This window comes from Achromobacter sp. T5-5, from assembly GCF_055397965.1.
In genome coordinates this window covers 6,086,440-6,196,598 of record NZ_AP027919.1, presented here as the reverse complement: position 1 = coordinate 6,196,598, position 110,159 = coordinate 6,086,440, and the positions used below count along the sequence as shown (strand labels likewise).

Here is a 110,159-nt window from a genome sequence, read left to right as displayed (position 1 = left end):
GACCTGACCCGCCTGGAAGAAGCGCTGTCCGACCACCTGGGCACGCGCGTGGCGCTGAAAGTGGGCGCCAAGGAAAAAGGGCAGATCGTGATCGATTTCCACGGATGGGAACACCTGAATTCGCTGCTCGAGCGCCAAGGCCTGTCCGGAGCCGTGGATGCCTGATCGCGCCTTGCCCGTCATCGCGGTGCTGGCTACGGGCGGCACGATCGCGGGCGCACAGGCGGATGCCACGTCGGCGGGCTACAAGTCCGGCTCGTTTTCCGTGAACGACCTGCTTGCGGCGGTGCCGCAGCTTGCCGGCATCGCCGAGATCCGCGCCGAACAGGTGGCCAACGTCGGCAGCCAGAACATGACGCACGAGGTCTGGCGCACGCTCGCGCAGCGCGTGGATGCGCTCTGCCAGGACGCCTCGGTGGCCGGCATCGTCATCACGCATGGCACGGACACGCTCGAGGAAACCGCCTATTTCCTCAGCCTGGTGAACCGCCATGACAAGGCCGTCGTGCTGGTAGGCGCCATGCGTCCCGCCACGGCGCTGGGCGCCGAGGGCCCCGCCAACCTGTACAACGCGGTGGCGCTGGCCCGCCATCCCGACGCGCGCGGCCGCGGGCCGCTCGTCGTCATGAACGAAGACGTGCACTACGCCCGCGAAATCCAGAAGATCGCCAGCGCCGGACTGTGCGCCTTCGCGTCGCCCAATCGCGGCCGCGCGGGCGTCATGCATGGCGGCGTGCCGTGCTTCTATTCGCGCAACACCACCGTGTATGGCGCGCAAAGCGAGTTTTCACTCGCATTGCTGGAAAAGGCCGGCTGGCCGCGGGTGGACATCGTCTACGCCCATGCCAATCTGCAATCCGACCTGATCGATTTTCTGGCCAGCGCGGTGGACGGCATCGTGCTGGCGGGGGTGGGCGACGGCAACGCCACCGACCTGGCCATCGACAGCCTGCGCCGCGCGGCCGATGATGGCGTGGCGGTCGTGCGGTCCAGTCGGACGGGCAGCGGCTTTGTCGCGCGCGATGTCGAACTCGATGACGCCACGCTGGGCTTCGTCGCGGCAGGGGACCTGAATCCGCAGAAGGCGCGCATCCTGCTCATGCTTGCGCTCTCGGTCACCCGCGATCCGGCCGGTCTGCAGCAGATCTTCGACCGCTATTGAACGCCCCGCCGCGACGGCTACGCCGTCGCGTCGCCTTGCTGCGCGAGGCCCAGGTTGGTGCGCAGCATGTCGTACACCTGACGCGTCAGCGGATTGATGAGATCACGCCTTATCCACAGGAAGTAGGTCACGTCCGGCAGGGGCGGCAATCCCTCTTTTTCTCCGAGCACGCGCATTTCCGGCCCCAGCAGCTCCACGCTGCGCGCGGTCACGCCCAGGCCGGCGCGTAGCGCGGCCTTAATCCCCACCAGGTTCGGCGCCACGTAGTTCGTGTGCCAGCGCACCTGCGCCTGCTCCAGCGCATTGAGCGCCAGGCGCCGAAAAATGCTCGGTTCGTCGGCCAGCACCAGCGGCACCGGCGTATGCGGATCGTGCACGTAATCGGCCGAGGCCAGCCAGACCGTCGGCGAGGTTCGCAACGCCACACCCTCGAAATCCTGGTCGAAGCGCGTCGAGATGGTCAGGTCTATTTCGCCGGCGCGCAGCGCATCCATCAGGAACGGACTGCGATCGACACGGATCTCCAGTTTCACGCGCGGCGCCACGCGCGCGATGTGCGTCAGCAGCGTGGGGAGGATCGTGTCGGCCACGTCCAGGGGCGCGCCCAACCGCAGATCGCCCTCCAGGGGCCCGTCCTGCAACGCGCGCAATGCTTCGTCGTTGATGGCCAGCATGTGCCGCGCGTACTCGACCAGCCGCCGCCCATGCGAGGACAGCAGCTTGTTGCGGCCGTGCTTTTCGAAGAGAGGCAGCCCGATCATGGCCTCGAGCCGCTGCATCTGTTGGGTGATGGCCGACTGGGTCTTGTGCAACCGGTTGGCGGCTTCGGAAAAAGTCTCATGCTGGGCGATCGCCGTCAGCGTGCGTAGCAGGTCGAGATCCAGGTTGCGCATTGGGGTAGCCCAGCCATCCAAGGGTTTAGAAGGGTTCAGGGATAACCCGATACATTACCACTGCTAATGGATGTTTAAAGCAATTTAAATTGTTGAGGGCCAAGCCGGGCGATACAGTAAGTGCAATAACTCATGAAACAAGAGGGAAAGTCAACGTGAGCACCGCACACCCGCATCAGGCTGGCATCGACAGCACCGTCGAAAATATTAAAAAAACTGTAGGAAATAAGGGCCTGAACCGCGACAGCCTCCAGTCCGTGCTGGACGATCTTGTCGCCTTGGCCGGCAATACCGCGTGGTGGGGCGCCGACCGCTATCCGGCCCCCGAGGGGGATGAGCGCCAGGCCCGCTACCTTATCGCCGAGGACTCAGACAAAAGCTATGCGCTCTATCTGAACGTCATGCGTCCGGGCAAGAAGATCGTGCCGCACAACCACACCACCTGGGCGTGCATCGCGGCCGTCGAAGGCGTGGAAACCAACTACGTCTACGACCGCATCGACGACGGTTCCGTGCCCGGCGTGGGCAAGCTGGAAAAGATAGATACCGTCGTGGTGGGGCCGGGCACCGGCATCGCGCTGATGCCCGACGACATCCACGCCGTCGAAATCCAGGGCGACAGCGTCATCCGCCACCTGCACATGTACGGACGCGCGCTGGAAACCCTGGATCAGCGCCTGGGCTTCGACCTGGAGACCGGCACCTGCAAGATCATGCCCATCGGCGTGCAGACGCGGCGCTGATCATGAGCAAGCCCTACCGGTCCGCGACGCGCCTGCTGCGAGCAGGGCGTCCCCATCAAGGCTGGGTCAACACCCCGGTCTCCCGCGCCAGCACTTACGTATTCGACAGCGTGCAAGCCTGGCGCGATACGCGGGCGCGCCGCGAACAGGAGCGCCTGCCGTCATACGGCGCGCGCGGCACCGACAGCACCCATGCGCTGGAAGACGCGCTGATCGAGCTGGAAGCGGGCTTTCGCGCCAAGCTGTACCCCACGGGCCAGGCCGCGATCGCCACCGTCCTGCTTGCCTATCTGCGCGCGGGCGACCACGTTCTGATCACCGACGCCGTCTATGAGCCGGTGCGCAGGTTCTGCGCCGAGCACCTGACGCGATTCGGGATCGAAATCACGTATTACCGGCCCGATGGCGCGGGCATCGAGGCGCTGATCCGTCCGAACACCCGCATGATCTATGCGGAGTCGCCGGGGTCACTGACGTATGAAATGCCCGACCTCATCGAGTTATCCACAACCGCGAAAAAACACGACTGCTGGCTGGCTGTGGATAACACGTGGGCGTCGGGTCTGGTACAGAAACCGCTCACCCTGGGCGCCGATATTTCCATTCTGGCGGCCACCAAATATCTGGGCGGGCATGCCGACGTCATGATGGGCGCCGTGGTCACGAACGAACGCGCCTGGCGCGCGCTGGAACGCGCCACGATCGACTTTGGCCAGACCGTCGGGGCCGACGATGCGTTCCTGGTATTGCGCGGCATGCGCACGCTGCCGCTGCGCATGGCGCAGCACGCCCGCAGCGCCATGCAGGTCGCCCAGTGGCTGCAGGCGCGGCCCGAAGTGTCCCGCGTGCTGTGTCCCGCATTGCCCGGCGATCCCGCTCACACCCTCTGGCTGCGCGATTGCTGCGGCGCCAACGGCCTGCTGACCCTCGAACTGTCCGACGCGCACACCGACGCCGATGCGGAGCGGCTCATCGACAGTCTGCAGCTCTTTGGCATCGGCGCGTCGTGGGGCGGCTTCGAAAGCCTGGTGATCCCGGTTTTCCTGCAGGGCGCACGGTCGCTGCCCGCCAGCGACGTGCGCGGCCCCATGCTGCGCCTGCATATCGGCCTGGAAGATCCCGACGATCTCATCGCCGACCTGGAACGCGGTTTTGCCGCGTTGTCCCAACCCCTCCGTTCTCTCCGAATCTCATGATGCAGTCCCTTCACGACCATACCCACGCCGACGTCGACGCGCATACGCTCAAGCAGTGGCTGCACGATGGTGGCGAAATCGCGCTCCTGGACGTGCGCGAGCATGGCCAATACGGCGAGTCCCATCTGTTCTACGCCGCGCCGGTGCCCTACAGCCGGCTGGAGGTCGACATCGTGCGCCTCGCACCGCGGCGCGGCGTGCGCGTCGTGGTCTACGACAATGGCGCCGAAGACCCCACCGCGGCGCGCGCCGCGCGGGCGCTTGCCGCGCTGGGCTACACGGACGTGCACCGCCTGGCGGGGGGCATCGCACAGTGGCAGCACGATGGCTACGCGACCTTCGCCGGCGTGAACGTGCCCAGCAAGACTTTCGGCGAATTGGCCGAAGAGGTTTTCCACACCCCGCGCATCGGCGCGCGCGAATTGGCCGAGCGCCAGCGGCGCGGCGACGATCTCATCGTGCTGGATGGCCGGCCATTTGCCGAATACCAGAAGATGAGCATTCCCGGCGGCATCTGCTGCCCCAACGGCGAGCTGGCGCTGCGTGCCCATACGCTGGCCGCGCGGCCGGACACCACCATCGTCATCAATTGCGCGGGCCGCACGCGCAGCATCATCGGCGCGCAGACGCTGATCAACCTGGGCGTCCCCAATCCTGTCTACGCGCTCGAGAACGGCACGCAGGGCTGGTATCTGGAAGACCTGCAGCTCGAACACGGCGCACGCCGTCGCTATAGCGACGACATCCCGCCCGCGGACGTGCCCGCGCTGGCCCAGCGTTCCGCGCAGCTCGCGCAGCGCCATGGCGTGCCCACGGCAGACGCCGCCCAGGTGCAGGCCTGGCTGGGCGACGCAACGCGCACCACGTTCCTGTGCGATGTGCGCAGCGCAGAAGAATTCGCACAGGGTTCCCTGCCTGGCGCGCAGCATGCGCCCGGCGGCCAGCTCATCCAGGCAACGGACCAGTACCTGGCCGTGCGCGGCGCGCGCATCGTGGTGTTCGATGCCGAAGGCGTGCGCGCCCCGGTCGTCGCAAGCTGGCTGCGGCAAATGGGTTGGGAGGCCTGCACCCTTGAAGAAGGCGTTGGCGCCGCGCTGGTCAACGAAACGGTCCAGACGCCAGTCCCGCCTATCGCGGTCCTGTCCGATGCCGAGCTCTCGCAAGCGCTGGCGCAGGGCGCCCAGGCTATCGATATCCGCCCCAGCATGCGGTATCGGGCCAACCACATCGTTGGCGCGCGCTGGTCGATCCGTCCGCGCCTGGACCGCCTGCCGCTCGATCCGGCGCGTCCCGTGATCCTCCTGGCCGAAGACGCCGCGCTCGCAGCCTGGGCCGCGAACGATCTGCGCGCGTCGGGCTTGCGGGACGTCAGCGCAAACACCGGCACGCCCGAGAGCTGGTCCGCGCAGGGGATCCCGCTGGCATCCACGCCCGCGGATCCGGCCGACGGCGACTGCATCGACTATCTGTTCTTCGTGCATGACCGTCATGACGGCAACAAGGCCGCGGCGCGCCAGTATCTCGCCTGGGAAACCAACCTGGTCAGGCAGATCGACGAACGGGAGCGCGCCGCGTACCGGTTCCCGGCCGGCTGACACCTGCGCCGCGCCGCAACTCACGGCGCGGCCCACGCTTCAACCTGATCAATACGCCCCGGCGGCCATGGCGGCCGGGGTGCGGACGGTTCATGGCGAACCGGAATGCAAAGGACGGCCGATCAACCGGCCGCCAACTCAAGGGGAAATCCAGATGAAGCAACACGCATCGCACGCTTGCAGGACCGCCGTCACGGCGGTGGCCGGTCTGCTGTGGGGAATCGCGGCCCATGCCCAGGCGCCCGCACCGCTGGCCGACTTTCCGAAACAGGCCATCACCGTGGTCTCGCCGTTTCCACCCGGCGGCGGTAACGACGGCGTCGCGCGCCTGATCGCGCAGGAGCTGGGCGCCATCACGGGCCAGAGCGTGGTGGTCGAGAACCGCTCGGGGGCGGGCGGCAGCGTCGGCACGGCGCAAGTGTCGCGCGCCAAGCCCGATGGCTACACGCTCGTCATGTCCCAGACCAGCGTCATGGCCGTCAATCCACGCCTGTACAAGAACGTCGGCTTCGATCCGCTGAAGGATTTCGTGCCGATCTCGCAAATCACCTCGGCGCCGCTGGTGCTGGTGTCGCGCACCGAGGGCCCGTACAAGAGCTTGAACGACTATCTTGCGGCGGCGCGCAAGCAGCCCGGCGTCATTACCTATGCGACGCCCGGCAACGGCACGATGAGCCACCTGATGGGCGCCCTGGTGTCGCAGAAGGCGGACGTCAAGCTCGTGCACGTGCCGTACCGCGGGGCGGCGCCCGCTATCACGGACCTGATGGGCGGCACGGTGGACATGCTCATCACGTCGCCCGCATCGGCCGAGCCCATGGTGGCCGCAGGAAAGCTGCGCATCCTCGCCATGAGCCACGGCGACGGGGTCGGCATCTTCAAGAGCGCGCCCACCCTGAAACAGGCCGGCCTGGAAGGCATCACCGCGGATGACTGGTACGGCCTGTTCGCCCCGGCAGGCACGCCTCCCGAACGCATCGCCTACCTGGCGCAGGCCGTGAACCAGGCCATGAAGTCGCCCGCCGTGATCGCCAAGATCAACAGCGGGGGAAGCCAGCCGGTAGGCAGCGCCCCGGCCGCCTTCAAGACCCGCCTGCAGCAGGACACCGCCTACTGGGCCGAAATGGTGAAGACGGCCGGCGTGTCCCTGGATTGAACGCGCAATGGCCGGGGGCGGCACGGCCAGCGTGTCTCCCCCAGCCGCCCGTTGCGACAAGTCGGGGTTTCACCGTCCGGTCCGCGATTGCAAAGCTGAGGCAACCTGCCTAGACTGGGACAGCGCGCATGCGCGCGCCTTTTTTCCCGGTCATCCCCCGCTCGCCATTTGGGAGGGCAACGATGCAGAGTTTCCCGGCCCTGTCCGCGGATCAGCTTGCTGCGTACGCCGCGTTCGCACAGACCCTCGCGGACCGCGTGCGCCCCTTGTCGCGCAAGGGGTTCCGGCATCCGCTCTCGGTGGACACCAAGGCCGACGAAAGTCCCGTCACGCAAGCGGACCGGGATGTCGAGGCAGCCCTGCGCGAGGCCATCGCCGCACAGTATCCCGATCACGGCATATTCGGCGAAGAATTCGGCGCCTCGCGCGCCGAGGCCGAGCTCGTGTGGTCGCTGGACCCCATCGACGGGACGCGCGCCTTCATTTCCGGCAACCCGTTATGGGGCACGTTGCTGGCGCTGCTGCACCGGGGCAGGCCCGTGCTGGGCCTCATCGACATCCCCATGCTGGACGAACGCTGGATCGGCGCGGCGGGCGCCGCGGCCCGCCTGAACGGCGGCGCGTGCAGGACGAGCACGTGCGCCGCGCTGGCAGAGGCCATTCTTTACGCCACCGCGCCCGACATCTTCAGCGGCGCCGAACTTGCCGCCTTTGACGCACTGGCCGCCGCCTGCCGCATGCGCCGCTATGGCGGTGATTGCTACAGCTACGGGCTGCTGGCCAGCGGCCACATCGATCTCGTCGTGGAGGCCGGCCTGCAACCGTACGATTACCTTGCCCTGATGCCCGTGGTCGAGGGCGCGGGCGGCGTCATGACCGATTGGACGGGACAGCCGCTGGGCCTGCAGTCGCAAGGCCGCGTGATCGCGGCCGCCACGCCGCAGCTGCATCGCGAAGCGATGCGGCTGCTGGGGGCGGCCATGGCCTGACCGGCGCGCCGCCCACCCGCAGTTCAACGCAACGCTTCAGCCACAAGGTGAACAGGCATGCATGCACTAGGGGTAGCAACGGTGGAAGATGCGCAGCGGCTGGTGCAATCCAGCCCGCTCTCGCACATCAAGGTGGGGCTGTCCGACGTGGACGGCGTCATGCTGGGCAAATACCTGCGGCGCGACAAGTTCCTGGGCGCCTTGCACGGCGGACTGGCGTTTTGCGACGTGGTGTTCGGGTGGGACCTGGACGACCAGCTCTACGACAACACCCGGTACACCGGCTGGCACACCGCCTACCCCGACGCAAAACTGAGGATCGTGCCGCAGACCGCGCGCCGGCTCACGCTGGAGCAGGGGCCGGGCGGCGAAGACATGCTGCTGTTCCTGGCGGAATTCGAAGGCGACGCCGGCGCCATCTGTCCGCGTCGCCTGCTGCACCGCGTGATAGACCGCGCCGCCGGCATGGGCTACGACGCCTATGCGGCGCTGGAGTACGAGTTCTTCATGTTTCGCGAGACGCCGCATTCCGTGCGCGCCAAGCACTACCGCAACCTGGAGAACTGGACACCCGGCAATTTCGGATATTCCATGCTGCGAAGCACGGTCGAGGGCGACTTCTACCGCAAGTTGCTCGACATGTGCGAACGCATGGACATGCCCATCGAAGGCCTGCACACCGAGACCGGACCGGGCGTGCTGGAGGCTGCGATCGCCGTGGACCATGCGGCGGCGGCGGGAGACAAGGCCTTCCTGTTCAAGACCTTCACCAAGGCGCTCGCGCAGCAGAACGGCCTGATGGCCACGTTCATGGCAAAGTGGTCGCCCGAACACCCTGGCCAAAGCGGCCATATCCACCTGTCTTTGCGCGACCGCAAGACGGGGCTGTCCGCCTTCTTCGACGAGTCGCAGCCGCACGGCATCAGCGCCACGCAGGCGGCGTTCATGGGCGGGGTGCAGCGGTACCTGCCCGAGTTCATGGCGCTCTATGCGCAGACCATCAACAGCTATTCGCGCCTGGTGCCCGGTTATTGGGCGCCGCTGGACGCCACGTGGGGCATGGAGAACCGCACCACGGCGCTGCGTCTCATCCCCGGCAGCGACAAGTCGCAGCGCGTCGAAGTGCGCATCGGATCGGCGGACGCCAATCCCTACCTTGCCCTGGCTGCGGCGCTGGCCTCCGGTCTGTACGGAATAGAGCAGGGCCTCTCGCCCGAGCCCATGGTGCAGGGCAACGCCTACACGCAGCAATTTCCCGCGCATCTGCACCTGCCTCTGACGCTGTGGGACGCCGCGCAGCGTCTGCGGGGCTCGGAAGCCGCGCGGCTGCTGTTCGGAGACGCATTCGTCGAGCACTACGCCGCGACGCGCGAATGGGAGGAACGCCAGTTCCGGCGCCACGTCACCGACTGGGAGCTGGCGCGTTATTTTGAAATCATCTGATTCCGTCCACCGCTTGCCACAGGCCTTGCCATGACCGATGAACTGATCACCATCAGCCCGATCGACGGGCGCGAAGTCGTCCGCCGGGCCTACGCGAGCGAAGCGCAGATCGCGCAGGCGTTGGCCGACGCCCAGGCCGCGCAGCCCGGCTGGCACGCGCTGGGTGTGCAGGCGCGGGGGCGCATCGTGTCGGACGCGGTAGACCGATTCGTGGCGGCCAAGGACGAGATCGCGCGGGCCATCACCATCCAGATGGGCCGCCCATTGCGTTACGCTCCCCTGGAGGTCGACGGCTTCGAGGCCCGGGCCCGCCATATGATCGCAATCGCGGGGCAGGCCCTGGCGCCCATTGCCGCGCCCGCGCAGTCCGGTCTTACCCGCTTCATCAGCCGCGACCCCATCGGCGTGGCGTTGACCATCGCGCCGTGGAACTACCCGCTGCTCACGGCGGTAAACAGCATCGTGCCGGCCTTGATGGCAGGCAATACCGTCATCCTCAAGCATTCGGATCAGACGCCCCTGTGCGCCGAGCTCATCGACCGCGCCTTCCGCGACGCGGGGGCGCCCAAGGGCATTTTCCAGCATTTGCACGCCAACCATGACATCACGCAGCGCCTCATCCGCGCACCCGAGATCGGTTATGTGTCCTTTACCGGATCCGTGCGCGGGGGGCGCCAGGTCGAGGCATGCGCGGCGGGACGCTTCATCGGCGTGGGACTTGAACTGGGCGGCAACGATCCCGCGTACGTGAGGGCGGACGCCAACCTGGAGGCGGCCGTGGATGCATTGGTGGACGGCGCGTTCTTCAATTCCGGCCAGTCGTGTTGCGGCATCCAGCGCATCTATGTGGCCCGCGGCGTGTACGACCAATTCGTCGAACGCGCCGCCGCACTGACCGAACGCTACGCGCTGGGTGACCCGCTGCGGCAGGAAACGACGCTGGGCCCGGTCGTACGCACGCGCGCTGCGGCCGAGGTTCGCGACGTCATTGCCCAAGCAATCGGCGCTGGCGCAGTGAACGTGATTGATCCCTCGCATTTCAGCAATGCGAGTGAAAGCTCGTGTTATGTCGCGCCGGCCCTGCTGACGCAGGTCGATCACCGCATGTGCATCATGAACGATGAATGCTTCGGCCCGGTCGCCGGCATCATGCCCGTCGACAGCGACGAACAGGCCATTGCGCTCATGAACGACAGCCCGTATGGACTGACGGCTGCGGCGTTCACTCAGGACGACGAAGCGGCGCTGAGCATTGGCCGCCAATTGCGCTGCGGCACGTTCTTCATGAATCGTTGTGACTATCTCGACCCCGCGCTTGCGTGGACCGGCGTCAAGAACTCGGGCCGCGGCGCGTCGCTGTCGCCCGTGGGATATGAACAGCTCACGCAGCCCAAGTCCTTCCACTTGCGCAGCGTGTGATACCGACTCAATCCGACATCAATGCCAAGTCTCTGGAAATCGAACCATGACCGTGCCGTCCGTCAACTGGAACTATCCCACCGCGATCAAGGTGGGCCCTGGCCGCATCGATGAATTGCCCGACCATTGCCGGGCGCTGGGCATGGAGCGGCCCTTGTTGGTGACCGATCCGGCACTCGCCGCGTTGCCGATGCTTGATCACGCCGAGCGTGCATGCCGTGAGGCGGGCCTTGGGTGCGCGGTGTTCCACGATATCAAGGGCAACCCGACCGGGCGCAACGTCGACGACGGCGTGGCGGCATTCAAGCGCGGCCGCCATGACGGCGTAATCGCTTTCGGCGGAGGATCCGCACTGGATGCGGCCAAGGCCATCGCGCTGATGGTGGGCCAGGACCGTCCGTTGTGGGACTTCGAAGACGTGGGGGACAACTACCTGCGCGTCAATGTCTCCGGAATGGCGCCCGTGGTGGCCGTGCCGACGACGGCGGGCACCGGCTCGGAGGTCGGGCGCGCATCCGTCATCACTGACGAGTCGGCGCAGGTCAAGCGCATCATCTTCCATGCGCGCATGCTCCCGTCCATCGTCATCCTGGACGCTCAGCTCACGGTCGGCCTGCCGCCGCGCATCACGGCGGCCACCGGCATGGACGCGCTTTCGCACAACCTGGAGGCCTATTGCTCGCCGGTCTACCATCCCATGGCGGCCGGCATCGCCGTCGAAGCCATGCGCCTCATCAAGGAATACCTGCCTCAGGCGGTGGCAAACGGCGCCGACCTGCAGGCGCGCCAGCAGATGCTGGTGGCCTCATGCATGGGCGCCACCGCCTTCCAGCGCGGGCTGGGCGCCATGCATGCGCTGGCGCACCCGCTGGGCGCGCTGTATGACGCGCACCACGGCCTGCTCAACGCCATCCTGATGCCCTATGTACTCAAGGCCAATCAACAGGCGGTGGCGCCGCGCCTCGAAACGCTGGCCCGCTACCTCGGCCTGCCGCAGGCGGGCCCGGGCGCGGTGCTCGACTGGGTATTGGCGCTGCGTGAGGCGGTTGGCATCCCCCACACCCTCGCGGAAATCGGCCTGGACGACGCCCAGGCCGAACGGGTGGGGCGCATGGCAAGTGAGGATCCGTCCGCCGGCACCAACCCCATCAACCTCTCGGCCGAACAATATTCTCAGCTTTTTCGTGCAGCAATTCGCGGAAACCTGTAAGCTTCGCCCCCTCTGCGCGGAAACGCGGCGGAGGAAGAACAGAAATTTTGAATTTTTCGTCCGAATGGTTTGACAGCGGATTTGAAAGTGTTCATAATCTCAAGTTCTCCGCTGGAGGGGTGCCCGAGTGGTTAAAGGGGGCAGACTGTAAATCTGTTGGCCTTGCGCCTACGTTGGTTCGAATCCAACCTCCTCCACCAGAGACCCATTCCCGAATCCAGGCGCGGTTTGCCTGGATTTGCAATGTAAGGCCTAGCAAGCTTAGGTTGCCTTCGCAAAGAAGGCGTCAGGTTTGCGATGGCCTTGATTTCGAAGGGTGTGGGGAAAGAGAAGGTGAAAGGGTTTGCCGCGGGTGTAGCTCAATGGTAGAGCAGAAGCCTTCCAAGCTTACGACGAGGGTTCGATTCCCTTCACCCGCTCCAAGATTTTTAAATGCCCATGTGGCTCAGTGGTAGAGCACTCCCTTGGTAAGGGAGAGGTCGCGCGTTCGATCCGCGCCATGGGCACCACGAATTCCAAATTCTTTTCTTCAGTCAGAAGCGCAATCCAGGTCAGGAGTCAGCCATGGCAAAAGGCAAGTTTGAACGTACCAAGCCGCACGTGAACGTGGGTACGATTGGTCACGTTGACCACGGCAAAACGACGTTGACGGCGGCGATCACGACCGTTCTGTCGACCAAGTTCGGCGGCGAAGCCAAGGGCTACGACCAGATCGATGCAGCTCCTGAGGAAAAGGCCCGCGGCATCACGATCAACACGGCCCACGTCGAGTACGAAACGGAATCGCGCCACTATGCGCACGTTGACTGCCCGGGCCACGCTGACTATGTGAAGAACATGATCACGGGCGCGGCCCAGATGGACGGCGCGATCCTGGTCGTGTCGGCCGCTGACGGCCCGATGCCGCAAACGCGTGAACACATCCTGCTGAGCCGCCAGGTTGGCGTGCCGTACATCATCGTCTTCCTGAACAAGGCTGACATGGTTGATGACGCCGAGCTGCTCGAGCTGGTGGAAATGGAAGTTCGCGAACTGCTGTCCAAGTACGACTTCCCGGGTGATGACACCCCGATCGTCAAGGGTTCGGCCAAGCTGGCGCTGGAAGGCGACAAGGGCGAACTGGGCGAGCAGGCCATTCTGGCCCTGGCTGCCGCGCTGGACTCGTACATCCCGACGCCTGAGCGTGCCATCGACGGCGCGTTCCTGATGCCGGTTGAAGACGTGTTCTCGATCTCGGGTCGCGGCACCGTGGTGACCGGCCGTATCGAACGCGGCATCATCAAGGTCGGCGAAGAAATCGAAATCGTCGGTATCGTGCCGACGGTCAAGACGACCTGCACGGGCGTGGAAATGTTCCGCAAGCTGCTGGACCAAGGTCAAGCCGGCGACAACGTGGGCATCCTGCTGCGCGGCACCAAGCGTGAAGACGTCCAGCGCGGCCAGGTTCTGGCCAAGCCGGGCTCGATCACCCCGCACACGGACTTCACGTCCGAGGTGTACATCCTGTCCAAGGAAGAAGGCGGCCGCCACACCCCGTTCTTCAACGGCTATCGTCCCCAGTTCTACTTCCGCACGACGGACGTGACCGGCACGATCGACCTGCCGGCCGACAAGGAAATGGTTCTGCCGGGCGACAACGTGACGATGACCGTCAAGCTGCTGGCCCCGATCGCCATGGAAGAAGGTCTGCGTTTCGCCATCCGTGAAGGCGGTCGTACCGTCGGCGCCGGCGTCGTCGCCAAGATCCTGAAGTAAGCAATACCCGGATGGGTAGGGTGGGCATTCATGCCCCTCTATCCATCTTTGCTGTAAAAGTAGTACTATGTATGGTTCCGCAAGCCAACGCAGGCGGAACAAAGTGCAAAGCAATGCCAAAGCGCAAGTCGATGTAAGAGCCTAGCAGTTGTGCTAGCGACTGTGCAGCAAGGTGTAGTGTTGAAGTGTTTAGGGGCATAGCTCAATTGGCAGAGCGTCGGTCTCCAAAACCGAAGGTTGTAGGTTCGATTCCTACTGCCCCTGCCACCGCCAGGATAAACCCGCGGGAGATCATCGCGAGTTACGCATTCACGGCGGCTCGCGTCGCAATATGTCTAATACCAGCGTAGAAACCGTAACCAGTACCGCCGACCGGGTCAAGCTCGGACTGGCGGTTCTCGTCGTTATTGCTGGCATCGTCGGGTTTTCCGTGCTCAGCGCACAGCCGATGGCCGCCCGTATCGGTGTGTTCGTCGGTGGCCTCGTGATCGCAGCCGCGATCGCCTGGTTCAGCGAACCCGGCCGCCGCACCCTCAGCTTTGCCAGCGAGTCCTACAACGAAGTCAAGCGTGTCGCGTGGCCCACCCGCAAGGAAACGACCCAGATGACGGGTATCGTTTTTGCATTCGTGGCGGTCATGGGCATTTTCATGTGGGTGCTCGACAAGGGCATCGAATGGATTCTCTACGGCCTGTTGTTGGGCTGGAAATAAGGACGGCGAATGAGTAAGCGTTGGTATGTCGTCCATGTGTACTCCGGCATGGAAAAAAGCGTCCACAAGGCCCTGAACGAGCGCATCGAGCGCGCGGGCCTGCAGACGTCTTTTGGTCGCATCCTTGTGCCCTCCGAGGAAGTCGTCGAGGTCAAGGGTGGTCAGAAATCGATCACCGAGCGCCGCATTTTCCCCGGTTATGTCCTGGTTGAAATGGACCTGACCGACGAAACGTGGCACCTGGTCAAGAACACCAACCGCGTCACCGGCTTTTTGGGTGGCTCGGGCAACCGTCCGACCCCGATTTCCGAAAAGGAAGTCGAGAAGATCCTCTCCCAGATGGAAGAGGGTGTCGAGAAACCCCGCCCCAAGATCCTGTTCGAAGTGGGCGAGATGGTTCGGGTCAAGGAAGGTCCGTTTGCGGACTTCAACGGCAACGTCGAAGAAGTCAACTACGAAAAGAGCAAGGTGCGTGTGTCCGTCACCATTTTTGGTCGCGCCACGCCCGTTGAGCTCGATTTCAGCCAGGTCGAAAAGACCTGAATTTAACCCCCGGGGAGCCCTGTCCGCATTGGCCAGGGCGATATCACCCGCAAGGAGCAAAGCATGGCGAAGAAGATCGTCGGCTTTATCAAGCTGCAAGTACCGGCTGGTAAGGCTAACCCCTCCCCCCCGATTGGCCCGGCCCTGGGTCAGCGCGGCCTGAACATCATGGAATTCTGCAAGGCGTTCAACGCCAAGACCCAAGGCATGGAGCCTGGTCTGCCGATTCCGGTGGTGATCACTGCCTTCGCGGACAAGAGCTTCACCTTCATCATGAAGACCCCGCCCGCGACGGTCCTCATCAAGAAGGCCGCTGGCGTGCAAAAGGGTTCGGCCAAGCCGCATACCGACAAGGTCGGCACGCTGACCCGCGCTCAAGCTGAAGAAATCGCCAAGGCCAAGGGTCCCGACCTGACCGCCGCCGATCTGGAAGCTGCAGTGCGCACGATCGCTGGTAGCGCCCGCAGCATGGGCATCACGGTTGAGGGGATCTAATCATGGCTAAGTTGTCCAAGCGCGCCGCCGCTATTGCGCAAAAGATCGACCGCACCAAGCTGTACCCGGTCGCTGAAGCCCTGACCCTGGTCAAGGAAACCGCCGTCGCCAAGTTCAATGAATCCATTGACGTGGCCGTGCAACTCGGCATCGACCCGAAGAAGTCGGACCAACTGGTTCGCGGTTCGGTCGTGCTGCCCGCCGGCACCGGCAAGTCGGTCCGCGTGGCCGTGTTCGCCCAAGGCGACAAGGCTGAAGCCGCCAAGGCCGCCGGCGCCGACATCGTCGGTCTGGACGATCTGGCTGACAGCATCAAGGCCGGTCAGATGGACTTTGACGTCGTCATCGCCTCGCCCGACACGATGCGTGTCGTCGGCGCCCTGGGTCAGATCCTGGGCCCGCGCGGCCTGATGCCGAACCCCAAGGTCGGCACCGTGACGCCCGACGTCGCCACCGCCGTCAAGAACGCCAAGGCCGGTCAGGTTCAGTACCGTACCGACAAGGCCGGCATCATCCACGCAACGATCGGCCGTGCGTCGTTCGGCGTGGAACAGCTGCAAACCAACCTGGCCGCGCTGGTCGACGCCCTGCAAAAGGCTCGTCCCGCCGCCGCCAAGGGCATCTACCTGCGCAAGCTCGCCGTTTCGTCCACGATGGGCGGCGGTGCGCGCGTGGAAATTGCCTCGCTGTCGGCTTCCAACTAAGCCAACAGCAGTAAACGTACTTTGGGCTGCATCCGGAAACCTCCGGATGTTGCTGTCAAAGACCGCTGGAGCAGGGCAGTGGAAGGGATCTACCTTCCGCAAGGAAAGCAGCATCGCCGCTGCCCCGCTTAATCCCGGAGCTCACCTAGTCCGGATCCAGCGTAGACGGCGTCCCCAGGAAGAATTCTTTACCCGAAGAACTCGTCCAGGCGCCGCATTCGGTTGACGCGCAAGGCTCCGGCCCCAGGCGTCTTTTGATGGAGTGTTCAAACCGTGAGTCTCAATCGTCAAGAGAAAGCGGTGGTAATCGAGGAAGTCTCGGCGGAAGTCGCCAAGGCCCAATCGATTGTTATCGCTGAGTACCGTGGTCTGGACGTCGCCTCTGTCACCGTACTGCGCAAAACTGCGCGTGAATCGGGCGTGTATCTGCGTGTTCTGAAGAACTCGCTGGCCCGTCGTGCTGTTGCCGGCACGGCTTTCGAGCCGTTGGCTGAGCAACTGACCGGTCCGCTGATCTATGGCATCAGCACTGATCCGGTTTCGGCGGCCAAGGTCATCGCTGGCTTCGCGAAAAGCAACGACAAGCTGGTCATCAAGGCGGGCGCTCTGCCCAACAACTTGCTGAACCAAGAAGGTGTGAAGGCTCTGGCCACCATGCCCTCGCGCGAAGAGTTGCTGTCGAAGCTGCTTGGCACCATGCAAGCCCCCATCGCGCAATTCGTGCGTACGCTCAACGAAGTTCCGACCAAGTTCGCCCGTGGCCTCGCTGCCGTGCGCGACCAGAAGGCAGCGGCCTGATCGCCCTGCTGTCCGGAATTCGCTGAACGACGAAGCGACACCCAAACCCTGGCATTACCAAAATATTTGGAGTTCTGAAAAATGGCACTTAACAAAGCTGAAATCCTTGACGCCATCGCTGGCATGACCGTGCTCGAGCTGTCCGAGCTGATCAAGGAAATGGAAGAGAAGTTCGGCGTGTCGGCTGCTGCCGCTGCCGTCGCTGTCGCTGCTCCCGCCGCTGGTGGCGCTGCCGCCGCTGCTGAAGAGCAAACCGAGTTCACCGTCGTCCTGCAAGAAGCCGGCGCGAACAAGGTCAGCGTCATCAAGGCCGTGCGCGAGCTGACCGGTCTGGGTCTGAAGGAAGCCAAGGACCTGGTCGACGGCGCTCCGAAGCCCGTCAAGGAAGCTGTGGCCAAGGCTGACGCCGAAGCCGCCAAGAAGAAGCTGGAAGAAGCTGGCGCCAAGGTCGAAGTCAAGTAAGACCTGCGTCAACTGCCCGGGGACAGCACAGTTTGCAGTCCCCGGGCTTTTGCGTTTCCAGGAAACCCCTACTGGGGGCATGCCCATTCAGAGGGGTTTCCTGGAGTCGTATCACCTGGGGCCGTGGTTGACGGCCCATGCAACCTCGAGTCGGAGTGCTCATGCCTTACTCGTACACCGAAAAAAAGCGCATCCGCAAAAGCTTCGCCAAGCGTGAAGACGTTCAAAACGTTCCCTTCCTTTTGGCGACTCAGCTTCAATCCTACCTAACTTTCCTGCAGGCGGATACCGCCCCGTCCGAACGCGTAGCCGACGGTTTGCAGGCGGCGTTCTCGTCGATTTTCCCGATCGTTAGTCACAACGGTATGGCGCGCTTGGAGTTCGTGAGCTACGTGCTCGGCGAACCGGTGTTCGATGTCAAGGAATGTCAGCAACGTGGCCTGACCTATGCCTCGCCCCTGCGAGCCAAGGTCCGCCTGGTGCTGCTTGACCGCGAAGTCAGCAAGCCCACCGTGAAGGAAGTGAAGGAACAGGAAGTCTACATGGGCGAAATTCCGCTCATGACGGGCACGGGTTCCTTCGTCATCAACGGCACCGAACGTGTCATCGTGTCGCAGCTGCACCGTTCGCCCGGCGTGTTCTTTGAACATGACCGCGGCAAAACGCACAGCTCTGGCAAGCTCCTGTTCTCGGCCCGCGTGATTCCTTACCGCGGCTCGTGGCTGGACTTCGAATTCGACCCGAAGGACGTCCTGTTCTTCCGCGTCGACCGCCGTCGCAAGATGCCTGTCACGATCCTGTGCAAGGCCATCGGCATGACGCCGGAATCCATCCTGGCCAACTTCTTCGACTTCGACAACTTCGAACTGAAGAGCGAAGGCGCGATGATGGAATTCGTGCCTGAGCGCTGGAAGGGCGAAATGGCCCGCTTCGATATCGCCGACCGTTCGGGCAAGGTGATCGTCGAAAAAGACAAGCGCATCAACGCCAAGCATCTGCGCGACCTGGCTGCCGGCGGCATCCAGCGCATCTCCGTGCCGGAAGACTTCCTGTACGGCCGCGTGCTGGCCAAGAACATCGTTGACGAAGACACCGGCGAAGTCATCGCCAACGCCAACGACGAGATCACGGAAAGCGTGCTCGGCGCCCTGCGCGCCGCGAACGTGCACGAATTCCAGGCGCTGTACACCAACGACCTGGATCGCGGCCCGTACATTTCGCAAACGCTGCGCACCGACGAAACCGCCGACCAGATGGCCGCGCGCGTCGCCATCTATCGCATGATGCGTCCTGGCGAACCGCCCACCGAAGAAGCGGTGGAAGCGCTGTTCCAGCGCCTGTTCTACAGCGAAGAAACGTACGACCTGTCGCGCGTTGGCCGCATGAAGGTCAACAGCCGCCTGGGCCGTGGTGAGGACATCACCGGCCCGATGACGCTCACCAACGAAGACATCCTTGAAACCATCAAGGTGCTGGTCGAGCTGCGTAACGGCCGTGGCCAGATCGATGACATCGATCACTTGGGCAACCGCCGCGTGCGTTGCGTGGGCGAACTGGCCGAAAACCAGTTCCGCGCCGGTCTCGTGCGTGTCGAGCGCGCCGTCAAGGAACGTCTGGGCCAGGCCGAGACGGAAAACCTGATGCCGCACGACCTGATCAACTCCAAGCCGATCTCGGCCGCCATCAAGGAGTTCTTCGGTTCGAGCCAGCTGTCGCAGTTCATGGACCAGACCAACCCGCTGTCGGAAATCACGCACAAGCGTCGTGTTTCCGCACTGGGCCCGGGCGGTCTGACCCGCGAGCGCGCCGGCTTCGAAGTCCGCGACGTGCACCCGACCCACTATGGCCGCGTCTGCCCGATCGAAACGCCGGAAGGCCCGAACATCGGTCTGATCAACTCCATGGCGCTGTACGCTCGTCTGAACGAGTACGGCTTCCTGGAAACGCCGTATCGCAAGATTATCGACGGCCGCGTCAGCGAGCAGATCGATTACCTGTCGGCCATCGAAGAAAGCCACTACGTCATCGCGCAGGCTAACGCCGCGCTGGACGAAGAAGGCCGTTTCGTCGACGACCTGGTGGCCTGCCGTGAAGCGGGCGAAACGATGCTGACCGCGCCGGCCAACGTGCACTACATGGACGTTGCCCCGTCGCAGATCGTGTCGGTGGCTGCCTCGCTGATTCCGTTCCTGGAGCACGACGACGCGAACCGCGCACTGATGGGCGCCAACATGCAACGTCAGGCCGTGCCTTGCCTGCGTCCGGAAAAGCCGGTCGTGGGTACGGGTATCGAACGCACCGTGGCCGTTGACTCGGGCACCACCGTGCAGGCGCTGCGTGGCGGCCTGGTCGACCACGTCGACGCCGAGCGCGTCGTGATTCGCGTAAACGACGAAGAAAACGTCGCCGGCGAAGTGGGCGTCGACATCTACAACCTGATCAAGTACACGCGTTCCAACCAGAACACGAACATCAACCAGCGTCCGATCGTCAAGCGTGGCGACCGCGTTGCCAAGGGCGACGTGCTGGCTGACGGCGCATCGACCGACCTGGGCGAACTCGCCCTGGGTCAGAACATGCTGATCGCGTTCATGCCCTGGAACGGCTACAACTTCGAAGACTCGATCCTGATCTCCGAAAAGGTCGTGGCCGATGACCGCTACACCTCGGTCCACATCGAAGAACTGACGGTTGTCGCCCGTGACACGAAGCTCGGTCCGGAAGAAATCACCCGCGACATCAGCAACCTGGCTGAAACGCAGTTGAACCGCCTGGACGATTCCGGCATCACCTACATTGGCGCCGAAGTCAGCGCCGACGACGTGCTGGTCGGCAAGGTCACGCCCAAGGGCGAGACCCAGCTGACGCCGGAAGAAAAGCTGCTGCGCGCCATCTTCGGTGAAAAGGCGTCCGACGTTAAGGACACCTCGCTGCGCGTGCCCTCGGGCATGACCGGCACCGTGATCGACGTGCAGGTGTTCACGCGTGAAGGCATCGTGCGCGACAAGCGCGCCCAGTCCATCATCGACGATGAACTGCGCCGCTATCGCCAGGACCTGAACGACCAGCTGCGCATCGTTGAAAACGACCAGTTCGATCGTATCGAGAAGATGCTGATCAACAAGACCGTCAACGGCGGCCCGCGCAAGCTGGCCAAGGGCGCGACGATCACCAAGGCCTACCTGGCCGACCTGGATCGCTGGCAGTGGTTCGACATCCGCCTGGCCGATGAGCCGCACGCCGTCGTGCTGGAGCAGGCCAAGGAATCGCTCGAGCAGAAGCGTCACCAGTTCGACCTGGCCTTCGAAGAGAAGCGCAAGAAGCTGACGCAGGGCGACGAGCTGCCCCCGGGCGTGCTGAAGATGATCAAGGTCTACCTGGCCGTGAAGCGTCGTCTGCAGCCTGGCGACAAGATGGCGGGCCGTCACGGCAACAAGGGCGTGGTCTCGCGCATCACGCCGGTGGAAGACATGCCGCACATGGCTGATGGCACGCCGGCCGACATCGTTCTGAACCCGCTGGGCGTGCCCTCGCGGATGAACGTCGGCCAGGTGCTGGAAGTTCACTTGGGCTGGGCTGCCAAGGGCGTCGGCCATCGCATCGCCGACATGCTGCGCGACGAGCGCACGGCGCAGGTCAAGAACGTCCGCGCGTATCTGGACAAGGTCTACAACACGACCGGCTCCGGCGCGCGCATCGACGAGCTGACCGACGACGAAGTCATGGAAATGGCCCAGAACCTCAAGAACGGCGTGCCGTTCGCGACGCCCGTCTTCGACGGTGCGACCGAAGAGGAAATCACCAAGATGCTGGAACTGGCCTATCCGGACGACGTCGCCGAGCGCATGGCGCTCACGCCTTCGCGTACGCAGGCATGGCTGTTCGACGGCCGCACGGGCGAGCAATTCGAGCGCCCCGTGACCGTCGGCTACATGCACTACCTGAAGCTGCACCACTTGGTCGACGACAAGATGCACGCTCGTTCCACTGGCCCGTACTCGCTCGTGACCCAGCAGCCGCTGGGCGGCAAGGCGCAGTTCGGCGGCCAGCGTTTCGGGGAAATGGAAGTGTGGGCGCTGGAAGCATACGGCGCCGCCTACACCCTGCAGGAAATGCTGACGGTGAAGTCGGACGACATCAACGGTCGTACCAAGGTTTACGAGAACATCGTCAAGGGCGACCACGTGATCGATGCCGGCATGCCGGAATCGTTCAACGTTCTGGTCAAGGAAATCCGCTCGTTGGCCCTGGACATGGATTTGGAGCGTAACTAATGAAAGCGCTACTCGACCTCTTTAAGCAAGTCTCGCAAGACGAGCAGTTCGATGCCATCAAGATCGGCATCGCCTCGCCCGAGAAGATCCGTTCGTGGTCCTACGGCGAAGTCCGCAAGCCCGAGACCATCAACTACCGCACGTTCAAGCCCGAGCGCGACGGCCTGTTCTGCTCCAAGATCTTTGGCCCGATCAAAGACTACGAGTGCCTGTGCGGCAAGTACAAGCGCCTGAAGCACCGTGGCGTGATCTGCGAAAAGTGCGGCGTGGAAGTCACCGTCGCCAAGGTTCGCCGTGAACGCATGGGCCACATCGAGCTGGCCAGCCCCGTCGCGCACATCTGGTTCCTGAAGAGCCTGCCGTCGCGTCTGGGCATGGTGCTCGACATGACCTTGCGCGACATCGAACGCGTTCTGTACTTCGAAGCCTGGTGCGTGATCGAGCCCGGCATGACGCCGCTCAAGCGCGGCCAGATCATGTCGGATGACGATTTCCTCGCCAAGACCGAAGAGTACGGCGACGACTTCCGTGCCCTGATGGGCGCGGAGGCCGTGCGCGAACTGCTGCGCACCATCGACATCGATCGCGAAGTGGAAACGCTGCGCGGTGAGCTGAAGGCCACCAGCTCGGAAGCCAAGATCAAGAAGATCTCCAAGCGCCTGAAGGTGCTGGAAGGCTTCCAGAAGTCCGGCATCAAGGCCGAGTGGATGGTCATGGAAGTGCTGCCCGTGCTGCCGCCGGACCTGCGTCCGCTGGTGCCGCTGGACGGCGGCCGCTTCGCGACCTCCGACCTGAACGACCTGTACCGCCGCGTCATCAACCGCAACAACCGCCTGAAGCGCCTGCTGGAGCTCAAGGCGCCTGAAATCATCCTGCGCAACGAAAAGCGCATGCTGCAGGAAGCTGTCGACTCGCTGCTGGACAACGGCCGCCGTGGCAAGGCCATGACGGGCGCCAACAAGCGCCAGCTCAAGTCGCTGGCCGACATGATCAAGGGCAAGAGCGGTCGTTTCCGTCAGAACCTGCTGGGCAAGCGCGTCGACTACTCGGGCCGTTCGGTCATCGTGGTGGGTCCGCAGCTCAAGCTGCATCAGTGCGGCCTGCCCAAGCTGATGGCCCTGGAACTGTTCAAGCCGTTCATCTTCAATCGTCTGGAGATGATGGGCCTGGCCACGACCATCAAGGCTGCCAAGAAGCTGGTCGAAAGCCAGGAACCGGTGGTCTGGGACATCCTGGAAGAAGTCATCCGCGAACACCCGGTCATGCTGAACCGTGCGCCCACGCTGCACCGTCTGGGCATCCAGGCGTTCGAGCCGGTGCTGATCGAAGGCAAGGCCATCCAGCTGCACCCGCTGGTTTGCGCGGCGTTCAACGCCGACTTCGACGGTGACCAGATGGCTGTTCACGTGCCGCTGTCGCTGGAAGCCCAGCTCGAAGCGCGCACGCTGATGCTGGCGTCGAACAACGTGCTGTTCCCGGCCAACGGCGAACCGTCGATCGTGCCGTCGCAGGACATCGTGCTGGGTCTGTACTACACGACCCGCGAGCGCATCAACGGCCGTGGCGAAGGCATCTTCTTCACGGACGTCGCTGAAGTCCAGCGCGCCTATGACAACGGCGAAGTCGAGCTGCAAAGCCGCGTCACCGTGCGCCTGAAGGAACACGAGCGCGACGAGAACGGCGAATGGCAGCCGGTCATCCGCCGTCACGAGACGACGGTCGGCCGTGCGCTGCTGTCCGAGATCCTGCCCAAGGGCCTGCCCTTCACCGTCCTGAACAAGGCGCTGAAGAAGAAGGAAATCTCGCGCCTGATCAACCAGTCGTTCCGCCGCTGCGGCCTGCGCGACACCGTGATCTTCGCTGACAAGCTGATGCAGTCGGGCTTCCGCCTGGCCACGCGCGGCGGTATCTCGATCGCCATGGGCGACATGCTGATCCCGACCGCCAAGGAAGGCATCCTGGCCGAAGCCAGCCGCGAAGTGAAGGAAATCGACAAGCAGTACTCGTCGGGTCTGGTCACGTCCCAAGAGCGCTACAACAACGTTGTGGACATCTGGGGCAAGGCTGGCGACAAGGTCGGCAAGGCGATGATGGAACAGCTCGCGACCGAACCCGTGATCAACCGTCACGGCGAGGAAGTGCGCCAGGAATCGTTCAACTCCATCTACATGATGGCTGACTCGGGCGCTCGCGGTTCGGCTGCCCAGATCCGCCAGCTCGCCGGCATGCGCGGCCTGATGGCCAAGCCGGACGGCTCGATCATCGAAACGCCCATTACCGCGAACTTCCGTGAAGGCCTGAACGTACTCCAGTACTTCATCTCCACCCACGGTGCGCGTAAGGGTCTGGCCGATACGGCACTGAAGACCGCGAACTCGGGTTACCTGACCCGCCGTCTGGTCGACGTGACGCAGGATCTGGTCATCACCGAAGACGACTGCGGCACCTCGCAGGGCTACAACATGAAAGCCCTGGTCGAAGGCGGTGAAGTCATCGAACCGCTGCGCGACCGTATCCTCGGCCGCGTGGCTGCCGTGGACATCGTCAATCCGGACACGCAGGAAACGGCCATCGTCGCCGGCACCTTGCTGGACGAAGACCTGGTCGACACCATCGACCGCATCGGCGTGGACGAAGTCAAGGTCCGCACGCCGCTGACCTGCGAAACGCGTCACGGCCTGTGCGCGCATTGCTATGGCCGTGACTTGGGTCGCGGTTCGTCGGTCAACCAGGGCGAGGCAGTCGGCGTCATCGCTGCCCAGTCCATCGGTGAACCGGGCACGCAGCTCACGATGCGTACGTTCCACATCGGTGGCGCGGCGTCGCGTTCGGCCCTGGCCAGCGCGGTGGAAACGAAGTCCACCGGTACCGTGGGCTTTGCCAGCACGATGCGTTACGTCACGAACGCCAAGGGCGAACGTGTCGCGATCTCGCGCTCGGGCGAACTGGCGATCTTCGACGACAACGGCCGCGAACGCGAACGCCACAAGATCCCGTACGGCGCGACCGTGCTGGTGGGCGATGGCGAAGCCGTGAAGGCTGGCGCGCGCCTGGCGACGTGGGATCCGCTGACCCGTCCGATCGTGTCGGAATACGGTGGCGCCGTCCGCTTCGAGAACATCGAAGAAGGCGTGACCGTTGCCAAGCAGGTGGACGAAGTCACCGGCCTGTCGACGCTCGTCGTCATCACGCCCAAGACCCGTGGCGGCAAGATCGTCATGCGTCCGCAGATCAAGCTGGTCAACGAGAACGGCGAAGACGTCAAGATCGCCGGCACCGATCACTCGGTGAACATCTCGTTCCCGGTGGGCGCGCTGATCACCGTGCGTGACGGCCAGCAGGTTGCCGTGGGTGAAGTCCTGGCGCGTATTCCGCAGGAATCGCAAAAGACCCGCGACATTACCGGCGGTCTGCCGCGTGTGGCCGAACTGTTCGAAGCCCGTTCGCCGAAGGACGCCGGCATGCTCGCCGACGTCACCGGCACGGTCTCGTTCGGCAAGGACACCAAGGGCAAGCAGCGTCTGGTCATCACCGACCTGGAAGGCGTGAGCCACGAGTTCCTGATTCCGAAGGAAAAGCAGGTTCTGGTGCACGACGGCCAGGTGGTGAACAAGGGCGAAATGATCGTGGACGGCCCGGCCGATCCCCACGACATCCTGCGCCTGCAAGGCATCGAGAAGCTGGCGACGTACATCGTCGACGAAGTGCAGGACGTCTACCGTCTGCAGGGCGTGAAGATCAACGACAAGCACATCGAAGTGATTGTTCGTCAGATGCTGCGCCGTGTGAACATCGTCGACGCGGGCGACACCGAGTTCATCCCGGGCGAGCAGGTCGAGCGCTCCGAGCTGTTGAACGAAAACGACCGCGTCACGGCTGCCGACCTGCGTCCGGCAACGTACGACAACGTGCTGCTGGGTATCACGAAGGCCTCGCTGTCGACCGACTCGTTCATCTCGGCCGCTTCGTTCCAGGAAACCACCCGGGTCCTGACCGAAGCCGCCATCATGGGCAAGCGCGACGACCTGCGCGGCTTGAAGGAAAACGTCATCGTCGGCCGCCTCATCCCGGCGGGTACCGGCCTGGCGTACCACCACGCTCGCCGCGACAAGGAACTGCTGGAGGCGGCGGAACGCGAAGCCGCTCGCCAGCAGGCCAACCCGTTCGAGGACGCGCCGGTCACGGTGGGCTCGGATGTGGAAACGCCCGCGCCCGACACCGGCGCCGAGAACTCCGCCGAATAAGCGGGATTCCCGGACAGGTTCCCCCGCAGCGATGCGGGGGACAGCCTGAAAATCAAAGGCCGCTGATGAAAATCAGCGGCCTTTCTTTTTGTGTGTTGCGTGTTGGGTGCTGTGTGCTGTGTGCGGCGTGCAGCGTGCGACTGACAGGGGGCGGCAGGACTACTTCACAAGCTGTGCGCGTGCGCGCTGAAAGGCGGGGCCCCAAGCCGGATGACCGGCCTCGTTGGGGGCGAGTTCAAAAGTCGGATCCAGGGCAAGAATGCGGGAGAAGCTGTCCTCGCAAAGCTGGGTGTAGCGGGTGACGCAATAGCTGAAAGCCTGAAGCTTGTAGGCTTCGATGCGAACCGCTTTGGACGAGGCCGCCAGCGTATCGGAGGTGGCGACGCCACGGATCACCTCGCCGTAACGGCCGGCACCGTACTGGTCGCGCACCTGTTGCAACTCGGCCAGCGCTTCGGCCGTGGGGGGGCTCTCGGGTTGTGATGCGGAGATGCCCGCGCAGCCGGCCAGGAGGGCCGATACGCCAAGCAGACTGCTCAGGATGCGAATTTTCATGGCTTCCAAAGATGTAGGGTGGTGACGCGGTACGCTATCGTGCCACAGCCTGATGCGCTCGGACATCTTCGGCAATGTCCTGATGCTGCGGATTGGATAATATTCCGCCTAAATAGCCCCTGAACCGTTTTTGGCGCGCCCGCGCAGCTTCGATGATGTCTACTCCCGCCGGCCTGTTGACGCCGCGTGGCCCGTTTTCCGGCGCCGCGCCGTTGGCGTTGCGCCCATTGAGCGCCATTGCCGCCAGCGCGGCGGGCGGCGTCCCGGAATCGCGCATCAAGCGGCTCCTTTCCGACCTGCTGCCGTCCCTCGTCGCCCTGCACGCGCAGGGCGAAGTCTGCGGCGATATTTCGCTGGAAACCGTGGGCATGGACGAGGGGGCGCGTGCGCACCTGCTGCCCGAACTGGTGGTGGCGCGCTCGCGGCGCGCGAGCAGGACGCCGGCTGCCGGCTTTGCGCCGTTCGAACTCTATACCGATTCCATGGAATGGCCGCGAGGCCCCTGGACCGACATCTATTCGCTTTGCGCGGTGGCGCACGCTCTCGTGACCGGGACCCGGCCGCCGCCCGCGCCGGAGCGCCGCGCCCACGACGCGTATGAGCCCCTGGCCTCGATGGAGCTGCCCAAGTACGGGAAAGCGTTCCTCCAGGTCATCGATGCGGGGCTGGCGATGGATCCGCAGGCGCGGCCCCAAACCCTGGCCGAGCTGGCCAGCCTGTTGGGCGTGGCCGCCTATGATGAACCCGTCGCGGACACGGACGATCTGGACGAGTCGGCCAAGGTCGCGCCCGCGCCCGGCATCCCGGAGCCACGCCCGCCTGCCCGTCGGCGCGGACCGCTGCTGTTGCTGCTGCTGATCCTCGCGCTCATCGGCGCGGGCGTGTACGCGTGGTTTCAATGGGGCCTGGGAACGCCCAACGCCCTCATCACCCGATCGGAAGTCGTGCAGCCGAATCCGCCAGTCGTGCATCCCTTGCCGCAAGCCGCGGCGCCGGCCCCGCCGCCCGCTGTGGTGCAGAAGCCCGCGGATCCCGCGCCCCAGCCTGGCAGCGGCGCGATGCCTGGTCCGGAGTCGGCAGCCAATTCCGCCGCCACACCGTCGACGGCGAATCCCGCGGCGCCGGCCGATGTCACGACCACGCCCGCGCCCGCGCCGCCGCCCGCGGCACAGGAATCCACCCCGGCGCCCGCGGCCGTCGACGAAGCGCCCAAGCCCAAGCCGGTCCCGGTCACGGTGCGCCTGGACATCCGTCCTTGGGGCGAAGTCTGGATCAACGGCGTGGCGCGCGGCATCAGTCCGCCGGTCAAGGAACTCAAGCTGGTGCCTGGCAAGTACCAGGTCGTCGTGCGCAACGCCGACCTTCCGCCCAAACGCATGACGCTGGAAGTCAGGCCGGGCAAGCCGGCCGTCATTTCGCATACGTTCGAATAGGGACGCAGGCGGCAAGCAGCGGGACTACACCTGCGGCAAGTGCAGCATGAACAGCGAGCCCACGCCGGGCTCGCTCTGCACTTCGATGCGTCCGCCGTGGCGCTCGGCGACGGTGCGCACGAACGCCAGCCCCAGACCCGCCCCGCCGATATCGCCGCGGTTTTCCACCCCCACGCGCGCGAAGGGTTCGAACAGCCGCGCCAGATCCTGCGGCGCGATTCCTTGTCCCTGATCCTGGATGCGCACCCGCCAGAAGCCGGGCAGCTCGTCGATGCCGCATTCGATGCGCGTGCCGGAGGCGCTGTACTTGATGGCATTGTCGACCAGGTTGCAGAGCGCGCGCATCAGCAATGTCTGTTCGCCGCGCGTGTAGGCGACCGGCAGCGGAGTCGTGACCTCCAGCGCAATGCCGCGCCTGTTGGCGGACGGCCAGAAATCGTCGACGGCGTCCTGCAGCAGGCTGCCCAGGTCCAGTTCGATGGCGCTGATCGTCATGGATTCGGCGCGCGTCAGGTGCACGAAGTCATCGACCAGCCGCAGCGTGCGGTTGGCCAGCATTGCGATGCGGTCCAGCGTGTCGTTGCCAAGCGCTTGCGCTCCTGCTTCCTGGGATATCTCCACCAGCGCCAGGATCGAGCTTTGCGGCGCGCGCATGTCGTGCGAGATGAAGCGCAAGGTCTCTTCGCGCTGGCGCTCGGCCTGCCGGATGCGCGAGATGTCGGTCAGCGTGGCCACCGTTCCCGCGAACTGGCCTTCGGCCGTATGGATGGGGGCGCACTTCAACATCAGGTCGCGTCCCGCGCGGTCGCGCACTTCCAGGTCCGCGCTCCAGGGCGTTCCCGCATCGGCCGCGTGGCGTCCGCTCAGGGCCTCGGCCACGCGCGCCCGCGCGCCTTCGTCGGCCAGGGTGCGCTCCAGCAAGTGCGCCGCCGGCTGGCCGATGCGGGGAGCGCGAATGCCCAGGTGCTGGAAGAACTGGACGGCGGCCTGGTTGCGGAATCGCATGCGGCCATCCTGGTCGAAGACCAGCGTCGCATCCGGCATGCCGTCCAGCCCGTCGGCCAGGAACCGCCGCAGGTTGCGCACGCGCGCGAGCGCGCGGCGCAGTTCGCCGACACGGCTTTCCAGTGACGCATTCGGATTGGCGAGCGGGACACGGGCTTCGTTCAGGATCGGCGGGTACTCGCGCTGCAGCCGCCGCAGCTCGTTGTCCATATAGCGCAGCGCGGCTTCCTGGTTGCGCCAGCTCCAGAGCGGATAGCACAGCGCCACGCCGGCCAACGCGGCCGTCGGCGCGAACCACAGGAACGCGTGGGCCAGCAGCAGCCAGGAGGCCAGCGGGATGACGGCCAGCAGTGCCAGGCTGACGAGCAGCGCCTTCTTGGGCGCCAGGCGCCACAGGGACAGGCACGCGAGCAGCACCGGCAGCAGCGCGAATAACGCATTCCACCCGGCCGCCGGACGTTGATAGACGACGTCGGTGCGGGCCGCCTGCAGGATGTTGGCGATGATCTCCACGCCGGAGATCCCGCTGACGTCATGCGACACCGGGGTCGGGTAGTCATCGCCCAGGCCGGTTGCCCAGGCGCCCACCAGCACATATTTGCCGCGCAGGGCTTGCGGGGGAATGTCGCCGCGCAGCACGGACAGGTAGGACACCGTCCGAATGTGGGTCGGTGGGCCGGCATACGGAATCAGGATACGGCCCTCGGCATTGGCGCGTGTGAGCAGGCGCCGGGCGTGTTCGGCTTCGCCGCCGACCTCCAGCATCGAGATGGCGAGATGGTTCCAGCGGTGTCCCGCGAACTGCGTCGTGAGCACGGCTTCCCGCACCACGCCGTCCGGGTCGATCACCGCATTGATGAAGCCGATGGATGCCGCGGCCTGCGCCAGTTCGGGAAGGGGCAGGCCGATGGCGCTCGGATTTCTCAAGCGATCCAGGATCGCGGGCAGCACGGTATGGCTGTTGCGCCGGATGCTGTCGGCAAGTATCGCGTCGTCGCCGGTATTCACCGTGTCCGCCTCGGCAAAGATCAGGTCCAGGCCCACGGCGCGCGCACCCTTCAGCCGGTCGAGCAGCGCCGCGTGGACCGCGCGCCGCCAGGGCCAGCGCCCCAGCGCCTCGATGCTCGCGTCGTCGATCGCCACCACCAGGATGTCCGGATCGGCGGCGCGCTCGGTCATCATGACCGCGCGGTCATAGAAGACCTGGTCGAGCCGGCCAAGTCCGTTGAATGAACCGAGAAACGCCGCCAGCGCAGCCAGCGCCATCGTCAGCCACAGCCCCGATCGCGAGGGCCGATCGTGCGAGTCGGCGGCGTCGGCCATGGCGCGCCTTAGTACGCGGTGAGCGTCACGAGTCCGCCTGTGCCGCTGCTGACGCCAAGTCCGTACGATGTCATCAGCATGTTCGCCCCTTCGAAAGCGCGGACCGAATCCTGGCCGTGCAGGCCCAGGTTGTCGACGGCGCGCACTGAGACGTAGAACGTGCCGGGACCCGGGGCGGAAAAGCGGATGTCGTTGGTGGGAAAGCTGGCGGACGACACCGGCAAGGTGCCTTCTGCGTCGCGCGAGACGCGCACCAGATAGCTGAGCGCGCCTTCCACCGGGGCAAATGGGACCGACCAGGTGCCGCCCGAGCGGACCGGCTCGCCCAGTTGCGGCGCCGCCAGCAGCGGGCGCACGCCGGACACGGTGCCGTCGGCTCCCACCGCGGCGCCGTAGCCCTGCGACACCGCAACGGGTTTGGCGGGTGCGTCGCCCGGCGCGTGGGCCTGCAGCCTCACGCTGCCCTGCAGCACTTCGCTATGAACGCCCTGCGCGCCGCTCTGAACGCGAAAGCGCGTGCCGCGCACGCCCGTCACCGCCACGGGCGTGCGGATCTCGAATCGGCCCACGCCCTGGCCGGCTGGCGCGACGCTCGATTCCACGCTTCCCCGTCGCACATTGATGACCGAATCAGTCAGCGCGGTCCCTTCGAACTGGCGCAGGCGCGTGAGCTCGACCGCCCCATTGGAGGGCAGCGTGAGCCGGGAGCCGTCGGCAAGCTGCAGCGTGACGAAGCCATTGGGCGCGGTTTCCAGCGTGCTGCCTTCGGGCACCGGCGTTCCGGGCTGCAGGGACTTGCCATTCAGGTTTGCCTGCCCGCTGACGTGGACCACCTGCGCCTGCGCGTCGCGCACCGGAATCATCGACAGGGGGATATGCAGCTCCAGTCCGATGGGCAAGCGTTCCGGAGTAAGGACGTTGTTGATCGTCTGCAGTCGGCCCCAGTTGGCCTGGTTGCGCGTGTATTGCGTGGCCAGTTCGATCAGCGTATCGCCTTGGCGGACGCGATGGATGAAGTCTTCCCCCAATGCGCCGGCGGGTTGGCTGCGCGCGGGGGCGCCCAGCGTGATCGAGGAAATCAGGACAAGCAAAGAAAGCGCGCGGAAGCGGCTCATGGCAATCGATTCTCCAGGGATTCAGGCAAGGCGGCTAAGACGAACTGCCGTGGCTGTCTTCAGACGGACCGACCAATTCGAGCCGGTAGCCAAGCGCATAGGACGACGTCAGTCGCACACCGTGCTGGGGACGGAGCTGAAGCTTCTGCCGGATGTTCGACAGGTGGGTGTCCAGCGTGCGCGAGGTGGCGGGAATCTCGCGGTTCCATACGCATTCGGCAAGCACGTCGCGCGACATCAGCCGGCCCACGTTGCGAAAGAACAGCAGCGCCAGTTCGAATTCTTTGGGGGCCAGCGGGATCGCCACGTCGTCCAGCGAAATGGATCGCGCCGCCGGATCAACGCGATATCGCGCAACCTCGATGGTTTCGTCGACGGGCTCCGAGATCTGGCTGCGGCGCAGCAGCGCCGCCACGCGGGCCAGCAGTTCCAGGGGGCGCAGCGGCTTGACGATGTAGTCGTCCGCACCCGCGCGCAGGCCCTCGACCAGGTCGTCCTCGCTTGACCGGTTGGTCAGGAAGATGACGGGGATGCGTGCGCCAATGTGGGCGCGCAGCCAGCGGACCACGTCGTCGCCATCGATGTCGGGCAGGTGCCAGTCCAGCAGCACCAGGTCAAACACTTCAGTACGCAGGGCCGCAAGCAGATCCCGGCTTTGGTGGTAGCTGGTGCAAGCATAGCCAGCGGCGGACAGGACCTGCTGAATGCGCCGAGCCTGGTCAAGGTCGTCTTCCAGCGACGCGATTTTCATTAGAAGAGTTCTCGCGAGAGTTGGCTGCGCAGGCGCGCGTGAGGCGACCTAGCAAAACGGGGGAATTTATGTAAACGAATGATAACTCGGGAAAACCCTTCGGCGGCAACGTTATGGCAAGAACTGTCAAACATTGCAAAGTTGACGAATCTTGACTGGAGTTGTTGCGTTACCGCGCGCCACACTGTCTCAAAGGTATCCACCAGCCGCGATCACAGCCGGCGGTGCAAGGGGAGGGAATGCAGACGGGAAAGAAGATGAATCAATTGCGCATACTTGTGATGTCCATGGACGACGCTGTACGCGGATCCGCCGTGTCCACATTGTTACAGGCCGGCATATCGGCCCGCGGCTGCTCGACTTCGCTGGAATTGTTCAGCCTGCTCAACAGCGCGCATTACGACGCAGTGGTGCTCGATCTGGGGACGTCGGGCGAAATCGGCTACGCCCTCGTGGCGCGCCTGCATGGTTCCGCGCCGCTGGGAATCGTCGTCATCGGCCGGGGCATGTCGGTGGACAACCGGCTGCGCTGCCTGCAAAGTGGCGCGGATGCCTGCCTGCCCGATCCCCAGGACCCCCGCGAACTGGTTTGTATCCTGTTGTCCCTGTCCCGGCGCCTGCCGGTCGCCACGGATCCCGCCCATATGGGTGGAACGGGCAACGGCCGCTGGGAATTGCGCGACCAGGGCTGGACCCTGGCCGCGCCCTCCGGGGTCATCCTGTCGCTGTCGGCCAACGAGCGCCTCATCGTGCGCACCTTGCTCGATGCGGCGGGCAAGGCAGTGGGCCGCGAGGCGCTCGGCCGTGAACTGCAGCTAGAGGGGGACGGAGCGCGCGCGAGCAGCGCCCGCAGCATCGACGTCATTGTCAGCCGGTTGCGGCGCAAGGCGGAACAGGCGGGTGTGGTCCTGCCGATCCGGACGGTCTACGGCAGCGGCTACCTGTTTACCGACCGATAGACGCACTGCCCAAGCCCGCGCGCGGTACACTGCGACGGGTTCACCGCATGAATTCACCGCGGAGCAGTTCCCGCCACCGCAAATCGTTGCAGCCGCCGCATTGCCGCGCTCCGCAACTGTCCGCTACGTGGCCCCAATTTCCACCAGCACCGTGCAAGTTCCCGTCTTCTGGCGTGAACTTGCCGCTTGGTGGCGCTTACAAAAAATTTTGACAGTAGTCCCTTATCTCAGTTATGCTAAAGGGCTTACTGCTTTATTTCGCGCGCAAAATCTGCACGCTCAGGCAGGCAGTTCAGGGCCCTTAACGAAGGTGCGTCACGAGCCTTTTGTTATTCGGCCCATCAGTAGCAACTGTCCGATCTGGCTGCTTTCCGGTTTTGTGCGTTTGTCATGGTTTGTTGGCAAGCCCGCTCTTTTACGTATTTGAACGTTTGAGGCGGTTTTGCGCGAACTGCCTTCTCCAAAAGCGCGTCCGCTCCAGGAGACGAGTACGTAAGTACTTACCAGTGGTACGTAAAAGGGATTTCAAAGGTCATGCCTACCATTAGCCAACTCGTGCGCAAGCCGCGCGAAGTCAGCATCATCAAAAGCAAGAGCCCCGCGCTCGAAAACTGCCCGCAACGCCGCGGCGTGTGCACTCGCGTGTACACCACCACCCCCAAGAAGCCGAACTCCGCTCTGCGTAAGGTTGCCAAAGTGCGTCTGACCAACGGTTACGAAGTCATTTCGTACATCGGCGGTGAAGGCCACAACCTGCAAGAGCACTCGGTGGTTCTGGTGCGTGGCGGCCGTGTGAAGGACTTGCCCGGTGTGCGTTATCACATCGTGCGCGGTTCCCTTGACCTGCAAGGCGTCAAGGACCGTAAGCAAGCCCGTTCGAAGTACGGCGCCAAGCGCCCGAAGAAGGCTTAATAACAAGTCAGTAGTACCCCGGCGTGGCGGAAGTCCGTCACCAGGGAAGTGCGACCGCGCCATCCAGATGATGGGAAGGTGCGCGGCACGTAAGGGGTCGTCCCAATGGGCGGCCATGGCCGTGTAATGAAACACGGTTCAACTGAACAGACACAAGGAAGCAACAATGCCCCGTCGTCGCGAAGTACCCAAGCGCGAGATTCTGCCCGATCCCAAGTTCGGCAGCGTCGAACTCGCCAAGTTCATGAACGTCGTCATGCTGGACGGCAAGAAGGCCGTCGCCGAGCGCATCGTTTACGGCGCCCTCGAGCAAGTGCAAACCAAGACCGGCAAGGAGCCGATCGAGGTTTTCAGCCTGGCGATCAACAACATCAAGCCGATCGTCGAAGTCAAGAGCCGCCGCGTTGGCGGTGCCAACTACCAAGTGCCGGTTGAAGTGCGCCCCGTGCGCCGCCTGGCCCTGGCTATGCGTTGGCTCCGTGAAGCCGCCAAGAAGCGTGGCGAGAAGTCGATGGATCTGCGCCTTGCTGGCGAACTGATCGACGCCTCCGAAGGTCGTGGCGCCGCGATGAAGAAGCGCGAAGACACGCACAAGATGGCCGAGGCCAACAAGGCCTTCAGCCATTTCCGCTGGTAATTTAAGGATTAATCCACCATGGCCCGCAAAACCCCGATCGAGCGCTATCGCAACATTGGTATCTCTGCGCACATCGATGCAGGGAAGACCACCACGACCGAACGTATCCTGTTCTACACCGGCGTCAATCACAAGATTGGCGAAGTGCATGATGGCGCAGCCACCATGGACTGGATGGAGCAAGAGCAAGAGCGTGGCATCACCATTACGTCGGCTGCTACGACGGCGTTTTGGCGTGGCATGGCCGGCAACTACCCCGAGCACCGCATCAACATCATCGACACCCCGGGACACGTGGACTTCACCATCGAGGTGGAACGTTCCATGCGCGTCCTGGACGGTGCCTGCATGGTCTACTGCGCGGTGGGCGGTGTGCAGCCCCAGTCCGAAACCGTGTGGCGTCAAGCCAACAAGTACGGCGTGCCGCGTCTGGCCTTCGTCAACAAGATGGACCGCACCGGCGCCAACTTCTTCAAGGTCTATGACCAACTGAAGAACCGCCTGCGCGCCAATCCCGTGCCGATCGTCATTCCCATCGGCGCCGAAGACACGTTCCAAGGCGTGGTCGACCTGGTCAAGATGAAGGCGATCATTTGGGACGAGGCCAGCCAAGGCACCAAGTTCGACTACAAGGACGTTCCGGCCGAGCTGGAAGGTCTGGCGAACGAATGGCGTGAAAAGCTGGTTGAAGCCGCCGCCGAGTCGTCGGAAGAGCTGATGAACAAGTACCTGGAAACGGGTTCGCTGGAAGAAGCCGAAATCAACCTGGCCATCCGCCAACGCACCATCGCTGGCGAAATCCAGCCGATGCTGTGCGGCACCGCCTTCAAGAACAAGGGCGTGCAGCGCATGCTGGACGCGGTCATCGACTACCTGCCTTCGCCCGTGGACATCCCCCCGGTCGACGGTCAGGACGACGATGGCAACGCGGTCAAGCGCAATGCCGACGACAACGAGAAGTTCTCGGCGCTGGCATTCAAGCTGATGAGCGATCCGTTCGTGGGTCAATTGACCTTCGTGCGCGTGTACTCGGGCGTCCTGAAGTCGGGCGATACGGTCTACAACCCCATCAAGGGCAAGAAGGAACGTATCGGTCGCATTCTGCAGATGCACGCGAACAACCGCGAAGAAATCAAGGAAGTGTTGGCAGGCGACATCGCCGCCGTGGTCGGCCTGAAGGACGTGACCACCGGCGAAACGCTGTGCGACATCGACTCCCACATCCTGCTCGAACGCATGATTTTCCCGGAGCCCGTGATTTCGCAGGCCGTCGAACCCAAGTCGAAGGCTGACCAGGAAAAGATGGGTCTGGCGCTGTCGCGTCTGGCTCAGGAAGATCCGTCGTTCCGCGTGCGCAGCGACGAAGAATCCGGCCAAACCATCATTTCCGGCATGGGCGAGCTCCACCTGGAAATTCTGGTCGACCGCATGAAGCGCGAATTCGGCGTGGAAGCCAACGTCGGCAAGCCGCAAGTGGCCTACCGCGAAACCATCCGCAAGACGTGCGAAGAAGTCGAAGGCAAGTTCGTCAAGCAGTCGGGCGGTCGCGGCCAGTACGGTCACGTGGTGCTGAAGGTCGAGCCCCTGGCTCCTGGCGGTGGCTACGAATTCGTGGACGCCATCAAGGGCGGTGTGGTTCCTCGCGAATACATCCCCGCGGTGGACAAGGGCATCCAGGAAACGCTGCCTTCGGGCATCCTGGCCGGCTACCCGGTCGTGGACGTCAAGGTCACGCTGTTCTTCGGTTCGTACCACGACGTGGACTCGAACGAAAACGCGTTCAAGATGGCCGGCTCGATGGCGTTCAAGGAAGGCATGCGCAAGGCTAGCCCCGTGCTGCTGGAACCGATGATGGCCGTTGAAGTCGAAACGCCGGAAGACTACGCAGGCACCGTGATGGGCGATCTGTCCTCGCGTCGCGGCATGGTCCAAGGCATGGACGACATGGTCGGCGGTGGCAAGACCATCAAGGCTGAAGTGCCCCTGGCCGAGATGTTCGGTTACGCCACGAACCTGCGTTCGCTGACGCAAGGTCGTGCCACGTACACGATGGAATTCAAGCATTACTCCGAGGCCCCCAAGAACGTCGCTGACGAAGTCATCGCCGCTCGGGCCAAGTAAATAACCCTTGCCGGGTCCGCCCATTCGGGCGGCCCTGGCAGAAATCAAGTTTCCTTGAAAGTTTAAAGGATAGAGATCATGGCAAAAGGCAAGTTTGAACGTACCAAGCCGCACGTGAACGTGGGTACGATTGGTCACGTTGACCACGGCAAAACGACGTTGACGGCGGCGATCACGACCGTTCTGTCGACCAAGTTCGGCGGCGAAGCCAAGGGCTACGACCAGATCGATGCAGCTCCTGAAGAAAAGGCCCGCGGCATCACGATCAACACGGCCCACGTCGAGTATGAAACGGAATCGCGCCACTACGCGCACGTTGACTGCCCGGGCCACGCTGACTATGTGAAGAACATGATCACGGGCGCCGCCCAGATGGACGGTGCGATCCTGGTCGTGTCGGCCGCTGACGGCCCGATGCCGCAAACGCGTGAACACATCCTGCTGAGCCGCCAGGTTGGCGTGCCGTACATCATCGTCTTCCTGAACAAGGCTGACATGGTTGACGACGCCGAGCTGCTCGAGCTGGTGGAAATGGAAGTTCGCGAACTGCTGTCCAAGTACGACTTCCCGGGTGATGACACCCCGATCGTCAAGGGTTCGGCCAAGCTGGCGCTGGAAGGCGACAAGGGCGAACTGGGCGAGCAGGCCATCCTGGCGCTGGCTGCCGCGCTGGACTCGTACATCCCGACGCCTGAGCGTGCCATCGATGGCGCGTTCCTGATGCCGGTTGAAGACGTGTTCTCGATCTCGGGTCGCGGCACCGTGGTGACCGGCCGTATCGAACGCGGCATCATCAAGGTCGGCGAAGAAATCGAAATCGTCGGTATCGTGCCGACGGTCAAGACGACCTGCACGGGCGTGGAAATGTTCCGCAAGCTGCTGGACCAAGGTCAAGCCGGCGACAACGTGGGCATCCTGCTGCGCGGCACCAAGCGTGAAGACGTCCAGCGCGGCCAGGTTCTGGCCAAGCCGGGCTCGATCACCCCGCACACGGACTTCACGTCCGAGGTGTACATCCTGTCCAAGGAAGAAGGCGGCCGCCACACCCCGTTCTTCAACGGCTATCGTCCCCAGTTCTACTTCCGCACGACGGACGTGACCGGCACGATCGACCTGCCGGCCGACAAGGAAATGGTTCTGCCGGGCGACAACGTGACGATGACCGTCAAGCTGCTGGCCCCGATCGCCATGGAAGAAGGTCTGCGTTTCGCCATCCGTGAAGGCGGTCGTACCGTCGGCGCCGGCGTCGTCGCCAAGATCCTGAAGTAATCCGGATCTGTTAAGCAGCACCCAACCAGCGAGGGCGTGATCCCGCCCTCGCATTTCGTTCTTTAGGAAACGCCATGAAAAACCAAAAGATCCGCATCCGCTTGAAAGCCTTCGATTACAAGCTGATCGATCAATCGGCCGCTGAAATCGTCGACACCGCCAAGCGTACCGGCGCCGTCGTCCGCGGTCCGGTGCCGCTGCCCACGCGTATCCGTCGCTATGACGTCCTGCGTTCGCCGCACGTCAACAAGACGTCGCGCGACCAGTTCGAAATCCGCACCCATCAGCGCCTGATGGACATCGTTGATCCCACCGACAAGACCGTTGACGCCCTGATGCGTCTGGACCTGCCGGCCGGCGTCGACGTCGAAATCGCGCTGCAATAAGGCGCTCGCGGGCCTGCTACCTTCGCCGGTAGGTTCGTCAAAAAATGGCCGCACTCCTCACGGACTGCGGCCATTTTGTTTTTCTGCCCAGCCATGTGAGCGGGCGCTTACTACCGGCGCCAACCGAACCTGGCAGCGACGGCCGTTTCTGCCCGCGCAGAACGTCGCGAAAATGCCTACGCCCGCACGCCCCAAATCCGCTAAGTGCTTGTGCCGCCTGAAAAAATCATGCTAATATGCGAAGCTTGCCATTTTGTGGCAAGACTAACTATGGGCAAAGCGCCGGTCATTTCCGCTGTTTGGCACTGACGGGCCTAGCCCAGGTTGTACATAGTCGTAGGGCAAAGGCCGTTACCTTTTGCCTGATTAGCCCCGACCAATCGCAGTCGGGAATGGAGAAAACGATGTCGAATTCGACACCCACGCCCGCCGCTCACCGGCTGGGGCTGGTGGGTCGCAAGGTCGGCATGACCCGCATTTTTACCGAGGAAGGTGAATCCATCCCGGTGACCGTGCTGGACGTGTCCAACAACCGCGTGACCCAAGTTAAGTCGCTGGAAACCGACGGCTACGCCGCCATCCAGGTGGCTTATGGCAATCGTCGTGCCTCGCGTGTGGCTCAGCCGCAAACGGGCCACTATGCCAAGGCCGGCACTGAAGCCGGTAGCATCCTCAAAGAATTCCGCCTTGATCCCGCTCGCGCCGCTGAATTTTCGGCCGGTTCCGTGATCGCCGTGGAATCCGTGTTCGAAGCCGGCCAACAGGTCGACGTCACGGGCACGACCATTGGTAAAGGCTTTGCCGGTACCATCAAGCGTCACAACTTCGGTTCGCAGCGCGCGTCGCACGGTAACTCCCGTTCGCACCGCGTTCCCGGCTCGATTGGTCAAGCTCAAGATCCGGGTCGTATTTTCCCGGGTAAGCGCATGGCTGGTCACCTGGGTGACGTCACCCGCACCGTTCAAAACCTCGACGTCGTTCGCGTTGACGTTGAGCGCGGCCTGCTGCTGGTCAAGGGCGCTGTCCCCGGCCACGCTGGCGCGGACATCGTTGTGCGCCCGGCCATCAAGGCCCCGGCCAAGAAGGGAGCGTAAGTAAATGGATCTCAAGCTCCTGAACGACCAAGGTCAGGCCGCTGCTACGTTCAGCGCGCCCGACACGATCTTCGGCCGTGACTTCAACGAAGCGCTGATTCACCAGATCGTGGTGGCTTTCCAAGCCAACGCCCGTGCTGGCAACCGCGCTCAGAAGGACCGTACGGAAGTCAAGCACTCCACCAAGAAGCCCTGGCGCCAGAAGGGTACCGGCCGCGCTCGCGCCGGTATGACTTCGTCGCCGCTGTGGCGTGGTGGTGGTCGGACCTTCCCGAACTCGCCCGAAGAGAACTTCAGCCAGAAGGTCAACAAGAAGATGTACCGCGCCGGGATCCGTTCGATCCTGTCGCAGCTCGCTCGTGAAGACCGCATCGCCGTCGTTGAATCGTTTGATCTGGAATCGCCCAAGACCAAGGCTGCCGCTGCAAAGCTGAAGAGCCTGGGCCTGGATTCGGTCCTGATCATCACCGACAGCGTCGATGAAAATGTTTACCTCGCCACCCGCAACCTGCCGCACGTTGCCGTTGTCGAGCCCCGTTATGCCGATCCGTTGTCGCTGGTCCACTACAAGAAAGTGCTGATCACCAAGCCGGCCATCGCTCAACTCGAGGAGATGCTGGGATGAACGCTGAACGCTTGATGCAAGTCATTCTGGCTCCGATCGTGACCGAAAAGGCCACGTTCGTCGCTGAGAAGAATCAGCAAGTCGCTTTCCGTGTCGTGGCTGACGCTACCAAGCCGGAAATCAAGGCTGCCGTCGAACTGCTCTTCAAGGTGCAGGTCGAGTCCGTGCAGGTCCTCAACCGTAAGGGCAAAGTCAAGCGCTTTGGCCGATTCGTTGGCCGTCGCCGTAATGAGCGCAAGGCTTACGTCTCGCTCAAGGACGGCCAGGAAATCGACTTTGCGGAGGTGAAGTAAATGGCCCTCGTAAAAGTTAAGCCGACTTCGGCTGGCCGCCGTGGCATGGTGAAGGTTGTCAGCCCGAACCTGCACAAGGGTGAGCCCTACGCGCCGCTGCTCGAAAAGAAGACCCGTGGTTCTGGCCGTAACAACAACGGTCACATCACCATCCGTCACCGTGGCGGTGGTCACAAGCAGCACTACCGCGTCGTCGACTTCCGTCGCGACAAGGATGGCATCCCGGCAAAGGTCGAGCGTCTGGAATATGACCCCAACCGTACGGCGCACATCGCTCTGCTGTGCTACGCCGACGGCGAACGTCGTTACATCATCGCTCCCCGTGGTCTGGAAGTCGGTGCGACCCTGCTGTCGGGCACCGACGCGCCGATCCGCGCCGGCAACACGCTGCCGATCCGCAACATCCCGGTGGGTACGACGATTCACTGCGTCGAAATGCTGCCTGGCAAGGGTGCCCAGATGGTCCGCTCGGCCGGCGCTTCCGCCGTCCTGCTGGCTCGCGAAGGCATCTACGCTCAAGTGCGTCTGCGCTCGGGTGAAGTCCGCCGTGTGCACATCGAATGCCGTGCCACCATCGGTGAAGTCGGTAACGAAGAACACAGCCTGCGCCAAATCGGCAAGGCCGGTGCAATGCGTTGGCGCGGTGTCCGCCCGACCGTTCGTGGCGTTGCCATGAACCCGGTGGATCACCCGCACGGTGGCGGCGAAGGCCGTACCGGTGAAGCACGCGAGCCGGTCAGCCCGTGGGGCACTCCGTCGAAGGGTTACAAGACCCGTCGCAACAAGCGGACGAACAATATGATCGTCCAACGGCGCAAGCGCAAGTAAGAGGCGAACACTATGTCACGTTCGATCAAGAAAGGCCCGTTTGTCGATGCTCACCTGATCAAAAAGGTGGACACGGCCGTCGCGGGCAAAGACAAGAAGCCGATCAAGACCTGGTCGCGTCGTTCCACGATCCTGCCCGAGTTCATCGGTCTGACGATCGCTGTGCACAACGGCAAGCAGCATGTTCCCGTGTACATCAACGAGAACATGGTCGGTCACAAGCTGGGCGAGTTCGCGCTGACCCGTACGTTCAAGGGTCACGCCGCGGACAAGAAGGCGAAGAGGTAAGCGATGGAAACTACTGCCATTATCCGTGGGGTTCACATCTCCGCACAGAAGACCCGTCTGGTTGCGGACCTGATCCGCGGCCAGAAGGTCGGCCGTGCGCTGGAAATCCTCACCTTCTCGCCGAAGAAGGCTGCCGTCATCCTGAAGAAGGCTGTCGAGTCCGCCATCGCCAACGCCGAGCACAACGACGGCGCCGACATCGACGAACTGAAAGTCACCACGATTTTTGTGGACAAGGCTCAGTCGATGAAGCGCTTCTCCGCTCGCGCCAAGGGCCGCGGCAACCGTATCGAGAAGCAGACCTGCCACATCACGGTCAAGGTCGGAGCTTAAGGAGTCACGATGGGTCAGAAAATTCACCCCACTGGGTTCCGTCTCGCGGTCACCCGTAATTGGTCCTCGCGTTGGTTCGCCGACGACAAGGCCTTCGGCACGATGCTCGCCGAAGACATTCGCGTTCGCGAGTACCTGAAGAAGAAGCTCAAGAGCGCCTCCGTTGGTCGCGTGATCATCGAGCGTCCCGCCAAGAATGCCCGCATCACCGTCTACTCGGCTCGTCCGGGCGTGGTGATCGGCAAGCGCGGCGAAGACATCGAAAGCCTGAAGGCTGATCTGCAGCGCCTGATGGGCGTGCCCGTGCACGTCAACATCGAAGAAATCCGCAAGCCGGAAACCGATGCTCAACTGATCGCCGACTCGATCTCGCAACAGCTCGAGAAGCGCATCATGTTCCGTCGCGCCATGAAGCGCGCGATGCAGAACGCCATGCGTCTGGGTGCCCAGGGCATCAAGATCATGAGCTCGGGCCGTCTGAACGGTATCGAAATTGCTCGCACCGAGTGGTATCGCGAAGGCCGTGTGCCGCTGCACACCCTCAAGGCCAACATCGACTACGGCACCTCCGAAGCCCACACCACGTACGGCGTGATCGGCATCAAGGTCTGGGTCTACAAGGGCGACATGCTGGCCAACGGCGAATTGCCGCCGGAAACCGCAGCCCCGCGTGAAGAAGAACGTCGTCCGCGCCGCGCTCCGCGTGGCGATCGTCCGGACGGTGCTCGCACCGGTCGTCCGGGTGGTCGTGGCCGCGCTCCCCGCAAGGCGGATGCTGCTCCGGCGCCTGAAGGAGAATAACCATGCTGCAACCCTCTCGCAGAAAGTATCGCAAAGAGCAGAAGGGCCGCAACACCGGTCTGGCGACCCGTGGCACCCACGTGTCGTTCGGCGAGTTCGGCCTGAAGGCCACGGGCCGTGGCCGTCTGACCGCTCGTCAGATCGAAGCTGCTCGTCGCGCCATCAATCGTCACATCAAGCGTGGCGGCCGTATCTGGATTCGCATTTTCCCGGATAAGCCCATCTCGCAGAAGCCTGCCGAAGTCCGTATGGGTAACGGTAAGGGCAACCCGGAGTACTGGGTTGCTGAAATCCAGCCCGGCAAGGTGCTCTACGAAATGGAAGGGGTTAGCGAAGAGCTCGCGCGTGAAGCTTTCCGCCTGGCCGCTGCCAAGCTGCCGATTTCGACCACGTTCGTCGCGCGTCATATCGGTGCTTAAGGAGTACTAACATGAAAGCTAGCGAACTCCGTTCGAAAGACGCCGCCGAGCTCGGCAAAGAGCTCGAAAGCCTGCTGAAGGCACAATTCGGTCTGCGTATGCAGAAGGCCACGCAGCAACTGGCCAACACCAGCCAGCTGCGCAACGTGCGTCGCGACATTGCGCGCGTTCGTACCTTGCTGACCGAGAAGGCAGGGAAATAAAGATGAGCGAAACTCAAAACACCCAAGTGGCCAAGCGCCAGCGCACGCTGGTTGGCAAGGTCGTCAGCAACAAGATGGACAAGACTGTCGTGGTTCTGGTTGAACGCCGCGTCAAGCACCCCATCTTCGGCAAGATCATCATGCGTTCCGCGAAGTACAAGGCGCACGATGAGTCGAACCAGTACAACGAAGGCGATACGGTTGAAATCGCTGAAGGCCGTCCCATCTCGCGCTCGAAGTCGTGGCGCGTGGTGCGTCTGGTTGAAGCCGCACGTATCATCTAAGTGAAAGCAAGACATCGGAACGGTTCGCCGTTCTGATATAAAACGGCAAGGGCTAAACCCCTTGCCGTTTTTTTTTGCCGCCTGCGTGCCACGAAGCAGAGGAACCATGCACCGTTTCATGAAATCGCGCCGATCGGCCTGGCTGGCCGCATGCGGCTTTGCGATGGTCAGCGCCGTGGCGCAGGCGCAGGCCCAGGACCCGGCAACCGCGCCCTCGCGTTCCCTGACCCCCGAGCCACGCACCGGCGCGCCATCGCAGTCGGGCAAGGGCGTGGCGAAGCCGGATGCCGCAGCCAGCCCGCCAACGGCCTCGGATCCCGCGACGATCGGCCGCGCCCTGCTGAACGCGGGGCCGGATCCTCGCGTCAATCTGGAAGGACGGTCGCGCGATCATGCGGCGATCTTCGGCACCGACGATCCGGATGAACAGGCGTTGTTGGACCAGGAACGTGCGCTGCAGGCACAACGCGATCAGCTACGGATACTGGAGCGCGTGCTGAATGCCACGCCGCAAGGAGCGGGCCCGCCGGCGTCGGCCACGATCCCCCTGAATTCCGGGGCGCCCATGAACATGCCCCGGCTGGCCCCGACGCCATCGGGATCCCAGTTGGATCGGGCCGGCAGCGACTCGCGCCGAAGCGTTGACGAGATGCAACGCCGAGTCAACGCGCTGCGGCGCGACGCGGATACGTTGAGGCAGGTGGGCCGTTAGCGCAGGCCGTGGGATTTCGGATGTGCGGCCTGGCGGGCAGGGCGGCGTGCGAACTCCCGCAGGCGCCCTGCGATGCCCGTGGGAAAGTAATAGACCGACAACACGAACAGAATCCCCAGCCACAACAGCCAGCGGTCCGGTTCGAACAGCATGGCCAAAGGCGCGATGCCGGAAATCCCATCGTGGATCGCCTGCAGCCCGTCCTGCAGGTAGCTCTGCGCGAACACGAACAGGCTCGCGCCGACCACCGCGCCGTACATCGTGCCCATGCCGCCGATGACCACCATGAGCAGGATGTTGAGCATGATCTCGAACGAGAGGGTCGTATCCGGCCCGTTGTAGCGCAACCATAGCGCGTACATCGCTCCGGCCAGCGTGGCGAACGCGGCCGCCAGCAGATTGGACAGGCTGCGGTACAGCACGGTGCGATAACCGATGGCTTCGGCGCGGAATGGATTCTCGCGGATCGCCTGCAGCACGCGGCCGAACGGGGAATTCACGATGCGCAGCAACATCAGGAACAGCACCACGCAGACGGCCGCGATCAGGTAGTACGTGATGATCCGCCCGTCCACGTTGACGCCGAACACGGGCTCGGACAAAGGGCGAAACGCGGGCCGCAGCATCTGCGGCACCTTGAAGTTCAGGCCGTCCTCGCCACCCGTCAGGTCCGAGAGCTGCGAGACCAGCGTCTGGAAGGCCGCGGCGACGGCCAGGGTGATCATGGCGTAGAAGATCGCGCGCACGCGCAGGCTGGCTAGGCCGATCAACAGCGCAAAGGCGAGCGACACGGCCAGGCCGCCCGCGACCCCCGTGAAAACCGCCGTCCAACCCGGATCCATGCGCATGCTGGCGATCACCACGCCGTATGCGCCTATTCCGAAGAACATGGTGTGCGCGAAACTGACGATGCCGGTGTACCCCAACAGCAGGTCGTAGCTGGCAACCAGGATGATGAAGACAAGAATCTTCGCCGCCACGGCCAGCGCCTTCGGGCCGGGGAACAGGAACGGCGCCACGGCCAGCGCGGCCACGATCGCCATGAGCAGCAGTGCCAGGATCGCGCTGCGCGGAGGGTCGCCGGAAAGCAGGCGGAACGACATGTCGACGGCTCCTAACGGTTCGTGACCGGGTACACGCCTTGCGGCCGCCACAGCAAAATGGCGACCAGCAGCGCGATATTCGAGAACAGGGCGGCCTTCGGCATAAGGAAGCCCGTGTAGTTCGCCATCAGGCCCACCAGCAGGGCGCCGATGAGACAACCCACCGTCGAGCCCAGGCCCCCGATCATGATGACGATGAAGATCAGCACGTTCACCTGCGCGCCCAGCTGGGGCACGATCGACTGCTGGTACATCCCCCACAGCACGCCGCCCAGGCCGGCGAGCATCGACCCGGCGACGAATACGCCGACAAAGAGATGCCGGATGCGGTAGCCCAGGCTTTCGACCATCTCGCGGTCTTCGACGCCGGCGCGTATCAGCAGCCCCAGCTTGGTGCGGTTGAGCACCCACAGCATGCCGCCCAGGACCACCAGGCCCACCAGCAACGCCAGCACGCGGTACTTCTCGATGGCGGCGTCGCCCAGCAGGAATGCGCCGCGCAGCGACTCCGGCAGCGCGAGGGTGAGCGTCTGCGGCCCCCACATCATCTTGATGATTTCCTCGCCGATGATCATGCCGCCCATGGTGATGAGGATCTGCTTCAGATGCTGGCCATAGACCGGCCGCACGATCACGCGCTCGAACGCAAGGCCCACGGCGCCGGCCACTAGCATGCCCACGATCATGGCGGGCAACACCGCGACGAGATTGGCCCACAGGCTGCCGGACTGCGTCCAGTCGGCCATGGAGCCCAGGATGGTCGCGGCCATGTAGGCGCCGATTGCGATGAACAGGCCGTGCCCGAAGTTCAGCACGTCCATCAGGCCGAAGACCAGGGTCATCCCTGAAGCCACGATGAAGATGATCATGCCCATGGCCAGGCCCGCGAAGGTCAGCGTGACCCAGGTGGAGAACGACCCGACGAGCGGCAGCGCGATGGCGGCCAGCGCCAGCACCAGCAGCACCGGCACGAGATCGGCGCGCGCGCGGGGCAGGGGGGCCTCGATGTCCAGCGTACTCATTGGTGGCTTCCTAGTGACAGGCCCAGCAGGCGCGTCTGCAGCGCCTCGTCCGCGGCCAGTTCGTCCATCGCGCCGGCATGCACCACCTTGCCGTTGTCCATGATCGCGGCGTAGTCGCCGACGCGGCGGGCGAAATTGAAGTTCTGCTCGACCAGCAGGATGGTGGTGCTGGATTGCTTGAGCTCGATGAACGCATCGATCATGTTCTGGATGATGGCGGGCGCCAGGCCCTTGCTCGGTTCGTCGACCAGCAGCAGGCGGCGCGGTTCGATGATCGCGCGCGCCATCGCCAGCATCTGCTTCTGGCCGCCGGAGAGCTTGCCGGCCGGATGCAGCCAGAACTTTTTCAATGCCGGGAAGAATCCAAAGATCCACTCCAGCCGCGCCGTGTCGAGGTGGTCGGCGCTACGCGCCAGGCGCGCCGCGAGCAGGATGTTCTCCTTCACGGACAGGTCGCCAAAAATGCCCATGTTCTCCGGCACGTAGGCCATGCCCATGCGCGCCATGTCGGGCGGCGTCGTGCGCGTTCCCGGGCCGCCGATGGGCTTGCCGTCCAGGCTGACCTGGCCCTGCGACGCGCGCCACAGGCCCATGATGGTGCGCAGCGTTGTCGTCTTGCCCGCGCCATTGCGGCCGAGCAGCATGGTGACGCCCGAAGCCGGCACCGAAAGATTCACCCCATGCAGGATGTGATAGGCGCCGATGTGCGTGTGGACGTCCTTCAGGTGCAGGAGCGGATGCGCTGTCATGCCCCCACCTCCGGCGCGCTGATGCCCAGGTAGGCCTCTTGGACGATGGGCGATGCGATGACCGCCGCGGGATCTCCGTCCGCCATCAGCCGGCCGTTGTGCAGCACGACGATCCGATCCGCCAGCTCGCGCACGACATCCATCTTGTGCTCCACGAGCAGGATGGTCTTGGAGCCATCGCGCTTCAGTTCGCGGATCAGGGCCAGCACAATGGGCACGTCGTCCACGCTCATGCCGGCGGTGGGCTCGTCAAACATGAATACCTTGGGTTCCAGCGCGATGAGCATGGCGATCTCGAGCTTGCGCTGATCGCCATGGGGCAGGTCGGCGGCGGGGTGATCGCGGCGCGCGGTCAGGCGCGTGCGTTCGAGCAGCGCATCGGCGCGCTCGATGAGGCCGCGGTCGTCGCTCCAGGTGCGCCAGAACCTGATGTGCCGCCAGCCCAGGCCCTGCTGGCGCGACTGCAGGGCAAGCCGCACGTTCTCGTGCACGCTCAGGCGCGGAAAAAGCTGCGTCAGCTGGAACGCGCGCCCCAATCCCGCATGCATGCGCGCGGGTGCGGACAGTCCGGTCAGGTCCCGTCCGTCCAGCGTCACCGTTCCGGCACTGGCGCGCAACTGGCCCGAGATCAGATTGAAGTATGTCGTCTTGCCCGCGCCGTTCGGACCGACGATGGCCGTCAGCGTGCCGGGCGCGTAGGCGCAGCTCACGTCATTGACGGCCACGTGCCCGCCAAAGCGGACGGAGAGCGAATGGGTCTCAAGCATGAGCGGCGGGAATCAACGCTTGTTCTGGACCGGAACGGCCATCTGGTCGGGGGTGATCTCCTTGACCAGATCCTGGACCGCCCAGGGCACCGAGGGATCGTTCTTGATGCGGAAGTGGTACATCGACTGCATCGCCTGGTGATCCTCGGGCCGGAACGTCATCTTGCCCTTGGGCGTGTCGAAGCTCATACCTTCCATGGCCTTGATCAGCTTGTCGGTGTCGGAATCGCCGCCGGTCTTGTTCAGCGCCGCGACGATCGCGATGCCCGAGGCCATCCCGCCCGCCGTGAAGAAGTCGGGCGGCTGGCCGAAGCGCTTCTGGTGTTCGGCCACGAGCCAGTCATTGACCGGATTCTTCGGGATGCCGTAGTAGTAGTACGTGGCGCCTTCCATGCCCGCCAGCGACTTCAGCGGCGTCATGGCGGTCAGCGTGTTGCCCCCCGTGGCGATTTCGATGCCGTAGCGCTTGGGGTCCAGATCGGCGATCTTGAACGGATTGCCCGCGCCGGCCCACAGGATGAAAATGATCTTGCGACCCGGCTTGTCCTTGAGCGCATCGAACAGGCGCTGCGCGCCGGCGGTGAAGTCCGTGGCATTGGCCGGCAGGTATTCCTCGTGCACGATCTTCGCGTTCTTGAGCGCACCCTTGAATGCCTTGACGCCGTCGCGGCCAAAGGCATAGTCCTGCGCCAGCATGGCGATCGACGTGCCCGGCTGGTCGAACGCCACGGCGTTTGCGATGGCGTCCTGCGACGAATTGCGGCCCGTGCGGAAAATGTACTTGTTCCACTTTTCGCCGGTGATGGAGTCCGCCACGGCGGGCTCTACCAGCAGGATCTTTTCGTATTCTTCCGCGATCGGCAGCATCGCCAGCGCCACGCCCGACGAGGTGGGCCCCACCGCGATGTCCGCGTTGTCGTCGGCATAGGCGGACGCAAGCTGTGCGCGGGCGACGTCGGGCTTGCCCTGGTTGTCCTTTTCGATGACGCGGATCTTGCGCCCCGCCACCGTCATGGTGCCCTGGGTGGCGTATTCCAGGCCCAGCATCAACCCGTTCTGGGTCTGCTTGGCGTAGGCCTCCAGCGGGCCTGTCTTGTCGTAGACGTGGGCCACCACGAAATCCTTCGCTGCAAGCGCGGAACCCGCGGAACTCATGCAAAGGCTGGCCAGCGTGGCGAGCAGAACGCGTTTCATGGAAGTCTCCTGGTGTCAGTGGGCACGTGCCGCCGTGTCGTCCGGCGTGGCAAGGAATTGTCGGATGGCGTCGATCTGGGCCGGCACGTTCAAGGCGGGGGCGTGGCCGCAGTCGGGAAAGTCGATACGCTGCGCGCGCGGGCCGCGCCGTGTCATGGCGTCGGCGACCTCGGGCAGCAGCAGATCCGAATCGGCGCCGCGCAGCAGCAGCACAGGCATGCGCAGCGAGTCATATCCCGCCCAACGGTCGTAGTCGCGGGGATGATGGCTGAACTGGCCGACGATGGCGGGGTCGTAATGCGTCGTCACCTGGCCGTCGGGCAGGCGGCGCACCGACGTTTCCGCCATCCGGCGCCACTGCTCATCGCTTTGCCAGCCGTAGGGCTTGTAGGCTGCGCGCAACCACGTCTCGAGTTCGGTCACGGTGTCGAAGGCTGGCGGATTGCCGGCATAGGCAAGAATGCGCTCGATGGCCGGTTGCGGCAGCTCCGGTCCGATGTCATTGACCACGAGGTGCGAGATGCGGTCGCGCAGCGTGGTGGCGGCGGCGTGCATGCCGGTCGCCCCGCCCATGGAAGTTCCCACCCAGCGCACGCGCTGGAGCGCCAGGCCGTCCAGGAAAGCCCGCGCGAGCGTAGCGTAGAAGTCCAGCCGGTATTCCGCGACCGGATCGGGGCTCCATTGGGACAGGCCGCGCCCGATCGCATCGGGACAGAGGATGCGGTAGTCGCCCGCCAGGGCCTGCGCCAGCTCGTCGAAGTCGCGGCCGGTGCGAGCCAGGCCATGCCACATGACGATGGGGGGCGCGTCGGCCGGGCCCCACTCGGTGTAGTGCAGCTCGCGCCCCGCGCAGCGCAGGTAGCGCGAGACGGGCGTTGGGCGGGCGGCTGCCGCGCTTGCCTGTGCCATGTGTCTCCTCCCGGGTTGTCCAGGTTGTGTGCTTATCGGGCTGAATATAGACTTGCGGCAGGCGCGCCCACAATGCGCCCGCCACCCCAGAGCAGGGTGAGTCAAGAATATGTAGACGCAAGATCAATTTGCGCACCCCGTGCACCAGGAGACCGTGCGATGCCAGATACGGAATTCGCCATTTCGGCCGGCGCCGGCGCCGACCGGCGCGATCAGTGGCGCGCGGCGCTTTCCGATGCGTTCGGGCCGTTCGAGGTGCATGGCGGAAAGCCCGGCAACTTTGCGGGACACGTGCGTTACGCGCGGCGCGCCAGCCTGCAGTTCAACGACCTGCACTACCAGGGCCAGCGCCTGGAGCGCACCACGGGAAACGTGTCTCGGCTCGACCAGGAGTTCTATACCTTCGGCCTGCCACTGGCCGGTCCGCTGGCGGTGCGCCAGCAGGGCCGGGAATTCCAGGTGGAGCCCGGCTGCGTCTATCTGATGAACCAGAGTCTGCCGTACCAGGCGACGGCGCAGGGGGCATCGGGGTATCGCAGCTTGAGTGTGTCGTTTCCGCGCAGCGCCTTGTCGCAGCGTGATTCGCGCGTCGGCGCCTTCTACAAGCTGCGCATCGATGACGGATCGCCCCGCGGCGCGCTGCTGGCCGGCTACATGGATCACCTCTTCAAGGGGATGGCCACGTGGTCCGACACCGAGGCTGCGGAACTGGGCGAACGTCTCATCGACCTCATCGTCCTGTTCCTGGTGCAGCCGGGGCAGGGGCAGGTGTCGGAAGCGGACAGCAGCGTCACGGTAGCGCACCGGGCGCGCGTGCTCGCCTACATCCGCCAGCATCTCGCCGATCCGGACCTGTCACCCCTGCGGGTGGCGCAGGGCTGCGGCGTGTCGGTGGCTTACCTGCACCGCATTCTGCGCGCGGGGGGCGTGTCGCCGGAGGCGTTCATCTTCGAGCAGCGGCTGGACCGGTGCCGCGAACTGCTGCTGGACGCGCGGCATAATCATCGCAGCATCGCCGAACTGGCCTACCAGGTCGGCTTTTCCCATCCCTCGCATTTCAGCCGGCTGTTCAAGCAGCGCTTCGGCATGACCCCGCGGGATATGCGCGCGGCCGGGGCGGGGCCGCGGGCCTGAGCGGGCGGCCCCGGGCGCGACCGCAGCGCCAAAGCAGAACGGCCCGCCTTTCAGCGGCTGGAAGCGCGCCTTGAGCGGGCCGGCGGTTCGGGTCAGATGTGCGTGATGAACTTCGTGACCAGATAGCCTTCGAACGTCTCCGTACCGCCTTCACTGCCGATGCCGCTGTCCTTGATGCCGCCGAACGGCGTCTCGGCCAGGGCGCTGCCGAAGTGGTTGATGTTGACCATGCCGGCCTCCAGGCCGTTGGACACCTTGGTCGCGGTCTTCAGCGAATTCGTGAACACATACGACGAAAGGCCGAACGGCAGGCTGTTGGCCCGGCGCAGCACTTCGTCGGTATCGCTGAAGCGGACCACGGGCGCCACCGGGCCAAACGGCTCCTCGGTCATCAGCATGGCGTTGTCGGGCAGTTCCGTCACGACCGTGGGCGCAAAGAAGAATCCCTTGCGGTCCAGCGGGCCGCCGCCGACCACGACTTTGCCGCCATGCTTCTTGGCGTCGTCGATGAAGGCGCTCATGGCGGGCACGCGGCGTTCATGCGCGAGCGGTCCCATGTCGGTGCCGGCTTCCAGGCCGTCGCCGACCTTGATGTTCTTCAGCACATCCGAGAAGCGCGCCAGGAACTGTTCGTATGCGCCGTCCTGCACGTAGAAGCGGGTGGGCGACACGCAGACCTGGCCGGCGTTGCGCACCTTGAACTTGGCCAGCATTTCGGCGGCGCGGTCGATGTCCGCGTCGTCGAACACCAGCACGGGCGAGTGGCCGCCCAATTCCATGGTCACGCGCTTCATGTGCGCGCCGGCCAGCGCGGCAAGCTGCTTGCCGACCGGGACCGAACCCGTGAAGGACACCTTGCGCACGATCGGCGAACGGATCAGGTAATCGGAGATCTTGGCGGGCTCGCCCCAGACGATGTTCAGGCAGCCCTTGGGCAGGCCGGCGTCATGGAACATGCGCGCAATCGCCATGACCGCGCTGGGTGAATCCTCGGGGCCCTTGAGCACGACCGTGCAGCCGGCGCCGATCGCGGCGGCGATCTTGCGGATGGCCTGGTTGTACGGGAAGTTCCAGGGCGTGAAGGCGGCGCAGACGCCGATGGGTTCGCGCACCACGATCTGGCGCACGTCCGGGTTGCGCGGCTGGATCACGCGGCCGTAGATGCGGCGGCATTCCTCGGCGTGCCAGTCCGCATGCTCGGCGCAGGACGTCACTTCGCCCACGGCCTCGGCCAGCGGCTTGCCCTGGTCCAGCGTCATGTTGCGGCCGATTTCCTTGGCGCGTTCGCGCGACAGCGTGGCGACCTTGCGCAGGATGGCGGAGCGATCCATGGGCGAGGATTTCTTCCACGATTCGAAGGCGCGCTGGGCGGCGGCCAGGGCGCGGTCCAGGTCTGCTTCCGTGGCGTGGGGCAGCTGGCCGAGCACTTCGAGGGTGGCCGGGTTGATGACGTCCTGGGTGCGCCTGCCCTCGCCAGCGACGAATTCGCCGTCGATATACAGCGCCAACTGTTCATACATGCCTGTCGTTCCTTGCGAAATGGGAGGGGTAGCGACCGCTGTCGCCACGGCAGTCTAAACCAGCTTCCTCCCAGCGGAGGGAGCCAATCCCGGTGGCGGGCTTGGGGCCATTCGCGTGCAGGGCGCGTGCTGGATGCGTGCACGGCGCTTGCGCGCGCGCGCCGCCGTCGACAAAATGAGGGATCTTCGGCTGTCCCCCCATCTATCTATCGTGCAACCCGTCGATGCGCGCCCGGCCGCCAAGCCCAGTCTCTATTCCCGGGTCTTCTTCCGCTTCATCGACTGGCTCCGCCAGCGCATCGCCCAGGCGTCGCTCGTGGGAGACAAGCCCATCTTTCAAAACAGCCAGTTTCCGTGGCTCGCCACGCTGGAAGCGCGGGCGCCCGCCATCCGCGCCGAACTGACCGGCCTGCTGGCCGAGCGCAGCAAACTGCCCGCCTTCCACGAGATATCCCCCGATGTGGGCATGATCACGTCCGACGACCAATGGAAGACCTTCGTCTTCATGGGCTACGGCCTGCGCTCCGACCGTAACCTCGCGCGCTGTCCGGCCACCGCCCAGGCGTTGCAGGGCATTCCCGGGATACGCACCGCGTTCTTTTCCATCCTGGAAGCCGGCAAGCGCATTCCGCTGCACACGGGTCCCTACAACGGCGTGCTGCGTCTGCACCTGGGCCTGGTCATCCCCGATCCGCCCGAGCGATGCTGGATCGAAGTGGGCGGCGAACGCTACAGCTGGCGGGAAGGACAGGCCGTGGTGTTCGATGACCTCTATCCCCACCAGGTGCACAACGACACCGACGGGCTGCGCGCGGTGCTGTTCGTCGATTTCGAGCGACCCTGCCGCGCTCCTGTAAAATGGCTCAATCGCCTGGTGCTCATGGCCGCGCCGTTCACGGACGAAATCCGTCGCGGCAAGGTCAATCACGATGCCTGGGAGAAGGGCTACTACCGCCAAAAATAGGGGGCAGAGCCCGCCAAACCACTCCCTTGACAGGGGGGCGTGGTCTTTTGTGCGCGATCCCAACAAAGTGCTTGCGCTCAAATTTTAACCACGTTAGAATGATCAGCTTTCCCAGATTGTCGATTCATCTATCCGAACGTTAGATGAGCGCGTCGGGGGGAATACCCGCAGGATTTCAACCCAGGGTCGTTGCGTTGCCAACCGGTTGCTGGTCCAGAAGTTATGGACTTGCCGACACCAAAGCAGGGCGGCTGACCTGACGGGACCAAAACTGGCAGGAATTGCAGTGTTCCCTTGTTGGGAAAACCGTATTTCCAGTTAAGTTGGAACAGGAAAAATCATGATCCAAATGCAGACCACGCTGGACGTGGCCGATAACACTGGTGCGCGTCATGTCATGTGCATTAAGGTGCTCGGTGGCTCCAAGCGCCGTTATGCCGGTATCGGCGACATCATCAAGGTGAGCGTCAAAGATGCGGCTCCGCGCGGACGCGTCAAGAAAGGCGAAATTTACAATGCCGTGGTGGTTCGTACCGCCAAGGGCGTGCGCCGTAAAGACGGTTCGCTGATTCGTTTCGGTGGCAATGCCGCCGTATTGCTCAACGCCAAGCTGGAGCCCATCGGCACCCGCATCTTCGGACCCGTTACGCGTGAACTGCGTACCGAGAAGTTCATGAAGATCGTGTCGCTGGCCCCGGAAGTGCTGTAAGGAGCCCTACGATGAACAACATTCGTAAAGGCGACGAAGTCATCGTCCTGACCGGCCGCGACAAGAAGCGTCGCGGCACCGTGCTGGCTCGCGTTGGCGCCGACCACGTCCTGGTCGAAGGCGTCAATGTTGCCAAGAAGCACGTGAAAGCCAACCCGATGGCTAACAACCCGGGCGGGATTGTCGAAAAGACCATGCCGATCCACATCTCGAATGTGGCGCTCTTCAACCCCGCAACCGGTCGTGGCGACCGCGTGGGCGTTCAAGAAGTCGAAGGTCGCAAGGTCCGCGTGTTCCGTTCCAATGGTGCCGTTGTCGGCGCCAAGGCGTAAGGGGCGATAGACATGTCTCGTTTGCAAGATTTCTACAAGAGCAAGGTCGCTGGCGACCTGCAGGCCAAGTTTGGCTACAAGAGCGTAATGGAAGTGCCGCGCATCACCAAGATCACCCTGAACATGGGTGTCTCGGAAGCGGTCTCCGACAAGAAAGTCATCGAACACGCTGTGTCGGATCTGACCAAGATCGCCGGCCAAAAGCCTGTCGTGACGAAGACCAAGAAGGCAATCGCCGGTTTCAAGATCCGCGAAAACTACCCGATTGGTTGCATGGTCACGCTGCGTGGTCAACGCATGTACGAATTCCTGGATCGCCTGGTGGCGGTTGCGCTGCCTCGCGTGCGCGACTTCCGCGGCATCTCGGGTCGTGCGTTCGACGGCCGTGGCAACTACAACATCGGGGTGAAAGAGCAGATCATTTTCCCCGAAATCGAGTACGACAAGATCGACGCGCTGCGTGGGCTGAACATCAGCATCACCACCTCCGCGAAGACCGACGAAGAAGCCAAGGCGCTGTTGACGGCCTTCAGCTTCCCGTTCCGTAACTAAGGGGCTGATGACGTGGCTAAACTTTCCCTCATCAATCGCGACATCAAGCGCGCCAAGCTGGCTGACAAGTTCGCCGCCAAGCGCGCCGAATTGAAGGCGATCATCGACGACCAGTCGAAGACCGACGAAGAACGTTACCAAGCTCGGCTCAAGCTGCAACAGCTGCCGCGCAATGCCAACCCGACGCGTCAACGCAATCGTTGCGTGGTCACCGGTCGTCCTCGCGGCGTGTTCCGCAAGTTCGGCCTGACGCGCCACAAACTGCGTGAAATGGCGATGAAGGGTGAAATCCCCGGCATCACCAAGGCCAGCTGGTAGGAGAAACAATATGAGCATGAGCGATCCCATCGCCGATATGCTGACCCGCATTCGCAATGCGCAGCAAGTGGACAAAGTTACGGTGAGCATGCCCTCCTCGAAGCTGAAGGCGGCCATTGCCGCTGTGCTGAAGGACGAAGGCTACATCGACAGCTTTGAAATCAAGGGCACCCAGGCCAAGCCTGAGCTCGAGATCACCCTGAAGTACTACGCTGGTCGTCCGGTCATCGAGCGCATCGAACGCGTCTCGCGCCCTGGTCTGCGTATCTACAAGGGCCGTACCAGCATTCCTCAGGTCATGAACGGCCTGGGCGTGGCTATCGTTTCGACCTCGCGCGGCGTCATGACCGACCGTAAGGCTCGCGCCAACGGCGTCGGCGGCGAAGTGCTGTGCTACGTGGCCTAAGGAGAAATTCGAATGTCACGTATCGCTAAGTATCCGGTCGAACTGCCCAAGGGTGTCGAAGCTGACATCAAGCAGGATCAGATCACCGTCAAGGGCCCGCTGGGCTCCCTGACTCAAGCCCTGACTGGCGACGTCACGATTTCGCTGGACGGCAGCAAGCTCACGTTTGTCGCCGCCAACGATTCGCGTCACGCGAACGCCATGTCGGGTACCGTGCGCGCGCTGGTGGCCAACATGGTCAACGGTGTGAGCAAGGGATTCGAGCGCAAGCTGAATCTGGTTGGCGTGGGTTACCGCGCCTCGATTCAAGGCGACGCCGTTAAGCTGCAGCTCGGTTTCTCGCACGATGTTTTGCATCAGTTGCCGGCCGGTATCAAGGCCGAATGCCCCACCCAGACGGAAATCGTCATCAAGGGCTCCAACAAGCAAGTCGTCGGCCAGGTGGCCGCTGAAATCCGCGCGTACCGCGAACCCGAACCCTACAAGGGCAAGGGTGTGCGTTACTCGGACGAACGCGTCGTCATCAAAGAAACCAAGAAGAAATAACGGCGCACGCAAGGACGAATCATGGACAAAAAAGTTTCCCGTTTGCGTCGTGCGGTTCCGACCCGCCGGAAGATCAACGAGCTGCGCGTTCATCGCCTCTCGATTTTCCGCTCGAACCAGCACATCTACGCCAACATCATTTCGCCGGAAGGCGATCGCGTTCTGGTCAGCGCCTCGACGGTGGAAGCCGAAGTGCGTGCGCAACTGGCCGGCCAAACCGGCCAGGGCGGCAACAAAGCCGCTGCTACGCTGGTCGGCAAGCGCGTGGCCGAAAAGGCCAAGGCTGCCGGTATCGAACTGGTCGCTTTCGATCGCTCGGGCTTTCGTTACCATGGCCGCGTGAAAGCGCTGGCCGATGCCGCGCGTGAAGCCGGCCTGAAGTTCTAAGCGAGGATCTGTCAAATGGCTAAAGTACAAGGCAAGAACGCCGCGGAAAAAGAGAACGATGACGGCCTCCGCGAAAAGATGATCGCGGTCAACCGCGTGAGCAAAGTGGTCAAGGGTGGTCGCACCATGAGCTTTGCCGCGCTGACCGTGGTTGGCGATGGCGATGGCCGCATCGGCATGGGCAAGGGCAAGGCGCGTGAAGTGCCGGTGTCCGTTCAGAAGGCCATGGAACAAGCCCGTCGCGGCATGTTCAAGGTCGCGCTGAAGAACGGCACGCTGCACCACACCGTGGTTGGCAAGCATGGCGCCGCTACCGTGCTGATCTCGCCCGCTGCTGAAGGTACCGGCGTCATCGCCGGCGGCCCGATGCGCGCAATTTTCGAAGTGATGGGTGTGCGTAACGTGGTTGCCAAGAGCCTGGGCTCGAGCAACCCCTACAACATGGTTCGCGCCACGTTGAATGGCCTGCGCGCCTCCCTGACCCCGGCCGATGTTGCTGCCAAGCGCGGCAAGACGGTCGAAGAAATCCTGGGGTAAATCATGGCTCAGAAGCAGATCAAAGTGACCCTCGTGCGCTCGGTGATCGGTACCAAGCAATCGCACCGTGATACGGTTCGCGGTTTGGGCTTGGGTCGCATCAACAGCAGCCGCGTGCTGGTCGATACGCCCGAGGTGCGTGGGATGATCCGTAAGGTGGATTATCTCGTTTCCGTCTCGGAAGCCTAAGGAATCACCATGTCGGATATGCAACTTAATACGCTGAAGCCCGCCGAGGGCAGCAAGCACGCCAAGCGCCGCGTCGGCCGTGGCATCGGTTCGGGTCTGGGTAAGACCGCCGGCCGTGGTCACAAGGGTCAGAAGTCGCGCTCGGGCGGTTTCCACAAGGTTGGCTTCGAAGGCGGTCAAATGCCGCTGCAACGTCGCCTGCCCAAGCGTGGTTTCACCCCGCTGGGTCAACACCTGTATGCCCAAGTTCTGTTGTCGGACCTCGAAGCCCTGCCCATCGACGAAATCGATGTGCAAGCGCTGAAGGCGGCCGGCGTGATTGGCCAGGCGGTTCGTTACGCCAAGGTCATCAAGTCTGGTGAACTCTCGCGCAAGGTCGTGCTCAAGGGCATTACCGCGACGGCTGGCGCTCGCGCCGCCATCGAAGCCGCGGGCGGCTCGCTTGCTTGATCAGAGGTGACGAGTGGCTAACGCGCAGGCATTGGGCAAATCCGGAGCACGATACGGCGATCTGAAGCGCCGTCTGGTGTTCCTGGTGCTCGCCCTGGTGGTTTACCGTTTGGGTACACACATCCCGGTTCCGGGTATTAACCCGGACGCGCTGGCGGACTTGTTCCGTCAGAACCAGGGCGGGATCCTGGGCCTGTTCAACATGTTCTCGGGCGGGGCGCTCTCGCGTTTCTCGATTTTTGCCCTGGGGATCATGCCGTACATTTCGGCATCCATCATCATGCAGTTGATGTCGGTGGTGGTGCCGTCGCTGGAAGCGCTCAAGAAAGAGGGCGAGGCCGGCCGTCGGAAGATTACCCAATACACCCGCTACGGCACGGTCGTGCTGGCGCTGGTGCAGGCTGTGGGCATTTCGGTGGCGCTGGAGTCCCAGCAGGGACTGGTGATCGATCCGGGCATGCTGTTCCGCTTCACGACCGTCGTGACCTTGGTCACCGGCACCATGTTCGTCATGTGGCTGGGTGAGCAGATCACGGAGCGCGGTCTGGGCAACGGGATTTCCATCCTGATCTTCGCAGGTATCGTTGCGGGTCTGCCCGCGGCGCTGGCTGCACTGCTGGACCTGGTTCGCACCAACGCGATGTCTGTGCTTTCGGCGCTGTTCATCGTGGCTCTGGTGGTGCTGGTGACCGCTTTTGTGGTGTTCGTGGAACGCGGACAGCGCAAGATCACGGTCAACTACGCCAAGCGTCAGGTCGGCAACAAGGTCTACGGTGGTCAAAGCTCGCATTTGCCGCTGAAGTTGAACATGGCAGGGGTGATTCCGCCGATCTTCGCATCGTCGATCATTCTGTTCCCGGCCACGATCACGAGCTGGTTCTCCAGCAGCGAGAACATGCGCTGGCTTAGCGACCTGGCTGCGGCCCTGTCGCCTCGTCAACCGCTCTACATCACGCTGTACTCGGTCGCGATTATTTTCTTCTGCTTTTTCTACACGGCTCTGGTTTTCAACAGCCGCGAAACGGCGGACAACCTGAAGAAGAGTGGTGCGTTTGTTCCGGGCATCCGTCCGGGCGAACAAACGGCGCGCTACATCGACAAGATCCTGATGCGTCTGACGCTCGCAGGTGCCATCTACATCACGTTGGTGTGCCTGTTGCCGGAATTCTTGGTGATGCGCTGGAACGTTCCCTTCTACTTCGGTGGTACGTCTCTGTTGATCATTGTGGTGGTGACGATGGATTTCATGGCGCAGGTTCAGGCCTACATGATGTCTCACCAGTACGACTCGTTGCTCAAGAAGGCGAACTTCAAGGGCGCGGGTTTGCCGATGCGGTAAGCAAAAGAATGTCCAAGGACGACGTCATTCAGATGCAAGGTGAGGTTCTTGAGAACCTCCCGAACGCGACATTTCGCGTCAAGCTCGAAAACGGCCACGTGGTGTTGGGCCATATTTCCGGCAAGATGCGTATGCATTACATCCGGATCCTGCCGGGTGACAAGGTCACAGTGGAGCTCACGCCCTATGATCTGACGCGAGCCAGGATAGTTTTCCGCTCCAAATGAGCGGAACCGGATTACGGAAAATTAGGAGTCAACCATGAAAGTAATGGCATCGGTTAAGCGGATCTGCCGCAACTGCAAAGTTATCAAACGTCACGGCGTGGTGCGCGTTATCTGCACCGACCCGCGTCACAAGCAGCGTCAAGGCTAACTCGGGTTAGCGACTACGCAACGGATTTATTCAAGGAACAGTCATGGCCCGTATTGCTGGCATTAACATTCCGCCGCAACAGCACGCCGAGATCGGCCTGACCGCCATTTTTGGCATCGGTCGTACGCGCGCTCGCAAGATTTGCGAAGCGGCAAACGTACCCTTTGACAAAAAGGTCAAGGATCTGAGCGACGCTGAATTGGAACGCGTCCGCGAACATGTTGGTTTGTTCACGGTTGAAGGCGACCTGCGTCGTGAAGTACAGCTCTCGATCAAGCGTTTGATCGACCTGGGAACCTACCGCGGTATGCGTCACAAGCGCGGTTTGCCCGTGCGCGGCCAGCGCACTCGCACCAACGCCCGGACCCGCAAGGGCCCGCGTCGTGCTGCTGCGTCCCTGAAGAAATAATCGAGGAACAGGATTATGGCGAAAGCTTCCACCAGCGGCGCTTCGCGCGTGCGCAAAAAGGTCAAGAAGAACGTCTCGGACGGCATCGCGCACGTTCACGCTTCGTTCAACAACACCATCATCACCATCACCGACCGTCAGGGCAACGCACTGTCGTGGGCCACGTCGGGCGGTGCTGGCTTCAAGGGTTCGCGCAAGTCGACCCCGTTTGCCGCGCAGGTTGCCGCTGAAACGGCTGGCCGCGTTGCGCTCGAGTACGGCATCAAGACGCTGGAAGTCCGCATCAAGGGCCCCGGTCCTGGCCGCGAGTCGTCGGTTCGCGCCTTGAACGCGCTGGGCATCAAGATCTCGTCCATCGCCGACATCACGCCCGTTCCGCACAACGGCTGCCGTCCGCCGAAGCGTCGTCGTATCTAAAGGGAATCCACATGGCACGTTATATTGGACCCAAATGCAAGCTCTCGCGCCGCGAGGGTACTGACCTGTTCCTGAAGAGCGCCCGTCGCTCGCTGGATTCCAAGTGCAAGCTGGATTCCAAGCCTGGCCAACACGGCCGCACTTCGGGTGCCCGCACTTCCGACTACGGCCTGCAGCTGCGCGAAAAGCAAAAGCTCAAGCGCATGTACGGCGTGCTGGAAAAGCAATTCCGCAAGTACTTCGCTGAAGCCGAGCGTCGCCGTGGCAACACCGGCGAAACGCTGATCCAGCTGCTGGAATCGCGCCTGGACAACGTCGTCTACCGCATGGGCTTCGGCTCGACGCGCGCCGAAGCTCGCCAGCTGGTGAGCCACCGCGCCATCGAACTGAACGGCCACACGGCTGACATCGCTTCGATGCTGGTCAAGGCTGGCGACGTCATCTCGATCCGCGAAAAGGCCAAGAAGCAAGGCCGCATCAAGGAATCGCTCGACCTGGCCACCAGCATCGGCATCCCCCAGTGGGTGGAAGTCGACACGACCAAGCTGACCGGTACGTTCAAGTCGGCCCCCGATCGCGCTGACGTCGCTCGCGACATCAACGAATCGATGGTCGTCGAACTGTACTCGCGTTAATCACGCCTGCCGGCGCGTCTCCTTCGCGGAAGCGCTGGCAAGCTGGTCCCGCGATCCGTTTGCACGTCCCGCAGCAGCCCGCTTTCCGCCGTTTGGTGGAGCGGGCTTTGCGGTAAGTATCGGGCGGCGTTTTTTCGCGCTGTCCGTGCATCAAGCATCAAGCATCAAGTTTCAACCTGTCCATCAGCCTTATCGGTGTAACGAGCCGAGGGTATTGAAAAGGAACACAGTAAATGTCCACTCAAGGTTTCCTGAAGCCGCGCTCCATTGAAGTTGAACCGGTCGGCACGCACCATGCCAAGATCGTGATGGAGCCGTTCGAGCGTGGCTACGGTCACACGCTGGGCAACGCCCTGCGCCGCATCCTGCTGTCTTCGATGACCGGCTACGCGCCGACCGAAGTGCAAATGACGGGCGTGGTGCACGAATACTCGACCATCCCCGGCGTTCGCGAAGATGTCGTCGACATCCTGCTGAACCTGAAGGGCGTGGTCTTCAAGCTGCACAACCGTGACGAAGTCACCCTGGTCCTGCGCAAGTCCGGCGCCGGCACCGTGCTGGCCAGCGACATCGAGCTGCCGCACGACGTCGAGATCATCAACCCCGGCCACGCCATCTGCAACCTGACGGAAGCGGGCAAGCTGGAAATGCAGATCAAGGTCGAAAAGGGCCGTGGCTACGTGCCGGGCAACGTGCGCGCGCTGTCGGAAGACCGCACCCACACCATCGGCCGCATCGTCCTGGACGCCTCGTTCAGCCCGGTCCGCCGCGTGAGCTACGCCGTTGAAAGCGCCCGCGTGGAACAGCGTACCGACCTGGACAAGCTGGTCCTGGACATCGAAACCAACGGCGTCATCTCGCCCGAGGAAGCGGTGCGCCAGTCGGCCCGCATCCTGATGGACCAGATCTCGGTGTTCGCCGCCCTGGAAGGCGCTGGCGATTCGTACGAAGCCCCGGTCCGCGGCACGCCGCAGATCGATCCGGTGCTGCTGCGCCCGGTCGACGACCTGGAGCTGACGGTGCGTTCGGCCAACTGCCTGAAGGCCGAAAACATCTACTACATCGGCGACCTGATCCAGCGTACCGAAAACGAGCTGCTCAAGACCCCGAACCTGGGTCGCAAGTCGCTCAACGAGATCAAGGAAGTGCTGGCTGCACGTGGCCTGACCCTCGGCATGAAGCTCGAGAACTGGCCGCCCCTGGGCCTGGAGCGTCCCTAAGTCTTGAAAGGGTGCCGCCCCGGATCAGGGGCGTCTCCCGCAGCGCCCGGCTTCATCGCCGGGCGATTTGCGAAACCGTCGTAAAATGCCCCGTTTTCTACCGGACCGCGGCCTGATTGCAGGTCGATAGAAGAGCCGGCAACCCGATGGCGGAAACGCCGTCTTTAGATTCAAAGGAAACTTATCATGCGTCACGGTAATGGCTTGCGTAAGCTCAACCGCACCAGCAGTCACCGTCTTGCCATGTTCCGCAACATGGCTGTTTCGCTGATCACTCACGAAGCAATCAAGACCACGCTGCCGAAGGCGAAAGAATTGCGCCGCGTCATCGAACCCCTGATCACGCTGGGCAAGGAGCCCACGCTCGCGAACAAGCGTCTGGCTTTCGCCCGTCTGCGCGATCGCGATGCGGTCGTGAAGCTGTTTGCCGAAATCGGCCCGCGCTACGCGGCCCGTAACGGCGGCTACACCCGCGTGCTGAAGATGGGCTTCCGTCAAGGCGACAACGCTCCCATGGCTTTCATGGAACTGGTTGACCGTCCGGAAGTCGATGAAGCCGCTGAGGACAGCGCCGAGTAAATTCGGCAGCTCGATAAGCGACAAGGGCGGGTCTTCGGACCCGCCCTTGTTTTTTTGGGCGAGCCGGCGGTGGCTTCGCGGCCGCCCGCTCAGGCTGCGCGCTCGGGCCCGCCCCGCAACTGCGCGCGCAACTCGGACGCAGTGGTCGCCAGCGCTTCCTGCGCCGGCTGGGCGGGCATTTTGAAGGTCAGGTCCTGCTGCTCGATGTACTGCGTGGACGTCAGGTCCTGCGGGTGGTGCATCGGGATGACATGGGCGTGCGCATGCGCCACGTGAATGCCGGTGAACGCAAAACCCACGCGCTCGACGCCGTACAGGCGCTTCATGTGGCGGCCCAGCCGCTGGCCGAGATTGACGATGCTCGCCGCCAGGTCGGCGGGCATGTCTTCGTAGTAGGGGTAGTGCTGCTTGGGAATGATGAGCGTGTGCCCGGGCCGCACCGGCTGGATGTCCAGGAAGGCCAGCAGGCGGTCATCTTCGTGGATGACGTGCGCGGGGATCTCGTGACGGGCGATGCGGCAGAACAGGCAGTTGTCGGACATGCGTGCCTCGGCGTGGAAGATGAAGGCGCGGCGGCGGGCGCCCGGCTGTTCCGGGGAGTTGGCCGCAATACCGATAAAATACCCCGAGTTACATCCCACGCGGGTATCCCAAGGAGCTTCCATGTTGCGCGATGACGACGTCGTGCTGGTCATCAGCAATGCACCGGATCTGTTGCTGGCCAAGCGCATTGCGCACGTGCTGGTCGAGGACGGGTTGGCCGCGTGCGTGAACCTCGGCGCGCCCGGACTGTCCATCTATATGTGGAACGGCGAGGTCGAAGGCGCGGAAGAAATCCCCATCCACATCAAGACCACCCACGCCCGGCACGCCGCGGTCGTGCAGGTCCTGGCGCAGATGCATCCCTACGACGTTCCCGAGATCATCGTGCTGCCGGTCATTGGCGGCGCGGCGCCTTACCTGGACTGGGTGCGCGAGCAGACGGCCCCTACGCAGAACAAGAGAAACTGATGTTGCAACTTGCCGGTACGGTTGGCGCGCCCGCGCGTGCCGAGAGCGCGATCTCCCGCCTTTTCAGGCACTGCCTGATGCTGCTGGCGATGGCCGTCCTGCTGCTGGGATGGCAGGCGGCGCGCGCCGAGACCGAGTTCCTCGAGCCTGAAAAGGCCTTCGTATTCAGCGCCCAGATGGCGTCAGCGGACACGCTGGAGCTGCACTACAAGGTCGCGCCCGGCTACTACATGTACCGCGAGCGCTTCGCGATCGCCATCAGCCCGCCCGACGCCACTACGCTCGGCGAGCCCGTCTATCCCAAGGGCGAGGTCAAGTATGACCCGACCTTCGAAAAGGACATGGAGGTCTTCCACAAGGACGTGACGATCCGCGTGCCGGTGGGCGCGGGCGGACAGCCTTTCACGCTGACGTTGACAGGTCAGGGCTGTGCGGACGCCGGGCTGTGCTATCCGCCGATGGACAGCATCGTGAAGCTCACGCCCGTGGCAGACGGCTATTCAGTGGCCGGCACGGGGCTCGGGTCCGGCTCTCCGACGCAAGCGGCTTCCGGCGGGTTGTCTGCCTTGGTCAACGCCGGCGACACGGGCCTGGCGGATGCCCTGGGCGGCCTCGGATGGGCCAAGACGGCGGGTGTTTTCCTGGTGCTGGGCCTGTTGCTGGCCTTCACGCCGTGCGTCCTGCCGATGATCCCGATCCTGTCGTCCATCGTACTGGGCGGGGCGCAGCAGCGGCCCAGTCGGGGGCGCGGACTGGCGCTGGCGGCCACCTATGTGCTGGGCATGTCGGTGGTGTATACCGCCCTGGGCGTGGCCGCGGGCCTGAGCGGCGCGGGCCTTGCCGCCTGGCTGCAGACGCCGTGGATCCTGACCCTCTTCGCCATTCTGCTGGCCGTGTTGGCGCTGGCCATGTTCGACGTGTTCACGTTCCAGATGCCCTCCGGCGTCCAGGCCATGCTGTCCGAGCGCTCGTCGCGCGTGCCGGGCGGGCGCTATACCGGCGCGCTGGTGATGGGCGCGCTGTCGGCCCTGATCGTCGGTCCCTGCGTGGCCGCGCCGCTGGCCGGCGCCTTGCTGTATATCTCGCAGACCGGCGACGTGTTGCTGGGCGGCGCGGCGTTGTTCGCAATGGCCTGGGGCATGGGCGTGCCGCTGCTGATCGTCGGCGCGTCGTCGTCGGCCCTGCTGCCCAAGGCCGGACCCTGGATGGACGGCATGAAGCGGTTGTTCGGCATGCTCTTGCTCGCCACCGCCTGGTGGATGCTGATCCCCGTGGTGCCCACGTGGGTCCAGATGACGGGCTGGGCGTTCCTGGCCGTCGTCTCCGCCGTGATGCTGCGGGCCTTCGACGCCTTGCCGCAGGGCGCCGGCGCCGGCCGCATGTTCGGCAAGGGCCTGGGATTGCTGCTCGCGCTGGCGGCCGCGGCGTGGCTCGTGGGCGCCGCCAGCGGCGGGCGCGATGTCCTGCAGCCGCTGTCGCACCTGGCCGCGCGTGGCGAGACGCCGGCCGCTGGGACAGCCGAGGGCGAGATCAAATTCACCCGCGTGCGCACCAACGCCGAGCTGGACGCCTTGCTGGCGCAGAGCACCCGGCCGGTGATGCTGGATTTCTATGCGGACTGGTGCGTGTCGTGCCGCGAGATGGAGCGCTTCACGTTCACGGATGCCGGCGTCGCGCAGCGGATGGCGGGGATGGTGCTGGTGCAGGCGGACGTGACCGCGAACAATGCCGACGACCGCGCGCTGCTCAAGCGCTTTCGTCTTTTCGGCCCGCCCGGCATCATGTTCTTCGAACCCGGCGGCAAGGAAATCGCCGACGCGCGCGTCGTGGGCTTTCAGGATGCGAAGCGCTTTGCCGCGTCGCTGGATCGCGTCCTGATGCGCTGAGCGCGACGTGGGGGCCAAGACGGGCGGCGAGGCGCACGCCATCGTCTGATGCGCGCAACGCGGCCTCACGCAGATTGAATCGAGGGAAGGGGCGATATACCATGGTCGCTTCGCCGCCCGCGCGGCGCATCCCACTCCCTCCAGGCCGACGCCGTGACGTCCCCCCCAATTGATGCAAGCCAGGACCGGCACGGTCTGATCTATCTTCAATTGATGTTCGTCATGGCCACGTGGGGCCTGAACATCGTCTCCATCAAGTACCTGACGCAGCACATGGACATCCAGGCGCTGGCCGCCGTGCGGATCCTGATTGCGTTCATCACGGTCACCCTCATCATCAAGGCGCGCGGCGGACGCATTCCCAAACTGGGCGGCGCGCAGTTGGGCTGGGTGGCGCTGGCGGGGTTCCTGGTGGTGTATGCGCACCAGGTGGCGCTGGTGTCGGGGCTGCGATTCTCGTCGGCGGCCAACGGCACGCTCATCATGGCCACCAGTCCCTTGCTGTCCGCCTTCCTGGCCGCCATTTTCTACCGAGAGAGGCTCACCACGACCCGTATCGCGGGCGCGCTGCTCGGCCTCGTGGGCGTGGGCATGGTGGTGGTGGGCGGCGGCGCGCAGCTCGGGCTGACCGGCTGGGGCGACGCGGTGGTGTTCGTGGCGGTGCTCGTGTTCGTGTTCGGCGGCCTGGTCATCCAACGGATGTCGCGAATGATGGATCCGCTGGGGATGCTCTGGTACATGTACCTGGCCGGCGGGTTGATGCTGGTGGGCCACGCCGCGCTGACGCCGAGTTCCTACCAGGCCGGCACGTGGCAGATGGCGTGGTGGCCATGGGCCGTGCTGATGTTCTCGGCGGTCATTGCGTCGGGCGTCAGCAACATCGTGTGGAATGCGGGCATCGCCCGCCTGGGGATCAGCCGCGCGGCGCTCTTCGTGAACTGGCTGCCGATCTTCGGCCTGCTGTTCGCGGCCCTGTTCCTGGACGAGCACGTCACGCTGACGCACGTGGTCGGCCTGGGCTGCGTGCTGGGTGGCACGTGGCTGGGCCTGCGTCGCGGCGCGCAGCCGGGGCGTGCCGCGGCCGCGAAGGCGTGACCGGCCCGGGCGGGGAGCCTAGCGCTGGTTCTTGAGCAGCTTGGCCGCTTCGATGGCGAAGTACGTCAGGATGCCGTCGGCGCCGGCCCGCTTGAAGGCCAGCAGCGCCTCCATCATGACCTTGTCGTGGTCGAGCCAGCCATTGGCGGCGGCGGCCTTGATCATGGCGTATTCGCCGCTTACCTGGTAGGCGAAGGTCGGCACGCGGAAGGTGTCCTTGACCCGGCGCAGCACGTCCAGATACGGCATGCCCGGCTTGACCATGACCATGTCGGCGCCTTCCTGCAGGTCGCCGGCCACTTCGCGCAGGGCCTCGTCGAGGTTGCCCGGGTCCATCTGGTAGGCCATTTTGTTGGACTTGCCCAGATTGGTGGCCGAGCCCACGGCGTCGCGGAACGGGCCGTAGAAGGCGCTGGCGTACTTGGCCGAATACGCCATGATCCGCGTGTGGATGTGCCCATTGGCCTCCAGCGCGCGGCGCACGGCGCCGATGCGGCCGTCCATCATGTCGCTGGGCGCGACCATGTCGACGCCGGCTTCGGCCTGCGTCAGCGCCTGCTTGACCAGGATTTCGACCGTGGGTTCGTTGACCACGTAGCCGTCTGCGTCGATGACGCCGTCCTGGCCGTGGCTGGTGTAAGGGTCCAGCGCCACATCGCACAGCACCCCCAGTTCCGGGAAGCGCGACTTCAGTTCGCGCACCACGCGCGGAATCAGGCCGTCGGGATTGGTGGCTTCGATGCCGTCCGGCGTCTTGAGGGCCGGGTCGATGGCCGGGAAGAGGGACAGCACCGGGATGCCCAGCGCCACGCATTCCTCTGCCACGGGCAGCAGGGTATCCAGGGAATAGCGCACAACGCCGGGCAGGGACGCCACGGCTTGCCGCAGGCCGGAGCCCTCGGCCACGAAGACCGGGTAGATGAGGTCGTTGACCGTCAGGGCGTTCTCACGCACCAGGCGGCGGGTAAAGTCGTCGCGGCGCAGGCGGCGGGGGCGGGAAACCGGAAACTCAGGGGTGATGATCTGCGGGTTCATGGTACGACCTTGGGGGAAATCCAATTTTCAATGTGGGCGCCGGCCTCTTCCAGGCCGATGCGCTCGGGCGCCGAGAAGGGAATCGTGTGCAGCGCGCCGATGTCGGCCAAGTCCTTGCGCACGGAGAACACGGTGCGCATGCGCTGGCCGTAAGGCAGCTTGTCGGCCTTGGTCAGCAGCGCCAGCACCGGACGGCCGGTGGGGGCGATGAAATTGGCCAGGCGCCGGTCCAATTCCGTGACGCCGCGGCGGATGTCGATGAGCAGCACGATGCCGACCAGCGATTCACGGTCGCGCAGATAGCCGCCCAGGATGTCCGCCCATTTTTCTTTTTCGTTGCGGGCCACCGAGGCATAGCCGTAGCCCGGCAGGTCGACCAGATAGCCGATGTGCGCTTCGGGATCCAGGGGGTCCGGCAGGCTGAACATGTTGATCAGGCGTGTGCGGCCCGGCGTCTTGCTGGAGAACGCAAGACGGCGCTGGTTGCACAGCACGTTGATGGCCGTGGATTTGCCGGCGTTGGAGCGGCCGACAAAGCAAACCTCGGGAGCGCCGGCGGCCGGCAACTGGTCGAGGCGAGCCGCGGAGGTGAGGAAAGAGGCGCGATGTAGGAGGGACACGGATGGCTTTGGATACGGTTGGTTTCGAGCCCTATTGTATAATCCGGCGTTTGCTACAGTGGTCCCCGTGCGCGGAGCCGTCTTTTTTGCTTACTGTTTAGTTGCCGTCCAGCCGTTTTGAGCCCCTCTTGGGCAGGTTGCCGCAGCGTCGCAGCAAGATCGCAAGCAGGACAAGCAAAACAGGTTCGTTACGGTTTACTGCGAGTGCGGGCAGGCGTGGGCGCCTTTTTGCGCCTTGATCGATGTGATCGTCGAGGTCTTCATGAAGCGTGTGCTGTCCCGGATGTTGGTCGCGAGCGGGCTGTTGCTCGGCGCCTCCGCCTTCTCTGCTACGAGTTTCGCCGCCGACGGCGCTGCGGGCCCGGCCAAACCAGATGCCGCGAAGGGCGGCCAGCTGTTTGACCAGGGCGACGCGTCCCGAGGCATCATTGCCTGTGCCTCCTGTCACGGCGCGGCGGGTAACAGCACCATTCCGGTGAACCCGAACCTGGCCGCGCAACCGCACGAATACCTGGCCAAGCAGCTTGCCGACTTCAAGGTGAAGGAAGGCGCCAAGACGCCCGTGCGCAATGGCCCGGACGGCAACCCCAGCCCCATGACGGCGATGGTGCAGAACCTGACGCCGGCCGACATGCAGAACATCGCGCTGTACCTGGCGACCCAGCCGCTCAAGGAGCCTGCCACGGCCGGCCATGAGAATCTGGTTGAGCTGGGTCAAAAGATCTGGCGCGGCGGTTTGCCCGAACGCAACGTGCCCGCGTGCGCGGCGTGCCATTCTGCCAATGGCGCCGGGATTCCCGGCCAGTACCCCCGCCTGTCGGGGCAATTCCCCGTGTACATCGAAGCGCAGCTGAAGCTTTTCCGCAGCGGCGACCGCAAGAATGACGTCATGCACGCCATTGCGGACCGCATGTCGGATGCCGACATCAAGGCGGTGTCGGATTACGCGGCTGGGCTACGGTAAGCGATTGGCCGCAACGTGCGCGGCCGGTCCGCGTTGACGCAACTTGAGCGCGATGGAACCTCGTTCCGCCGCGCACTGTCTATGAGGGGGGTAGCCGATCGCGCGGCCCCCCTTTTTTCATGAATTCGACCCGAACCCACTCCCGCCCCTCTCTGCGCAGCCTGCCAGGCGATCTCTTTGAACTTCTGGGTTCGATGCGTTTTGCCGTCAGCCTGCTGATGTTCATCTGCGTGGCCAGCCTGGTGGGGACGGTGCTCCAGCAGAACCGCTCGTCCAACAATTACATCGACCAGTTCGGCCCGTTCTGGTTCGAGGTGTTCGACAAGTTCTCCATCTGGCACGTCTACAACAGCTGGTGGTTCCTGCTGATCATGGGCTTTCTGGTCGTGTCCACGTCCGTCTGCCTGATTCGCAACGCGCCCAAGATGCTGCGCGACGCGCGGTCATTCCGCGAGCACGTGCGCGAAGGCAGCCTGCGCGCGTTCCCGCACCGCGTCGAAACCGAAGCGACCACCGACGTGCCGCAGACCGCGGCCGGCCTGAAGGCCTTGCTCGGACGGCTCGGGTATGCGGTGCGCGTGCGTCAGGACCAGGACGGGGTTTTGCTGGCGGCCAAGAAGGGCAGCGCGAACCGCCTGGGCTATGTGTTCGCCCACGCGGCCATGGTCATCATCTGCATCGGCGGCCTGCTGGACAGCGAGCTGCCGGTGCGCCTGCAGGTCATGTTCGGCGGCAAGCAGCCCATCGTGGATAACATGCTGATCTCCGAGGTGCCCGAGAGCGGCCGCCTGTCGGTCAACAACCCGAGCTTTCGCGCCAGCGTGCTCGTGCCCGAGGGCGGCCAGGCCAGCACCGCCGTCGTGATGGTTGGAGACGGCGCGCTCGTGCAGCCCATGCCGTTCACGCTGAAGCTGAAGAAGTTCGTCGTCGATTACTACTCCACCGGCATGCCCAGCCGCTTCGCCAGCGAAGTCGAGGTGACGGATCCGGACTCGGGCAAGACCTTCGATTCGACCATCGAGGTGAACGAGCCGCTGCGCTTCAAGGGCATGACGGTCTACCAATCCAGCTTCGACGATGGCGGCAGCACGGTCGTGCTCAAGGGCTATCCGCTGGTGGGCGCCAACGACGCCACGTTCTCCGTCGATGGCACGGTGGGCAAGACCAGCGAGCTCACCGCCCAGACCGCCAAGGGCCCGCGCAGCATGGGGATCGAGATCACGGCGATGCGGCCGATCAACGTCGAGGACCTGACGCGCGGCGATCCCAAAGGCGCGGACCAGAGCTTTGCCGAGCACGTCGCTTCGGTCGCCGGCAGCGCGGCGGGCAAGAAGAATGAAAACCTGCGCAACGTGGGGCCCAGCGTCGAATACAAGCTGATCGACGACGCCGGCCAGGCGCATGAATTCCAGAACTACATGCTGCCCGTCGAACTGGATGGCGCGGCCGTGTTCCTGGCCGGCGTGCGCAACAACGCCGCCGAGCCCTTCCGCTATCTGCGCATCCCGGCCGATGACGACAGCTCGATCGCCGAGTTCATGCGTCTGCGTGCCACCCTGGCCGACCCGGCCGCGCGCAAGGAAGCCGCGCGGCGCTTCGCCGAACGCAACAGCCCCTCCGGCGCTGACCGCCAGCCGCTGCAGACCGCGGCCGAACGTGCATTGGACACCTATGCTTCCGGCGGGCTGCAAGCCGTTGCCGCGTTCCTGCAGGCCAATACGCCCGCCGCGGACCTGGAGCGCGCGGCCGACGTCGTGATCCGCCTGATCGGCGCCAGCATGAATGAACTGCGCGCCATCGCCCGCGAACGCGCCGGGCAGGCTCCTGTCGCGATCGAGGGCCCCGAAGGCGAGCGCGCGGCGGTGTGGTCGCGCCTGGCGGTGGCGGCGCTGTCCGACCTGACCGTCTATCCGGCGCCCGTTTTCCTGTCGCTGGCCGACTTCAAGCATGTGCAGGCGAGCGTGTTCCAGGTCAGCCGCACGCCCGGCAAGAACACCGTCTACCTGGGCAGCCTGCTGCTGGTGCTGGGCGTGTTTTCCATGTTCTACATCCGTGATCGCCGCATCTGGATCTGGGTCAAGCCGCAGGGCGGCGGCAGCAGCATCCTGGCGGCCATGACGTCACAGAAGCGTACACTTGACTTCAACCAAGAGTTCGAACGCTTCAAGCAGGCGCTGCTGCGCCAGAAAAAAGGGTCCTAAGGTTTTTTTATGTCCACTACGACCACCACGCAACCCCCGTCGCCTGAATCGCTCTGGCAGGATGCCCTGTCCGAAACGGGCGACAGCCGCGCGCAACGCGGCAAGCCGGATTGGACCGATGTCGTCTTCTTTCTGTTGCTGGCGGTGGGGGCGGGATTCGCGCTGACCCGCTACGGTCACGCAATGGATTCCTACGAAAAGATCATCCTGTGCGGCACGGTGCCCGCGCTGGCCTGGCTGGGCTGGCTGTGGCGCCCGTTGCGACGCCTGATGATTGCCTGTGCGATCTCCTCGGGCCTGGCGCTGATGCTCTACGGCACCGACCTGGCCCGCGCCGAGCAGGTGTTCTTCCTGAAGTATCTCTTTTCCTCGCAGTCCGCGATTCTGTGGATGAGCGCGATGTTTGCGCTGGCGATGGTGTGCTACTGGATCGGTGTTTTCAGCCCGACGGCCGCATGGCTGGGCACGGCGCTGACCTGGGGCGCGGTGTTCGCCGGCGTCACCGGCCTGCTCGTGCGTTGGCGCGAGGGCCATCTGATGGGGCCTGACCTGGGCCATATCCCGGTCAGCAACCTGTATGAAGTCTTCGTCCTGTTTTGCCTGATCACGGCGCTTTTCTACCTTTACTACGAGCGCAAGTACGCCACGCGCGCGCTGGGCGGCTTTGTGTTGCTGGTGGTGACCTCGGCCGTCGTGTTCCTGCTGTGGTATTCGTTCACGCGCGACGCGGGACAGATCCAGCCGCTGGTGCCCGCGCTCAAGAGTTGGTGGATGAAACTGCACGTGCCCGCCAACTTCATCGGCTACGGCACGTTCTCGCTGGCGGCGATGGTGGGCTTTGCGTATCTGGTCAAGCAGCACGGGCAGACGACCTCCTGGGCCAAGCTTGCGCCGCTGTTCATCCTGGGCGTGCTGCTGTGCGCCGAGCCGATGGTGTTCCGCACCGATGGCCTGTCGGCGACGTGGATGCTGTACTTCGGCGTGGGGGCGGTGATCGTCGGCGCCATCCTGCTGGGCCGCCGCCGCATCGCCGACGCGCTGCCGTCGCTGGAAGTGCTGGACGACATCATGTATCGCGCCATCGCGATCGGCTTCGCCTTCTTCACGGTGGCCACCATCCTGGGGGCCTTGTGGGCGGCGGACGCCTGGGGCGCGTACTGGCAGTGGGATCCCAAGGAGACCTGGGCGCTGATCGTCTGGCTGAACTACGCGGCCTGGCTGCACATGCGCCTCATCAAGGGCCTGCGCGGCGCGATGGCGGCGTATTGGGCGCTGATGGGCCTGTTGATCACCGGCTTTGCCTTCCTGGGCGTGAACATGTTCCTGTCGGGCTTGCACTCGTACGGCCAGCTCTGAGCCCGCGCGACCCGCCAGATGGACGAAGGCCCCAGCACATGCAGGGGCCTTTGCTTTTTGCGGCGCGCCGGTTCAAGGCAGCAGCGACTCGCCCTGTATCTGGTCCGCGAAGGTTTCGCGCTGACGCACCACGTAGTACTTGTCGCCGTCGACCATGACCTCGGCCGGACGCGGGCGCGAGTTGTAGTTGCTGGCCATGGTCATGCCGTAGGCGCCGGCCGATTCCACGGCGAGCACGTCGCCCTGGCGGATTGCCAGCGTGCGCTGCCGGGCCAGCCAGTCGGCGCTTTCGCACACCGGGCCGACGATGTCGTATTCGGCGGCGTCGCCCGCCCGCGGGCGCAGGGGCTGCACGCCGTGAAAGGCGTCGTAGAGCGCCGGGCGCAGCAGGTCGTTCATGGCCGCGTCGACGATGGCGAAGTTGCGGGCTTCGGAATGCTTGATGTATTGGACGGTCGTGAGCAGGACACCGGCATTTCCCACGAGCGAGCGACCGGGCTCGAGCACGAGCTGCAGGTGGCCCTGTCCGCGCGCGTCCAGGCGCTCGAAGACGCGGTCCAGCAAGGTGCGGGGCGACGGGGGCGTCTCGTCCGCGTAGCGGATGCCCAGGCCGCCGCCCAGGTCCAGGTGCTCGATGCGGATGCCAGCCCGGTCCAGGCCTTCGATGAGGTCCAGCAGTTTTTCCAGCGCGTCGAAATAAGGGCTGATGTCGGTGAGCTGCGAGCCGATGTGGCAATCGACGCCCACGATCCGGATGCCGGGCAGCGACTGGGCGGTGCGGTAGGCATCCAGCGCGTCGCCGATGGCGATGCCGAACTTGTTTTCCTTCAGGCCCGTCGAGATGTAGGGGTGCGTGCGGGCGTCGACGTCGGGATTCACGCGCAATGAAACGGGGGCGCGCAGGCCCATGGCGTCGGCGACGTCCGACAGGCGGTGCAGTTCGTCCAGCGACTCGACGTTGAAGCACTTCACGCCCGCCTGCAGCGCGTCGCGCATTTCCCATTCCTGCTTGCCGACGCCCGAGAACACGATCCTGGACGGATCTGCGCCCGCCACGAGCGCGCGCTTGAGTTCGCCGCCGGACACGATGTCGAACCCCGCGCCCAGCCGCGCGAATTCCGCGAGGACGGCGAGATTCGAATTGGCCTTCATGCCGTAGCAGACCAGCACGGGACGCGGCCCGATGGCGCTGGCGTAGGATTGCCACGCGGCCTTCAGGGCCGCGCGGGAGTAGACGTAAAGCGGAGTTCCCAACCGTTCGGCCAGATGGTCAAGCGGCACGTCTTCGGCGTACAACGCATTATTGCGGTACTGGAAGTACGGGTGGCCGGCCAGCGCTGGGGGCGTCGGGAACGCGGGCGTCATGGGATGGACGGCGCGGGGGGGATCACCGGCTTCGGCTGGCTTTGCGGCGTGCGGGCCGGCGCCTGGCCTTCAGGGGGCGGAGGCATGTACAAAGGCCCCTTGTACCCGCAGGCCGCCATCATGCCGGTCGCCATCAGCGTGGCTACAATGCGAAGAGCCATGCGGCTGTATGCCAATTGGAACACTGGGAACTCCGTAATTCTTGCAGGCTCGATTATGACCGAAACCGAATTTCTTGCGTTGATCGACCAGGTGCTGGAGAGCATCGAAAGCCAGGCCGATGACTGGGCGGCTTCGCTCGACGTCGACGTCGAAACCAGCCGCAGCGGCAATGTGCTGACCCTGGTTTTCGAGGACGACACCCACGTCGTGGTGAACAGCCAGGCCGCCATGCAGGAGCTGTGGGTGGCTGCGCGCAGCGGCGGCTTTCACTACCGCTACGATGGCCAGCACTGGAACGATACCCGAGGCGGACCGCAGTTGCCGGATGCCTTGTCCCAGATCTGCTCCGCCGCGGCCGGCGTCCCCGTGACGATCAGGCTGTAAACAAAATGGCCGGCCTGTCAGGCCGGCCATTTTTTCGTCAGAAGGGAATCTTCTGCGACCAGGGCGTGTTGGTCTGCGTTCCCACGCCTGGCGCGACCTTGATCCGGGTGTCCTCGCCCGAACTGCTGGTCAGGCCATTCAGGAACTCACCCAGCGTGTCGGCCTCTGGCAGCCCAAGGCGGGCCACGGCCTGTCCGGGCGGGAATTCCGAGAAATAGAATTCGCCGCCTTCGACGAGCAGGCCCTCGGGACGCGGACGCGGCTTTTCTTCCGGCACGCCCTTCAGGACTTCCTGCATGTAGTCCACCCAGATCGGCATGGCCACGCCGCCGCCGGTCTCGCGCGAGCCCAGCGACTTGGGCTGGTCAAAGCCCAGCCAGGCGGTGGCCACGAGGCTGGGGGTGTAGCCGGAGAACCACGCATCCACGGATTCGTTGGTCGTGCCGGTCTTGCCGGCGATGTCGCTGCGCTTGAGCAGCACCCGGGCGCGCGCCGCCGTGCCGTAGGTGGCCACGCCGCGCAGGATGTCATCCATGACCCAGGCGGTGCGCGGGTCGATGGCGCGGGCGGCGGCGTCGCCGGCGACGACCGGCTTGGACTGCATGATGACCTTGCCGCTGCTGTCGGTGACGCGATCGATCAGGAAGGGCGTGACGCGGTAGCCGCCATTGGCGAACACCGAGAACGCGCCGGCCAGTTGCAGCGGTGTGACCGAGCCCGCGCCCAGCGCCAGCGGCAGCACGGCGGGCTGGCGGGCCTTGTCGAAGCCGAAGCGGGTGAGGTAGTCCTGCGCATACTGCGGGCCGATGGCCTGTAGGATGCGGATCGACACCATGTTCTTGGACTTGTACAGGCCCTGGCGCAGCGTCAGCATGGGCTCGTACTGGTTGCCGTAGTTCTTCGGGTTCCAGGCCTTGGAGCCGGTTTGCGCGGCGGTCAGTTCGAACGGCTGGTCCGAAATCTGCGTGCCCGGCGTAAGCCCGCGTTCGAGCGAGGCGGCGTAGATGAAGGGCTTGATGTTCGAGCCCGGCTGGCGCCATGCCTGCGTCACGCGGTTGAAGTTGCCCCGATAGAAATCGAACCCGCCCACCATGGCGCGGATGGCGCCGTCCTGTGGCGACAGCGACACGAAGGCCGCCTGCACCGAAGGCAGGTTGATGATTTCCCAGTTGTCGCCGAACTTGCGGATGTAGACGACCGAGCCGCGCTTGATGCGCTGCTCCGGCTTGGCCTTGTCGTTGAGCGCGCGGGCCACCACGCCCAGCACCTTCTTGTCGGTGACGGTGATGATCTCGCGCGAGCTGCGCGCCAGCTTCACTTCCGTGGGGCTGGCCGACAGCACCACGGCGGTCAGGAGGTCACCGCTGTCGGAAAACTTGTCGAACACGCCGTCCAGGAACTCGTCCAGCGCGGCGGGGTTGTTCTCGGTGCCCGGGGGCAGGTCGAGCTGTTCTTCCGGACCGGGGTAGGGCGCGCGGCGCGTGTATTCCAGCACGCCTTCGCGCACGGCGCGGTAGGCCGCTTCCTGGTCCTTGGACTGCACGGTCGTGTAGATGTTCAGGCCGCGCGAATACACGTTGTCCTGGTACACGTTGTAGAGGAGCTGGCGCGCCAGCTCGGCCACGTATTCGCCATGGATGGAGTAGCCGCCGGCCGGCGTGCCTTCGGCGGACTTCATGACGATCGGCTGCGCCATCGCCTGCTTGTATTCCGGCTCGGTCAGGTAGCCCAGCGAGTGCATGCGGCCCAGCACGTATCGCTGGCGCAGTTCGGCGCGGGGACGGTTGGCGATGGGGTTGAAGCGCGAAGGGGCCTTGGGAATGCCGGCCAGCATGGCGGCTTCGGCGGGCGTGACTTCCGCGAGCGGCTTGCCGAAGTACGTGCGCGAGGCGGCCGCGAAACCGTAGGCGCGATGGCCCAGGTAGATCTGGTTCATGTAGAGCTCGAGGATCTGGTCCTTGGTGAGCTCGGATTCAATCTTGAAGGTCAGCAGCAGTTCATAGAACTTGCGCGAGTAGGTCTTTTCGGAGGACAGGTAGAAGTTGCGCGCGACCTGCATCGTGATCGTGCTGGCGCCCTGCGTCTTGGACATGCTGATCAGGTTGGCCAGGCCCGCGCGCACCACGCCCATCCAGTCGATGCCGCCGTGCTGGTAGAAGCGGTCGTCTTCGGCGGCGAGCACCGCGGACTTCATGACGTCCGGGATTTCGTTGAAGCGCAGCACGTTGCGGCGTTCTTCGCCGAACTCGCCGATCAGGACGCGGTCCGCCGTGTAAACACGCAGCGGGACCCGCGGCCGATAGTCCGTCATGGCGTTCAGATCGGGCAGATTGGGCCAGGCAAGCGCTAGCGCCATTCCCGCGAGCAGTACGCCGCACAGGAACAGGCCGGCGAAAAGGATGCCGGTTTTAACGAAGAACCGCAGTATCGGGGAGCCGCTGCTGGCGGGCTTGTCTTTTTTGGAGGAATTCTGGGGCTTGCTCATCGCGGCGATTTTACGGGTATCTCCGGGCCCGCCTTATCGCGGGGGATCGGTTTCTGTAACAAAATAGTTCAGTGTGGTGCGCGGGCAACTGGCGGCAAATGTGATAATGCCGGCATGAACTTTGCCGCTAACTCATGTCCGGAGGCTGCCCCGGACCCGGCGCGCGCCGACGCAGCGCCCGAAAGCCCGCCTTGCGCCGTCGAGTGCGCAGGCAAGACCGTGTCGTTGCCGCACGACCTGCCGGTATTTTTGGTCGGGATGATGGGGGCCGGCAAGACGACCATAGGCCGTAGCCTGGCGCGGGCGCTGGGGCGCGACTTTATGGATCTGGATCATGAGCTCGAGGCGCGTTGCGGCGTGCGGGTGCCGGTAATCTTCGAAATCGAGGGCGAAGCCGGCTTTCGTCGCCGAGAGTCCGCCGCCTTGGAAGAGTGTACCCAACGGCGCAACATAATTCTTGCCACCGGCGGCGGCGCCATCCTGGCCGCCGAAAACCGGCAGCTTCTGCGCGAACGCGGCATTGTGGTCTATTTAAGGGCCAGCGTGGACGAATTGTTCCGCCGGACCTGCCGCGACCGCAATCGGCCCCTGCTGGCCACCGCCGATCCCCGCGGCACGCTGCGCGACCTGATGACCCAGCGCGAACCGCTCTACAAGGAAGTGGCCGATCTGGTGGTGGAAACGGGGTCGATGCCCATCCACACCCTGGTCAAGGCGCTGCTGCCGCAATTACAAGCTTTCGAGAAGCACCTATGAACGTTGTCGACGTCGAAACCCCGGGCGGAAGCTATCCGATCCACATCGGTCCCGGCCGCCTGGACGCCCTGGATCAATGCATCCCCGCGGACGCGACCGCGATCGCGGTGGTCACCAACCCGACCGTTGCGGCGCTGTATGCCGAGCGCGCCGAAGCCGCGCTGGCGCGTACCGGCAAGCGCGTGCTGCGCATCGAGCTGCCCGACGGCGAGGCCTACAAGGACTGGCAGTCCCTGAACCTGATCTTCGACGCGCTGCTGGGCAACCGGCTGGACCGCCGCTGCGTCCTGGTCGCGCTGGGCGGGGGCGTCATCGGCGACATGACGGGCTTTGCCGCGGCGGTGTACATGCGCGGCGTGCGTTTTCTGCAGGTGCCCACGACGCTGCTGGCGCAGGTGGACTCCTCGGTGGGCGGCAAGACCGCCGTGAACCATCCGCTCGGCAAGAACATGATCGGCGCGTTCTACCAGCCGATCGCGGTCGAGATCGACACCGACGTGCTGGGCACCCTGCCGGCGCGCGAAGTGTCGGCGGGCCTGGCCGAAGTCATCAAGTACGGCCTCATCCTGGACCCCGAGTTCTGGCGCTGGTGCGAGGACAACGCGCAGAAGCTGCGCGCCCTGGACCGCGAGGCCGTCGCGTATGCGATCCGCCGCTCTTGCGAGCTGAAGGCGCAGGTGGTGGGCAAGGACGAACGCGAGTCCGGCCTGCGCGCCATCCTGAATCTGGGGCACACGTTCGGCCACGCGATCGAATCGGGCCTGGGCTATGGCGCCTGGCTGCATGGCGAGGCGGTGGGCTGCGGCATGGTGCAGGCGGCCGAGCTGTCTGCGGACGTGGCGGGATTTGATCGCGGCGACGTGGAGCGCGTGCGCGCGCTGGTGCAGGCCATCGGCTGCCCGGCCGTGGCGCCCGACCTGGGCGCCGACCGCTGGCTCGATCTGATGCAGGTGGACAAGAAGACCGAAGGCGGCTCGATCCGCTACGTGCTCATGACGCGCATCGGCGAGGCCGTGACCCGGCCGGCGCCCGACGACGCGGTGCGCGCCGTGCTGGCGCGAACCACCCGGTAAACGCAGCGACGGACGGTGTTGCAGATGAATGAACTGGCTTCCTATGCTTCCCACCCGTCCCGATCGCGCGGCCGGGCCCACGCCGAGCCGCCGCCGGAAAACCGCACCGAATTCCAGCGCGACCGCGATCGCATCGTCCACTCGGGCGCCTTCCGGCGGCTGGAGTACAAGACGCAGGTCTTCGTCAACCACGAAGGCGACCTCTTTCGCACGCGCCTGACGCACAGTCTGGAAGTGGCGCAGATCGCGCGCACGCTGGCGCGCAGCATGGGGCTGTCGGAAGACCTGACCGAAGCCATTTCGCTCGCGCACGACCTGGGCCATACGCCCTTCGGCCACGCCGGCCAGGACGAACTGAACGCCTGCATGCGCGAGCTGGCGCCCGAGGCCGGGGGCTTCGAGCACAATCTGCAGAGCCTGCGCGTGGTGGATGAGCTGGAAGAGCGTTACGCGGACTTCAACGGCCTGAACCTGTGCTTCGAGACGCGCGAGGGCATACTCAAGCATTGCTCCGTCGCCCATGCCCGGATGCTGGGGGACGTGGGCGAACGGTTCCTGAATCGTACGCAGCCGTCACTGGAGGCGCAGCTGGCCAACCTGGCCGATGAAATCGCCTACAACAACCACGACGTCGACGACGGCCTGCGCTCGGGGCTCATCACGCTGGATCAGTTGAAGGACGTGTCGATCTTCGAGCGCCATCACGCCTATGTGCTGGATCGCTATCCCGGCCTGGCGCCGCGCCGCGCGGTGTCCGAGACGATACGCCGCATGATCAATACGCTGATCGTCGATCTCACGCGGACTTCGCTTGCGCGCATCCGCGATGCGGCGCCGGCCAGCGCGGACGATGTGCGGCGCTCGCCGCCGCTTGCAGGGTTTTCCGACGAGATCCGCCGAGAAGCCGACACGCTGAAGAAATTCCTGTTCGACAACCTGTACCGGCACTATCGCGTGCTGCGCATGACCCGCAAGGCCCGGCGCATCGTGCGCGATCTGTTTGCGGCGTTCCTGGACGATCCGCGGCTGCTGCCGCCCGATTACCGCCGCGCCCACTTCAATGAACAGGCCCGGGCCATCGCCGACTACATCGCGGGCATGACCGACCGCTACGCCATCCGCGAACACAAGCGCCTGTTCGACATGGCGTAGCAGGCGCGCTGGCTGGCGTTCAGCGGTGCTTGCGGTAGGGCTCGTCCGCCTCGACGAAGGTGGCCTCGGCGAGCGCGTCGCGCGTCCATTCCTGCATTGCCGGCAGCGCCAGCACGGCATCCATGTATTCGCGCACCGGCCCCGACGCGGCGATGCCGTAGGTGGTAAAGCGCGAGACCACCGGCGCGAAGAAAGCATCGGCAATCGAGAACGCGCCAAACAGGAACGGGCCGCCCTGGCCGAACTGCGCACGCGTTTCCTGCCAGATGGCTTGTACCCGCGCGACGTCGGCAAGCGCCGCCTCGGGGAAATCGATGCCGGGCAAGCTGGCCTCGACATTCATGGGCATGGCCTGGCGCAGGGCGCCGAAACCGCTGTGCATCTGCGCGGCAAGCGACCGCGCCCGCGCACGGGCTTTTGCATCCTTGGGCCACAAGCCCGCCTCAGGATGGCGCTCGGCGGCGTATTCGCAGATGGCCAGCGTATCCCAGACCGCGAAATCGCCGTCCAGCAGCACGGGCACCAGGCCGGCAGGCGACACCGCGCCCACGCGTTGCGAGAACTCGTCGGTGAAGAGTCCCACCTTCTGCTCCGTGAACGGGATGCCCGCCTGGCGCAACGCGATCCAGGGACGCATGGACCAGGAAGAGTAGTTCTTGTTGCCGATGATCAAGGTGTACATGCTGGTGCTTTCCAAGAAGGGAAGGTTGGTGATCAGTCGCCCGGCTTGCGGCGCAGGAGCTTGCCCAGGTACTGGCCGGTGTGGCTGGCCGTTGCGGCCGCGACCGTCTCCGGCGTGCCTTGCGCCACGACGCGGCCGCCGCCGTCGCCGCCCTCGGGACCCATGTCGACCACCCAGTCGGCCGTCTTGATGACGTCCAGGTTGTGCTCGATGATGAGCACGGTGTTGCCGGCGTCGACCAGTTGGTTGAGAACCTGCAGCAGCAGTTCGATATCGCGGAAATGCAGGCCGGTGGTGGGCTCGTCCAGGATGTACAGCGTGCGGCCGGTGCTGCGGCGCGACAGCTCCTGCGACAGCTTCACGCGCTGCGCCTCGCCGCCCGACAGCGTGGTCGCGCTCTGGCCCAGGCGGATGTACGACAGACCCACGTCGATAAGCGTGTGCAGCTTGCGCGAGATGGCCGGCACCGATTCGAAATATTCGAGCGCCTGCTCCACGGTCAGGTCCAGCACTTCGCTGATGTTGCGGCCGCGGTAGCGGATCTCGAGCGTTTCGCGGTTGTAGCGCTTGCCATGGCAGACGTCGCAGGGCACGTACATGTCGGGCAGGAAGTGCATCTCGACCTTGACCACGCCATCGCCCTGGCAGGCTTCGCAGCGACCGCCCTTGACGTTGAAGCTGAACCGGCCGGGATCGTAGCCGCGCGTGCGCGCTTCCGGCACGCCGGCGAAGAGCTCGCGGATCGGCGTGAACAGGCCCGTATAAGTGGCCGGGTTGCTGCGCGGCGTGCGGCCGATGGGGCTCTGGTCCACGCTGATGATCTTGTCGAAATGCTCCAGGCCCTGCATCGACACGTAAGGCGCGGGCTCGCTTTGCGCGTGATGGAGCTGGCGCGACACGGCCACCGCCAGCGTGTCGTTGATGAGCGTGGATTTGCCCGAACCGGACACGCCCGTCACGCAGACCAGGCGGCCCGCGGGCACGCGTAGCTCCACGTCCTTCAGGTTGTTGCCGCTGGCGCCGGTGAGCGTCAGCCAGGGCAGTTCGTCATCGACCGGCCGGCGCTTCGGGATGGCGATGGCGCGGGCGCCGCTCAGGTACTGGCCCGTCAGCGAATTGGGATCGCGCTGCACGGTCTCGGGGTCGCCCTGGGCGACGACCTCGCCGCCGTGTTCGCCGGCGCCGGGGCCCATGTCCACCACCCAGTCGGCCATGCGGATCATGTCTTCGTCGTGCTCGACGACGATGACGCTGTTGCCGAGGTCGCGCAGATGCTGCAGGGTGCCGATCAGGCGGTCGTTGTCGCGCTGGTGCAGGCCGATGGAGGGCTCGTCCAGCACGTACATCACGCCAGTCAGGCCCGAGCCGATCTGGCTGGCCAGCCGGATGCGCTGCGCCTCGCCGCCGGAGATCGTGTCCGCGCTGCGGTCCAGCGACAGGTAGTTCAGGCCGACGTTATTCAGGAAGCTCAGGCGCGCCTCGATCTCGCGCACGATGCGTTGCGCGATCTCCTGCTTGGCGCCGGTCAGGCTCAGGTTGCGGAACCAGTCCAGGCAGCTCGACAACGGCATGGCCTCGACTTCGTAGATGGCCTGGCCGTGGCGCTCGCCGCCGCGCGGGTCATGGCCGATCAGCACGTTGCGCGCTTCGGGACGCAGGCGCGAGCCGGCGCAGTCCGGGCAGGTCTTGATGTTGCGGTATTTGCCCAGTTCTTCGCGCACGGTCGCCGAGTCCGTTTCGCGCCAGCGGCGCTCCAGGTTCGGGATCACGCCTTCGAAGGTGTGGCGCTTGACCGTGCTGCGGCCTTTTTCGTTCAGGTAGAGGAACGAAATCTCTTCATCGCCGGAACCGTACAGCACCTTGTCGCGCAGCGCTTCGGGCAGGTCCTCGAAGGGCGCCTCGATGTCGAATTCGTAGTGGGCCGCAAGACTGGTCAGCAGCGAGTGCGTGAACGCGTTGCGACGGTCCCATCCGCGGATCGCGCCGGCCGCCAGACTCAGTTCCGGAAAGGCGACGACTCGCTTGGGATCGAAGAAGCCGACCTGGCCGATGCCGTCGCAACTGGGGCAGGCGCCCATGGGATTGTTGAAGCTGAACAGGCGCGGCTCCAGCTCGGGCAGGCTGTGGCTGCACACCGGGCAGGCATAGCGGCTGGAGAAGACCTGTTCGCGTTCGCTGTCCATGTCCAGCGCCAGCGCGCGGCCTTCGGCAAGCTGTAGCGCGGTCTCGAAGCTTTCGGCCAGGCGCTGCTTGCCTTCGGGCCGGATGCGCAGACGGTCGATCACGACGTCGATGTCGTGCTTTTCGGTCTTCTTGAGCGGCGCCATGCCGTCGATTTCCATCATCTGGCCATCGACGCGCAGGCGCACGTAGCCTTGCGCCTGCAGGCTGGCGCATTCGTCCTCGAAGCTGCCTTTCTTGCCGCGCGCGATGGGGGCGAGCACCGCCAGCCGCGTCTCGGGCGTCCAGCCCAGCACCGCGTCCACCATCTGGCTGACGCTCTGGGCCTGCAGCGGCAGGCCGTGGTCGGGGCAATAGGGCGTGCCGACGCGGGCGTACAGCAGGCGCAGGTAGTCGTGGATTTCGGTGATGGTGCCGACGGTGGAGCGCGGGTTGTGCCCCGCGGCCTTCTGCTCGATCGAGATGGCCGGGGACAGGCCTTCGATGAGATCCACGTCCGGTTTGTCCATCAGTTGCAGGAACTGGCGGGCGTAGGCGGAAAGGCTTTCCACGTAGCGCCGCTGGCCCTCCGCATACAGCGTGTCGAACGCCAGCGAGGATTTGCCCGACCCGGACAGGCCCGTGACGACCACCAGCTTGTGGCGCGGCAGGTCCAGGGAGACGTTCTTGAGATTGTGGGTGCGGGCACCCCGGATGCGTATGGTCACGTCGGTATTGGTTAACGTCCAGTTGCGTCGTCGATGGCGCCTTTGAGCCCGTGCGCCTTTTGGGCGGATTTCAGCGGATTCAAAGGCCAACTTGGTACTATAGCGCGCCGAATCCTCTGGCGTTCAAGGTCGTCCGCATGGTTGGACTGGGCCGAGGCCGGCGCCGCACCGCAAGAATCAGACCGTGAGCGTATGACATGAGACGCATGCGCGCCGCCCTAGTCATTGTTGAAATTTCCGCATGCCGGCAGATAAAAAACTGAAATTGACCCCTTCCGAGCGCCGCGCCAGCGTGGCCCTGGCCGGCCTGTTCGCCGCGCGGATGCTGGGACTGTTCCTGTTGCTGCCCGTGTTCGCCGTTGCCGCAAGCGGCATGCCGGGCGGCGATGATCCGGCCCGGGTCGGCCTGGCGCTGGGCATGTACGGCCTGACCCAGGCCTTCATGCAGATTCCCTTCGGCCTTGCTTCCGACCGCTGGGGGCGCCGCCCCGTCGTGCTGTTCGGCCTGCTGCTCTTCGTGGCGGGCAGCATCGTCTGTGCGCAGGCCACGGACGTCTTCTGGATCACGATAGGCCGCGCCATCCAGGGCGCCGGCGCCATATCGGCCGCCGTCACCGCCTGGCTGGCCGACGCCACCCGCGACGAGGTGCGCACGCGCGCGATGGCCATGGTGGGCGCGTCGATCGGCCTGTCTTTCGCCGTATCGCTGGTGCTCTCGCCCGTGCTGGTGGGGTGGTGGGGGCTGTCGGGCCTGTTCTGGACCATCGCCTGCCTGGGCGTCATCTGCCTGGCCGTGGCGCGCTGGGTGGTGCCGGTGGTGCCCCGCACGCAGGCCCGCACCATGCAGGCCGCCAAACCGCGCGAAGTCCTGACCCATCGCGACCTGCTGCGCCTGAATTTCGGTGTCTTCGTGCTGCACCTGATCCAGGTGTCGCTGTTCGTCGTGGTGCCCGCGCTGCTGGCGAAAGTGGGCGGGCTGGACGCGCGCGACCTGTGGAAGGTCTACCTGCCGGTCATCCTGGTGTCCTTCGTGCTGATGGTGCCCGTGGTGTTTGTCGCGGAAAAGCGCCGGGCGCATCGCGGCGCCTTGCGCGCGTCGGTAGCCGGCCTGGTGCTGGTATGCGCGCTGCTGCCGGCGGCCAGCCACGGTTTTTACTCACTGGCCGTGGCGCTGACGGGCTTTTTCGTGGCCTTCAACGTGCTGGAGGCCCTGCAGCCCTCGTTGGTCTCGCGCGTGGCGCCGCAGGCCTACAAGGGGCTGGCGCTGGGCTTCTACAACACCGCGCAGGCCGCGGGCCTGTTCACGGGCGGCGCCCTGGGCGGTTGGCTGGCGGCGAACTCGGGTTCCAGCGCGGTGTTCGTCGCCGCGGCGGTCCTGTCGGCGATCTGGCTGGCGGTCACCTGGGCGCTGCGGCCGCTGGCCTGATGGTTGGGGCTTTCCCGCGGTACGGGGAAAGTCGCCGATCTGGCCGCGAACGGCGTCCAACAGCGGCGAATTCGTTTGCCAGGGGTGAGCGTTTTGTCACGGATCCCGTTTGGCGCGGGGCGCGCTTTCGTCGATAATACGGATCAACACGGGCTTCACCTGGCATCGCCGGTCATCGCTATGATGACCGGCGAGTTTCATGAAGCCGTCTTCAACATCGCTTTTTATGTTGTTGCCGGCGCGCTCGCGGCAACGCACAGGCGCAGGCTGTCAACAACAGAGGGACATCGGCATGGCATCGGTTAACAAAGTCATACTCGTGGGCAATCTGGGTCGCGACCCGGAAGTCCGCTACAGCCCCGACGGGGCGGCAATCTGCAATATGTCGATCGCCACGACCTCCTCCTGGAAGGACAAGGCCAGCGGCGAGAAGCGCGAAGAGACCGAATGGCACCGCGTCGTCATGTACAACCGCCTGGCGGAAATCGCCGGCGAATACCTGAAGAAGGGCCGCTCGGTCTACATCGAAGGCCGTCTCAAGACGCGCAAGTGGCAAGACAAGGACACCGGCGCTGACCGCTACAGCACCGAAATCGTCGCCGACCAGATGCAGATGCTGGGCGGCCGCGAAGACGGCGGCGGCGGTGGCGGCGGCAGCTACGGCGGTGGCGGCTACGACGACGCGCCGCGCCAGCAGCGCGCCGCCCCGGCGCAGCGCCCGGCGCCCCAGCAGCGTCCGGCACCCGCGGCGGCCCCGGCCAGCAGCGGCGCCAACCTGGCGGATATGGACGACGACATTCCGTTCTAACCGTCTAATCGTCTCACCGTCCTGCCTTCGCGCCGCGAAGCAGGGCATGCGACCCCCGGCTTTCCTCCTGGAAATACCGGGGGTTTTCATTTGGCGGTTCGGATCGTGCCGGGGGCGGTTCGGCGCTCCCGGGTTTCTTACGGCCCCGGCCTGCCCGCCGCGGCGCCCGTTGCGCCCGGCTGGAACGCCTCGACCAGAAAATCGATGAACGCGCGCGTCCTCGCCGTCTGGTTGCGGCGTTGCGGGTAGTAGACGAAGAGGTCGGCCGAGGGCAGCGTGAAGTCCGGCAGCACCACCCGCAGCCTGCCGCTTTCCAGATACTTGGCCAGATCCCATTCCGACCGGATGAGGATGCCGTGTCCATCCAGCGCCCAGCCCAGCACGATGTCGCCGTCGTTGCTGGACAGGCCGCCTTCCACTTTCACCACCTCGACGCGGCCCTTGTGCGTGAAGCGCCAGACGCCGTGCGCCTCGTCGTTCTGCCGGTGGAGGATGCAGTGGTGATGCGCCAGGTCGGCCAAGGCGGCGGGCGTGCCGTGGGTTTGCAGATAGCGCGGCGAGGCGCACAGGAAGCGGCGGTTGGTCATGATGCGCCGGGCGGCGAGTCGTTTGTCGGGCAGCGTTCCGAAGCGGATGGCCAGGTCGAAGCCGCCTTCCACCAGGTCGACGGGCCTGTCCGTCACGTCCAGCTCGACCTGGACCTGCGGAAAGCGTTTCGCGAACTCGGACACCAGCGGCGCGATGGTCGTGCGGCCGAAGCCCAGCGTGGCATTGACGCGGATGAGGCCGCGCGGTTGGGCGCTGCTGCGGGATACCACGTCTTCCATTTCGCGCAGGTCGGCCAGGATCCGCGTGGCGTAGGCGAGGTAGGTCTCGCCTTCGTTGGTCAGGCTGATGCTGCGCGTGGTCCGGTTGACCAGCCGCACGCCCAGGCGCTTTTCCATCTGCGCCAGGCGCTTGGTGGCCGCAGGCGGCGTCAGGTCCAACTGCCGCGCCGCGGCCGACAGACTGCCCTGCCGGGCGATCAGCACGAAGAACTGCAGCTCGGAGGCCAGGTCGGCTTTCACTGAAAGTTAATAATCAAATGAATGTGAGTGAATTCTAGGCCAGGCTGGCGCCTCTAACCTATCGATTCCCCCGGCCGCCCCTGACGGAGGCCAGCCCTGAGAATCGGAGACAAGCCATGAGAATCGTCGACATCCGCGAGCAGACCCTGCCCATCAGTTCGCCCATCCGCAACGCCTATATCGACTTCAGCAAGATGACGCTGAGCCTGGTGGCCGTGATCACCGACGTGATCCGCGACGGCAAGCCGGTGGTCGGCTACGGCTTCAATTCGAACGGCCGCTACGGGCAGGGCAAGCTGATGCGCGAGCGGTTCATTCCGCGCGTGCTGGAGGCAGACCCGGATTCGCTGGTCGACGCCACCGGACGCAACCTGGATCCGCACAAGGTCTGGGACGCCATGTTCAAGAACGAGAAGCCCGGCGGCCATGGCGAGCGTTCGGTCGCGATCGGCACCATCGACATGGCGGTGTGGGACGCGGTCGCGAAGATCGAGGGCAAGCCGCTGTTCCAGTTGCTGGCCGAGCGCTACGGCAATGGCCAGCCGGATCGCCGGGTGTTTGTGTACGCCGCGGGCGGGTATTACCACCCGGGGCAGGACCACGCCAAGCTCAAGGACGAGATGCGCAGCTACCTTGATCGCGGCTATACGGTGGTGAAAAAGAAGATCGGCGGCGCATCGCTGGACGAGGACCTGCGCCGCATCGATTCGGTACTGAGCGTGTTGCAGGATGGCCAGAAACTGGCCGTCGACGCGAATGGCCGCTTCGATCTGGACACCGCCATCGCCTACGCCAAGGCGCTGTCGCAGTACGACCTCTTCTGGTATGAAGAGGCGGGCGATCCGCTGGATTTCGAGCTGCAGGCGACGCTGCGCAATTACTACGACAAGCCGATGGCCACGGGCGAGAACCTGTTCTCGATGCAGGACGCGCGCAACCTGATCCGCTATGGCGGCATGCGCCCCGACCGCGATTACCTCCAGTTCGACTGCGCGCTCAGCTATGGCCTGGTGGAGTACCTGCGCACGCTGGCGATGCTGCGCCAGCATGGCTGGTCGGCCAGCCGGTGCGTGCCGCATGGCGGGCACCAGATGTCGCTGAACATCGCGGCGGGCCTGGGCCTGGGCGGCAACGAGAGCTACCCCGACCTGTTCCAGCCGTTCGGCGGCTTCCCGGATGGCGTCAAGGTGGAAGGCGGCTACGTGACGATGCCCGATCTGCCGGGCATCGGCTTCGAGGGCAAGGCGGATCTCTATGCCGTCATGCGGGAGCTCTCGTCGTGAGTCCGGGCCCGGGAATCACCAGCGATACCGCAAGGTCGCCATGACCGTGCGTTCCGCGCCCCAGTAGCAGCTCACGGCCGTACCCAGGCAGTTGGCGACGTAGCGTTTGTCGAACAGATTGGAGACGTTCAAGGCCACCTGCGCGCCAGCGAGTGCAGGGCTGGCGCGGCCCAGGTCGTAGCGGATGGCGGCGTCGACCAGGGTGACGGCCGGAATGGCGTAGTTGTTGTTCAGATCGCCGTAAAAGCCGCCCCGGTACGTCACGCCCGCGCCCAGGCCGACCCCCTGCAACGGACCGTCGCGCAGGGTGTAGTCGGCCCATAGCGCCGCCTGGTGGCGCGGCACGAAGTTCAGTTGATTGCCGCGTTGCGCGGCAACGTTGCTCTGGGTGATCTCGCTATCGCTGAGCGCATAGGACAGGGTCAGGTCCAGGCCGTTGTCGAAGCTGGCCTTGCCTTCCAGTTCGATGCCTTGCACCTGCACCTGGCCGGTCTGCACGACAAAGCTGGTGTTGACCGGGTCCGGCGTGCTGACGTTGTTCTGGTTGATCTGAAACGCCGACAGCGTCACGAAGCTGGCGTAGCCGTTGGGCTGGAATTTCACGCCGACCTCATATTGTTCGCCGGTCGTGGGCTTGAGGGGCGAGCCGTCGCGCATGACGCCCGTCACGGGCTGGAACGATGTGGAGTAGCTCAGGTAGGGCGCCAGGCCGTTATCAAAGCGATACGTGACGCCGAGACGGCCGGTGAAACGGTTGGCATCGGCATCCCGGGAGGACCAGTTCCATTGGCCGGCGCTGCCGCGCGCGCCGGTGTCGGTCGTGCCGTCGGTCCAGTCGTAGCGGCCAGCGAGCGTAAGCAGCAGCCGGTCGAGTTCGATCTGGTCTTGCGCGTAGACGCCGATCTGGCTGCGTGTCATGTTGATCTTGGTGGCCGTGGGCGGGCGCGTTACCGACGCTCCGTACACGGGGTCGAAGACGTCGAACAGCGGATAGGCCGGGGGCATCATCAGGCCCAGGCTGCTTTCGTTGTAGCGCGATTTTTCCCGCAGATAATCCAGGCCCATCGTGAGGTCGTGGCGCGTCGGGCCGGCCGTGAATTTGGCATTCACCTGGTTGTCGATCTGGAACGCATGCGACGTCTCGGGGAAGGCCCAGGCGTAGCGGATGGCCTGCGTCTCCGACACCATGGCGCCGATCTGCACCCGGCGCGTGTTGGTGTCGACGTTGGTGTAGCGCGCGCTTTGCCGCAGGCTCCATGTGTCGTTCACGCGGTGGTCCAGCGTATAGCCGACCATGGTCTGTTCATTGGTGAAGATGTCGTAGCCCGGTTCGCCGACGAAGCGGTCGCGGGGAATGTAGCCGGCGCTGCTTTTCTCCAGTGTCCCGATGACCGGCAGCACGGGCGCGCCGCCGCCGCCGTGGCTGGTGATCTTCTGGTATTGCGCACTGATGTTCAGGCTGGTGTCGGACGATGGGCGCCAGGTGAAGCTGGGGGCGATGAACTGGCGGTCGTCGTCGACGTGCTGGTACTGCGTGTCGCTGTCGCGCAATGTGCCGGTCAGGCGGTACAGGAACTGGCCCGCCTCGTCGGCCGGGCCCGAGAAATCGAACGACCCTTGATACCGGTTGAAGCTGCCGGCCTGCAGGACCACTTCATTGAACGGTTCGGCGGTGGGGCGTTTGCTGGTCATGTTCACCAGGCCGCCCGGAGCGCTTTGGCCATACAGGCCGGACGAAGGCCCCTTCAGGATCTCGATCCGTTCCAGTCCATAGGTGTCGATGCGCGGCTGGGCATAGCCGCGTGCGCCGAAGGGCAGCAGCAGGCCGTCCAGATAGCGCGACGGGGTGAACCCGCGGATCGTCAGCCAGTCGTAGCGCACGTCGTTGTCGCCGTACTGGGCGAAAACCCCTGGCGTGTAGCGGACGGCCTGCGCAAGGGAAGTAACGCCGCGCTGGTCCATTTCCGTCCGGGTGATGACATTGATGGTCTGGGGTGTATCGATCAATGCGGCATCCGACTTGGTGCCGGATCGGCTGCGCGTGGCGACGTAATCGCCGCCGGACGTCGGCGAGGCGTCGGTCGTGCCCTGCACCAGGACCGGGGCCAGCGTGGAGACGCCCACCGAGGCAGAGGGAGCCGTTTGCGCGGCAACCGGCGCGGACGCGACCAGGGCTGCGAGCAATGCCAACGGGGGCGGCTTGACGGTAAAGGACACGTTGATACCTCTTGATCAATTTATAATTAACAAGAATCATTCCTGCGCGACGGCATGATTCCAGAAGAGCCGCCGCGTGTCTGACGATTTCCCGGCGCCGATTGACGGTTTTGCTGCACTTGGCGCGAAGCGCCTGTAATCCATGCCCGCCCGCGTCCCTGCGTCCTTGCCCGTTCTGCCTCTGCTCGATCCGTACACCGCGCCTGCCAAGCCCCACGAGTGGTGGCGCGGCACACTCCCGACGGTGCCTCAGACCGACGACTGGGAAAACGTCATCCAGTGCGTGCATCGCGTCGAGGAAGGCGTCAGCGTCGTGGTGCTGGATGGCTGCCCCTCGGGGGCGCTGACCCTGCCGGCGCCCGGCGCGCCGGTGTTCGGCATGCAGGTGTGGTTGGAGGGCGGCGCGATCCTGGCGCTGGACGGGGGCAAGCCGTTGAACCTGTCGGGCGGCGCGGCCTTGCTGTTCAACCACGAGCAGGCGGTGGGCTGGACCACGCATCTGTTTGCGAAGCAGCGGGTGCGAATGGTGGATATCCGCTTTACTCCAGACGCGTTGGCGCGGGCGGGCGATACGGCGCCCATCGCCCTGTTGCGGCAGCGGTTTTCCCACGATGTGAGTGTGCCGGCGCACGGTTCGCTGGTGGCCACGCTGGACGCGCCCGCCAGCCTGCTGGCGTTGGCTGGCGCAGTCTCCCGCGATGCGCCGTCGGCGCCCGAAGCACGTCGGCTCTGGTATCGCGCCAAGTCATTGGAAATGCTGGCGGCCTTCGTGCAACTGCTGTCCGTGCCCGAATTGCCGAAGAGCCTGGCCGGGCTGGAACATCGGCGGTTGCATGAAGCTTGTCTGCTGTTGCGCGAACGCTGTACGGAGCAATGGCCGCCTGGCCGCTTGGCGCGGATGGTGGGGTTGTCGGAAAAGCGCCTGCAGCAATTGATGCGGGAAACCGTGGGCCGATCGGTGCACGCGTACCTGAGCGACGTGCGGCTGGCGAGAGCCGCCGAATTGCTGCGCGGCGGCATGAGCGTGACGCAGGCGGCCGGGGATCTGGGGTATTCGAGCCTCAGCCATTTCAGCAAGATCTTCAAGGCGCGGTACGGCGCTTCTCCGCGGTCGTGGTGAGGGGACGGCACGGTCCGATACGTGGCATTTCCGAGTCAGACATAAATTGTTTCACTTTACTGGCTTGTGCTGTCTATCTAGTAGTAGGTAAGATTCATCCATCGACGCAGCGCACCCAACCAAAACCGCCCGGCGCCGAAACCAGAAATACAGTAGGACCGCTTTTTTATTTCCCTTTTGATCTACCTACAAGTAGATAGCTAACTGAAACGCACACTGCAACTTTCAACTCGGAGATTGACCATGAAGACCCTCGTATCCGCCCTGATTCTTTCCGCTTCCTTCATCGGCGCCGCCCAAGCCGGCGAACTGGACTATCCGCCCGCCCTGGACACGCACAGCACGGTCACCCGCGCCCAAGTGCAGCAGGAACTGGCTGAAGCCCGCGCCAACGGCGAACTGGTGTTCGGCGAAGAAGGCTACGCCGCCGCCCCGATCGCTCAGGCTGGCGACAAGACCCGCGCCCAGATCAAGCAAGAACTGGCCGCCGCGCGCGCCCAGGGCCTGACCGAAGGTGGCGAACTGGACTACCCGCCCGTCCAAGGCTGATTTTTTTCGACCTCTTATCTATCTATATATAGATAGCTTTAATCCGACCACGACGCATCACCCCTCACTTTCTGGAGAATCCTCATGAAGACCCTCGTTTCCGCCCTGATCCTTTCCGCTTCCTTCATCGGCGCCGCCCAGGCTGGCGAGCTGGACTATCCGCCCGCCCTGAACACCCAAAGCACGGTCACCCGCGCCCAGGTGCAGCAGGAACTGGCTGAGGCCCGCGCCAACGGCGAACTGGTGTCCGGCGAAGAAGGTTATGCCGCGACCGCATTTGCCTACGCCGGCGACAAGACCCGTGCCCAGGTCAAGCAGGAACTGGCCGCTGCCCGCGCCCAAGGCCTGACCGACGCCGGCGAACTGGACTACCCGCCCGTGCAAGGCTGAGCCAGATGGCAAGCGATGCGGACCCCGGGGGCGGGCTCGATCCCGGCCGGGGTCCGCAGGCAGTGTCGGGCGCCTTGAGCGGCCTTTTCGGCCAGGCCGATAAGGGACCGTCCCAATGACGAACCGATCTATTAGTAGGTAATATGCAGCCATGGATACCCCGACTTCCAACACCACTCGCGAACTGCTTCTGGCCCACGCCGAGAAGCTGATCCGCATGCGCGGATGCAACGGCTTCAGCTACCGCGACCTGGCTGAACATGTGGGCGTCAAGACGTCCAGCATCCACTACTATTTTCCCGGCAAGGACGACCTGCTGTATGAAGCGGTCGAGGCCTACAGCACGCGCGCGCTCGGCGCGGTGCGCGCCATCGATACGTCATTGCCGGCGCAGGCGCAGCTTGATAAATATCTGTCGATGATGGAATCGGCCGCGTGCGGTTCCGGTGAACTCTGTCTGGGCGGCATGCTGGCTGCCGACGTGATGAGCCTGTCCGAACGGGTGCGCGGCGCGCTGCAGGGGTTCTTTCGCGCGCACGAAGCCTGGCTGGCCCGCGTATTGGCCGAAGGCGCCGCGCAAGGCACCTTGAAGTTTTCTGGCACGCCCGACGCTGCGGGGCGGGCCGTGTTCGCGACGATCCAGGGCTGCCTGCTGGTGTCGCGCCTGTTCCAGCAGCCGCCCGCGTTGTGCGAGGCGATCGGCGCGCTTTACGTCGAATGCGACGGCAAGGCCGGGCACGAGGCCTGAGCGCCAACCGCTGCATTTCGCACGCTCCCTCACGGCCGCCTTGCCCACGCAGGCGGCCGTTGTCATTGGGCGCGCGCCGCGCGGGACGGCATTACGCCAGCGCGCGCGCCATGTCGGTGCTGGCGCGCTCCTGCACGCCCAGGTCCCGCATGCGTTGCAGGAAGGTTGCCTGCGCCTGGGCAAAGCCCGCGACGGGACTCATGCAGTCGGTCAGCAACACGATGCGCGACAGGTTGCCGCCGGGCAGGTGCTCGGCCAGGTGCTCGACCGTGGCCTTGACGCAGTGGCTGCCCGCTTCCCCCGCCACCAGGATCAGGTCGGCGCGGTCCAGCGAATCGAGCAGGCCGCGATTGAGCTGGCTGCGCGGGTCGTCGGCGTCGGGCACTTCGGCCATGAGCGCGCTGTAGTGTTCGGTCCAGGGATTGGCGCCCTTGGGCACCTTGCGCACGATGAACTGGCGCGCTTCTTCCCAGCGGCCGTAGGCGGCGCGCACGTCGGCATGCACGTTGTGCCCCCATGTGCCGATCTCGCAGTGGACCGGCCACGCCATCAGCGTGTAGCGCCCGCGGGCCTCGAGTTCGTCCAGGTACGCAAGCGTGCGCGGCAGATCGTCGTCGTGGCGCGGCACGAATTCGCCGGCGCGCAATTGGGCGGCCGTGATGGGGGTAAACGGCGCGACCGGGTCGCCATTGCCCGCGCGCCAGAAGGTCGGGTGCGCGATGTCCAGCCGATGGTGCGAATCCAGCGTGACCGTGATCGAGGTGAGCACGTGCGCCGTCGCATCGATAAAGCGCGCCAGCCGTTGCATGTCGGCGTGCGCGCCCGCGACCGGAAGCGCGGGCCGGTGGGCAAGGCCGGTGAGCGGATCCGCGGGCAGATACGTTTCGGGCAGGTCGCAGAAATCGTTCTGCGGGTCGACGATCAGCAGGTGTATGGAGCGCGGCATGGCATGACGGGAGGGTGAAGACCGGACTATAGAACGAGATCCCCGACCTTAGTGCACTTGGAACAGTTCGTCAGAACTGCAGGTCAGAACTGCAGGTCAGCACATCAGGTCAGAACAGCACGAGATGCTCTGCGCGGTCGGGAAGCTGGCGCAGCAGCGAGCGCCAGCGGCGCCAGAGGACGGCGGAAACGCCGATTGCGCCCAGGGGAATAAGAATCCACATGCCTTGCTCCTGTCAAGATTCGCACGATCGTGCGAAATTAGGGGAAAGAAAGGCCGGCGACCTGCCGGCACCGGCGGGGACCAGGGGCTACTCGATGGTCTTGAAGCTGCGATACGTGGAAATCAGCCGCTCGTAGGCGGCCTTGACGCGCTCCGGCGCCTTGGGGTCCCGCAGGAAGCGGGCGTCATGCATCAATCCGATCATCAGGCTGTAGATCTCGAATACGAGCTGCTGCGGATCCGTGTCCGGACGCAGATGCCCGGCCTCCAGCGCCTGGTCCACAGTGCGCACCATCGCCGCGCGCCAGCGCCTCAGGTTGTGTTCCAGCACCGAGCGCAGCGGGGAGTCGACGTCGTCGTACTCGAAGGCGCCGGCGACATAGATGCAGCCCGTCAGCGTTTCGACGTTGCTGGCGCGTTCGATCCACAGCGACACCAGGGCATTGAGGCGAGGCAGGCCGCGCGGATAGGCCATGGCGGGCGTGAAGACCGCCGCGACGAAACGCCGGTCGTATTCGTCCAGCACCGCCTGTTGCAAGGCTTCCAGGGAGCCGACGCGGGAGAATACGCCGCTCTTGCTGATGCCCAGCCGCTTGGCGACCTGGCCCAGCGAAAGGCTTTCCATGCCTTGCGCGGCCGCCATGTCCAGGGCCGTGTCCACGATGGCCGCGAAGGTCAGTTCGCTTTTTTCGGTTTTCGCTGTCATGCGGCGAATTTAGCACGACCGTGCGAAAACGACCGGGTTTTTAAATCGGGCCGCAACATCGGGCCAAAGAAAAAGCCGGACAGCATCGCTGTCCGGCTTGGCAGATCCCAATACGGGAGGGAAATCAGGCGCGCGCGGCCTTGTATTCCAGGCGGTACTTGTGCAGGAGGGGCTCGGTGTAGCCGTTGGGCTGCGTCAGCCCTTCAAAGACCAGCGCGCATGCGGCCTTGAATGCCAGCGACGTATCGAAGTTGCCCGCCATCGGCTGGTAGAGCGGGTCGCCCGCGTTCTGGCCGTCCACCACCTTGGCCATGCGCTGGAAGGTTTCCATGACCTGGTCGCGGTGGGTGATGCCGTGGCGCAGCCAGTTGGCGATGTGCTGGCTGGAAATCCGCAGCGTGGCGCGGTCTTCCATCAGTCCCACGTTGTGGATGTCGGGCACCTTGGAGCAGCCCACGCCCTGGTCGATCCAGCGCACCACGTAGCCCAGGATGCCTTGCGCGTTGTTGTCCAGCTCTTGCTGGATGTCGGCGGCCGACCACTTGGAGGGATCGCCGACCGGGACCGAGAGCAGGCCCTCCAGGAGTTCGTCGCGCACGCTGTCCAGCCGGGTGCGTTCAAGTTCCTGCTGGACCGCCTGCACGTCGATCTGGTGGTAATGCAGCGCGTGCAGCGTGGCGGCCGTGGGCGACGGCACCCAGGCGGTGTTGGCGCCGGCCTTGGGATGCGCGATCTTCTGCTCGAGCATCGCCGCCATCAGGTCGGGCATGGCCCACATGCCCTTGCCGATCTGAGCGCGGCCGCGCAGGCCCGAGTCCAGGCCCACCAGCACGTTGTTGCGTTCGTAGGCGGCGATCCAGGCGCTGGACTTCATGTCGCCCTTGCGCAGCATGGGGCCGGCTTCCATGCCCGAGTGCATTTCGTCGCCGGTGCGGTCCAGAAAGCCCGTGTTGATGAAGGCCACGCGCGACGCCGCGGCCTGGATGCAGGCCTTGAGGTTGACGCTGGTGCGGCGCTCTTCGTCCATGATGCCCATTTTCAGGGTGTGGCGCGGCACCTTGATCAGGTCCTCGACGCGGTCGAAGAGTTCGTTGGCGAACGCGGCCTCGGCGGGGCCGTGCATCTTGGGCTTCACGATGTACACGGAACCCGTGCGGGAATTGAGCTTGTTGTGGCGGTCATGCAGCGCGGCCAGGCTGGTGACGACGGCGTCCAGGATGCCTTCGGGAATCTCCTGGCCGTCGCGGTCCAGCACGGCCGGGTTGGTCATCAGGTGTCCCACGTTGCGCACGAACATGAGCGAGCGGCCATGCAGCTTCAGGGGCGAGCCGTCCGGACGGGTGTAGCGGCGGTCGGCGTTGAGCTTGCGGGTGAAGGTCTTGCCGCCCTTGGTGACTTCTTCGGTGAGGTCGCCCTTCATCAGGCCGAGCCAGTTGCGGTAGATCTGCACCTTGTCGTCGGCGTCGACGGCGGCGACGGAGTCTTCGCAGTCCATGATGGTGGTGAGCGCGGCTTCGACCACCACGTCCTTCACGCCCGCCGCGTCCGTGCTGCCGATGGGGCTGGCCGGGTCGATCTGGATTTCGAAGTGCAGGCCGTTGTTCTTGAGGAGGATTGCCGTGGGGGCGGAGGCGTCGCCCTGGTAGCCGACGAACTGCGCGCCGGACTTCAGGCTGGTGGCGCCGCTGGCGAGCGCCACGCGCAACTGGCCGTCTTCGACGGTGTAGCCGCGGGCATCGGCGTGCGAGCCCTGCGCCAGCGGCGCGGCGGTGTCCAGGAAGCTGCGCGCGCGGGCGATGACGGCTGCGCCGCGTTCGGGGTTGTAGCCCTTGCCGGTGTCGCCGGGCGTGGCCGGAATGGCATCGGTGCCGTAGAGGGCGTCATACAGGCTGCCCCAGCGCGCATTGGCGGCGTTCAGCGCGTAGCGCGGATTGGACATCGGCACGACGAGCTGCGGGCCCGCCTGCTGCGAGATCTCGGTATCGACGTTGTCGGTGGTGGCGCGGACGGACTCGGGCTGCGGCAGCAGGTAGCCGATGCCCTCCAGGAACTTGCGATAGGCGGCGGCGTCCGTGATGGGACCGGGATGGGCGCGGTGCCAGGCGTCGAGCTCGGCCTGCAGCCGGTCGCGTTCGGCGAGCAGGGCGCGGTTCTTCGGCGCCAGATCGTGCACCAGGGCGGCGAAGCCTTGCCAGAAGCCGTCGGCATCCAGGCCGGTGCCGGGCAGGGCTTCCTGTTCGATGAATTGACTGAGATCGGCCGCCACTTGCAGGCCGTGGTGCTGGGTGCGTTGAGTCATGCGGGTCTCTGGCGATGAATAGGGATGGCCGGCGCGGCGCGCCGGTCCAGGCGTGCTGACATCATCGTTCGCGTGCGCGTCGATGTCCATACGAAAACCCGCTGGTCATACCAGTTTATTCGCCCGCTGCCGGGCAAAGGTCCGATTTTTATGGTTTGATATCAGCCACTTACAGAGGCATGGCCACGTCCCGCGAGCGCGGGCCCCGCATGGTCATACCACTGGTCCGGAGATCGCATGCACGCGGAAACTGAAGAAAGGCCCCGCCAGGTGGCGGATGAAGTGGCTGAACGCATCGAGCGCCTGATTCTGGACGGCGTGCTCAAGGCCGGCCAGGCCCTGCCGTCCGAACGGCGCCTGACAGAAAAGCTGGGTGTTTCGCGCACGGCGCTGCGCGAGGGCCTGAAGCTGCTGCGCGCGCGCGAGATCATCCATACGGCGCAGGGCAAGGGTTCGTTCGTGGCGCGCATCTCGAAGGTCGATGCGGGGCCGTTGATGCACCTGTTCAATTCGCAGCCGCGAACCCTGTACGACCTGCTGGAAGTGCGGTCGCTGCTCGAGGCCGAATCGGCGCGGCTGGCGGCCATCCGCGGCACGGAAGCGGACTTCATCATGATCCGGCGCCGCTATGACGAGATGGTGTCGGCGCAGGGCGCGGCCACCGACACCGCCACGCACGCGCATCTGGACCATGCCTTCCACCTGGCCATCTGCGAAGCCTCGCACAATCCGGTTCTGGTGCACACGCTGCAATCGCTGACCGACCTGCTGCTGGGCTCGGTGTTTGCCTGCGTGAACAACCTGTACCACCGCGAACCCGAAAAGCGGCAGATCGACCGCCAGCACACGCGGCTTTTCAACGCGGTGATCGGACGCCAGCCCGAGCAGGCGCGCAAGGCCGCGGCCGATCACGTGGACAGCGTGCGCCAGAGCCTGGCCGATATCGAACAGGAAGAGCAGCGCCTGGTGCGCGCGACGCTGCGGCTGGAAGGCTGGACGTAGCATCGCGCGGCGCGCAGCGCCTGGAAGCGGCCGGCGGCCAGCGGTCAGCGGTCGGCGACCGCGCAACCGGCCAGCGCCAGCGGCTTGCCCGCGTAGATGCGGCCAAAGCGGTTGCTCAACAGCGCGTCCAGGCCGATGGCTTCCTGGCCCACGAACCCCTGCTGCGGCAGCACGCCCATGGCCACCAGATCCAGCGCCGCGCAGATGCCCGCGGCGGTCGAGAGCTGGATGGCGCTGAGGCGATGGCCATCGACTTCCGCGCCGAACACGCGGATCGGGTAGGACTCTTCTTCCAGGCGGCCGCGGCGGTAGCCGGAGGCCGACGCCTGGATGACGATCACGTCCTGTTCGGTGGTGGGAATGGCCGACTCGAAGATGTCCTTGAGCAGATCGCGACGGTCGCGCAGCCGCAGGTCATTGAGGAGCAGCTTCATGATGCTGCAGTGGCCGGGATAGCGCACCGACTTGTAATCCACATTGCGCGCGCGGCCCAGCAGCGTCGCGGGCAGGGTGCCCAGGCCGCCGGAGGTGTTGAAGGCCTCGTATTCCACGCCGTCCAGCGCGAAGGTTTCGTAGCCTTCCAGGGCGGGGACGCTGGTGAGTTGGCCGTCGACGATGGCTTCGCAGGGGTTGCAGTATTCGTTGATCAGCCCTTCGGTGCTCCACGTCAGGTTGTAGCGCAAGCTGTTGGAGGGATAACGCGGCAGGGCGCCCACGCGCATGCGCAGGTCCAGCAGGGTGTCGAAACGGCGCGCCAGCGCGTTGCCGACGATGCCGATGAAGCCTGGCGCCAGGCCGCATTGAGGCATGAGCACCGTGCTGACGCCTGTGGCCAGCGCCTGGATGGCATGGGTGCTGGCCACGTCCTCGGTCAGGTCGAAATAATGCACGCCGGCCTTCGCGCATAGGCCCGCCACCGCAATGGCGCGGTGAAACGGCAGCGCATTGACCACGGCGTAGGCGCCTTCGATGCACCGCGCCACGCTGGCGTCGTCGCCGATCTGGCGCGTTTCGCATCCCAGCTCGGCCAGCACCGCGAGGCGCCCGGCGTCCTGATCGGCGACCAGGACGGTGTAATCGCCGCTGCGTTCCAGCATCAGGGCGATGGCAAAGCCGATCTTGCCGGCGCCCAGCAGGACGATGGATTTGGTGTGCGTGGACATGGTGCTGCTCCTGCAATGTGAGGGAGGGAAGTGGCCTCATCCTATGCGGGAGCGCTGTCGATTTGTAGCTGCAAAAGTGTCGTAATGGCCTAAGTTGCAGGCGTTATGACCAAATCGAACGTCGAAACGTCAATGACAAAGCCCTCCGGCTTGTGGCCGGAGGGCTTTGAGAGGCAAATCGCGCCCGAGCGGGCGGTGCGATCAGCTGCCCATTTGGGGCGGGTAGTCCATGTTGCCGAAGGTCACCAGGCCTTCCGCCTTGGCCTGGGCCAGTTGCGATTCGACCTGGGCGCGGGTCAGCGACGTGGCGGTTGCCGACGCGGCGACGGGCGGGTAGTCCAGGTTGCCGAAGGTGACTTGGCCAGCGTTCTTGGCCTGGGCCAGGTCAGCTTGGACTTGTTGCGAGGACAGGCTGGACTTCTGCACGATCGGGGCGGGGTAGCCTTCTTCGCCGAAGGTGTATTGGCCCGAGGCCTTGGCTTGTTGCAGTTCGGCCTGGACCTGGGCGCGGGTGGGGCCCTGGTCGGCTTCGGCGGCTTGGGCGCCAGCGGCCAGAACGGACATGGACAACATCAATGCGGTAGCAAGGGTTTTCATGGCAGACCTCCGATGTCTTGTGAGCTTGGGATCCGAGCCGCTGGCCTGATTGCCTGGGGCTCGCTTGCTGTGTCCCGATGAGAGGCATTCTGTGCCTAATTACCCCTGGGATAAACCCTTATTCTCAGAAAACATCTTTCCAAAATCATGGCTAATCGATTTGAATTAACCATGTTGGCACCATGGATGGCGATATTTCCACCGGGTGACAGGTCATGTTCCTGGCCGACGCGGGCCGGCCAGGCGGCGGCGCGTATCGCGCCTTTTCAGCGGTTCAGCTCGGCCAATGCGGCGTCGTAGTCGGCCTGGGCCTCTTGCAGCTTGCGCTGCGCCTTGTCGATCTTGTCCTGCTTGCCCTTGGCGCGCGCTTCCTTCAGTTCCTCCTGCCGCTCGGCGACGTCGGCTTGCTTTTCGCGCACCTCGGCTTCGCGCTGCGATTGCAGGCGGCTGTCGGTGCAGTTGGCCTTGGCTTCGGCCAGCGCCTTGCGCAGGCCCGCCTCGCGGCGCGAATTGTTCTGCGCCTGGGCGGCGGCGATGTCGTTTTCGATGTGGCAGAACTTGGCCGCGCAACCGCGCAGCGCGGCGCAGTCGGAGGCGGCCTGTGCGGGCAGCGCGCCAAGCAGGGCGCACGCGGCGGCGGCGGCAGTCAGGGATTTGATCGTTGCGGGCATGCGGTGTCTCCGTGACGGTGGGGCGGAAGCACCATCATCCCCCGAGCGCGGCAGGCCCGCAAATGCGCCTCAGCGGATCAGCGCGCCCGCCAGCGCGGCCACGACCAGGAGGGCGCCCAGCCACAGATTGGCGCGAAACAGCATGAAATTGCGGTCGGGGCGCTGGATGTCGAAGACCTTCAGTTGCCAGGCGAGGTGCGCGGCCACGGCCGCCATCCCCACCTGATAGGCCCACGACAAGCCCATGGCATGGCCACCCCAGGCCCACAGCAGCACGGTGCCCAGGTAGAACCCGCCGATCCACAGCTTGCCCTGGTCGCCAAACCGCATGGCGGTCGAGTGCAGGCCCAGGCTGCGGTCGTCGCGCACGTCCACGTAGGCGTAGATGCTGTCGTACCCCACCTGCCACAGCACCGCGCCCAGCCACATGGCGATGGCAGCCAGCGGGACGTGGTTCTGCGTGTCGGACCAGGCCATCAGCATGCCCCAGTTGAAGCAGATGCCCAGCACCACCTGCGGCCAGTACGTGACGCGCTTGCACAGGGGATAGATGAAGACGAACGGCAGCACGGCCACGGCCAGCCAGCGGCTCATGTCGTTCAGGAAGAAGAGCAGCGACCCGCAGACCAGCAACTGGCCGAGCAGGAACCAGACGGCGTTCTTCATCGTCAACTGGCCGCTCGTCAACGGACGGAAGCGCGTGCGTTCCACGTGTTTGTCGAAGTTGCGGTCGCACATGTCGTTGACGGTGCAGCCAATGCCGCGCATCAGCAGCGCGCCCAGCGAGAACACGATGAGCCGCTTGAGGTCGGGCAGCCCGCCCGCCGCCTGCACCAGCGCGGCGATGGCCGGCAGCAGGGTCAGCCAGGTGCCGATGGGCCGGTCCAGCCGGCACAGGCGGGCATAGGGCCGCCACGACTTGGGCAGCCAGCGTTCGACCCAGTCGGTGAAGACGATGTCGCTGAGATCGGTAGGGGATTGTTGCGAAGCGCTCACTGTCACGGTCAGGAATCGGTCGGGAAAGCCGACAGCATAAAACAACGGCCGGGCATTGCGCCCGGCCGGTATGTGGTCAGGCGCCGCCGAAGCGGGCCTGCCTGGGCGGGAGCCTTACTCGGCCTTCAACAGCTTGCCGAGGATGGCGATGCCGGTGCGGATCTTGTCTTCCGGCACGGTGGCAAAGCTCAGGCGCAGCGTGTTGCGCTTGCCTTCGCCGCTGTAGAACGGCGCGCCGGGCACGAACGCGACGTTCTGGGCGATGGCCTTTTCCAGCAGCTTGGTGCTGTCGATGTGCTCGGGCAAGGTCAGCCAGATGAACATGCCGCCTTCGGGCTTGGTCCAGGTGACGGTGGCCGGGAATTCCTTCTGGATGGCGTCCAGCATGCAGCTGCCCTGGGCGCGGTAGATCTCGCGCACGTTGGGCAGGTGCTCGGCCAGGAAGCCGTCCTTGACGATCTCGTACACGGCCATCTGGGTCAGCGTGGGCGTGTGCAGGTCGGTGGCCTGCTTGGCTTGCACCAGCTTGTTGATGAGGGCGCGGCCGGCGGCGATATAGCCCAGGCGCAGGCCGGGGGCCAGCACCTTGGAGAACGTGCCCAGGCGCACGACGTTGGCGCCGTATTCCTTGGCCAGCGTGATCAGGCCGGGCTGCGGCTCGCCGGCGTAGCGCAGTTCGCCGTAGGGATCGTCCTCGACGATGGTCAGGCCCAGTTCGGCGGCGCGCTTGACCAGCGCGATGCGGCGCTCGAGGTTGAGGGTGCGGCCGGTGGGGTTCTGGAAATTGGGCAGGGCGTACAGGAAGCGGGCGCCGTCGGCCAGTTCGGGGGTGATGGCTTCGGGGATCAGGCCGCCTTCGTCGGTGGGCACCGGCACGAACTTGGGCTGGTACAGGCTGAACGATTGCAGCGCGCCCAGGTAGCTGGGGTCTTCGACCAGCACCTTGCTGTCCTTGTCGATCAGCACCTTGCCCAGCAGGTCCAGCGCCTGCTGCGAGCCGGACACGATCAGGACCTGGTCGGGCGCGACGTCGGCGCCGGCGGCGGTCAGGTCATCGGCGACCCACTTGCGCAGCGGCGCGTAGCCTTCGGTCGGGCCGTATTGCAGGGCCGCGCGGCCGTTGGTGGACAGGACCTTGTCGAATGCTGCTCGTACCACCTCTACCGGAAAGCCGCCCGGCGCAGGCAGGCCGCCCGCGAACGAAATGACTTCAGGACGCTCGGTTACCTTGAGGATCTCGCGGATGGCGGAGCTGGTGAGTTGCAGGGCGCGTTCCGAAAAGGAAAACGCAGGTTCGATAGGCTTGTCCATGGAGTGCTTCTTGATCAAGAAGGGTGGGTCGGTTGATGCGTTTGACAACAAAGTATTGTCCCACACGGTAACAGCCCGGCCCCTTTAACGGGTGGAACCCCTAAAATCACCTGCATCGATAACCGCCTGTACAGTTACATTTCCATGTTCGAAGCCGCTCCCATCGTCGCCGATTCCAAGGCTGCCCTGTACGCCGAACTCGCCGTCCAGGCGCGCGCCCTGCTGCAAGGCGAGCCCGACCGCATCGCCAATGCCGCCAACCTGAGCGCGCTGGCCTTCCAGGCCTTGCCCGACCTGAATTGGGTGGGCTTTTATTTCTTCGACGGCCAGGAGCTGGTGCTGGGCCCCTTTCAGGGCAAGCCCGCCTGCGTGCGCATCCCGCTGAACCGCGGGGTGTGCGGCGCGGCCGCCAGCCAGCGCCAGACGCAGCTCGTGCCGGACGTGCATGCCTTCCCCGGCCACATCGCCTGCGACGCGGCCTCGCGCTCCGAAATCGTGGTGCCGCTGGTGCACCGGGGCGAGCTGATCGGCGTCTGGGACGTGGACAGCCCCGTGCCGGGCCGCTTCGATGAAGACGACCGCAAGGGCATGCAGGCCCTGTGCGAGGTGTTCCTGGCCACGCTGGCCTGATCTTCGGGCCGGGCCGGTCGCCTGCCCGGATCCGCCACCTCGTTGACACCGCCGCGCGCGCCCGGTAGATTTCCGCAACCGTCGCCTCATCGCGCTTCGCCATTTCATGATTCCTCAGGCCCACCAGACTGCTGCACGTATCCGCGCCCTTGGCGTGGTGCTGGCTGCCGCCGGCCTGAAATCCAAAAAACAGCCGCTCATCTGACCGGAGCATGCTGTTCCGTCAGATGGGCGACGGAACAGCGGCCTCCTGGCGGCGCGTTTGCGCCTCCGCGCGCACCCCCTGACATCCCGAGCACTTCTGTACGGTCCCACCACGGTCCTACCGAAGGAGTGTTCTCATGCAATCACATCAATCTCTGTTCCAGGGCGTCTGGGTGCCGCTGGTCACGCCGTTTTCGGGCGGCGCGGTCGACGGCGGGGCCCTGCGCCGCCTCGTGCGGCACTACGCGGCCGCGGGCGTGGACGGGCTGGTCGTGTGCGGCAGCACCGGCGAGGCCGCCTCCCTGGACGACGCCGAGCAGCTTGCCGTGCTGGACGCGGTGCTGGCCGAAGCGGGCAGCCTGCCCATCGTCATGGGCCTGGCAGGCAATCACCAGGGACACGTGCTGCAGCGGCTGTCGGCGTTCGGCACCCGGCCGTTGGCCGGCATCCTGGCGCCCGCGCCGTACTACGTGCGCGCCGGCCAGGAAGGCGCGGCCGCGTACTTCCGCTGCCTGGCCGACGCCTCGCGCTTTCCGCTGGTGCTCTACGACATTCCCTACCGCACCGGCACCACGCTGGACACGTCGACCCTGCTGGCGCTGGCCGCGCATCCCAACATCGCCGCGATCAAGGACTGCGGCGGCTCCCTGGAAAAGACGGTGGCGCTGATCGCCGACGGCCGGATGAACGTGCTGGCCGGCGAGGACCTGCAATCGCTTTCTGTGCTGTGCCTGGGCGGAACCGGCATGATCGCCGCCGCCGCGCACCTGCGCCCCGACCTCTTTGTGGCCATGCACCGCGCGGTGCGGGACCAGCGGCTGGACGAGGCCAGGGCGCTGTTCCACGCGCTGGCGCCGGTGATCCAGCGGGTGTTCGCCGAGCCCAACCCGGGACCGCTGAAGGCCCAACTGGCGCGCCAGGGGCTGCTGTCGAACGAGCTGCGCCTGCCGATGCTGCCTGCCAGCGCGGCGCTCGGAGAGCGGCTGGACGCGGCCGTCACGGCGCTCGATCGCCAGTTTCCCGTGGCGGCAGCGACCCTGCGCGCAGCGTGAGCGCTTTGTGGCGTCCGGATTCAATTGGTAATAATTGACTCGCCCGGACGCTGACGGATTGCTTATCATGCGGCCATTCTTCAGGGTGAAACAAAACCTTCATGGGTCAAGCTTTCGAAGCCTTGTCCGCCTGGCAGGTGATGCTGGCGGGGCTGCTGTTCTTTGGCGGCATCTACCTGCTCTTTGGCGCGGCCACCTGGCTGCTGACCCGGCATGTCCTGCCGGCGCTCGGCCTGGGCCGCCCGCTCGACCCGCGTCCGCTGGCGCCGGGCCAGTTGCGGCGCGAGTTCGCGCAGTCCGGCTTGTCGATCCTGCTGTTCGGCACTGGCATGATCTTTCCGTGGGGCCTGCTGCAACTGGGTTGGGCGCGCCTGGACCCGGACGCGAGCGGGCTGCAGATCGTGCTGGAAATCCTGGCGCTGGTGGCCTGGAACGACGTGCATTTCTGGATCAACCACCGCCTGCTGCACACGCGGCTGCTGCGCCGTTTTCACCTGCCGCACCACCGCTCCGTCGTCACCACGCCGTTTTCGACCTACAGCTTTCATCCCATCGAGGCGCTGATGCTGGGCAACGTGATCCTGCTGCCCATGGTGGTGCACGACTTCAGCTTCTGGTCGCTGGCGTCGGTGCCGATCTTCAGCCTGTTCTTCAATTGCATCGGGCACGCCAACTACGACTTCTTCCCCAAGGTGTCGTACGCGCACTGGTTCGCCGCCAGCCGGCGGCATCATCTGCACCACGCCTGCTACAACGGCAATTACGGCTTCCAGTTCACCTTCATGGACCGCCTGTTCCGCACGCGGCTGGGCGCGCAGGCGGCGGAGCGCCAGCTTGACGCCTACCGGCAGCGCGAGCCGGGCGCCGGCCAGCGGGGCAACGCATAGTGGCGGCAGTCCTGGGTCGGCGCCGCGGACTGCCGGCGCTGCGCAACCGGCGCGACTGGCAGAGCCTGGCCTATCTGGCCGCGCTGCCCGCGCTGGCGGCGTGGCAATGGGTCTACGGGTTCTGGTGGCCGCTCTATGCGTTGATGCTGTTCCTGACGCTGGGCATCGGCGTCATCCATCACAACCACACGCACATCCGGATGTGGCGCGGACGGCGCGCGAACCGGATCACCGACTTCTGGATCACGCTGCTGCAGGGGCACCCCACCTTCGTGTTCTATCCGGCCCACGTGGCCAATCATCACCGCTACAAGCATGGGGCGCGCGACGTGGCGCGCACCTACCGTTTCGGCGGCGACACGAATCACCTGTGGGGTTATGTCATCCATCCCGTCCAGGCGGTCTGGGTGCTGTATCCGCTGTTCTTCGCGTGGCTGGGGCGGCTGCGCCGCCACTGGCCCGGCGCGTGGCGTTACTGCATGGCGCAGTACGGCGCGTGGCTGGGCCTGTGGGCCGGATTGATCGCGCTGAACCCGGTCAAGGCGCTGGTGTTCGTGATCGTGCCGCAGCTCCATGGCCTGCATTGGCTGCTGGCCACAAATTACCTGCAGCATGCGCACGCGGACGGCGGGCCCCGGCACGTGGCCGGCCTGAACTACGCGCGCAACTTCGAGGGCCTGGTCAACCCGCTGCTTTTCAATATCGGCCTGCATACCGCGCATCACGAGCATCCGCGCGCGCACTGGTCCGAACTGACCCGCCTGCACCGCGACCACTATCGCGGCCGCGTGCGAAGCGAACTGAATGAACGCGGCCTGACTCCCTACATGTTCCGCGTCTTCATCCTGGGCGCGTTCGTTCCGCGGTTTCGCAGCCGTTCCTGCATGGCGCCCGAGCACGTCCGCTAGCGCCGCATTGCCACCTTTCACCAGAGATCCGCCATGCCTATTGCGTTTCATCGTGTCTACCTGGAGAGCGCCGGCTATTTCATGCCGGGCGAGCCCGTGTCCAACGAAGCGATGGACAGTTACATCGCGCCGCTGAACCGCATGTCCAGCCGGATCAAGAGCCGCATCCTGGCCGAGAACGGCATCAAGCAGCGTTACTACGCCATCGATGCCGACGGCGCGACCGTGTTCTCCAACGCGCAGCTCGCGGCCAACGCCATCCGCGACTGCCTGCGGCGCCACGACACCGATCTGTCGGCCGTGTCCCTGCTCACGAGCGGATCGTCGGGCGGCGATGCGCTGATGCCGGGTTTTTCGAACATGATCCAGGGCGAGCTTGCCGCGCCGCCCATGGAAACGCTGTCGGTGCATGGCATCTGCGCCGCGGGCGTGTCCGCCATCCAGGCCGCCGCTCAGGGCGTGGAGCTGGGGGCGCATGCCAGCGCCCTGGCCGTGGCGAGCGAACTGCCGTCGCGCCTGTTCAAGCGCTCGCGCTTCGCCGCGCGCGGCTATGACGCGGATTTCGATGCGCACTTCCTGCGCTGGATGCTGTCGGACGGGGCCGGCGCGGTGCTGCTGGGCAACAGCGGCCGGCCGCTGGCCGGCGCGTCGCAGGGCGTGCGCCTGCGCTTGAAGTGGGTGCACCAGCGCTCGTTCTCCGGCGACTACCCCGTGTGCATGCAGCTCGGGCTGTCGGCGGACCGGAGCAAGGGGCACCTGGATTACCCGTCCTGGAACGAGGCCGAGGCGGATGGCGCGCTGTCGCTGCGCCAGGACATCCGCCTGCTGCCGCATCTGTTCGATATCGGCATCCATGAGTACGCCAAGCTGGTGCGCGACGGCTGGGTGGATCCGGACCAGGTCGACCACTTCCTGTGCCATTACTCATCCGAGAAATTCATCCCCGTGGTGGAAGACCTGATGGAGAAGGCGGGCCTCGCGATCCCGCGCGAGCGCTGGTTCAGCAACCTGGCCTGGCGCGGCAACACCGGCGCCGCGTCCATCCTGATCATGCTGGCCGAGTTCCTGGAGACGCGCGAGGTCAAGCCGGGCGAGCAGATCTTCTGCTACATCCCGGAATCCGGGCGCTTCATGGCGGCCTACATGCTGCTGGAAGCCGAGGCGGTCCACGCCAGCCCCGGCGTCGCCGCCGGTGCTGCCGCCGCAGTGCCCGCCGCCGCGCGCCAGGACGCGGCGAGCTTGGACGCCGAAGCGATCGCGCCGCCGCACGATCCCGACATGGCGCCGCAAGGACTGGGACAACTGCTGACCGAGCTGGCGTCCATCTGGCACGACTACCGCTCGCGCGTGTGGCGCACGCCGGTGGTCAGGCGCCTGCGCGAGCGCCGGTTCCAGACCGCGGACTACCTGACCTGGATGGAGAACTGGATCCCGCAGGTGCGCGAAGGCAGCAAGTGGATGCGCGAGGGCGCCGCCTCGCTGACCGAGCAGTACGCGCCCCTGGCCGCGCTGATCGACACGCACGCGGGCGAAGAGCAGAACGATTTCCAGATCCTGTTCCAGGACTACCGCACGGCGGGCGGCATGGTGGACAACATCGACGCCCTGCGCCGCAATCCCGGCGGCGAGGCGCTCAACGCCTATCTGCACGGGCTGGCGGCCACGCGCGATCCGATCGGGCTGCTGGGCGCGATCTACATCATCGAGGGCACGGGACAGCGCATCGTGCCGGCGTTGCTGCCGCTGCTCAAGGCAAGCCTGAAGCTGCCGCCCGACGCCTTCCGCTTCCTGGAATACCACGGCCACAACGACGAGCACCATCTGGCGCGGTGGCTGACCGCGGTGGAGCTGGCGCTCGATTGCGACGAGGACGGGCGCGCCGCGCAGCGCATCGTCGACACGGCGCGTCGCACGGCGGCGCTCTACCTGATGCAGTTTCATCATGTGATGGAGGCGGACGCGGCATGAACAAGGAGCCCGAATTCCTTGCCCGGGAACACGATCCCTCGGACCCGAGCCCCTGGCTCGCGCTGTACCTGGATCGCAGCACGCCGCTGCCGGACAAGGTCAAGAAGGCCTGGCTGACCGACTCGAGCTGCGCGTCGCGCCAGTATCTGCTGCCATTCCTGCGGCCGATCGCGCGCGCCTTCATCATCCTGATCCAGGTCGTCAAGACCTTCCTGCCGCGCCGCTGGTCGCATTCGAAGCTGCTGCATCGCATCCTGGCCTGGGGCCTGAAGCGGTTCGTGTCGCCCGAGGCCAATTGGCTGATCCTGCGGCATTTCCACCTGGGCGCGCAGGCGCTGGCCTTCATCGCCGCGAACTCGCCGGTGCCGATCACCACGACGCCGCTCGAGCCGATGGAGATCGGCGACCTGAAGGACGATCTCTTCGTCAAGCACGACCTGAATCTCTTTAACTTCGTCATCCGCCTGAACCAGGCGCTGCGCGATGCGGGCGTGGAGATGCATGCGCCCCAGACGGTGGACTTCTCCATGCTCCGCGACCCGCCGATCCGGCTGGAGGACATGCCGCGGGGCAAGCTGAACTTCCTGGACCTGCAAAGCGCCATCGAGCTTTTCACGCCGCTCTACCAGCTGATGCTGACCGACAATGACTTCTGGCGCGCGGCCAATTCGCTGCAGCTGGACGAGACCATCGGCATCTATGCGGCCAAGCTGCTGGGGGCGCCGCAGCACCTGATCCTGGTCAACAACAACCATCCGCTGGTGCCGCTGTCGACCCTGCGCGCGGGCTACCGGCTGGTGCTGCACGGGCTGTCCACCGAGATGCTGCACAGCCTGCTGATGGAGATGAAAGAAGCGCAGCAAGGCGGCGAGCCACCTGCGCCGATCGCGTAGAAAAGACGGCAGGGATCAGTGTTGACCCGGCGTTACATCGTCCGGCTGGTGGGCTATATTGCGACGCTTGTCCGACAAGC

The 110,159-nt window shown here is 64.8% G+C and carries 112 protein-coding genes and 4 tRNA genes (1 of these 116 running past the window's edge); 86 read left to right on the top strand and 30 right to left on the bottom strand.

Annotated features, from left to right (window positions below):
• A protein-coding gene (locus ACZ50Q_RS28160) for a ParB/RepB/Spo0J family partition protein (protein ID WP_464080139.1) crosses the window boundary here: on the top strand, positions 1 to 165 show its 3' end. 753 nt of this gene lie to the left of the window's left edge; 165 of the gene's 918 nt are visible here — the last part of the coding sequence; its start codon lies beyond the left edge, outside the window; the stop codon is at positions 163 to 165.
• A complete protein-coding gene (locus ACZ50Q_RS28155) occupies positions 158 to 1,162 on the top strand; it encodes an asparaginase (protein ID WP_464080138.1) in 1,005 nt (334 codons plus the stop codon). The genes ACZ50Q_RS28160 and ACZ50Q_RS28155 overlap by 8 nt, the downstream gene beginning before the upstream one ends.
• A gap of 17 nt (positions 1,163 to 1,179) precedes the next feature.
• Here the strand turns inward: ACZ50Q_RS28155 and ACZ50Q_RS28150 are convergent, their stop codons facing one another.
• Positions 1,180 to 2,055: a LysR substrate-binding domain-containing protein gene (locus tag ACZ50Q_RS28150; RefSeq protein WP_092577241.1), complete on the bottom strand. Its 876-nt coding sequence runs from the start codon at positions 2,053 to 2,055 to the stop codon at positions 1,180 to 1,182.
• 155 nt (positions 2,056 to 2,210) lie between these two features.
• Here ACZ50Q_RS28150 and ACZ50Q_RS28145 point away from each other — a divergent pair, with 155 nt between their 5' ends.
• The 21 genes from ACZ50Q_RS28145 (at position 2,211) to rpoC (ending at position 25,793) form a co-directional block, all read left to right on the top strand.
• Entirely contained in the window at positions 2,211 to 2,798 is a 588-nt protein-coding gene (locus ACZ50Q_RS28145) for a cysteine dioxygenase family protein (protein WP_464080137.1), read from the top strand.
• 2 nt (positions 2,799 to 2,800) lie between these two features.
• On the top strand, positions 2,801 to 3,994 hold the full coding sequence (gene metC / locus ACZ50Q_RS28140) for a cystathionine beta-lyase (protein WP_464080136.1): 1,194 nt from the start codon (positions 2,801 to 2,803) through the stop codon (positions 3,992 to 3,994).
• A complete protein-coding gene (locus tag ACZ50Q_RS28135; RefSeq protein ID WP_464082050.1) occupies positions 3,994 to 5,589 on the top strand; it encodes a rhodanese-like domain-containing protein in 1,596 nt (531 codons plus the stop codon). The genes metC and ACZ50Q_RS28135 overlap by 1 nt, the downstream gene beginning before the upstream one ends.
• Before the next feature lie 154 nt (positions 5,590 to 5,743).
• The gene (locus tag ACZ50Q_RS28130; RefSeq protein ID WP_464080135.1) at positions 5,744 to 6,745 is read left to right on the top strand and encodes a Bug family tripartite tricarboxylate transporter substrate binding protein; all 1,002 of its coding nucleotides are present in this window, start codon (positions 5,744 to 5,746) and stop codon (positions 6,743 to 6,745) included.
• Between the two features lie 182 nt (positions 6,746 to 6,927).
• Positions 6,928 to 7,734, top strand: coding sequence for a histidinol-phosphatase (hisN, locus tag ACZ50Q_RS28125; protein WP_464080134.1), 807 nt, complete (start codon positions 6,928 to 6,930; stop codon positions 7,732 to 7,734).
• Between the two features lie 57 nt (positions 7,735 to 7,791).
• The gene (locus tag ACZ50Q_RS28120) at positions 7,792 to 9,177 is read left to right on the top strand and encodes a glutamine synthetase family protein (RefSeq protein WP_092577255.1); all 1,386 of its coding nucleotides are present in this window, start codon (positions 7,792 to 7,794) and stop codon (positions 9,175 to 9,177) included.
• Positions 9,178 to 9,207: 30 nt separating this feature from the next.
• On the top strand, positions 9,208 to 10,596 hold the full coding sequence (locus tag ACZ50Q_RS28115) for an aldehyde dehydrogenase family protein (RefSeq protein ID WP_464080133.1): 1,389 nt from the start codon (positions 9,208 to 9,210) through the stop codon (positions 10,594 to 10,596).
• Between the two features lie 46 nt (positions 10,597 to 10,642).
• Positions 10,643 to 11,806 carry an iron-containing alcohol dehydrogenase gene (locus ACZ50Q_RS28110; RefSeq protein WP_464080132.1) on the top strand — a complete coding sequence of 388 codons (1,164 nt, stop codon included), beginning with the start codon at positions 10,643 to 10,645 and terminating at the stop codon, positions 11,804 to 11,806.
• A gap of 113 nt (positions 11,807 to 11,919) precedes the next feature.
• A tRNA-Tyr gene (locus ACZ50Q_RS28105) sits at positions 11,920 to 12,006 on the top strand.
• Between the two features lie 148 nt (positions 12,007 to 12,154).
• Positions 12,155 to 12,228, top strand: a tRNA-Gly gene (locus ACZ50Q_RS28100).
• 12 nt (positions 12,229 to 12,240) lie between these two features.
• Positions 12,241 to 12,315: transfer RNA gene (locus tag ACZ50Q_RS28095), tRNA-Thr, on the top strand.
• 55 nt (positions 12,316 to 12,370) lie between these two features.
• A complete protein-coding gene (gene tuf / locus ACZ50Q_RS28090) occupies positions 12,371 to 13,561 on the top strand; it encodes an elongation factor Tu (protein ID WP_142052172.1) in 1,191 nt (396 codons plus the stop codon).
• A 191-nt stretch (positions 13,562 to 13,752) separates the two neighbouring features.
• Positions 13,753 to 13,828, top strand: a tRNA-Trp gene (locus ACZ50Q_RS28085).
• A 64-nt stretch (positions 13,829 to 13,892) separates the two neighbouring features.
• On the top strand, positions 13,893 to 14,273 hold the full coding sequence (gene secE, locus ACZ50Q_RS28080; protein ID WP_056571941.1) for a preprotein translocase subunit SecE: 381 nt from the start codon (positions 13,893 to 13,895) through the stop codon (positions 14,271 to 14,273).
• Between the two features lie 9 nt (positions 14,274 to 14,282).
• The gene (gene nusG, locus ACZ50Q_RS28075) at positions 14,283 to 14,816 is read left to right on the top strand and encodes a transcription termination/antitermination protein NusG (protein ID WP_006389586.1); all 534 of its coding nucleotides are present in this window, start codon (positions 14,283 to 14,285) and stop codon (positions 14,814 to 14,816) included.
• Positions 14,817 to 14,879: 63 nt separating this feature from the next.
• Positions 14,880 to 15,311, top strand: a complete 432-nt coding sequence (gene rplK / locus ACZ50Q_RS28070) for a 50S ribosomal protein L11 (protein ID WP_043542688.1) — start codon at positions 14,880 to 14,882, stop codon at positions 15,309 to 15,311.
• Positions 15,312 to 15,313: 2 nt separating this feature from the next.
• Positions 15,314 to 16,015, top strand: a complete 702-nt coding sequence (gene rplA / locus ACZ50Q_RS28065) for a 50S ribosomal protein L1 (protein WP_056320726.1) — start codon at positions 15,314 to 15,316, stop codon at positions 16,013 to 16,015.
• A 273-nt stretch (positions 16,016 to 16,288) separates the two neighbouring features.
• Entirely contained in the window at positions 16,289 to 16,813 is a 525-nt protein-coding gene (rplJ, locus tag ACZ50Q_RS28060) for a 50S ribosomal protein L10 (RefSeq protein ID WP_092582884.1), read from the top strand.
• Positions 16,814 to 16,894: 81 nt separating this feature from the next.
• The gene (gene rplL / locus ACZ50Q_RS28055; RefSeq protein ID WP_008157777.1) at positions 16,895 to 17,275 is read left to right on the top strand and encodes a 50S ribosomal protein L7/L12; all 381 of its coding nucleotides are present in this window, start codon (positions 16,895 to 16,897) and stop codon (positions 17,273 to 17,275) included.
• A 161-nt stretch (positions 17,276 to 17,436) separates the two neighbouring features.
• On the top strand, positions 17,437 to 21,549 hold the full coding sequence (gene rpoB / locus ACZ50Q_RS28050) for a DNA-directed RNA polymerase subunit beta (protein WP_092582885.1): 4,113 nt from the start codon (positions 17,437 to 17,439) through the stop codon (positions 21,547 to 21,549).
• The gene (gene rpoC / locus ACZ50Q_RS28045) at positions 21,549 to 25,793 is read left to right on the top strand and encodes a DNA-directed RNA polymerase subunit beta' (RefSeq protein ID WP_092582886.1); all 4,245 of its coding nucleotides are present in this window, start codon (positions 21,549 to 21,551) and stop codon (positions 25,791 to 25,793) included. The genes rpoB and rpoC overlap by 1 nt, the downstream gene beginning before the upstream one ends.
• A 159-nt stretch (positions 25,794 to 25,952) precedes the next feature.
• Here rpoC and ACZ50Q_RS28040 read toward each other — a convergent pair whose 3' ends face one another.
• Complete coding sequence (locus ACZ50Q_RS28040; RefSeq protein ID WP_076518319.1) at positions 25,953 to 26,348, bottom strand: TssQ family T6SS-associated lipoprotein; 396 nt, start codon at positions 26,346 to 26,348, stop codon at positions 25,953 to 25,955.
• Positions 26,349 to 26,503: 155 nt separating this feature from the next.
• Here ACZ50Q_RS28040 and ACZ50Q_RS28035 point away from each other — a divergent pair, with 155 nt between their 5' ends.
• A complete protein-coding gene (locus ACZ50Q_RS28035) occupies positions 26,504 to 27,781 on the top strand; it encodes a serine/threonine-protein kinase (protein ID WP_464082049.1) in 1,278 nt (425 codons plus the stop codon).
• A gap of 24 nt (positions 27,782 to 27,805) precedes the next feature.
• On the opposite strand, the gene ACZ50Q_RS28030 is transcribed toward ACZ50Q_RS28035, so the two are convergent.
• Genes ACZ50Q_RS28030 through ACZ50Q_RS28020 form a run of 3 tightly spaced genes read right to left on the bottom strand, consistent with a single transcriptional unit; the run spans position 27,806 to position 31,975 of the window.
• On the bottom strand, positions 27,806 to 30,109 hold the full coding sequence (locus ACZ50Q_RS28030) for a CHASE2 domain-containing protein (RefSeq protein ID WP_464080131.1): 2,304 nt from the start codon (positions 30,107 to 30,109) through the stop codon (positions 27,806 to 27,808).
• Between the two features lie 8 nt (positions 30,110 to 30,117).
• On the bottom strand, positions 30,118 to 31,224 hold the full coding sequence (locus tag ACZ50Q_RS28025) for a FecR domain-containing protein (protein WP_092582888.1): 1,107 nt from the start codon (positions 31,222 to 31,224) through the stop codon (positions 30,118 to 30,120).
• Between the two features lie 34 nt (positions 31,225 to 31,258).
• Positions 31,259 to 31,975 (bottom strand): response regulator transcription factor, encoded by a 717-nt coding sequence (locus tag ACZ50Q_RS28020; RefSeq protein WP_092582889.1) that lies wholly within the window; start codon positions 31,973 to 31,975, stop codon positions 31,259 to 31,261.
• A gap of 164 nt (positions 31,976 to 32,139) precedes the next feature.
• Here ACZ50Q_RS28020 and ACZ50Q_RS28015 point away from each other — a divergent pair, with 164 nt between their 5' ends.
• The 18 genes from ACZ50Q_RS28015 to ACZ50Q_RS27930 all read left to right on the top strand — a co-directional run bounded on the left by ACZ50Q_RS28015 (position 32,140) and on the right by ACZ50Q_RS27930 (position 44,139).
• Positions 32,140 to 32,934: a response regulator transcription factor gene (locus ACZ50Q_RS28015; RefSeq protein WP_464082048.1), complete on the top strand. Its 795-nt coding sequence runs from the start codon at positions 32,140 to 32,142 to the stop codon at positions 32,932 to 32,934.
• A 151-nt stretch (positions 32,935 to 33,085) separates the two neighbouring features.
• A complete protein-coding gene (locus ACZ50Q_RS28010; protein WP_464080130.1) occupies positions 33,086 to 33,361 on the top strand; it encodes a hypothetical protein in 276 nt (91 codons plus the stop codon).
• 107 nt (positions 33,362 to 33,468) lie between these two features.
• Positions 33,469 to 33,846, top strand: coding sequence for a 30S ribosomal protein S12 (rpsL, locus tag ACZ50Q_RS28005; RefSeq protein ID WP_005017264.1), 378 nt, complete (start codon positions 33,469 to 33,471; stop codon positions 33,844 to 33,846).
• A gap of 166 nt (positions 33,847 to 34,012) precedes the next feature.
• Positions 34,013 to 34,483, top strand: coding sequence for a 30S ribosomal protein S7 (gene rpsG / locus ACZ50Q_RS28000; protein ID WP_006216561.1), 471 nt, complete (start codon positions 34,013 to 34,015; stop codon positions 34,481 to 34,483).
• A gap of 18 nt (positions 34,484 to 34,501) precedes the next feature.
• Entirely contained in the window at positions 34,502 to 36,604 is a 2,103-nt protein-coding gene (gene fusA, locus ACZ50Q_RS27995; RefSeq protein ID WP_092582890.1) for an elongation factor G, read from the top strand.
• Positions 36,605 to 36,682: 78 nt separating this feature from the next.
• Positions 36,683 to 37,873: an elongation factor Tu gene (gene tuf / locus ACZ50Q_RS27990; protein WP_142052172.1), complete on the top strand. Its 1,191-nt coding sequence runs from the start codon at positions 36,683 to 36,685 to the stop codon at positions 37,871 to 37,873.
• 74 nt (positions 37,874 to 37,947) lie between these two features.
• Positions 37,948 to 38,259 (top strand): 30S ribosomal protein S10, encoded by a 312-nt coding sequence (gene rpsJ, locus ACZ50Q_RS27985; RefSeq protein ID WP_003806903.1) that lies wholly within the window; start codon positions 37,948 to 37,950, stop codon positions 38,257 to 38,259.
• Between the two features lie 404 nt (positions 38,260 to 38,663).
• Positions 38,664 to 39,353, top strand: coding sequence for a 50S ribosomal protein L3 (rplC, locus tag ACZ50Q_RS27980; protein ID WP_076518324.1), 690 nt, complete (start codon positions 38,664 to 38,666; stop codon positions 39,351 to 39,353).
• Between the two features lie 4 nt (positions 39,354 to 39,357).
• The gene (rplD, locus tag ACZ50Q_RS27975; RefSeq protein WP_076518325.1) at positions 39,358 to 39,978 is read left to right on the top strand and encodes a 50S ribosomal protein L4; all 621 of its coding nucleotides are present in this window, start codon (positions 39,358 to 39,360) and stop codon (positions 39,976 to 39,978) included.
• Positions 39,975 to 40,271: a 50S ribosomal protein L23 gene (gene rplW, locus ACZ50Q_RS27970; protein ID WP_006216557.1), complete on the top strand. Its 297-nt coding sequence runs from the start codon at positions 39,975 to 39,977 to the stop codon at positions 40,269 to 40,271. The genes rplD and rplW overlap by 4 nt, the downstream gene beginning before the upstream one ends.
• A complete protein-coding gene (rplB, locus tag ACZ50Q_RS27965) occupies positions 40,272 to 41,099 on the top strand; it encodes a 50S ribosomal protein L2 (protein ID WP_076518326.1) in 828 nt (275 codons plus the stop codon).
• A gap of 12 nt (positions 41,100 to 41,111) precedes the next feature.
• A complete protein-coding gene (gene rpsS / locus ACZ50Q_RS27960) occupies positions 41,112 to 41,387 on the top strand; it encodes a 30S ribosomal protein S19 (protein WP_006216555.1) in 276 nt (91 codons plus the stop codon).
• Positions 41,388 to 41,390: 3 nt separating this feature from the next.
• Positions 41,391 to 41,720, top strand: a complete 330-nt coding sequence (gene rplV / locus ACZ50Q_RS27955; RefSeq protein WP_006227021.1) for a 50S ribosomal protein L22 — start codon at positions 41,391 to 41,393, stop codon at positions 41,718 to 41,720.
• Between the two features lie 9 nt (positions 41,721 to 41,729).
• Positions 41,730 to 42,521, top strand: coding sequence for a 30S ribosomal protein S3 (gene rpsC, locus ACZ50Q_RS27950; RefSeq protein ID WP_056571007.1), 792 nt, complete (start codon positions 41,730 to 41,732; stop codon positions 42,519 to 42,521).
• A 2-nt stretch (positions 42,522 to 42,523) separates the two neighbouring features.
• Positions 42,524 to 42,940: a 50S ribosomal protein L16 gene (gene rplP / locus ACZ50Q_RS27945; RefSeq protein WP_006389610.1), complete on the top strand. Its 417-nt coding sequence runs from the start codon at positions 42,524 to 42,526 to the stop codon at positions 42,938 to 42,940.
• Between the two features lie 11 nt (positions 42,941 to 42,951).
• Positions 42,952 to 43,143 carry a 50S ribosomal protein L29 gene (gene rpmC / locus ACZ50Q_RS27940; protein WP_003806912.1) on the top strand — a complete coding sequence of 64 codons (192 nt, stop codon included), beginning with the start codon at positions 42,952 to 42,954 and terminating at the stop codon, positions 43,141 to 43,143.
• Between the two features lie 2 nt (positions 43,144 to 43,145).
• Positions 43,146 to 43,427, top strand: coding sequence for a 30S ribosomal protein S17 (rpsQ, locus tag ACZ50Q_RS27935; RefSeq protein WP_006216549.1), 282 nt, complete (start codon positions 43,146 to 43,148; stop codon positions 43,425 to 43,427).
• A 106-nt stretch (positions 43,428 to 43,533) separates the two neighbouring features.
• A complete protein-coding gene (locus ACZ50Q_RS27930; RefSeq protein ID WP_464080129.1) occupies positions 43,534 to 44,139 on the top strand; it encodes a hypothetical protein in 606 nt (201 codons plus the stop codon).
• On the opposite strand, the gene ACZ50Q_RS27925 is transcribed toward ACZ50Q_RS27930, so the two are convergent.
• From ACZ50Q_RS27925 to ACZ50Q_RS27900, 6 genes are read right to left on the bottom strand one after another with little or no spacing between them, the layout of a single operon-like run.
• Positions 44,136 to 45,242, bottom strand: a complete 1,107-nt coding sequence (locus ACZ50Q_RS27925) for a branched-chain amino acid ABC transporter permease (protein ID WP_464080128.1) — start codon at positions 45,240 to 45,242, stop codon at positions 44,136 to 44,138. The genes ACZ50Q_RS27930 and ACZ50Q_RS27925 overlap by 4 nt on opposite strands.
• 11 nt (positions 45,243 to 45,253) lie before the next feature.
• Positions 45,254 to 46,264 (bottom strand): branched-chain amino acid ABC transporter permease, encoded by a 1,011-nt coding sequence (locus ACZ50Q_RS27920; RefSeq protein WP_464080127.1) that lies wholly within the window; start codon positions 46,262 to 46,264, stop codon positions 45,254 to 45,256.
• Complete coding sequence (locus ACZ50Q_RS27915) at positions 46,261 to 47,013, bottom strand: ABC transporter ATP-binding protein (RefSeq protein ID WP_076518329.1); 753 nt, start codon at positions 47,011 to 47,013, stop codon at positions 46,261 to 46,263. Before ACZ50Q_RS27915 ends, ACZ50Q_RS27920 begins: the two co-directional genes overlap by 4 nt.
• On the bottom strand, positions 47,010 to 47,780 hold the full coding sequence (locus tag ACZ50Q_RS27910; RefSeq protein ID WP_464080126.1) for an ABC transporter ATP-binding protein: 771 nt from the start codon (positions 47,778 to 47,780) through the stop codon (positions 47,010 to 47,012). Before ACZ50Q_RS27910 ends, ACZ50Q_RS27915 begins: the two co-directional genes overlap by 4 nt.
• A gap of 12 nt (positions 47,781 to 47,792) precedes the next feature.
• Positions 47,793 to 48,974, bottom strand: a complete 1,182-nt coding sequence (locus ACZ50Q_RS27905) for a substrate-binding domain-containing protein (RefSeq protein WP_076518331.1) — start codon at positions 48,972 to 48,974, stop codon at positions 47,793 to 47,795.
• A 15-nt stretch (positions 48,975 to 48,989) separates the two neighbouring features.
• The gene (locus ACZ50Q_RS27900) at positions 48,990 to 49,883 is read right to left on the bottom strand and encodes an alpha/beta fold hydrolase (RefSeq protein ID WP_464080125.1); all 894 of its coding nucleotides are present in this window, start codon (positions 49,881 to 49,883) and stop codon (positions 48,990 to 48,992) included.
• 159 nt (positions 49,884 to 50,042) lie between these two features.
• On the opposite strand from ACZ50Q_RS27900, the gene ACZ50Q_RS27895 reads away from it, so the two are divergent.
• Positions 50,043 to 51,017 carry an AraC-like ligand-binding domain-containing protein gene (locus ACZ50Q_RS27895; RefSeq protein WP_464080124.1) on the top strand — a complete coding sequence of 325 codons (975 nt, stop codon included), beginning with the start codon at positions 50,043 to 50,045 and terminating at the stop codon, positions 51,015 to 51,017.
• A gap of 92 nt (positions 51,018 to 51,109) precedes the next feature.
• On the opposite strand, the gene ACZ50Q_RS27890 is transcribed toward ACZ50Q_RS27895, so the two are convergent.
• Entirely contained in the window at positions 51,110 to 52,537 is a 1,428-nt protein-coding gene (locus ACZ50Q_RS27890; protein ID WP_076518334.1) for an NAD-dependent succinate-semialdehyde dehydrogenase, read from the bottom strand.
• Positions 52,538 to 52,748: 211 nt separating this feature from the next.
• On the opposite strand from ACZ50Q_RS27890, the gene ACZ50Q_RS27885 reads away from it, so the two are divergent.
• From ACZ50Q_RS27885 to rplQ, 19 genes are all read left to right on the top strand, one after another.
• On the top strand, positions 52,749 to 53,501 hold the full coding sequence (locus ACZ50Q_RS27885; RefSeq protein ID WP_464080123.1) for an aspartyl/asparaginyl beta-hydroxylase domain-containing protein: 753 nt from the start codon (positions 52,749 to 52,751) through the stop codon (positions 53,499 to 53,501).
• A 340-nt stretch (positions 53,502 to 53,841) separates the two neighbouring features.
• Positions 53,842 to 54,210: a 50S ribosomal protein L14 gene (gene rplN / locus ACZ50Q_RS27880; RefSeq protein WP_006216531.1), complete on the top strand. Its 369-nt coding sequence runs from the start codon at positions 53,842 to 53,844 to the stop codon at positions 54,208 to 54,210.
• 11 nt (positions 54,211 to 54,221) lie between these two features.
• The gene (gene rplX / locus ACZ50Q_RS27875; protein ID WP_008168975.1) at positions 54,222 to 54,542 is read left to right on the top strand and encodes a 50S ribosomal protein L24; all 321 of its coding nucleotides are present in this window, start codon (positions 54,222 to 54,224) and stop codon (positions 54,540 to 54,542) included.
• A 12-nt stretch (positions 54,543 to 54,554) separates the two neighbouring features.
• A complete protein-coding gene (rplE, locus tag ACZ50Q_RS27870; RefSeq protein ID WP_006216529.1) occupies positions 54,555 to 55,094 on the top strand; it encodes a 50S ribosomal protein L5 in 540 nt (179 codons plus the stop codon).
• 12 nt (positions 55,095 to 55,106) lie between these two features.
• Positions 55,107 to 55,412: a 30S ribosomal protein S14 gene (rpsN, locus tag ACZ50Q_RS27865; protein WP_006216527.1), complete on the top strand. Its 306-nt coding sequence runs from the start codon at positions 55,107 to 55,109 to the stop codon at positions 55,410 to 55,412.
• Between the two features lie 10 nt (positions 55,413 to 55,422).
• Positions 55,423 to 55,818: a 30S ribosomal protein S8 gene (gene rpsH, locus ACZ50Q_RS27860; RefSeq protein ID WP_006216525.1), complete on the top strand. Its 396-nt coding sequence runs from the start codon at positions 55,423 to 55,425 to the stop codon at positions 55,816 to 55,818.
• Positions 55,819 to 55,830: 12 nt separating this feature from the next.
• The gene (rplF, locus tag ACZ50Q_RS27855; RefSeq protein WP_076518335.1) at positions 55,831 to 56,364 is read left to right on the top strand and encodes a 50S ribosomal protein L6; all 534 of its coding nucleotides are present in this window, start codon (positions 55,831 to 55,833) and stop codon (positions 56,362 to 56,364) included.
• A 21-nt stretch (positions 56,365 to 56,385) separates the two neighbouring features.
• A complete protein-coding gene (rplR, locus tag ACZ50Q_RS27850; RefSeq protein WP_008168985.1) occupies positions 56,386 to 56,751 on the top strand; it encodes a 50S ribosomal protein L18 in 366 nt (121 codons plus the stop codon).
• A gap of 15 nt (positions 56,752 to 56,766) precedes the next feature.
• Positions 56,767 to 57,288 (top strand): 30S ribosomal protein S5, encoded by a 522-nt coding sequence (gene rpsE, locus ACZ50Q_RS27845; protein WP_008168987.1) that lies wholly within the window; start codon positions 56,767 to 56,769, stop codon positions 57,286 to 57,288.
• Positions 57,289 to 57,291: 3 nt separating this feature from the next.
• Entirely contained in the window at positions 57,292 to 57,477 is a 186-nt protein-coding gene (gene rpmD / locus ACZ50Q_RS27840) for a 50S ribosomal protein L30 (protein WP_006216520.1), read from the top strand.
• A 9-nt stretch (positions 57,478 to 57,486) separates the two neighbouring features.
• A complete protein-coding gene (gene rplO, locus ACZ50Q_RS27835) occupies positions 57,487 to 57,927 on the top strand; it encodes a 50S ribosomal protein L15 (protein ID WP_056327061.1) in 441 nt (146 codons plus the stop codon).
• A 13-nt stretch (positions 57,928 to 57,940) separates the two neighbouring features.
• Positions 57,941 to 59,266: a preprotein translocase subunit SecY gene (secY, locus tag ACZ50Q_RS27830; protein ID WP_043519460.1), complete on the top strand. Its 1,326-nt coding sequence runs from the start codon at positions 57,941 to 57,943 to the stop codon at positions 59,264 to 59,266.
• An 8-nt stretch (positions 59,267 to 59,274) separates the two neighbouring features.
• Positions 59,275 to 59,493: a translation initiation factor IF-1 gene (gene infA / locus ACZ50Q_RS27825; RefSeq protein WP_003806927.1), complete on the top strand. Its 219-nt coding sequence runs from the start codon at positions 59,275 to 59,277 to the stop codon at positions 59,491 to 59,493.
• Between the two features lie 34 nt (positions 59,494 to 59,527).
• The gene (gene rpmJ / locus ACZ50Q_RS27820) at positions 59,528 to 59,641 is read left to right on the top strand and encodes a 50S ribosomal protein L36 (RefSeq protein WP_003806928.1); all 114 of its coding nucleotides are present in this window, start codon (positions 59,528 to 59,530) and stop codon (positions 59,639 to 59,641) included.
• Between the two features lie 43 nt (positions 59,642 to 59,684).
• Positions 59,685 to 60,050, top strand: a complete 366-nt coding sequence (gene rpsM / locus ACZ50Q_RS27815) for a 30S ribosomal protein S13 (protein WP_008168996.1) — start codon at positions 59,685 to 59,687, stop codon at positions 60,048 to 60,050.
• 15 nt (positions 60,051 to 60,065) lie between these two features.
• Positions 60,066 to 60,467 carry a 30S ribosomal protein S11 gene (rpsK, locus tag ACZ50Q_RS27810; RefSeq protein ID WP_006216516.1) on the top strand — a complete coding sequence of 134 codons (402 nt, stop codon included), beginning with the start codon at positions 60,066 to 60,068 and terminating at the stop codon, positions 60,465 to 60,467.
• Positions 60,468 to 60,478: 11 nt separating this feature from the next.
• Positions 60,479 to 61,102 (top strand): 30S ribosomal protein S4, encoded by a 624-nt coding sequence (gene rpsD / locus ACZ50Q_RS27805; protein WP_006389633.1) that lies wholly within the window; start codon positions 60,479 to 60,481, stop codon positions 61,100 to 61,102.
• Positions 61,103 to 61,335: 233 nt separating this feature from the next.
• Entirely contained in the window at positions 61,336 to 62,322 is a 987-nt protein-coding gene (locus ACZ50Q_RS27800; protein WP_008169002.1) for a DNA-directed RNA polymerase subunit alpha, read from the top strand.
• A gap of 186 nt (positions 62,323 to 62,508) precedes the next feature.
• Positions 62,509 to 62,901 (top strand): 50S ribosomal protein L17, encoded by a 393-nt coding sequence (gene rplQ / locus ACZ50Q_RS27795; RefSeq protein WP_006389635.1) that lies wholly within the window; start codon positions 62,509 to 62,511, stop codon positions 62,899 to 62,901.
• A gap of 89 nt (positions 62,902 to 62,990) precedes the next feature.
• Here the strand turns inward: rplQ and ACZ50Q_RS27790 are convergent, their stop codons facing one another.
• Positions 62,991 to 63,443, bottom strand: a complete 453-nt coding sequence (locus tag ACZ50Q_RS27790) for an HIT family protein (protein ID WP_464080122.1) — start codon at positions 63,441 to 63,443, stop codon at positions 62,991 to 62,993.
• Positions 63,444 to 63,564: 121 nt separating this feature from the next.
• On the opposite strand from ACZ50Q_RS27790, the gene cutA reads away from it, so the two are divergent.
• The 3 genes from cutA to ACZ50Q_RS27775 all read left to right on the top strand — a co-directional run bounded on the left by cutA (position 63,565) and on the right by ACZ50Q_RS27775 (position 66,893).
• Positions 63,565 to 63,912 carry a divalent-cation tolerance protein CutA gene (gene cutA, locus ACZ50Q_RS27785; protein WP_464080121.1) on the top strand — a complete coding sequence of 116 codons (348 nt, stop codon included), beginning with the start codon at positions 63,565 to 63,567 and terminating at the stop codon, positions 63,910 to 63,912.
• Entirely contained in the window at positions 63,912 to 65,798 is a 1,887-nt protein-coding gene (gene dsbD / locus ACZ50Q_RS27780; RefSeq protein ID WP_464080120.1) for a protein-disulfide reductase DsbD, read from the top strand. The genes cutA and dsbD overlap by 1 nt, the downstream gene beginning before the upstream one ends.
• Positions 65,799 to 66,011: 213 nt before the next feature.
• Complete coding sequence (locus ACZ50Q_RS27775; RefSeq protein ID WP_092579571.1) at positions 66,012 to 66,893, top strand: DMT family transporter; 882 nt, start codon at positions 66,012 to 66,014, stop codon at positions 66,891 to 66,893.
• An 18-nt stretch (positions 66,894 to 66,911) separates the two neighbouring features.
• Here the strand turns inward: ACZ50Q_RS27775 and hemB are convergent, their stop codons facing one another.
• Both hemB and yihA read right to left on the bottom strand, forming a co-directional pair.
• Entirely contained in the window at positions 66,912 to 67,928 is a 1,017-nt protein-coding gene (gene hemB, locus ACZ50Q_RS27770) for a porphobilinogen synthase (protein WP_076518339.1), read from the bottom strand.
• Positions 67,925 to 68,548, bottom strand: a complete 624-nt coding sequence (gene yihA / locus ACZ50Q_RS27765) for a ribosome biogenesis GTP-binding protein YihA/YsxC (RefSeq protein WP_076518340.1) — start codon at positions 68,546 to 68,548, stop codon at positions 67,925 to 67,927. The genes hemB and yihA overlap by 4 nt, the downstream gene beginning before the upstream one ends.
• Positions 68,549 to 68,810: 262 nt before the next feature.
• On the opposite strand from yihA, the gene ACZ50Q_RS27760 reads away from it, so the two are divergent.
• From ACZ50Q_RS27760 to ccsB, 3 genes are all read left to right on the top strand, one after another.
• Positions 68,811 to 69,512 carry a c-type cytochrome gene (locus ACZ50Q_RS27760; protein WP_156902911.1) on the top strand — a complete coding sequence of 234 codons (702 nt, stop codon included), beginning with the start codon at positions 68,811 to 68,813 and terminating at the stop codon, positions 69,510 to 69,512.
• Between the two features lie 119 nt (positions 69,513 to 69,631).
• Entirely contained in the window at positions 69,632 to 71,713 is a 2,082-nt protein-coding gene (locus ACZ50Q_RS27755; RefSeq protein WP_464080119.1) for a cytochrome c biogenesis protein ResB, read from the top strand.
• A 9-nt stretch (positions 71,714 to 71,722) separates the two neighbouring features.
• Complete coding sequence (ccsB, locus tag ACZ50Q_RS27750) at positions 71,723 to 73,069, top strand: c-type cytochrome biogenesis protein CcsB (RefSeq protein ID WP_464080118.1); 1,347 nt, start codon at positions 71,723 to 71,725, stop codon at positions 73,067 to 73,069.
• A gap of 72 nt (positions 73,070 to 73,141) precedes the next feature.
• Here ccsB and lysA read toward each other — a convergent pair whose 3' ends face one another.
• Positions 73,142 to 74,434 carry a diaminopimelate decarboxylase gene (gene lysA / locus ACZ50Q_RS27745; RefSeq protein ID WP_464080117.1) on the bottom strand — a complete coding sequence of 431 codons (1,293 nt, stop codon included), beginning with the start codon at positions 74,432 to 74,434 and terminating at the stop codon, positions 73,142 to 73,144.
• Positions 74,431 to 74,553 carry an LPS translocon maturation chaperone LptM gene (lptM, locus tag ACZ50Q_RS27740; protein ID WP_464082047.1) on the bottom strand — a complete coding sequence of 41 codons (123 nt, stop codon included), beginning with the start codon at positions 74,551 to 74,553 and terminating at the stop codon, positions 74,431 to 74,433. The genes lysA and lptM overlap by 4 nt, the downstream gene beginning before the upstream one ends.
• 97 nt (positions 74,554 to 74,650) lie before the next feature.
• On the opposite strand from lptM, the gene cyaY reads away from it, so the two are divergent.
• On the top strand, positions 74,651 to 74,980 hold the full coding sequence (gene cyaY, locus ACZ50Q_RS27735; RefSeq protein WP_076518344.1) for an iron donor protein CyaY: 330 nt from the start codon (positions 74,651 to 74,653) through the stop codon (positions 74,978 to 74,980).
• A gap of 37 nt (positions 74,981 to 75,017) precedes the next feature.
• Here the strand turns inward: cyaY and ACZ50Q_RS27730 are convergent, their stop codons facing one another.
• Positions 75,018 to 77,465: a penicillin-binding protein 1A gene (locus ACZ50Q_RS27730; protein ID WP_464080116.1), complete on the bottom strand. Its 2,448-nt coding sequence runs from the start codon at positions 77,463 to 77,465 to the stop codon at positions 75,018 to 75,020.
• A 114-nt stretch (positions 77,466 to 77,579) separates the two neighbouring features.
• On the opposite strand from ACZ50Q_RS27730, the gene ACZ50Q_RS27725 reads away from it, so the two are divergent.
• The 3 genes from ACZ50Q_RS27725 to ACZ50Q_RS27715 are packed head-to-tail and all read left to right on the top strand — an operon-like array spanning position 77,580 to position 80,446.
• Entirely contained in the window at positions 77,580 to 78,221 is a 642-nt protein-coding gene (locus tag ACZ50Q_RS27725; protein ID WP_092579512.1) for a shikimate kinase, read from the top strand.
• Positions 78,218 to 79,294 (top strand): 3-dehydroquinate synthase, encoded by a 1,077-nt coding sequence (gene aroB, locus ACZ50Q_RS27720; protein ID WP_076518347.1) that lies wholly within the window; start codon positions 78,218 to 78,220, stop codon positions 79,292 to 79,294. Before ACZ50Q_RS27725 ends, aroB begins: the two co-directional genes overlap by 4 nt.
• Positions 79,295 to 79,318: 24 nt before the next feature.
• Positions 79,319 to 80,446, top strand: coding sequence for a deoxyguanosinetriphosphate triphosphohydrolase (locus ACZ50Q_RS27715; protein WP_464080115.1), 1,128 nt, complete (start codon positions 79,319 to 79,321; stop codon positions 80,444 to 80,446).
• Positions 80,447 to 80,465: 19 nt separating this feature from the next.
• Here the strand turns inward: ACZ50Q_RS27715 and ACZ50Q_RS27710 are convergent, their stop codons facing one another.
• Together ACZ50Q_RS27710 and uvrA are read right to left on the bottom strand one after the other, a co-directional pair.
• Entirely contained in the window at positions 80,466 to 81,128 is a 663-nt protein-coding gene (locus ACZ50Q_RS27710; RefSeq protein WP_464080114.1) for a glutathione S-transferase family protein, read from the bottom strand.
• Between the two features lie 32 nt (positions 81,129 to 81,160).
• Complete coding sequence (gene uvrA / locus ACZ50Q_RS27705) at positions 81,161 to 84,016, bottom strand: excinuclease ABC subunit UvrA (protein ID WP_464080113.1); 2,856 nt, start codon at positions 84,014 to 84,016, stop codon at positions 81,161 to 81,163.
• A 241-nt stretch (positions 84,017 to 84,257) separates the two neighbouring features.
• Here uvrA and ACZ50Q_RS27700 point away from each other — a divergent pair, with 241 nt between their 5' ends.
• Both ACZ50Q_RS27700 and ssb read left to right on the top strand, forming a co-directional pair.
• Positions 84,258 to 85,442 carry an MFS transporter gene (locus tag ACZ50Q_RS27700; protein WP_076518350.1) on the top strand — a complete coding sequence of 395 codons (1,185 nt, stop codon included), beginning with the start codon at positions 84,258 to 84,260 and terminating at the stop codon, positions 85,440 to 85,442.
• A 292-nt stretch (positions 85,443 to 85,734) separates the two neighbouring features.
• Positions 85,735 to 86,250 (top strand): single-stranded DNA-binding protein, encoded by a 516-nt coding sequence (gene ssb, locus ACZ50Q_RS27695; protein ID WP_076518351.1) that lies wholly within the window; start codon positions 85,735 to 85,737, stop codon positions 86,248 to 86,250.
• Between the two features lie 137 nt (positions 86,251 to 86,387).
• Here ssb and ACZ50Q_RS27690 read toward each other — a convergent pair whose 3' ends face one another.
• Positions 86,388 to 87,317, bottom strand: a complete 930-nt coding sequence (locus ACZ50Q_RS27690) for a LysR family transcriptional regulator (protein WP_464080112.1) — start codon at positions 87,315 to 87,317, stop codon at positions 86,388 to 86,390.
• Positions 87,318 to 87,433: 116 nt separating this feature from the next.
• On the opposite strand from ACZ50Q_RS27690, the gene ACZ50Q_RS27685 reads away from it, so the two are divergent.
• Positions 87,434 to 88,600 (top strand): mandelate racemase/muconate lactonizing enzyme family protein, encoded by a 1,167-nt coding sequence (locus ACZ50Q_RS27685; RefSeq protein WP_092579502.1) that lies wholly within the window; start codon positions 87,434 to 87,436, stop codon positions 88,598 to 88,600.
• Positions 88,601 to 88,615: 15 nt separating this feature from the next.
• On the opposite strand, the gene ACZ50Q_RS27680 is transcribed toward ACZ50Q_RS27685, so the two are convergent.
• On the bottom strand, positions 88,616 to 90,817 hold the full coding sequence (locus ACZ50Q_RS27680) for a TonB-dependent siderophore receptor (RefSeq protein ID WP_464080111.1): 2,202 nt from the start codon (positions 90,815 to 90,817) through the stop codon (positions 88,616 to 88,618).
• A gap of 166 nt (positions 90,818 to 90,983) precedes the next feature.
• On the opposite strand from ACZ50Q_RS27680, the gene ACZ50Q_RS27675 reads away from it, so the two are divergent.
• From ACZ50Q_RS27675 to ACZ50Q_RS27660, 4 genes are all read left to right on the top strand, one after another.
• Complete coding sequence (locus ACZ50Q_RS27675; RefSeq protein ID WP_464080110.1) at positions 90,984 to 91,937, top strand: helix-turn-helix transcriptional regulator; 954 nt, start codon at positions 90,984 to 90,986, stop codon at positions 91,935 to 91,937.
• Between the two features lie 243 nt (positions 91,938 to 92,180).
• Complete coding sequence (locus tag ACZ50Q_RS27670; RefSeq protein ID WP_076518356.1) at positions 92,181 to 92,486, top strand: DUF4148 domain-containing protein; 306 nt, start codon at positions 92,181 to 92,183, stop codon at positions 92,484 to 92,486.
• Between the two features lie 84 nt (positions 92,487 to 92,570).
• Positions 92,571 to 92,876 carry a DUF4148 domain-containing protein gene (locus tag ACZ50Q_RS27665; RefSeq protein ID WP_464080109.1) on the top strand — a complete coding sequence of 102 codons (306 nt, stop codon included), beginning with the start codon at positions 92,571 to 92,573 and terminating at the stop codon, positions 92,874 to 92,876.
• Positions 92,877 to 93,027: 151 nt separating this feature from the next.
• Positions 93,028 to 93,624: a TetR/AcrR family transcriptional regulator gene (locus tag ACZ50Q_RS27660; RefSeq protein ID WP_092579494.1), complete on the top strand. Its 597-nt coding sequence runs from the start codon at positions 93,028 to 93,030 to the stop codon at positions 93,622 to 93,624.
• A gap of 91 nt (positions 93,625 to 93,715) precedes the next feature.
• On the opposite strand, the gene ACZ50Q_RS27655 is transcribed toward ACZ50Q_RS27660, so the two are convergent.
• From ACZ50Q_RS27655 to ACZ50Q_RS27645, 3 genes are all read right to left on the bottom strand, one after another.
• Positions 93,716 to 94,570, bottom strand: coding sequence for a cysteine hydrolase family protein (locus ACZ50Q_RS27655; RefSeq protein WP_464080108.1), 855 nt, complete (start codon positions 94,568 to 94,570; stop codon positions 93,716 to 93,718).
• A 310-nt stretch (positions 94,571 to 94,880) separates the two neighbouring features.
• Positions 94,881 to 95,498 carry a TetR/AcrR family transcriptional regulator gene (locus tag ACZ50Q_RS27650; RefSeq protein ID WP_076518360.1) on the bottom strand — a complete coding sequence of 206 codons (618 nt, stop codon included), beginning with the start codon at positions 95,496 to 95,498 and terminating at the stop codon, positions 94,881 to 94,883.
• A gap of 124 nt (positions 95,499 to 95,622) precedes the next feature.
• Positions 95,623 to 97,797 carry a malate synthase G gene (locus tag ACZ50Q_RS27645; RefSeq protein WP_464080107.1) on the bottom strand — a complete coding sequence of 725 codons (2,175 nt, stop codon included), beginning with the start codon at positions 97,795 to 97,797 and terminating at the stop codon, positions 95,623 to 95,625.
• A 237-nt stretch (positions 97,798 to 98,034) separates the two neighbouring features.
• On the opposite strand from ACZ50Q_RS27645, the gene glcC reads away from it, so the two are divergent.
• On the top strand, positions 98,035 to 98,799 hold the full coding sequence (gene glcC, locus ACZ50Q_RS27640; protein ID WP_464080106.1) for a transcriptional regulator GlcC: 765 nt from the start codon (positions 98,035 to 98,037) through the stop codon (positions 98,797 to 98,799).
• Positions 98,800 to 98,843: 44 nt separating this feature from the next.
• On the opposite strand, the gene ACZ50Q_RS27635 is transcribed toward glcC, so the two are convergent.
• The 5 genes from ACZ50Q_RS27635 to ACZ50Q_RS27615 all read right to left on the bottom strand — a co-directional run bounded on the left by ACZ50Q_RS27635 (position 98,844) and on the right by ACZ50Q_RS27615 (position 103,537).
• Positions 98,844 to 99,962, bottom strand: coding sequence for a saccharopine dehydrogenase family protein (locus ACZ50Q_RS27635; protein ID WP_076518362.1), 1,119 nt, complete (start codon positions 99,960 to 99,962; stop codon positions 98,844 to 98,846).
• 201 nt (positions 99,963 to 100,163) lie between these two features.
• Positions 100,164 to 100,559, bottom strand: coding sequence for a DUF4148 domain-containing protein (locus ACZ50Q_RS27630; protein ID WP_092579486.1), 396 nt, complete (start codon positions 100,557 to 100,559; stop codon positions 100,164 to 100,166).
• 266 nt (positions 100,560 to 100,825) lie between these two features.
• Positions 100,826 to 101,230 (bottom strand): DUF1090 domain-containing protein, encoded by a 405-nt coding sequence (locus ACZ50Q_RS27625; protein ID WP_092579484.1) that lies wholly within the window; start codon positions 101,228 to 101,230, stop codon positions 100,826 to 100,828.
• A 69-nt stretch (positions 101,231 to 101,299) separates the two neighbouring features.
• Complete coding sequence (ubiA, locus tag ACZ50Q_RS27620; RefSeq protein ID WP_076521890.1) at positions 101,300 to 102,226, bottom strand: 4-hydroxybenzoate octaprenyltransferase; 927 nt, start codon at positions 102,224 to 102,226, stop codon at positions 101,300 to 101,302.
• A 114-nt stretch (positions 102,227 to 102,340) separates the two neighbouring features.
• The gene (locus ACZ50Q_RS27615; RefSeq protein ID WP_076518365.1) at positions 102,341 to 103,537 is read right to left on the bottom strand and encodes an aminotransferase-like domain-containing protein; all 1,197 of its coding nucleotides are present in this window, start codon (positions 103,535 to 103,537) and stop codon (positions 102,341 to 102,343) included.
• A gap of 144 nt (positions 103,538 to 103,681) precedes the next feature.
• On the opposite strand from ACZ50Q_RS27615, the gene ACZ50Q_RS27610 reads away from it, so the two are divergent.
• The 6 genes from ACZ50Q_RS27610 to ACZ50Q_RS27585 all read left to right on the top strand — a co-directional run bounded on the left by ACZ50Q_RS27610 (position 103,682) and on the right by ACZ50Q_RS27585 (position 110,079).
• On the top strand, positions 103,682 to 104,167 hold the full coding sequence (locus tag ACZ50Q_RS27610; protein ID WP_092579480.1) for a GAF domain-containing protein: 486 nt from the start codon (positions 103,682 to 103,684) through the stop codon (positions 104,165 to 104,167).
• Between the two features lie 341 nt (positions 104,168 to 104,508).
• On the top strand, positions 104,509 to 105,423 hold the full coding sequence (gene dapA / locus ACZ50Q_RS27605) for a 4-hydroxy-tetrahydrodipicolinate synthase (RefSeq protein ID WP_464080105.1): 915 nt from the start codon (positions 104,509 to 104,511) through the stop codon (positions 105,421 to 105,423).
• 101 nt (positions 105,424 to 105,524) lie between these two features.
• Entirely contained in the window at positions 105,525 to 106,310 is a 786-nt protein-coding gene (locus tag ACZ50Q_RS27600) for a sterol desaturase family protein (RefSeq protein WP_464080104.1), read from the top strand.
• Complete coding sequence (locus tag ACZ50Q_RS27595) at positions 106,310 to 107,218, top strand: fatty acid desaturase (protein ID WP_464080103.1); 909 nt, start codon at positions 106,310 to 106,312, stop codon at positions 107,216 to 107,218. The genes ACZ50Q_RS27600 and ACZ50Q_RS27595 overlap by 1 nt, the downstream gene beginning before the upstream one ends.
• A 33-nt stretch (positions 107,219 to 107,251) precedes the next feature.
• Entirely contained in the window at positions 107,252 to 109,186 is a 1,935-nt protein-coding gene (locus ACZ50Q_RS27590) for an iron-containing redox enzyme family protein (protein WP_464080102.1), read from the top strand.
• A complete protein-coding gene (locus ACZ50Q_RS27585; RefSeq protein WP_464080101.1) occupies positions 109,183 to 110,079 on the top strand; it encodes a DUF6999 family protein in 897 nt (298 codons plus the stop codon). The genes ACZ50Q_RS27590 and ACZ50Q_RS27585 overlap by 4 nt, the downstream gene beginning before the upstream one ends.
• Positions 110,080 to 110,159: the final 80 nt, after the last annotated feature.

Excerpts from the sequence above, each read along its gene's own strand:
- rplW (WP_006216557.1), top strand. The coding sequence starts at position 39,975 with ATGAACGCTGAACGCTTGATGCAAGTCATTCTGGCTCCGATCGTGACC.
- ACZ50Q_RS27630 (WP_092579486.1), bottom strand. The coding sequence starts at position 100,559 with ATGAAAACCCTTGCTACCGCATTGATGTTGTCCATGTCCGTTCTGGCC.
- ACZ50Q_RS27920 (WP_464080127.1), bottom strand. The coding sequence starts at position 46,264 with ATGAGTACGCTGGACATCGAGGCCCCCCTGCCCCGCGCGCGCGCCGAT.
- ACZ50Q_RS27615 (WP_076518365.1), bottom strand. The coding sequence starts at position 103,537 with ATGGACAAGCCTATCGAACCTGCGTTTTCCTTTTCGGAACGCGCCCTG.
- ACZ50Q_RS27775 (WP_092579571.1), top strand. The coding sequence starts at position 66,012 with ATGTTCGTCATGGCCACGTGGGGCCTGAACATCGTCTCCATCAAGTAC.
- ACZ50Q_RS27905 (WP_076518331.1), bottom strand. The coding sequence starts at position 48,974 with ATGAAACGCGTTCTGCTCGCCACGCTGGCCAGCCTTTGCATGAGTTCC.
- infA (WP_003806927.1), top strand. The coding sequence starts at position 59,275 with ATGTCCAAGGACGACGTCATTCAGATGCAAGGTGAGGTTCTTGAGAAC.
- secE (WP_056571941.1), top strand. The coding sequence starts at position 13,893 with ATGTCTAATACCAGCGTAGAAACCGTAACCAGTACCGCCGACCGGGTC.
- ACZ50Q_RS27645 (WP_464080107.1), bottom strand. The coding sequence starts at position 97,797 with ATGACTCAACGCACCCAGCACCACGGCCTGCAAGTGGCGGCCGATCTC.
- rplD (WP_076518325.1), top strand. The coding sequence starts at position 39,358 with ATGGATCTCAAGCTCCTGAACGACCAAGGTCAGGCCGCTGCTACGTTC.
- ACZ50Q_RS27590 (WP_464080102.1), top strand. The coding sequence starts at position 107,252 with ATGCCTATTGCGTTTCATCGTGTCTACCTGGAGAGCGCCGGCTATTTC.
- ACZ50Q_RS27650 (WP_076518360.1), bottom strand. The coding sequence starts at position 95,498 with ATGACAGCGAAAACCGAAAAAAGCGAACTGACCTTCGCGGCCATCGTG.
- rpsH (WP_006216525.1), top strand. The coding sequence starts at position 55,423 with ATGAGCATGAGCGATCCCATCGCCGATATGCTGACCCGCATTCGCAAT.
- ACZ50Q_RS27665 (WP_464080109.1), top strand. The coding sequence starts at position 92,571 with ATGAAGACCCTCGTTTCCGCCCTGATCCTTTCCGCTTCCTTCATCGGC.
- ACZ50Q_RS28030 (WP_464080131.1), bottom strand. The coding sequence starts at position 30,109 with ATGGCCGACGCCGCCGACTCGCACGATCGGCCCTCGCGATCGGGGCTG.
- ACZ50Q_RS28110 (WP_464080132.1), top strand. The coding sequence starts at position 10,643 with ATGACCGTGCCGTCCGTCAACTGGAACTATCCCACCGCGATCAAGGTG.
- rplF (WP_076518335.1), top strand. The coding sequence starts at position 55,831 with ATGTCACGTATCGCTAAGTATCCGGTCGAACTGCCCAAGGGTGTCGAA.
- ACZ50Q_RS27910 (WP_464080126.1), bottom strand. The coding sequence starts at position 47,780 with ATGCTTGAGACCCATTCGCTCTCCGTCCGCTTTGGCGGGCACGTGGCC.
- fusA (WP_092582890.1), top strand. The coding sequence starts at position 34,502 with ATGGCCCGCAAAACCCCGATCGAGCGCTATCGCAACATTGGTATCTCT.
- ACZ50Q_RS27800 (WP_008169002.1), top strand. The coding sequence starts at position 61,336 with ATGTCCACTCAAGGTTTCCTGAAGCCGCGCTCCATTGAAGTTGAACCG.
- lptM (WP_464082047.1), bottom strand. The coding sequence starts at position 74,553 with ATGGCGGCCTGCGGGTACAAGGGGCCTTTGTACATGCCTCCGCCCCCT.
- ACZ50Q_RS28035 (WP_464082049.1), top strand. The coding sequence starts at position 26,504 with ATGTCTACTCCCGCCGGCCTGTTGACGCCGCGTGGCCCGTTTTCCGGC.
- ccsB (WP_464080118.1), top strand. The coding sequence starts at position 71,723 with ATGTCCACTACGACCACCACGCAACCCCCGTCGCCTGAATCGCTCTGG.
- cyaY (WP_076518344.1), top strand. The coding sequence starts at position 74,651 with ATGACCGAAACCGAATTTCTTGCGTTGATCGACCAGGTGCTGGAGAGC.
- ACZ50Q_RS27710 (WP_464080114.1), bottom strand. The coding sequence starts at position 81,128 with ATGTACACCTTGATCATCGGCAACAAGAACTACTCTTCCTGGTCCATG.
- ACZ50Q_RS28150 (WP_092577241.1), bottom strand. The coding sequence starts at position 2,055 with ATGCGCAACCTGGATCTCGACCTGCTACGCACGCTGACGGCGATCGCC.
- rpsM (WP_008168996.1), top strand. The coding sequence starts at position 59,685 with ATGGCCCGTATTGCTGGCATTAACATTCCGCCGCAACAGCACGCCGAG.
- rplB (WP_076518326.1), top strand. The coding sequence starts at position 40,272 with ATGGCCCTCGTAAAAGTTAAGCCGACTTCGGCTGGCCGCCGTGGCATG.
- rpsK (WP_006216516.1), top strand. The coding sequence starts at position 60,066 with ATGGCGAAAGCTTCCACCAGCGGCGCTTCGCGCGTGCGCAAAAAGGTC.
- dapA (WP_464080105.1), top strand. The coding sequence starts at position 104,509 with ATGCAATCACATCAATCTCTGTTCCAGGGCGTCTGGGTGCCGCTGGTC.
- ACZ50Q_RS28130 (WP_464080135.1), top strand. The coding sequence starts at position 5,744 with ATGAAGCAACACGCATCGCACGCTTGCAGGACCGCCGTCACGGCGGTG.
- ACZ50Q_RS27895 (WP_464080124.1), top strand. The coding sequence starts at position 50,043 with ATGCCAGATACGGAATTCGCCATTTCGGCCGGCGCCGGCGCCGACCGG.
- ACZ50Q_RS27915 (WP_076518329.1), bottom strand. The coding sequence starts at position 47,013 with ATGACAGCGCATCCGCTCCTGCACCTGAAGGACGTCCACACGCACATC.
- rplC (WP_076518324.1), top strand. The coding sequence starts at position 38,664 with ATGTCGAATTCGACACCCACGCCCGCCGCTCACCGGCTGGGGCTGGTG.
- rplA (WP_056320726.1), top strand. The coding sequence starts at position 15,314 with ATGGCTAAGTTGTCCAAGCGCGCCGCCGCTATTGCGCAAAAGATCGAC.
- ACZ50Q_RS27900 (WP_464080125.1), bottom strand. The coding sequence starts at position 49,883 with ATGGCACAGGCAAGCGCGGCAGCCGCCCGCCCAACGCCCGTCTCGCGC.
- rplX (WP_008168975.1), top strand. The coding sequence starts at position 54,222 with ATGAACAACATTCGTAAAGGCGACGAAGTCATCGTCCTGACCGGCCGC.
- tuf (WP_142052172.1), top strand. The coding sequence starts at position 12,371 with ATGGCAAAAGGCAAGTTTGAACGTACCAAGCCGCACGTGAACGTGGGT.
- rplP (WP_006389610.1), top strand. The coding sequence starts at position 42,524 with ATGCTGCAACCCTCTCGCAGAAAGTATCGCAAAGAGCAGAAGGGCCGC.
- rpsE (WP_008168987.1), top strand. The coding sequence starts at position 56,767 with ATGGCTAAAGTACAAGGCAAGAACGCCGCGGAAAAAGAGAACGATGAC.
- ACZ50Q_RS27685 (WP_092579502.1), top strand. The coding sequence starts at position 87,434 with ATGAGAATCGTCGACATCCGCGAGCAGACCCTGCCCATCAGTTCGCCC.
- rpsG (WP_006216561.1), top strand. The coding sequence starts at position 34,013 with ATGCCCCGTCGTCGCGAAGTACCCAAGCGCGAGATTCTGCCCGATCCC.
- ACZ50Q_RS27600 (WP_464080104.1), top strand. The coding sequence starts at position 105,525 with ATGGGTCAAGCTTTCGAAGCCTTGTCCGCCTGGCAGGTGATGCTGGCG.
- rpmJ (WP_003806928.1), top strand. The coding sequence starts at position 59,528 with ATGAAAGTAATGGCATCGGTTAAGCGGATCTGCCGCAACTGCAAAGTT.
- rpsJ (WP_003806903.1), top strand. The coding sequence starts at position 37,948 with ATGAAAAACCAAAAGATCCGCATCCGCTTGAAAGCCTTCGATTACAAG.
- aroB (WP_076518347.1), top strand. The coding sequence starts at position 78,218 with ATGAACGTTGTCGACGTCGAAACCCCGGGCGGAAGCTATCCGATCCAC.
- rplO (WP_056327061.1), top strand. The coding sequence starts at position 57,487 with ATGTCGGATATGCAACTTAATACGCTGAAGCCCGCCGAGGGCAGCAAG.
- ACZ50Q_RS28020 (WP_092582889.1), bottom strand. The coding sequence starts at position 31,975 with ATGAAAATCGCGTCGCTGGAAGACGACCTTGACCAGGCTCGGCGCATT.
- rpoB (WP_092582885.1), top strand. The coding sequence starts at position 17,437 with ATGCCTTACTCGTACACCGAAAAAAAGCGCATCCGCAAAAGCTTCGCC.
- lysA (WP_464080117.1), bottom strand. The coding sequence starts at position 74,434 with ATGACGCCCGCGTTCCCGACGCCCCCAGCGCTGGCCGGCCACCCGTAC.
- metC (WP_464080136.1), top strand. The coding sequence starts at position 2,801 with ATGAGCAAGCCCTACCGGTCCGCGACGCGCCTGCTGCGAGCAGGGCGT.
- ACZ50Q_RS27625 (WP_092579484.1), bottom strand. The coding sequence starts at position 101,230 with ATGCCCGCAACGATCAAATCCCTGACTGCCGCCGCCGCCGCGTGCGCC.
- ACZ50Q_RS27715 (WP_464080115.1), top strand. The coding sequence starts at position 79,319 with ATGAATGAACTGGCTTCCTATGCTTCCCACCCGTCCCGATCGCGCGGC.
- ACZ50Q_RS27930 (WP_464080129.1), top strand. The coding sequence starts at position 43,534 with ATGCACCGTTTCATGAAATCGCGCCGATCGGCCTGGCTGGCCGCATGC.
- rpsQ (WP_006216549.1), top strand. The coding sequence starts at position 43,146 with ATGAGCGAAACTCAAAACACCCAAGTGGCCAAGCGCCAGCGCACGCTG.
- tuf (WP_142052172.1), top strand. The coding sequence starts at position 36,683 with ATGGCAAAAGGCAAGTTTGAACGTACCAAGCCGCACGTGAACGTGGGT.
- ACZ50Q_RS28115 (WP_464080133.1), top strand. The coding sequence starts at position 9,208 with ATGACCGATGAACTGATCACCATCAGCCCGATCGACGGGCGCGAAGTC.
- ACZ50Q_RS28025 (WP_092582888.1), bottom strand. The coding sequence starts at position 31,224 with ATGAGCCGCTTCCGCGCGCTTTCTTTGCTTGTCCTGATTTCCTCGATC.
- rplN (WP_006216531.1), top strand. The coding sequence starts at position 53,842 with ATGATCCAAATGCAGACCACGCTGGACGTGGCCGATAACACTGGTGCG.
- rplR (WP_008168985.1), top strand. The coding sequence starts at position 56,386 with ATGGACAAAAAAGTTTCCCGTTTGCGTCGTGCGGTTCCGACCCGCCGG.
- rpsL (WP_005017264.1), top strand. The coding sequence starts at position 33,469 with ATGCCTACCATTAGCCAACTCGTGCGCAAGCCGCGCGAAGTCAGCATC.
- ACZ50Q_RS28040 (WP_076518319.1), bottom strand. The coding sequence starts at position 26,348 with ATGAAAATTCGCATCCTGAGCAGTCTGCTTGGCGTATCGGCCCTCCTG.
- ACZ50Q_RS27655 (WP_464080108.1), bottom strand. The coding sequence starts at position 94,570 with ATGCCGCGCTCCATACACCTGCTGATCGTCGACCCGCAGAACGATTTC.
- ACZ50Q_RS27760 (WP_156902911.1), top strand. The coding sequence starts at position 68,811 with ATGAAGCGTGTGCTGTCCCGGATGTTGGTCGCGAGCGGGCTGTTGCTC.
- ssb (WP_076518351.1), top strand. The coding sequence starts at position 85,735 with ATGGCATCGGTTAACAAAGTCATACTCGTGGGCAATCTGGGTCGCGAC.
- ACZ50Q_RS27890 (WP_076518334.1), bottom strand. The coding sequence starts at position 52,537 with ATGTATGAACAGTTGGCGCTGTATATCGACGGCGAATTCGTCGCTGGC.
- ACZ50Q_RS27730 (WP_464080116.1), bottom strand. The coding sequence starts at position 77,465 with ATGAGCAAGCCCCAGAATTCCTCCAAAAAAGACAAGCCCGCCAGCAGC.
- rplK (WP_043542688.1), top strand. The coding sequence starts at position 14,880 with ATGGCGAAGAAGATCGTCGGCTTTATCAAGCTGCAAGTACCGGCTGGT.
- cutA (WP_464080121.1), top strand. The coding sequence starts at position 63,565 with ATGTTGCGCGATGACGACGTCGTGCTGGTCATCAGCAATGCACCGGAT.
- nusG (WP_006389586.1), top strand. The coding sequence starts at position 14,283 with ATGAGTAAGCGTTGGTATGTCGTCCATGTGTACTCCGGCATGGAAAAA.
- rplQ (WP_006389635.1), top strand. The coding sequence starts at position 62,509 with ATGCGTCACGGTAATGGCTTGCGTAAGCTCAACCGCACCAGCAGTCAC.
- rpsD (WP_006389633.1), top strand. The coding sequence starts at position 60,479 with ATGGCACGTTATATTGGACCCAAATGCAAGCTCTCGCGCCGCGAGGGT.
- ACZ50Q_RS27585 (WP_464080101.1), top strand. The coding sequence starts at position 109,183 with ATGAACAAGGAGCCCGAATTCCTTGCCCGGGAACACGATCCCTCGGAC.
- rplE (WP_006216529.1), top strand. The coding sequence starts at position 54,555 with ATGTCTCGTTTGCAAGATTTCTACAAGAGCAAGGTCGCTGGCGACCTG.
- rpmD (WP_006216520.1), top strand. The coding sequence starts at position 57,292 with ATGGCTCAGAAGCAGATCAAAGTGACCCTCGTGCGCTCGGTGATCGGT.
- ACZ50Q_RS28120 (WP_092577255.1), top strand. The coding sequence starts at position 7,792 with ATGCATGCACTAGGGGTAGCAACGGTGGAAGATGCGCAGCGGCTGGTG.
- hisN (WP_464080134.1), top strand. The coding sequence starts at position 6,928 with ATGCAGAGTTTCCCGGCCCTGTCCGCGGATCAGCTTGCTGCGTACGCC.
- ACZ50Q_RS27670 (WP_076518356.1), top strand. The coding sequence starts at position 92,181 with ATGAAGACCCTCGTATCCGCCCTGATTCTTTCCGCTTCCTTCATCGGC.
- ACZ50Q_RS27725 (WP_092579512.1), top strand. The coding sequence starts at position 77,580 with ATGAACTTTGCCGCTAACTCATGTCCGGAGGCTGCCCCGGACCCGGCG.
- ACZ50Q_RS27925 (WP_464080128.1), bottom strand. The coding sequence starts at position 45,242 with ATGTCGTTCCGCCTGCTTTCCGGCGACCCTCCGCGCAGCGCGATCCTG.
- glcC (WP_464080106.1), top strand. The coding sequence starts at position 98,035 with ATGCACGCGGAAACTGAAGAAAGGCCCCGCCAGGTGGCGGATGAAGTG.
- ACZ50Q_RS27790 (WP_464080122.1), bottom strand. The coding sequence starts at position 63,443 with ATGTCCGACAACTGCCTGTTCTGCCGCATCGCCCGTCACGAGATCCCC.
- hemB (WP_076518339.1), bottom strand. The coding sequence starts at position 67,928 with ATGAACCCGCAGATCATCACCCCTGAGTTTCCGGTTTCCCGCCCCCGC.
- ACZ50Q_RS28135 (WP_464082050.1), top strand. The coding sequence starts at position 3,994 with ATGCAGTCCCTTCACGACCATACCCACGCCGACGTCGACGCGCATACG.
- rpoC (WP_092582886.1), top strand. The coding sequence starts at position 21,549 with ATGAAAGCGCTACTCGACCTCTTTAAGCAAGTCTCGCAAGACGAGCAG.
- rplV (WP_006227021.1), top strand. The coding sequence starts at position 41,391 with ATGGAAACTACTGCCATTATCCGTGGGGTTCACATCTCCGCACAGAAG.
- ACZ50Q_RS28155 (WP_464080138.1), top strand. The coding sequence starts at position 158 with ATGCCTGATCGCGCCTTGCCCGTCATCGCGGTGCTGGCTACGGGCGGC.
- rpmC (WP_003806912.1), top strand. The coding sequence starts at position 42,952 with ATGAAAGCTAGCGAACTCCGTTCGAAAGACGCCGCCGAGCTCGGCAAA.
- rplL (WP_008157777.1), top strand. The coding sequence starts at position 16,895 with ATGGCACTTAACAAAGCTGAAATCCTTGACGCCATCGCTGGCATGACC.
- ACZ50Q_RS27700 (WP_076518350.1), top strand. The coding sequence starts at position 84,258 with ATGCCGGCAGATAAAAAACTGAAATTGACCCCTTCCGAGCGCCGCGCC.
- rpsS (WP_006216555.1), top strand. The coding sequence starts at position 41,112 with ATGTCACGTTCGATCAAGAAAGGCCCGTTTGTCGATGCTCACCTGATC.
- ACZ50Q_RS27635 (WP_076518362.1), bottom strand. The coding sequence starts at position 99,962 with ATGTCCACGCACACCAAATCCATCGTCCTGCTGGGCGCCGGCAAGATC.
- dsbD (WP_464080120.1), top strand. The coding sequence starts at position 63,912 with ATGTTGCAACTTGCCGGTACGGTTGGCGCGCCCGCGCGTGCCGAGAGC.
- ACZ50Q_RS27610 (WP_092579480.1), top strand. The coding sequence starts at position 103,682 with ATGTTCGAAGCCGCTCCCATCGTCGCCGATTCCAAGGCTGCCCTGTAC.
- ACZ50Q_RS27755 (WP_464080119.1), top strand. The coding sequence starts at position 69,632 with ATGAATTCGACCCGAACCCACTCCCGCCCCTCTCTGCGCAGCCTGCCA.
- ACZ50Q_RS27660 (WP_092579494.1), top strand. The coding sequence starts at position 93,028 with ATGGATACCCCGACTTCCAACACCACTCGCGAACTGCTTCTGGCCCAC.
- rpsC (WP_056571007.1), top strand. The coding sequence starts at position 41,730 with ATGGGTCAGAAAATTCACCCCACTGGGTTCCGTCTCGCGGTCACCCGT.